Consider the following 115,343-nt stretch of genomic DNA (forward strand, 5'->3'; position numbering starts at 1 on the left):
AGGCCTTCGACCGCTTGGCCTGGAGCCCAGTTTTGCAGGTCCAGGGCCGCGCCGTTCTGCCGGGCGCCCTTGATGGTGTTGCCGTCGGCCAGGTCGAGCCAGGAGTCGCCGCCCGGGTCCAGGCACACCGAGCCGTTGATGCGCTTGCAGTTGTCCAGGGTGCGCATCAGGCTGCGGCCGCAGAGGACGTTGAGCGGGTTGGTGTGGGCGACGAAGGTGCGCACATAGTCGTCGGCCGGGTTCAGCACGATTTGCTCCGGCTTGCTGTACTGGATGATCCGGCCGTCTTTCATGATCGCGATACGGCTGCCCAGCTTCAGGGCTTCGTCGAGGTCGTGGCTGACGAACACGATGGTCTTGCTCAGCTTGCGTTGCAGCTCCAGCAGTTCGTCTTGCAGGCCTTGGCGGATCAAGGGGTCGAGGGCCGAGAACGGTTCGTCCATCAGCAGGATGTCGGCGTCCATCGCCAGGGCGCGGGCCAGGCCGACCCGTTGCTGCATGCCGCCGGACAATTCGTCGGGCTTCTTGTTGCGCCACTGGGTCAGGCCTACCAGCTCAAGCTTCTCATCCACCAGCTTCTTGCGTTCCTTCTCCGGTCGGCCCTGCATTTCCAGGCCGAAGCTGATGTTCTCGCGCACCGTCAGCCAAGGCATCAGGGCGAACTTCTGGAACACCATGGCGATGCGCTTGGTGCGCATCATCTTCAGCTCGGCGGGGGTGCAGGACGCAATGTCGATCTGCCGGCTTTCGTGCTCGACGAACAGCTTGCCGCGGCTGACGGTGTTCAAGCCGTTGATGCAGCGCAGCAGGCTGGACTTGCCGGAGCCGGACAGGCCCATCAAGACACAGATTTCGCCTTTCTCGATGTCCAGGCTGGCTTTTTCCACGCCGACGATTTGCCCGGTTTTCTTCAGGATTTCGTTGCGGGTCATGCCCTGGTCGAGCAGCTTGAGGGCCTCGCGAGGGTCCCTGGCGAAGATCACGTCAACGTCTTCAAAGCGAATTATGCTCATGCGTCACCCCCTACTTTGGCGTCGGGTTGTTTGCAGATTCGGTCGAGCATGATCGCCAGCAGGACGATCGCCAGGCCGGCTTCGAAGCCCAGGGCGATATCGGCGGTGTTCAATGCGTTGACCACGGGTTTGCCCAGGCCATCGGCGCCCACCAGCGCGGCGATCACCACCATCGACAACGACAGCATGATGCACTGGGTGATACCGGCGGCGATGCTTGGCATGGCATGGGGCAGTTCGATGCGCGACAGGAGCTGGCGACGGGAGCAGCCGAAGGCTTTACCGGCGTCCATCAGTTCGTCCGGAACGTCGCGGATGCCCAGGTAGGTCAGGCGGATGGGCGCGGCAATCGCGAACACCACCGTGGAGATCAGGCCCGGGACCACACCCAGACCGAACAGGGTCAGGGTAGGAATGAGGTAAACGAAGGTCGGTACGGTCTGCATCAGATCGAGCACCGGACGCATCATCGTGTAGAACATCGGCTTGTGCGCGGCAACGATGCCCAGCGGCACGCCGATCAGTACGCAGACCAGGGTCGCGAACAGCACCTGGGCGAGGGTTTCCATGGTCTCTTGCCAGTAACCCAGGTTGAGAATCAGTAGAAAGGACGCGATGACAAATACAGTCAGGCCCCATTTGCGCTGGATGAAGTGCGCCAATAGCGCAATGAGGCCGATCAGGGCCAGGGGGTTGAACCAGGTCAGCGCAAACGTCACGCCGTGAATCATCGTTTCCAGGAACAGCGCGATTGCGTCGAAGGTGTTGGCGCCGTTTTGCGTCAACCATTCGACAAAGCCCGCGATGTACTGGCCCAAGGGTATTTTCTGATCAATAAGCATGGTAGTGAACGTCCGCATGCAAGGGAATAAACAGCCCGGGCGAGCGAACTCGCCCGGCATAACATAAGCAGTTATTGCGCAAGCTTGGCTTTCACGGCCTCCAGGCCAGGTTTACCGTCAATGGTGGTCACGCCAGCGAGCCAGGTATCGAGTACCTGTGGGTTTTTCTTCAGCCAGGCCTTGGCGGCGGCCTCAGGTTTCATCTTGTCGTCGAGCACGTTGCCCATCAGCGTGCTTTCCATGTCGACGGTGAACTCCAGGTTTTTCAACAGCTGGCCAACGTTGCTGCATTCCTGGCTGTAGCCCTTGCGGGTGTTGGTCGCCACGGTCGCGGCACCGAAGTCGGGGCCGAAGAAATCGTCGCCGCCGGTCAGGTACTGGATCTTGAAACGGGTATTCATCGGGTGTGGCGCCCAGCCGAGGAACACCACGTCGGTGCCACGCTTGGCGGCGCGATCGACCTGCGAGAGCATGCCCGCTTCACTCGACTCGACGACTTTGAAGCCGGCGTCCTTCAGGCCGAAGGCGTTCTTTTCGATCATGCTCTGGATCAGGCGGTTGCCGTCGTTGCCCGGCTCGATGCCGTAGATCTTGCCGTCGAGTTCTTTCTTGAATTTGGGGATGTCGGCGAAGTCTTTCAGTCCCTTCTCATACAGGCCCTGGGGCACTGCGAGGGTGTACTTGGCGCCCTTGAGGTTGGTGCGCACGGTTTCCACGGTGCCGGCTTCGCGGTAGGCCTTGATGTCGTTTTCCATGGTCGGCATCCAGTTGCCGAGGAACACGTCCATGTTTTTGCCATCGGCCAGGGACTTGTAGGTCACGGGTACGGAAATCATGGTGGTCTTGGTCTTGTAGCCCAGCGCATCCAGCACCACGCTGGTGGTCGCCGTGGTCACGGTAATGTCGGTCCAGCCGACATCGGAGAAGTTGACGGTGCTGCACTTTTCGGGTTCTGCGGCGTTGGCCAGCATCGGAAGACTCAGCATGGCGGCCAACAACAACGGCTTGGAACCTTTCATGGGTGGACTCCTGGTGTTTTATCGGCGGTGTCCGGTCAGGACAACCGCGCTTATGGATGTTGCGGTTGGTGGCGCGTGGGCACTCTTCTGACACGCGGCCTTGCAAACGAGCCGTAACCGATCATGTACCAGTGCAAATCTGACGCCTACAGGGTGGGTCGTATCCAGTACAGGGATGGTCGCATCCAGTGTCGGTGACGTCGTTTACAGATTTTTTCCGCCCCCGATGGACCTCTGACACGCAGAAAAACGCCGCAAAACCGGGGGCAGGGAGGGGCGGCGTTGCTGGGCATGATTGCGTCGGTGTCAGACGTCGGGCACCCAGGCAAAAACCGGATGATGCGGCCATCCCGGCGTTGAGCGTAGCAGCTCCGTCACCGGACGCTCCTGCGCCCGGATGTGCCTGTTCTGGAGGTTATCGGCAATGGCAATCAGCGTTTTCGACTTGTTCAAAATCGGTATTGGCCCGTCCAGTTCCCACACCGTGGGCCCCATGCGTGCCGCGGCGCTGTTCGTTGAAGCGCTGAAGGCCAAGGCCCTGCTCAATGATGTGCGTCGGGTCGAAGTGCAATTGTTCGGTTCGCTGTCGGCCACCGGCATCGGCCACGGCAGCGACAACGCCGTGATCATGGGCCTGATGGGGGAGTGGCCGGACGCAATCGACCCGTCGCAGATCGGCCCGCGCATCGAGTTGCTGCGTGGAACCCAGACCCTGCTGCTCGACGGTCGCCTGCCGGTACCGTTCGTATGGTCCCGGGACATGCGCTTGATCGACGAGAACCTGCCGTTCCACCCCAATGCGATGACCCTGGTGGCCGAGGGCGCCGACGGCGAGCTGCACCGTGACACGTATTACTCGGTCGGCGGGGGCTTTGTCGTCGATCAGGCCCAGGCCACCAGCGGCGTGGTGGACTTGGATCGCACTGAGCTGCCGTACGATTTTTCCAGCGCCGAAGAATTGCTCCAGTTATGCCGCACTCACGACCTGCGGGTGGCCGAGTTGATGCTGGCCAACGAAAAGGTCTGGCGTTCCGAGGAAGAGATTCGCAGTGGCCTGATGAAACTGTGGCGGGCCATGCAGGACTGCGTCGAGCAGGGCCTCAAGCACGAGGGCATCCTGCCGGGCGGCTTGAATGTGCGTCGGCGCGCGGCCAAGTTGCACCGCAGCCTGCAAGAGCTGAACAAGCCCAATGTCATCGGCTCGACCCTGAGCGCCATGGAGTGGGTCAACCTGTTCGCCCTGGCGGTCAACGAGGAGAACGCCGCCGGCGGGCGCATGGTCACCGCGCCGACCAACGGTGCGGCGGGAATCATCCCGGCGGTGCTGCATTACTTCATGAAATTCAGCGAAGCGGTCACCGACGCCAACGTCGTGGATTATTTCCTGGGTGCGGCGGCCGTCGGGATCCTGTGCAAGAAGAACGCCTCGATCTCCGGCGCCGAAGTCGGCTGCCAGGGCGAGGTGGGATCGGCTTGCGCCATGGCGGCGGCGGGCTTGGCGGAGATCCTCGGGGCCACGCCGGAGCAATTGTGCAACGCCGCGGAAATTGGCCTGGAACACAACCTCGGCCTGACCTGCGACCCAGTCGGTGGCCTGGTGCAGGTGCCGTGCATCGAGCGCAACGCGATCGCCGCGGTCAAGGCCATCAACGCCGCCCAAATGGCCTTGCGGGGTGACGGCCAGCATTTCATCTCCCTGGACCGGGTGATCCGCACCATGCGCGATACCGGTGCCGACATGCATGACAAATATAAAGAGACTTCGCGCGGTGGCTTGGCGGTCAGTGCGGTGGAGTGCTGAAACCTTGTTTGCACAATGCTCTGTGGCAAGAGGGTTCTCTGTGGGAGCAAGCTATGCTCCCACAGAGATTCCCTTTATCCACGAGATCGAAAACCGCTCGTAAAATGAACACCCATCCGCAAACGCGCCACCTTTTAGCGCGTCGCAAACAGATAAGGCGTGACTTGTCGGTCACGACTTTGTACGCCGCCCCACCGTCCGTCCCCGCGCTTGCGGTGACAACCCTCGCGCAAACGGCGCAGCCCAGTTCCCACAAGTGCTACCGAACTGCTCACGGCCCTTTGTGACCGGTGCCTGCCGCCATGGATGGCAGCTAAAACCTGGACTTGATCCACCCCTTATATAGACAGGCCGCCATGTCGTTTTCAGGATTTATTGAACACGCATTCAATTTTAGGCATGGCAATTGCTCTATCCCGATAAAGCCCCGTCTCACGCAAGAGAATGATGGGCAATAACAAGAGCCTCCGCCTGAGGCCATCACCCGCTTTGTGTGAGGAGATACCGCGATGACGACGTCCAACTCCGGGGCCCAACCCCAGAACCGTGCGCCTCAATCCATCGGCTTTTTGCTGCTGGACAATTTCACGCTGATTTCCCTGGCGTCCGCGGTAGAACCGCTACGCATGGCCAACCAACTGTCCGGTCGCGAGCTGTATCGCTGGACCACCCTGACCGTCGACGGCGGCCAGGTATGGGCCAGTGATGGCTTGCAGATCACCCCCGACGCCTCCATGCACAAGGCACCGCCCTTGGACACGGTCATCGTCTGTGGCGGTATCGGCATCCAGCGCACCGTAACCCGTGAACACGTGTCATGGCTGCAAGGCCAGGCCCGCCAGTCCCGTCGCCTCGGCGCGGTCTGCACCGGCAGCTGGGCCCTGGCATGCGCCGGCCTGTTGGACGGCTTCGATTGCAGCGTGCACTGGGAATGCCTGGCGGCGATGCAGGAAGCTTTCCCGCGGGTATCGATGAGCACCCGCCTGTTCACCCTCGACCGCAACCGCTTCACCAGCTCCGGCGGCACCGCGCCGCTGGACATGATGCTGCATCTGATTAGCCGCGATCACGGTCGTGAGCTGTCGGCGGCGATCTCGGAAATGTTTGTCTACGAGCGTATCCGCAACGAGCAGGATCACCAGCGTGTGCCGCTCAAGCACATGCTTGGCACCAACCAGCCGAAGTTGCAGGAAATCGTCGCGTTGATGGAGGCCAACCTCGAAGAGCCGATCGACCTGGACGAATTGGCGGTGTACGTCGCTGTATCCAGGCGTCAGCTGGAGCGGTTGTTCCAAAAATACCTGCACTGCTCGCCGTCGCGCTATTACCTCAAGCTGCGGCTGATCCGTGCGCGGCAACTGCTCAAGCAGACGCCGATGTCGATCATCGAAGTGGCCTCGGTGTGCGGCTTCGTCTCCACCCCGCACTTCTCCAAATGCTACCGCGAGTACTTCGGCATTCCACCGCGCGACGAGCGCGTCGGTTCCAACACCACGCAACAGGTGGCGATGATGCCACTGCCGCAGGCGCTGGTGCTGTCGCCATTGTCCGGGCCGCTGTCGGCGCTGAGCCAGGCGCGTAATGAGTCGACGTTTGCCAGTGTGAGGCTCTAAACCGCAGCGCTTTTGTGGCGAGGGAGCTTGCTCCCGCTGGACCGGGCTGGCGCTCCAGCGCGCAGCGGTCCCAAGCTTTTTGGGGCTGCTACGCAGCCCAGCGGGAGCAAGCTCCCTCGCCACAAGGTCAGGCGCTATGGTTCTGCTGGTATTGCGTCAACGCCGGCAACAGCTGCTTATCGATCGCCTGGCGCACGGCTGGCAGGATGGTGGCGCTGCTGGTGTACATGTCCTTGACCATCCGCCGCAATTCATTGGCGCGGGCCCTGTCCAGCCCGCGCACGGCGCATTCGCATGCCTGCTCGGCGGTGGAGCCGCTGGGTATTTGCAGTCCCAGGGCCTTGAGGTGGCCCAGCAGGTCTTCCTGGTCGATCAAATCGGCGTGCATCATGACGCTTTTCCTTGTTCAGGGATTGGGGTCGTGTCTCGATTCTGGTAGCCACCCGAAGCGGCGGCAAGGGTAAATGGTCGCAATGTCATGAATGACTATGGAGGCGTCGTTTTCGGCTAACTTGCCCGGGCCTGGACTGGGCACACTGGGCCCAAGCTGAATCACGATGGTTTGGTCACCCTCGCGCGACGGCTCCTCCAGTAACGCTCCTGCCCCGATCCTGTCACGGCTTGATCGGGGATTTTTTTGCCTGTGAAAATCAGGGAAAAATTGGGTTATTTGGTCGGGCGCCTTCGCGAGCAAGCCCGCTCCCACATGGGAATGCGGACTCCTGTGGGAGCGGGCTTGCTCGCGAATGGCCGTTACGCGGTCTAACGCTGCAGCACCAGAATCCGCGACAACAACTCATCCCGATCCACATAACACCCCTGGAAATGCCGCGCCCCGGAGGCCGGGTCGAAGGCGTTGCGGGCATGGAGGGTGCGGCGGTTGTCGAAGCACCAAAGCTGGCCGGGTTCGAGGCGTTGCTCCAAGCGAAATTGCGGCTCGCGGGTCAGGGCGATAAAACGGCGGTAGGCGCGGTAGAGCCTGGGCATTTGCTCGACCGAGGTGTCGAAGGGCCCACGCAGGAAGTTCGCCATGCGGATTTCCGCGACCTGCCCCAGCGCATCCAGCGCGATGATGGGCGCCAGGCAGCGGTAGTCGCTGTGGCGGTCCTTGTTGCGAAACTCCACCGGGATCTGGCACAGCGCGTCGAAGGCCTCGGGGGCTTCCTGGCGCAGCGTCTCGGCAATGGCAAAACCGTCGACAAAAATGCTCTCGCCGCCGTCGGCGTCGTTCACCAGGCAATGCAAGAACTGCAGCCCCGGCTGCAACTCACGGGTCGGCAGGTCACTGTGCAGCGGCAGGTTGAAAGCGGTATAGGCGTTGCTGTCGGCATCGGCCTTGGACTGCACGTTGAACAACACGCCGAAGTTGCTCTCGCGGATAAAGGAAATGCGTTGGGCGATCTGTTTCAGCGAGCCGGGCTCGGTGGGCACGCCGCGTACTTGGGTCAGGCCGATGTCGCGCACCGCCAAAAGCCATTGCAGCAGCGCGTCGGCATCCGTCATCAGTGGCTGGTATTCGAACACCGGCAGTTTCAGGTCATGCCGCCACAGCTGGCGGCGTGGCTTGTTCGCCAGGCGTTCGGCCCTGGATTGATCGTCATACGCATGGGCGCGCAACCAGCCCGGATCGAATAGGCTTCGGTGGCCATCCTGCCAAACCACACACAGATGGCCCGCGTCGTCGATGCTGATGTCGCGAGGGGTCACGTCTTCCGGAACATCGACAATCTCCAGGACCTGCTCCCGGGTAACGCTGTAGACGCATTGCGGGCACGGGCAGTTGTCCCTTAGCCACTGATGATGGAACGGGCTGACCCGGCCGTCGGCCCACGTCACTTGCACCCGGTCGGTCAAGGGGGTGGCAACGGTCAATGTCTGGAGAAGCGGATAGCGTCGGAAGTCGGCAACAGCGGCAGCGGTGTTCATGGCGATTTCCTGGTCGAGGCTTATCGGGCGGGTGGCAGGGCGATGACCCGACCAATGCAGGTCGGTGTCGGCAAGTCGGCTTGGCTGTCCAACAGGGCTTTGAGTCGGTCCAGGGTCTGCTCGGTGAACGGCGCTGAGCGCGGGCCGGCCAGGTCGACATGCAGCAACATCTGTTCATTGCCGGCCAGCTCTTTATCACCGCCGACCAGGTGCAGGCTGTGGTAGAGGTGCAAGCGTTTGGCGTCGTGGCCGATCAGTTGCGTGTGCACCTCGACATCCGCGCCGAGCTTCACTTCGTGCAAGTAATTGAGGTGCAGTTCGAGGGTAAACAACGAGTGGCCGCTGGCTTCGCGGTTCTGGCTGTCCAGGCCGAGCCGGTCCATCAGCGCGTCGGTGGCGTAGCTGAAGATCAGCAAGTAGAAGGCATCACGCAGATGGCCGTTGTAATCGACCCATTCGGGGAGGATGCGGGTTTGGTAGGTGGTGAGGGTGGGCATGATGACGATCCAACAGAAGAGTGGGATTCATGTGGGAGCGGGCTTGCTCGCGAAGACGGTGTATCTACCGCGCGATATTGAGCGGATGTACCGGCCTCTTTGCGAGCAAGCCCGCTCCCACGGGGGTTATTCAGTGAAAGACATTCCGTGCTTGGCCTTGGTAGCCTTCACAGCCTCCAGCACCGCCAGCAGGCAATCATCACGATAGCGCTCCAGGGCCGAGATGCTGTGGTTGCCCAATTGCTCGCTCGTGCCGTCCACCACATCATCGATCAATTTCTCGGTCAGCTCCGGCGCCGGCAGGTAGGTCCAGGGCAGTTGCAACGCCGGGCCGAACTGGGCCATGAAGTGCCGCATGCCGGCATCGCCGCCGGCCAGGGTGTAGGTCAGGAACGTACCCATGAATGACCAGCGCAGGCCGGCGCCAAAACGGATCGCATCGTCGATTTCCCCGGTGGTGGCGACACCGTCGTTGACCAGGTGCAGGGCTTCGCGCCACAGCGCTTCGAGCAGGCGGTCGGCGATGAAGCCGGGGACTTCCTTGCGTACGTGCAATGGCCGCATGCCGAGGGATTCGTAGACTTCCATCGCTGCTTGCACCGCTTCGGGGGCGGTGTTCTTGCCGCCGACCACCTCCACCAGTGGCAACAAGTAGACCGGGTTGAACGGGTGCCCGACCACACAGCGTTCCGGGTGGGTGGCGTTCTCATAGAACTCGCTTGGCAGCAGGCCCGAGGTACTGGAGCCGATCAACGCGTTCGGCTTGGCGGCGGCGCTGATCTGGGCGTGCAGTTCGAGCTTGAGTTCCAGTCGCTCGGGAGCGCTTTCCTGGATGAAATCAGCGTCGCGCACGCATTCTTCGATGGTGGCGACAAAGCGCAGCCGATCCTGCGAAGCGCCGGGGGCCAAGCCCTGTTTCTCCAGGGCGCCCCAGGCATTGGCGACGCGTTTGCGCAGTGCCGCCTCGGCACCCGGCGCCGGGTCCCAGGCGACAACGTCGAGGCCATGGGCCAGGGCCCGGCTGACCCAGCCGCTGCCGATCACACCGCTGCCCAGGGCGGCGAAGGTCTTGATGTCGGTGATAAAGCTCATGGTGGTTTCCTGAAAAGGTCGGTGATCTAAAAGTGTGGGAGCGGGCTTGCTCGCGAAGACGGCATTCCTTCCACAGGAGAACCATCGGATGTACCGGCCTCTTCGCGAGCAAGCCCGCTCCCACATTGGGTCAGTGGTGAACATGGAATCTGCCTTCACTGCAGATCCAAGGAATTGATTCGGTTCAGCCGCGCTGCAACAGGCCCATTTTCTTGCGACCTTCCGCCGGCGTGAGCACGCGAGCCCCAAGGCGGCTGAGGATTTCTCCGGCGCGCTCCACCAGTTGGCCGTTGGTGGCGAGCACGCCTTTGTCCAGCCAAAGGTTGTCTTCCAGCCCGACCCGCACGTTGCCCCCCAGCAGCACCGCCTGGGCGGCCATCGGCATTTGCATGCGACCGATGCCGAAGCCGGCCCACACCGCATCGGCCGGCAGGTTGTCGACCATGGCTTTCATGGTGGTGGTGTCGGCCGGAGCCCCCCACGGGATGCCCAGGCAGAGCTGGAACAGCGGGTTGTCCAGCAGGCCTTCCTTGATCAGTTGCTTGGCGAACCACAGGTGACCGGTGTCGAAGATCTCCAGCTCGGCCTTGACCCCCAGCTCAGTGATGCGCTTGGCGCCGGCCCGCAGTTGTGCCGGGGTGGAAACGTAAATGGTGTCGCCGTCGCCGAAGTTCAGGGTGCCGCAATCCAATGTGCAGATTTCCGGCAGCAGCTCCTCGACATGAGCCAGGCGCGTCAGCGGGCCTACCAGGTCGGTGTTGGGACCGAACTCCATCGGTCGTTCGCCGCCGCCGATCTCCAGGTCGCCGCCCATGCCGGCGGTGAGGTTGACGATGATGTCCACGTCCGCCTCACGGATGCGCTCCATCACTTCGCGGTACAACGCCACGTCGCGGCTGAACTTGCCGGTCTGCGGGTCACGGACGTGGCAATGGACCACCGTGGCCCCGGCTTTCGCCGCCTCCACGGCAGCGGCAGCGATCTGTTTCGGGGTGACCGGCACGTGGGGGCTCTTGGCGGTCGTGTCGCCAGCACCGGTGAGTGCGCAGGTGATGATGACGTCGTGGTTCATGGTGCGGGTTCCTTCAGGCGTGGTGAGTCACTGCGCAGCCCTTGTACTGCTGCGCAGATGGCGATCGGTTGATCAGTTGCTGGTGAGTTTCAGGTTGTCCGCGGCCGGTTTGCCGTCGAAGGTGGTCACGCCTTCGAGCCAACGTTGTTTGTCTTGCGGATGATCCTTGAGCCATTGCCGGGCTGATTCGAGCGGGTCCTTGTGATCGAGCAACGGTTGCATCATCCGGCTCTCGTCTTCGGCGCTGAAGGTCAGGTTGCTCAGCAAGCGACCGACGTTCGGGCATTGCTCGGCGTAGTTCGGCGCGGTGACGGTCCACACGGTGGCCATGCCTTCGTTCGGGCCGAGGGCGTCTTCGCTGCCGGTGAGGTAGGTCATTTGCACGTTGACGTTCATCGGGTGCGGGGCCCAGCCGAAGAACACCACGGCTTCCTTGCGCCGCACGGCACGGTCCACGGCGGCGAGCATGCCGGCTTCGCTGGACTCCACCAGTTGGAATTTGCCCAGGCCGAACTGGTTCTTGGCGATCATCGCCTTGATCTGGGTATTGGCGCCGGAGCCGGGTTCGATGCCGTAGATCTTGCCGCCCAACTCTTTTTCGAATTTGGCGATGTCGGCGAAGGTCTTCAGGCCCTTGTCGGCCAGGTAGGTCGGCACGGCCAGGGTGGCGCGGGCGTCCTTGAGGCTGGGCTGCTCCAGCACCTTGACCTGCTTGGCCTCGACGAACGGGGTGATGGTCTGGGTCATCAACGGGTTCCAGTAGCCGAGGAACAGGTCCAGGCGCTGGTCGCGGATGCCGGCGAAGATGATTTGTTGGGAGGCGCTGGTTTGCTTGGTCTTGTAGCCGAGGCCGTCGAGCATCACTTGAGTCAGGGCGCTGGTGGCGATGACGTCGGTCCAGTTGACCACGCCCAGGCGTACGTTCTGGCAGGCGGCGGGCTCGGCGGCCATGGCGGCCGGGCTCAGGAGAGGCGTGGCGCTGAGTGCGAGAACGCAGTAGCTGATCAGTCGTTTCATTGTCAGGTTCCTCGGCAGCTTATTGTTATGGGGCCCGGTGTCTGTGCGCCGGTGATGCCACGTTACGCAGCCCCGGGCAGGGCAAAACGCACAGCGGCGACGTGCTCTTGCACTGCAGCGACTCTTGAACGGTTGTTGCAACTGGCGTATCAAGGTCCGCACGCTGCCCGTCAACCGAGTGCGCTCCATGTCCCAGGATTTCTACTTCTTGTTGATGCCGGGTTTCTCGGCCATCGGTTTCATCTCGGCCATCGAGCCGTTGCGGGTCGCCAATCGCTTTCGCGGCGAGTTGTACCGCTGGCATGTGTTGAGCATCGATGGCGGGGCGGTGCTGGCGAGCAATGGCATGTCGGTCAACGCCGATGCCGCGCTGGAGCCCTTGAAGAAAGGCGCGACCCTTTGGGTGGTGGCGGGGTTCGAGCCGCTGAAGTTTGTCACCCCGGCACTGGAACGCTGGCTGCATCGGCTGGACAACGAAGGCGTGATCCTGGGCGGCATCGACACCGGCAGCGTGGTCCTGGCCGAGGCGGGGCTGCTGGAAGGGCACCGGGTGACGTTGCACTGGGAAGCCATCGAGGCATTCAAGGAGTCTTATCCGCAGCTTGGCGTGACCCAGGAACTGTTCGAAATCGACCGTCGCCGTATCACTTGTGCGGGAGGCACCGCGTCCATCGACCTGATGCTCGACCTGATCGGCCAGGCCCACGGTTCGGAACTGGCGATCCAGGTCAGCGAGCAATTTGTGCTCGGCCGCATCCGTCCGCGCAAAGATCACCAGCGCATGGAAATCGCCAACCGCTACGGCATTCGCAACAAGAAGCTGGTGCACGTCATCGGCGAGATGGAAACCCACAGTGAACCACCACTGAGTACTTTGGCCCTGGCCGAGTCGATCAACGTCACTCGTCGCCAGCTCGAAAGGCTGTTCCGCCTGCACCTGAACGACACGCCGAGCAACTTCTACTTGCGCCTGCGCCTGGAAAAGGCCCGGCAGTTGCTGCGCCAGACCGACATGAGCGTGCTGGAAGTGAGCATCGCCTGCGGGTTTGAGTCGCCGTCGTATTTCACCCGCAGCTATCGGACCCGGTTCGCGCGGTGTCCGCGGGAGGATCGGCGGCGACAAGGGGATGGTCGGGAGCTGGTTTGACAGGCTTTTATACTCAATTATACTCGCGACTATAAATTATACCTGTCGCCATAATTGAGTATAAAACCATGTCCAAGCACCCCGGTTTTGTCTTCCGGCGTCCCGATCTGGCCCGCAATATTGTCGATGGGCTGGCCGGCGCCGGGATCCAGGATTACACCTCAGGCCTGTTCCTGGCCGCGCCAAGGCGTACCGGAAAAAGTACGTTCCTGCGCGAGGACTTGATTCCCGAATGCGAGTCGCGAGGTTGGCTCGCGGTCTACGTCGACCTTTGGGCCAACAAGGAGAAGGACCCTGCCGACTTGATCGCTTCGGCCATCGCCGGGGCACTGGTGCCTTATGAGAAGGGCATCCGCAAGCTCGCCAAATCCATGGGCATCGACAAACTCAGCTTCTTGCGCACGTTGTCCTGGGATTTCAGCCAGCCGCAACTGCCCGAAGGGGCGACGCTGACCCAGGCACTGGAGCTGTTGCACCGTGCCGCGGATAAAACCGTGGTGCTGGTAATCGATGAAGCCCAGCATGCCTTGACCACTGAAGCCGGGGTCAACGCGATGTTCGGCCTCAAGGCGGCCCGTGACCAGCTCAACCAGGGGCGCGAGGGCGATACCAGTGGCCTGCGGCTGGTGTTCACCGGTTCCAATCGCGACAAGCTCGCCCACTTGGTGCTGAGTCGCAACCAACCGTTCTACGGATCCAGCATCACGCCGTTCCCTTTGCTGGGCAAAGCCTTCACCCAGGCCTACACCGCCCATTTGAACGCACACTTGGCCCAGACCAATCAGTTCAACGCCGATGACCTGGACCAGGCGTTCGAGTTGGTAGGGCGCCGTCCGGAGATGTTGCGCAGCGTCATCGGCGAAATTGCCCTGGAACTGGGCGAGGCGAGCCATTTGGGGGAGTTGCTGCGCAACAGCGCCGAAATGCTGCGCGCCGGCGTCTGGACCGAATTCGAGAGCGCCTGGAATGCCCTGACGGTGCCGCAACGGGCCGTGTTGCAGGTCATGGCCGAGCGCTCGCAGAACAACGAGCCCTTCGCGCCCTTCACCGATTCAACATTGGAGGCGGTGAGCAAGGCATTGAAGAGCATGGGAAGCGAAGTCGTGCCCGGTACCCAGACCATCCAATCGTGTATCGATGCGTTGCGTGAAAAGGAATTGGTGTGGAAATCCAATCGCGGTGGTTATGCGTTGGAGGACAAGGCGTTTGCGGAGTGGTTGAAGGGGTATCGCCAGCAACAGAATCGGTCCTGACCCGATTGGCGGTCGAGCATAGTGAGCTGTGTGGAGAGGGGATTTTGTGGGAGCAAAGCTTGCTCGCGAAACAGTCGACTCGGTTTCTGAAGGACCGCATCGCTTTCATCGCGAGCAAGCTTTGCTCCCACAAAAAACTCCCCACAGGTGCCCGTTCGGCTGGGAAAGGTCTATTTCTTCATCAGCGCCGAGCAGGCTGCTTTATAGGCTTCATGCTGATACTTGTTCAGCGTCGCCGGCAGGGCGAAGTCATGTTTCTTGCTCTGCGCATTGATGGTCTGCGGCGACAGCAGCGTTACCTCACAACCCTCCAGCAACTGGAAAACCCCTTCGATCTTGAACGTGGTCGGGCCACCGGCGAACTCGCCTTTCTTGCTGCGCTTCTTGATGGCGATGCGTTCGATGCCGTTGTCCGTCACGAACGTCCGCACCTGGGCGGCGAAAGCCTTGACGTTGGCGGCGTCGTCATCGTCGTCCAGGGCGATTTTCTTGGTGCTCAGCGCAACGTGGCTCAACGCTTGCTGGTCTAGCGAGGCAACGGCGATGATCGCTTCGCTGCCTTTGATTTCGATGCCGCACGTTTTCATGTGAATCCTTTTGCTGGAGGGTGGCGTGCAGCTTACAGCTCCAACTGGTCAGCATGGATACCAAAGGCCGCAGCAATTTTTTCGCGAGTGGCTCGGCGAGGCTTGGCGACCGACTCTTGCTGGGCAAACGCCGGTTGAGAAATACCCAGGCGCCTGGCGACTTCATCTTGAGTCAGGTTCAGGTGTTCGCGCCAGGCGCGAATGGGCGTGGCGCCGTCGACGATACGGCTGACGACTTCATGGGGAATCAGATCGGGTTCCAGTTTCTGCGCGACGTATTGGGCATATGGAATGACCACAAATGCCGGATGCCCGTCTGCGTCATTGATGATCTGAATATCAGTAGGTACGTTCATCGCGTTTCCTGACCTCTTGAATGCTGACGATCTTGATCGCCCCGTCCCAATCGAACATGACTCGATAGCGGCCTACCCGAAGGCGATAGGCGCAGTCATGGCCGACAAGCGCTTTGACGTTCGCCGCGTCGGGCATCTGGGCGAGCGCCGTAACGGCGTCCCGAACCTGGGCCTGATGGGGAGAATGCAATTTCAGAAGCTGCTTAACGGCTTTTCTGGTCCAGTGGATGGTGTTCATGAAAGGATATAAGTCTTTTATAAGTTTTGCGAATCCTGACTTATATCCCCTCCAAGGCCAACGCATGAAAGGTGTCTGAATATTGCCCTCAGTCTTGCCCAATTGACTCCAAAAACTCCGACCGATCATCGCTCACCTGGGCCATGCAGTCGTTTTCGGCGATTTTGTAGGCGTCGCTGCCGGGTTTGGCCGGGAAGGCGGCGATGGCGCAGTCGGCGTCGCGCTGTTTTTGCCACAGTTGCTGGGCGGCCTTGACCTTGGCGGTGATGTCGTTGAGCTGGGCCTTGTCGCTGGCGTAGCGGGTTTGCAGGCGCTCCAAGAGGCTCTGCAGGTTTTCGCCCAGTAATTGTTCGGCGGCGGTTTTGCCATAGGCCGAGCAGGCCAGGGTCTGGACGTCGTTTTCAACTTCGTCGCAGGGGTTGGGCTCGGTGTCTTCGGTTGCGTGTGCCAGGGTGCTGATCAGTGCCAATGCCAGGAAAAGTGATTTCATCGCGTTGCCGCTCAAGTCCAGTGAAAACCAGTGATGCGGCGGATTCTGGCGCAAGCGTCGGGTAAAGAACAGACGGGCAGGGTGGGCCCGTTGTAGCCCATTGTCGTGGATTGACGCTTTCGGCAATTCCCCTGTCGTTTTTGCACCGGGTCGCGACGGCCCTCAGGCATATGCTGGCCCCAAAGCGCCGGCACACGATTCGGCGCATGAATCGCTAACAAGGGGACTGCCTGATGAGCCCAGCCGAATTGCACGCCGACAGCATCGTTATCGACGGGCTGATCATTGCCAAGTGGAACCGCGACCTGTTCGAAGACATGCGCAAGGGCGGCCTGACCGCAGCCAACTGCACCGTGTCGGTGTGGGAGGGTTTCCAGGCCACCATCAACAACATCGTCGCCAGCCAGAAACTGATCCGCGAGAACAGCGACCTGGTGATCCCGGTGAAAACCACCGCCGACATCCGTCGAGCCAAGGAGCAGGGCAAGACCGGCATCATCTTCGGCTTCCAGAACGCCCATGCCTTCGAAGACCAGCTCGGCTACGTCGAGATCTTCAAGCAGCTCGGCGTCGGTGTGGTGCAGATGTGCTACAACACCCAGAACCTGGTGGGCACCGGCTGCTACGAGCGCGACGGCGGCCTGTCGGGCTTCGGTCGTGAAATTGTCGCCGAGATGAACCGCGTCGGCATCATGTGCGACCTGTCCCACGTCGGTTCCAAGACTTCCGAAGAAGTCATCCTCGAATCGAAAAAGCCGGTCTGCTACTCCCATTGCCTGCCGTCCGGCCTCAAAGAACACCCGCGCAACAAATCCGATGAAGAGCTGAAGTTCATTGCCGACCACGGTGGTTTCGTCGGCGTGACCATGTTCGCGCCGTTCCTGGCCAAGGGCATCGATTCGACCATCGACGACTACGCCGAAGCCATCGAATACACCATGAACATCGTCGGTGAAGACGCCATCGGCATCGGCACCGACTTCACCCAGGGCCACGGCCAGGATTTCTTCGAAATGCTGACCCACGACAAGGGCTATGCCCGTCGCCTGACCAGCTTCGGCAAGATCATCAACCCCCTGGGCATCCGCACCGTGGGCGAGTTCCCGAACCTCACCGAGACGCTGCTCAAGCGCGGCCATCCTGAGCGGGTAGTGCGCAAGATCATGGGCGAGAACTGGGTGAATGTCCTCAAGGACGTCTGGGGCGAGTAAACCCCGCTGCATCACTGAATCCTTACCTGCGGCCACTCGCGCCGCAGGCACATCACGAATTTCCGGAGTCAAGTTTTCATGGCCAAGATCGCCCCGCAACTGCCTATCGAAGTCGACAGCGAAACCGGTGTCTGGACCTCCGACGCCCTGCCGATGCTGTACGTGCCGCGTCACTTCTTCGTCAACAACCACATGGGCATCGAGGAAGTGCTGGGCGCCGACGCCTACGCCGAAATCCTCTACAAGGCCGGCTACAAATCCGCCTGGCACTGGTGCGAAAAAGAAGCCGAATGCCATGGCCTGGAAGGCGTCGCGGTGTTCGAGCACTACATGAAGCGCCTGTCCCAGCGTGGCTGGGGCCTGTTCAAGATCCAGGACATCGACCTGGACAAAGGCACCGCCAGCGTGAAGCTCGAGCACTCGGCGTTCGTCTATGTGTACGGCAAGGTCGGGCGCAAGGTCGACTACATGTTCACCGGCTGGTTCGCCGGCGCCATGGACCAGATCCTCGCCGCGCGCGGCAGCCAGATCCGCACCGTGGCCGAGCAGGTCTACGGCGGTTCCGAAGAAGGCCACGACGACGGCCTGTTCATCGTCAAGCCGTTGTAAGTCGAGGATCGCGCCATGGCTTTTGAAGCAATGTTCCAGCCGATCCAGATCGGCAAGCTGACCATCCGCAACCGCGTGCTCAGCACCGCGCACGCCGAGGTCTACGCCACCGACGGCGGCATGACCACCGACCGGTACGTGAAGTATTACGAAGAGAAGGCCAAGGGCGGCATCGGCCTGGCGATCTGTGGTGGCTCGTCGGTGGTTGCCATCGACAGCCCCCAGGAATGGTGGAGCTCGGTGAACCTGTCCACCGACCGCATCATCCCGCATTTCCAGAACCTGGCCGACGCCATGCACAAGCATGGCGCCAAGATCATGATCCAGATTACCCACATGGGCCGTCGCTCGCGCTGGGACGGCTTCAACTGGCCGACCCTGATGTCGCCGTCCGGCGTGCGTGAGCCGGTGCACCGTGCTACCTGCAAGACCATCGAGCCGGAAGAGATCTGGCGGGTGATCGGCAACTACGCCCAGGCCGCGCGCCGGGCCAAGGCCGGTGGCCTGGACGGCGTCGAATTGTCGGCGGTGCACCAGCACATGATCGACCAGTTCTGGAGCCCGCGGGTCAACAAGCGTACCGACGAATGGGGCGGCAGCTTTGAAGGCCGCATGAAGTTCGGCCTGGAAGTGTTGAAGGCCGTGCGTGCCGAAGTGGGCGACGATTTCTGCGTGGGCATGCGCCTGTGCGGTGACGAGTTCCACCCGGACGGCTTGTCCCACGAGGACATGAAGCAGATCGCCAAGTACTACGACGACACCGGCATGCTGGATTTCATCGGCGTTGTGGGTTCGGGTTGCGACACCCACAACACCCTGGCCAACGTCATCCCGAACATGAGTTATCCACCGGAGCCGTTCCTGCACTTGGCCGCCGGTATCAAGGAAGTGGTCAAGGTCCCGGTGCTGCACGCGCAGAACATCAAGGACCCGAACCAGGCCACGCGGATCCTGGAGGGCGGTTACGTCGACATGGTCGGCATGACCCGTGCCCACATCGCCGACCCGCACCTGATCGCCAAGATCAAGATGGGCCAGATCGACCAGATCAAGCAGTGCGTCGGCGCCAACTACTGCATCGACCGCCAGTACCAAGGCCTGGACGTGCTGTGCATCCAGAACGCCGCGACGTCCCGTGAATACATGGGCGTGCCACACATCATCGAGAAGTCCACCGGGCCCAAGCGCAAAGTCGTGGTGGTCGGTGCCGGCCCGGCCGGGATGGAAGCCGCGCGCGTGGCCGCCGAACGTGGGCACGATGTGACCCTGTTCGAGAAGAAGGAATTCATCGGCGGGCAGATCACCACCGCCTCGAAGGCCCCGCAACGGGACCAGATCGCCGGTATCACCCGCTGGTTCCAATTGGAGCTGGCGCGGCTGAAAGTCGACCTGCGCCTGGGCGTTGCGGCTGATGCGGCGACCATCATGGACCTGCGTCCGGACGTGGTGGTGCTGGCCGTCGGCGGGCATCCGAACGTGGAGCAGAACGAACACTGGGGCGCCGCCGAAGGGCTGGTGGTCAGCAGCTGGGATGTCCTCGACGGCAAGGTCGCGCCGGGCAAGAACGTGCTGGTCTACGACACCATTTGCGAGTTCACCGGGATGTCGGTGGCCGACTTCCTCGCCGACAAGGGCAGCCAGGTCGAGATCGTCACCGACGACATCAAGCCGGGCGTGGCCATTGGCGGGACGTCGTTCCCCACCTACTACCGCAGCATGTACCCCAAGGAAGTGATCATGACCGGGGACATGATGCTGGAGAAGGTCTACCGCGAAGGCGACAAGCTGGTGGCGGTGCTGGAGAACGAATACACCGGCGCCAAGGAAGAACGCGTGGTGGACCAGGTGGTGGTGGAGAACGGCGTGCGGCCGGACGAAGAAATCTACTACGCGCTCAAGGAGGGTTCGCGCAACAAGGGCCAGATCGACGTCGAAGCCCTGTTCGCGATCAAGCCCCAGCCATGCCTGGAACAGAGCGGCGATGGCTACCTGCTGTTCCGCATCGGCGACTGCGTGGCCCAGCGTAATACCCACGCGGCCATCTACGACGCCCTGCGGTTGTGCAAGGATTTCTAACGGCTTGCACCAAACCCCTGTGGGAGCGGGCTTGCTCGCGAATGCATTTTGTCAGCCACACATAAGCTGACTGTCACACCGCCTTCGCGAGCAAGCCCGCTCCCACAGTGACCGAGTAAGGCATCTCGACCTGCAAGACCCTGAGGTCTTTGGGAGCAACACCTATGTTGAACACCCTTCTTCCAATCCTGCTGTTCGCAGCCCTCGGCCTCGCGGCCCTGGGCGCCTTGCGGCGGATGAACATGTGGCGCCGCGGACGACCGGCCAAGGTCGACCTGATCGGTGGCCTCTTTGCCATGCCCAAGCGCTACATGGTGGATTTGCACCATGTGGTGGCGCGGGACAAATACATTGCCAACACCCACGTCGCCACGGCCGGTGGTGCGGTGGCGTCGATTGTGTTGGCGATCCTGGTCCACGGTTTTGGCCTGCATAACCGCTTCCTCGGCTATGCGTTGCTGCTGATGTCGGCTGTGATGTTCGTTGGCGCGATCTTCATGTACCTGCGTCGGCGCAACCCGCCCGCGCGTTTGTCGAAAGGCCCGTGGATGCGCCTGCCGAAAAGCCTGCTGGCCTTCTCGGCGTCGTTCTTCCTGGTGACCTTGCCGGTGGCGGGCATCCTGCCGGAAAACTTCGGTGGTTGGCTGGTGGCGGCGATCCTGGGTGTCGGCGTGTTGTGGGGCGTATCGGAATTGTTCTTCGGCATGACCTGGGGCGGGCCGATGAAGCACGCCTTCGCCGGTGCCCTGCACCTGGCCTGGCACCGCCGCGCCGAGCGCTTTGGTGGCGGTCGTTCCACCGGTCTGAAGCCGCTGGACCTGAATGATCCGACCGCACCGCTGGGTGTGGAAAAACCCAAGGATTTCACCTGGAACCAACTGCTCGGCTTCGACGCCTGTGTGCAGTGCGGCAAGTGCGAAGCGGCCTGCCCGGCGTTCGCCGCCGGCCAACCGCTGAACCCGAAAAAACTCATCCAGGACATGGTCGTCGGCCTGGCCGGCGGCACCGATGCGAAATTCGCCGGCAGTCCTTACCCAGGTAAACCTGTCGGTGAGCACAGCGGCAACCCGCACCAGCCCATCGTCAACGGCCTGGTGGATGCCGAGACCCTGTGGTCCTGCACCACCTGCCGGGCGTGCGTCGAGGAATGCCCGATGATGATCGAGCACGTCGATGCCATCGTCGACATGCGCCGCCACCTGACCCTGGAAAAAGGCGCCACGCCGAACAAGGGCGCCGAGGTGTTGGAAAACCTCATCGCCACCGACAACCCTGGCGGCTTCGCCCCGGGTGGGCGGATGAACTGGGCGGCGGACCTGAACCTGAACCTGCTCAGCGAGAAGAAATCCACCGACGTGCTGTTTTGGGTTGGCGATGGTGCCTTCGACATGCGCAACCAGCGGACCCTGCGCGCCTTCGTCAAAGTGCTCAAGGCGGCGAAGATCGACTTCGCCGTGCTCGGCCTCGAAGAGCGCGACAGCGGCGACGTGGCCCGGCGCCTGGGAGATGAGGCGACGTTCCAGCTGTTGGCCAAGCGCAACATCCAGACCCTGGCCAAATACAGCTTCAATCGCATCGTCACCTGCGACCCCCACAGCTTCCATGTGCTGAAAAACGAATACGGCGCCTTCGATGGCAACTACCTAGTGCAGCACCACAGCACCTACCTGGCGGAAATCATCGACGCCGGCGCGTTGAACCTTGGCCAGCACAAGGGCGACAGCGTGACTTATCACGACCCGTGCTACCTGGGCCGCTACAACGGCGAATACGAGGCGCCGCGCCAAGTGCTGCGGGCGCTGGGCATCGAGGTCAAGGAGATGCAGCGTTCCGGTTTCCGTTCACGTTGCTGCGGCGGTGGCGGCGGCGCGCCGATCACCGACATCCCGGGCAAGCAGCGCATCCCGGACATGCGCATGGACGACATCCGCGAAACCGGTGCCGAGCTGGTGGCCGTGGGTTGTCCACAGTGCACCGCGATGCTCGAAGGCGTGGTCGAACCACGGCCGATGATCAAGGACATTGCCGAACTGGTGGCCGATGCGCTGCTGGAAGACGCGGCCCCGAGCAAGCCCGTGGCCCCGGCCAAACGTGAACCCGCGGAGGTGCATTAATGAGCGACATCATCCGCCGCGACCCTCGCGCCGAGTGGATCGCCCGCAACCGCCTGCATCCACTGCACGCAGCCATGCAACCGGTGCAGCACAGCTGGATGGGGCCCAACGGCGTCATTCGCAAAAACGTCCATGGCGTCGGTTTCATCGGCCCCAATGGGATCAAACGGATTGATCGCAGCGGTGCCCAGCAAGGTGGGGCGAGCAAACGCACCGCTGCCGTTGAAGTGCAATTGCCGCTGCATCAGGTGCCGCAACCGGCGTTCTACATCTGTGTCGTCCCGGACATGGTCGGTGGCCGCCTCAGCAGTCACGACCGCGATCTGCTGGGCCTGGCCCATCAGTTGGCCGGAAGCGACGGCGCGGTGTTGGCGGTGGTCTTCGGCGAGCACAAGGAAAGCGCTTTCGCCACGGCGGGTGTCGACCGCTTGCTGGTGCTCGATGGCGAAGAGTTCAGCGGTTATGCACCGGAACAACGCGTTCAGGGCTTGCGGGCTGTGGATAACCAGTTCAACCCACGCCATTGGCTGCTGCCTGACAGTCGCAGCGGCGGTGGTGAATTGGGCCGGCGCTTTGCCGCAGCCCTGGGCGAGCGCCCGGCCACGCGGGTCTGGCAGGTCAAGGGCGAAGAATGCATCGGCCGCGCCGGTGCGGGCCTGCAAGACTTGGCCCGGCCGTTGGCGCGCTTGATCCTGGCGGCGGCCGAATGTGCCGAGCCGGTCAGCGAAACCCGTCACGAAGCCTTGCCGGTGGAGTTATCCACAAGCGTGGCGCGCAGCTTGTCGCGCATCGAAGACCTTGGCGCGGTTGCCGTGGACCCGGGTGCGATCCCGATGGCCGAGGCCGAATTCATTTTCTCCGGCGGCAACGGGGTCAAGGACTGGGCGCTGTTCCACCAGACCGCCGCCGCCCTGGGCGCCACCGAAGGCGCTTCGCGGGTGGCGGTGGACGATGGTTTTATGGCCCGGGATCGCCAGGTCGGTGCGTCCGGCACTTGGGTCACGGCGCGGGTCTACGTGGCCGTGGGGATTTCCGGGGCAATCCAGCATCTGCAAGGCATTGGCGCCTGCGACAAGGTGGTGGCGATCAACCTTGATCCGGGCTGCGACATGATCAAACGGGCAGACCTGTCGGTGATTGGTGACAGCGCGGCGATTCTCCAGGCCTTGATCGCGGCGGTAGAGGCTTACCGCAACGAAGCCAAGCGCGATGCGGCTTAAGCTAAGGAAACGTTCATGAGTACCCAAGTGATCAGCCTCGTCTCCATCGGCGCCCACCCGACCTCTGGCCGACCTCGACGGGCCGAGCAGGACGCCCGGGCCGTGGAGCTGGGCCTGCAACTGGCCGGCAACGACTTGCAAGTGCTGCACGCCGGCGACGTGGCCGAGCCGGCCCTGCGCGCCTACCTGGGCATGGGCCTGGAGGAACTCCACGTCCTGGAAAATCCCGATGGGGCCGACGCCCTGCCGGCCTTGACCGACTACCTGCGTGATGCTGGCGCCCAAGTGGTGCTTACCGGCAGCCAGGCGGAAACCGGCGAGGGCTCGGGCATGTTGCCGTTTTTGCTGGCGGAAAACCTCGGCTGGCCGCTGGTGGTGGGTCTGGCCCAGGTCGAATCCATCGAAAACGGCGCGGCCCTGGTGCTGCAAGCCTTGCCTCGCGGCCAACGGCGACGTCTCAAAGTGCGCCTGCCGTTCCTGGCCACTGTGGATAACGCTGCGCCAAAACCTCGGCAAAGCGCCTACGGCCCGGCCCGGCGTGGAGCGTTGCATGCCGAGGAGGTCGAAGTGATCGACGACACGCTGCTGGCGGTAGCCACCCTGCAACCGGCCAAGCCACGGCCCAAGCGCTTGAAAGTGATCAAGGCCAAGAGCGGCGCCGACCGCATGAAAGCCGCCACGGCCAAGGCCAGCGGCGGAGGCGGACAAGTGCTCAAGGGCGTGAGCCCGGAGGCAGGGGCCGAGGCGATTCTCAAGTTGTTGGTGGAGGAAGGGGTGGTTCGCTAGACCCAGGCTCAACACAAAACCTGTGGGAGCGGGCTTGCTCGCGAAGGGGAGCATCAGTCAACGAAAAAGGTTGCCTGATACACCGCTTTCGCGAGCAAGCCCGCTCCCACAAGTGAAATATGTGTTGCCCACAATCCTTGTGGGCCCCTTTGTGGATAACCGCCGTCAGCCAAATGGAGCCCAGCAATGGAAGTTGAATTTCGTCCGGCCTTGCCTATGGATGCACGGGAGATCGCCCGTCTGTTCCGGATTTCTTCGGAGGGTGCGTCGGATTACATCTGGAGCCAATTGGCGGAGCCAGGGCAGGACCTATTGGAAGTAGGGGCCGCTCGTTATGCCCGGGAGAATGTCGATTTTTCTTACCAGAACTGTTTTGTCGCCCAAGCGGATGGCCGGGTCATCGGCATGATGCACTGTTACGTCACGCGCGAGGATCCGCTGGCGGCGCCGGTGACGGATCCGGTCCTGGCACCCTACGCCGACATGGAAGTGCCCGACACCCTCTATATTTCAAGCCTGGCCCTGCATGAAGGCTGGCGTAACAAGGGGCTCGGCGTGCGCTTTCTCGAGTTGGCGCAACAGCGTGCCGACCTACTGGCGCTCAAAGGCCTGAGCTTGATCGACTACGCCGCCAATACCGGCGCCCGGCGTTTCTATGAGCGCCAGGGCTTTGGCATCGTCAAAACCTGTCAGGTTTTCCCGCATCCATTAATTCGGGTGACGGGGGAGGCGTACCTCATGCATCGGCCTTGATCGCTATGGCGGTTTCACCAGAACCCCCTGTGGGAGCGGGCTTGCTCGCGAAGGCGGTGTATCAGTCGACGATGGGTTGTCTGACACACCGCCTTCGCGAGCAAGCCCGCTCCCACATAGGATTGGTGGTGCATGTGAATTTTGTATCTATCCAATCATTGTGGGAGCGAGTGTTACCCACAATCCCTGTGCGCGCCTCTGTGGATAACCTGTTCGCCCCTCGCTGCACCCCATGCAAACCAGGCGCTCCAGGCCTGCGGTCAAAAAACAGCCAACCTAACCCACGGTTTTTATTGGCTTTTGTTTGTGAATAACGATCCCTTCCAGCCGAAACTTGCCCCCAATCTCTGTTGGCGCTTCTGTGGATAAGATGTTCGCTCTACGCTGCAAGCCAGACGGACCGGGCTGTTCAGTGAGTTGATCATAAAGTGATCAAACACTCTTTTTTATCAAGAAAATCTTGGGAAAACCCCGATTTACGTGCCGTCCAAAGGGTTTTCCACAGAATCGTCAAATTTACCCCCAAACACTGTTGGCGCTTCTGTGGATAAGGTGTTCGCTCACCTCTACAGCCCAGGAATTACAAGGCTTACAGAGCATTGGTCAAAAAACAACCGATAGGCTCGGCAAACCGTCGTTTTCCATAAGTCACGGTTTTTATTCACTTTGCGGGTGAAAAAATTCCCGACCTATCCCACTTGTCCCCATTTGCTGTGGGTGGCCATGTGGATAACTTGTTCGCCAAACGCTGCAAGCCACGGCTGGCATAGCGCATATCGCTATAGATCAAATTTCATACAGTTCTAAGGAACTGCCTTGACGCAAGCCTGTCGCCTGTCTTCACTTCCATGGCACAAGGACATCGCGACTTTATCCACATCAGGTTCAGGGAGAACACATGATGGATAGCAAGGTTCCCCGCTCACACCCGCTCCCCCCACAGACCTGCGTCCCGGCATCGCCCACTTCGTTGCACAAGCGCATTCATCGTCGCGCCACCAATCAGCGTGCGCGTCTATAGCGAGTACCCGATTTTCCCCCTGTAACACCGTTGACTGCCGCTGGACCCTGCACGGGACAGTGGCCAGGCGTTCGTGCGCCTGTGGATTTGCAGGCAACCGCAGAGTTGCCCCTTCTGCCTGAGAGGACTTGAACATGACACGGATCTCAACCCCCATCAGTGATATCCAGGAGCACTATGACGTGGTCGTCATCGGTTCCGGCTACGGTGGCGGCATTGCTGCCTCGCGCCTGTCCCGGGCCGGACGCAAGGTGTGCCTGCTGGAGCGTGGCCGGGAAATCCAGCCTGGCGAATACCCCAACACCCTGCTCGCGGCTACCGAGGAACTGCAGGTCCATGACCCCGACGGTCACATCGGCTCGCGCACCGGCCTGTTCGACCTGCACGTCAACGCCCAGCAGAACGTGGTGGTCGGTTGTGGGCTGGGCGGCACGTCGCTGATCAATGCCAACGTCGCGTTGGAGCCCGAGCCTGGCGTGTTCGAGGACCCGCGTTGGCCGCAGGCGGTACGGGACCACCAGGACACGTTGCTCAAGGACGGCTACGCTCGGGCTCGGGAGATGCTCAAGCCCAATCCCTACCCGGCGTCGGCACCGAACCTGCCCAAGCTCGACGCCCACAAGAAATCAGCCGATTACCTCAAGCAAGGCGCGCACTTCTACACACCCCCCATCAACGTGACCTTCGACAAGCTGCCCAACAACCTCAACCACGTCGGCGTTGAACAGTTGCCCTGCAACGGCTGTGGCGACTGCGTCTCGGGCTGTAACAACAAGGCCAAGAACACCACACTGATGAACTACCTGCCGGATGCCTGGAACCACGGCACGGAGATTTTCTGCCAGGCCGAGGTGCGGCACTTGGAGCGCGACGGTGACGGCTGGATCGTGCATTTTCAGTACCTGGACAGCGGCCGCGAGCTGTTCTCGGCGCCCACGTTGTTCGTGCGGGCCGATGTCGTCGTGGTCTCCGCCGGCACTCTGGGCTCCACCGAAATCATGCTGCGCTCGCGGGACAAGGGCTTGGCCATGTCCAGCCAGTTGGGCGAGCACATGAGCGGCAACGGCGACATCCTCGGGTTCGGCCACAACTGCGACCAAGTGATCAACGGCATCGGCTTCGGCGCCCATTCGGCCAAGGAACTGGAACCGGTGGGGCCGTGCATCACCTCGATCATCGACATGCGCACCGAAGGCGACTGGCGCAGCCGCATGGTCATCGAGGAAGGTTCGATTCCCGGTGCCCTCGGCCGGGCCATGGTGCCGAGCATGGCGGCGTTTGCCGAGATGATCGGCGTGCCCACCGACACCGGTTTCGGCGCCAGCCTCAAGTACAAGGGCCGGGAGGCCGAGAGCTTTCTGCGCGGGCCGTATTACGGCGCGCTGCACAACATGCAGACCTACTTGATCATGAGTCATGACAACGTCAAGGGGCGCATGTTGCTCGACAACAAGGATCAGTTGCGCATCGACTGGCCTGGCGTCGGCGAACAGGAAAACGTCACCCTCGGCAACGAGCGCCTGCACCAGAGCACCAAGGCCCTGGGCGGAATCTGGGTCGAGAACCCGATCTGGACCAAGCTGCTCAAGCACAGCATCGTCTCGGTCCATCCCCTGGGCGGTTGCGTGATGGGCGAGGACGCGACGCAAGGCGTGGTCAACCACAAGGGCCAGGTGTTCAGTGGCGCCAGCGGCACCGAGGTCTACCCGGGCCTGTACGTGACCGACGGCGCAGTGATACCCACCTCCCTGGCGGTCAATCCGCTGCTGACCATTTCGGCGGTGAGCGAACGCAACATGGGGCTGCTGGCGGCCGACCGTGGCTGGATCATCGACTACACGCTGCCCTCGGCCCCGCGCAAAGCGGTGGCGGCGCCGACCCTCGGCGTGCAGTTCACCGAAACCATGAAGGGCTACTTTTCCACAGCCTTCACCCAGGCCCAGGGCACCGATCTGAGCCTGTACGAAGCGGCGGCCAAGCGTGGCAAGGCCGACAACTCGCCCATCGAATTTACCCTGACCATTACCGCCGCCGACCTCAATCGCTTGATCAAGGAGCCGGAACACGCCGCGACCCTGGTGGGCACCCTCGATGCGCCGCTGCTGTCGCCCAAGCCATTGGTCGCCAGTAACGGGGTGTTCAATCTGTTCGAGCAGTACCAGGGACAGGTCGGCGTGCGGCACATGAACTACGACATGAAGCTGACCGCCGAAGACGGCAGCGACTATTACTTCAGCGCCTTCAAGACCGTGCCCGAGGACAACGGCGTGCTGAACATCTGGCCTGACACCAGCACCTTGTACGTCACGCTGTATCGCGGACCGGACAAGACCGGCGCGGTGCTCGGCTGCGGCGTGATGCACATCCTGCCGGCCGACTTCGCCAAGCAGATGACCACCATGAAAGTGCTCAACGCCCGCAATGAACGTGAGCGCGTGGAGGCGCTGGCGCGGTTCGGCAAGTTCTTCGCCGGGATCCTGTGGGAGAGCTACGGAGGCGTCTTCGCAGGCGACGTCTACTTCAACCCGGACGCGCCGCCCCGGTTGAAACGGCCATTGGATGCACCGGCGCCGGTGGTGCATTTCTTCCCGACCGAAGACAACGTCGAGCTGCGCCTGACCCGCTATCAGGCCGGCAAAAAAGGCCCGGTGATGTTGGTCCATGGCCTGGGGGTGGGCTCGAACATCTTTTCCACCGACACCATCCACACCAACCTGCTGGAGTATCTGTGCAAGCACGAGTACGACGTCTGGCTGCTGGATCTACGGGTGAGCATCCTGCTGCCGGCCAGCAAGCACGAATGGAACGGCGACCAAGTGGCCCAGTACGATTTCAAGGCGGCCATCGAGCAGATCCAGCAAGCGACGCTGGCCCGTGACGTGCAATGCGTGGTGCATTGCTACGGCGCGACGACCTTCTTCATGTCGATGCTGGCGGGGCTGCAAGGGGTGCGCTCGGTGGTCTGCTCGCAGATCGCCGCCGACACGGTGGTCGCCACCGCCACCGGTCTGAAGGCCGGTTTGCATTTGCCGGGAATGCTCGATGCCATCGGCATCAAGTCCATGACGGCCTACGCCGACACCAAGGAAAGCTGGTTCAACAAACTCTACGACAAGGCCCTCAACGGCTATGCCCGGATCGAGGCCCAGGGCTATTGCACCAACCCGGTCTGCCATCGCATCACGTTCATGTATGCGTCGCTGTACCGCCACGACACCCTCAACGAAACCCTGCACGACAACCTGCATGAGCTGTTCGGCGAGTCGAACATCCAGACCTTCGAGCACCTGGCGCTGATCGTGCGCAAGGGGCACCTGGTGGACTTCAAGGGCAACGACGTCTACATGCCGCATTTCGATCGGTTGAAGTTGCCGATCTGCTTTATCAGCGGCGCCGACAACCAGTGCTACCTGCCGCAAAGCACCCTCAAGACCTACGAGCGGTTGTGCGAGATGCACGGCCCGCATTTGTTCAGCCGCCATGAAGTGAAGGGTTACGGTCATATCGACTGCATGTTCGGCAAGGACGCGGTGGTGGATGTGTATCCGATCATTCTTGAGCACCTGGAGAAGACGGCGCTCGGCTAGCTGACTGCCCTCCGTGGCGAGGGAGCTTGCTCCCGCTCGGCTGCGAAGCAGTCGTCGCTTTTGAAGTCTTGGGGGCCGCTACGCGGCCCAGCGGGAGCAAGCTCCCTCGCCACATGGGTTTTGTGGTGAGTCAAGAATAAGGAAAAGGATGCCATGAACACTTACGTCCGCTGGTTCCAACGCATCATTTGGGTCGGGATTGTCATGAACATGTTCTTCGCGATCCCGGCGCTGTTCGCGCCGGCGTTGCTGACGTCCATGATCGGCCTGCCCCCCGTACTGTCCGATCCCTGGCTGGAAAACGCCGGCATGTTGCTGGTGGGGATCAGCCTGTTCTACATGCCCTCGGGGTTCAACGCGCCGCATTTCGTCGTGCACTCATGGTTGTGCGTGCTGTCGCGGCTGGTGGCGGTGGTGTTCTGGATTTACCTGATCAACACCAACAACCAGGGCCAGCTGTTCGTGCCGATGCTGATGGGCGACCTGAGCATGTTCCTGATCCTGGGCGTGCTGCTGTACCTGGGCAGCCCAGTGGCCAATCGTCCGCTGGCCTTGCTTTGCGCCGGTTGGCGGGAGTGGCGCGCCGGCTGGGCGCTGCGCTGGCAGAGCCACGGGTTCAAGGTCGGCACGTTGGTGGTGGTGTTGCTGTTGGGGTTCATCGGCTACCAGACCTGGTACCAGATGATCCGGGAGGTGCCACAGCCGGACTTCGCCTCCGACGAAGACCATTACAAATACGCCGCCATCGGCCTGGGCATCGAGGCGCGGATTCCCTACTACCTGTTCGCCGTGCTGCCGCAGATGTGCCCGGAAAAACTGCCCAAGCCGGGTGGCTACGAGGTATTCGGTTTTCTCTATGAAAACGGCAACGACCTGCCCATCGGCATGGCCAAGCGGCAGCTCGGTTACCCCACCGTGGAGCCGAACTGCGCCCTGTGCCACACCGGTTCCTACCGGGCCAATGCCAGTGACGTCGCGGTGCCGGTCGCCGCCGCGCCGGCCAATACCCTGCAACTTCAGGCCTTCCAATGGTTCGCCTACGAATGCGCCAGCGACCCGAAATTCACCCCTGATGCGGTGATGACGGCGATCAATGGCAAGTTCCAGCTGGGCTTCTTCGAGAAACTGTACAACCGCTACCTGATCATCCCGATGGCCAAGAGCGCGTTGCTCAAGCAGAAACAGGCCTACGCCTGGCAGAAGCTGCGTCCAGCCCAGGGGCCAGGGCGGACCGACACCTTCAACCCGACCAAAATGGTGGTGTTCGGCTTCCCGGATGATTCCACCATCGGCACCGTGGACCTGCCGCAGGTGTGGAACCAGAAACCCCGCGAGTCCATGTACCTGCATTGGGACGGCAATAACAACAAGATCCACGAACGCAACTATGCAGCGGCCATGGCCGTGGGCGCGACGCCGCAATCGGTGCTGCCGCCGAGTTTCAATCGCGTCACGAACTGGCTGCTGGGCCACAAGGCGCCGGCCTGGCCGTTCGCCCTGGACCAGGCGAAAGTCGCCCAAGGCAAACCGATCTGGGAGAGAAACTGCGCCAGCTGCCATGATTTCGGCCGCAGCGACACCGGCCAGGTCAACACCAATATCGACCAGTTGGGCACCGACCCCCATCGCCTGAATTCCTTCACCACCGGCCTGGTGTCGGCGTTCCACGGCTTCAAGAAACCGCCGTTCGACTTTGGCGCCTACCGCAAGACGCAGAGCTACAGCAATACGCCGACCGACGGCATCTGGTTGCGGGCGCCGTACCTGCATAACGGTTCGGTGCCAACCCTGTGGGATCTGCTGCAAGCGCCGGAGCAGCGTCCGCAGGTGTTCTACACCGGCTCCGACATTTACGACCCGCAGAAGGTCGGCTTCGTCACCAGCGGCGCGCAGATGAATGCGTCGGCGGATTTCAAATACGACACCCGCCTGGAAGGCAATCACAACGGCGGCCATCTGTACGGCACGCAGTTGTCGGACGTCGACAAACGGGCCCTGATCGAATTCATGAAAACCCTGTAGCCCAGGGCAAAACGAAGGAGCGTTCACATGTCATTACTGCACCATTGGGAACATGAGTTCGACAAGGTCAAGGTCCGCCTGCACGGGTTGGTTACTCGGCTGGAGATGTCCTGGAAGAAACTCGTCAACGACCTGGAGCCCGAGGAGTTCCAGGCCATCGTCAAGTTGCTGCAGCGAGGCCACGACCAGGCCCGGCACGTCATCGACCACGGGGATTTGCCGGACGACGAACCGGCCGTGCCCTGGGAACTGGCTCACGGCTTGTCGATCCTGAAGATCGGCAACGCCACGCCGCTGCCGCAAAGCGAAGACGAGTTGCCGACCCGCGTGCTCAAGGACGGCACGTTACTGGGCTGTCGCAAATGGGAACTGTTGGATCTGCTGTGGAGCGAGGCGCTGCTCAAATGGATCGAAAACCTGCGCCACCACGCGCCGTTCGCCACTACCCCGGCGCTGGTGAAGATGGACAACGACGTTGTGCTCGCCATTGCCGGCGACTGGGGCACCGGGCCGTTCGACAGTCACGCCCCGGCGGTGGCGGTGGCCAACCAGATGCAATTGGCCCTGGCCGATTTCACCATCCACCTGGGCGATGTGTATTACGCCGGCACCCATTCCCAGGAAGACGTCGACATGGCCGGTTGGCCCCAGGGCAAGCACGGCTCGTTCACCCTCAACTCCAACCATGAGATGTACAGCGGCGCCCATGGTTACTTCAAGGAGCTGGCGGCGCGTTTCCCGGTGCAGCAGGGCACCAGCTATTTCGCCTTGTACAACGATGACTGGCTGGTGGTCGGCCTGGACAGCGCGTACGCCTCGGACGCGATGAACCTGTACATGGATGGCACCCTCAACACCCAGCAGATCGAGTGGATGAAAACCCTGCCCAAGCGCAAGAAGCTGATGGTGCTCAGCCATCACCAGGGCTTCGATATTTCCGGGCATAACAAGACTGCGCTCTACCAACCGGTGTGCGATGCCCTGGGGCGTGAGCCGGATTATTGGTATTGGGGGCATTTGCACAATGGTATTTGCTATGCGGCGCAAGGCGGGTTGCATGCGCGCTGTGCCGGGCATGGAGCGATTCCCTATGGCACCACCAGCGAGTTGAATGGGCATGCGCGGGTGTTGTGGTCGGAAACGCAGTTGGCGGGGGACGAGGCGTATCCGGAGCGGGTGTTGAATGGGTATGTGAAGGTGCAGTTGAGGGGGGAGGAGATTGTCGAGACGTTTTATGGGGAGGATGGCAGTGTGCGGTGGTCTTCACATTAGTCGTCGGCTGTTAGACCGCCTTCGCGAGCAAGCCCGCTCCCACATTCGATCTCATTCCTTCTGAAGAAACTCGGTCAACTGTGGGAGCGGGCTTGCTCGCGAAGCTTTTAGTTTTTAGCCCTGGACTGGAACACCTTTGAGGTACGGCGCCGGTTCAGCGCCCAGGTTGTTGAGCAGGCGCTCGCTGTACCAGTCCACGAAGTTCACCACGCCAAACTCATAGGTCTTGGAGTACGGGCCTGGCTGGTAGGCGGTGGAGTTGATGCCGCGCTGGTTTTCCTCGGCCAGGCGACGGTCCTGGTCGTTGGTGGCGTCCCAGACTTCGCGCATGCGCGCCACGTCGTAGTCCACGCCTTCGACCGCGTCCTTGTGCACCAGCCACTTGGTGGTGACCATGGTTTCCTGGGCGCTGATCGGCCACACGGTGAACACGATGATGTGGTCGCCCATGCAGTGGTTCCACGAATGCGGCAGGTGCAGGATACGCATCGAGCCCAGGTCCGGGTTCTTGATGCGGCCCATCAGCTTGGCGCAGCCTTGCTTGCCGTCCATGGTCATCGACACGGTGCCCTTGAGCAACGGCATGCGCACGATGCGGTTGCGCAGGCCGAAGCTGGCGTGGGCGTAAGGAATCTTCTCGGCGTCCCAGGCGGCGGCGGAAGCGGCCACGTGGTCCTTGAAGGCCTGGTCGGCCCGTGGGTCGGTGACGTCGTCCCATTCCAGCAGGGTCTTGAGCAATTCGGGGTGCGAGGCGTTGCAGTGGTAGCACTCGCGGTTGTTCTCCAGCACCAGCTTCCAGTTGGCTTTTTCCATCAAGGTGGTTTGCACCGCCACCTTGGTGTTTTCCATGTCGTAGGGTTCCATGTAATGGTTCAGGGTCGACAGGAAGTCATCGATGGCCGGCGGGTTCTCGGCCAGGCTGATGAAAATGTAGCCGCCAGCGGTCTTCACATTCACCGGCTTGAGGCCGTACTGCTTCATGTCGAAGTCGGCGCCCATCTCGGTGCCGGCGAACAGCAGGCGACCGTCCAGCTCGTAGGTCCACTGGTGGTAGTGGCAGACCAGTTTGGCGACTTTGCCTTTTTCGCTGGTGCACAGCCGCGAACCGCGGTGGCGGCAGACGTTATGGAAGGCGTGCACCACACCGTCGGCGCCGCGAATCACGATGATCGGGTTCTTGCCGACTTGCAGGGTCAGGTAGTTGCCCTTGGCCGGGATCTCGCAAGTCATGCCGGCGATCAACCATTCTTTCTGGAAGATTTCCTGCATGTCGATATCAAACAGGCGCTCATCACTGTAGAACGGTTGCGGCAGCGAAAAGGTACGCTCGCGCTCCTGCAGCATTTGCGCGGTGGCCTTGCGTGCGGGTTCCAGCGGATCGCCCAGGCTCAGGGTAGTGGTGACGTCCATCGTTTTATCCTCATGGCCATCTTTGTGGCCGGCGAAAAATGACTAATCGGTTGTGCTACGCAAGGCAGAAAACTTTGTTTATCTGTTGGGGCGAGTGTGGGGCCGCGCAGGGGCGCAACCTTATCCATGGGCGACATGGCCCAATCTGTTCCCGACGCGCTAGCCCCGGTCGTTGGGGGCTGGTCGCGATAAGTATGTGAATGTCGCAGATAGGTAAATGGTCACCCAGGCGCCTGCGCACAATCGCCCTCATGAAGGCCGACAGTCGGCCGTGGAGATCAGCATGTCCAATAACTTCCTGAACCCGGTCACTACCCAGACCTGGGCCAATGGCCGACATATCGTACGTTGCGTCAAAGTCATCCAGGAAACCTGGGATGTGCGCACCTTCTGCTTCATGGCCGACCAGCCGATCATGTTCTTTTTCAAGCCCGGGCAGTTCGTCACCCTGGAGCTGGAAATCGAAGGCCAGCCGATCATGCGCTCCTACACCATCTCCAGCTCGCCGTCGGTGCCCTACAGTTTCTCGGTGACCATCAAGCGCGTGCCGGGGGGCAAGGTCTCCAATTGGTTGCACGACACCCTGCACGAAGGCCAGGAGCTGGCGGTGCACGGGCCGGTGGGGTTGTTCAACGCCATCGATTTCCCGAGCCCGAAAGTGCTTTACCTGAGCGGTGGCGTGGGAATCACGCCGTGCATGTCCATGGCCCGCTGGTTCTACGACACCAACGCCAATGTCGACATGACCTTTATCCACAGCGCCCGCTCGCCCAAGGACATCATCTACCACCGCGAGCTGGAACACATGGCGTCGCGGATCGACAACTTCAGCTTGCACCTGATCTGTGAAAGGCATGGTCTGGGCGAGCCCTGGGCCGGGTATCGCGGTTACCTGAACCACAAGATGCTGGAATTGATGGTGCCCGACTTTCTCGAGCGCGAGGTGTTCTGTTGCGGGCCGACCCCGTACATGACCGCGGTCAAGCGCCTGCTGGAAGCGGCCGGCTACGACATGAAGCGTTACCACGAGGAATCCTTCGGCGCCACGCCACCGGAAGCCCGTGCCGACGCCGTGGAACAGGCCGAACAGGCAGCCGATGCTCCGGAAGTCGATGCGGCGGACCTGCACCTGGTGGAGTTCACCTCTACTGGCAAGAGCATTCGCGTGGGGCCGGGAGAAACCGTCCACGCCGCCGCCGCCAAGCTCGGCATGATGATCCCCAAGGCCTGCGGCATGGGCATCTGCGGCACCTGCAAGGTGCTGAAGCTGGGCGGGGAAGTGGAGATGGAGCACAACGGTGGGATTACCGAGGACGATGAGGCCGAGGGTTACATCCTGTCGTGCTGCAGCGTGCCGAAGGGGGATGTGCGGATCGATTTCTGATTTGCTCGCTCAGGCAGGTGTAAATCCCTCTGTACCTGGAGGGATTTACTTTTACTGGGAGGGGTTTATCTGTGGCGAGGGAGCTTGCTCCCGCTCGGCTGCGCAGCAGTCGTCATCTGGTAAACACGAGCTACCTGATACACCGCATGGGGGCTGCTGCGCAGCCCAGCGGGAGCAAGCTCCCTCGCCACAAAAGCTTAAAAGCCCCAGAGCCCAAAAAACCGAAGATATCGGTCGTTGCTTCAGGCGCTCATCACTTCCCGAATATCCGCCGCCAATTCCCGCACCCGCGCTTCCTCGGTATCCCACGAGCACATGAAGCGTGCGCCGCCCTTGCCGATGAAGGTGTAGAAGCGCCAGCCCTTGGCCGTCAGTGCGGCGATGGCCGGCTCCGAGAGTTGCAGGAACACGCCGTTGGCCTGGACCGGGAACATCAGTTCCACGCCGGGAATGTCGCTGACCAGTTCTGCCAGCAATTGCGCGCAGCGGTTGGCGTGGCGGGCGTGCTTGAGCCAGGCGTCGTTTTGCAGCAGGCCGACCCAGGGGGCGGAGAGGAAGCGCATTTTCGACGCCAGCTGCCCGGCCTGTTTGCAGCGGTAGTCGAAGTCTTCGGCCAGGTCGTGGTTGAAGAACAGGATCGCTTCACCGACCGCCATGCCGTTTTTCGTCCCGCCGAAGCACAACACGTCCACGCCGGCCTTCCAGGTCAGGTCGGCTGGAGTACAGCCGAGGAAAGCGCAGGCATTGGAAAACCGTGCGCCGTCCATGTGCAGGTTCAACCCCAGTTCCTTGCAGGTGACGCTGATGGCGCGGATTTCATCCGGCGTGTAGACACTGCCGACTTCCGTGGCTTGGGTCAGGGTCACGACTCGGGGCTTGGGATAGTGAATGTCCTGGCGCTTGAGCGCGATCTCGCGGATCGACTCGGGGGTCAGCTTGCCGTTTTCGGTGCGAGCCACCAGCAGTTTTGAACCGTTGGAGAAGAACTCCGGGGCGCCACATTCATCGGTTTCGACGTGGGCGGTTTCCGAGCAGATCACGCTGTGGTAACTCTGGCACAGTGACGACAGTGCCAAAGAGTTGGCCGCGGTGCCGTTGAACGCAAAGAAAACTTCGCAGTCGGTTTCGAACAAGGCCCGGAAATCATCCGCCGCGCGGTGGGTCCATTCGTCGTCGCCATAGGCGCGCTGGTGGCCCTGGTTGGCTTTTTCCATGAACGCCCAGGCTTCGGGGCAAATGCCGGAATAGTTGTCGCTGGCGAATTGTTGGCTCTTGTCGGTCATGGCCTTGCTCCTTGAATAGAGAGTCCTGGGTAAGAGATCCCTGGCGGAATTCCCGGGTGGGGGTTCCTTGGTTCGACGTGCTTGAGTCCGCAACGTCGTGGTCTATGTTGGTGCGCACTTTACCCAAGATTAGCGAGGGAACATAAGTGATGTTTCTGTCAGAAAATCACAACGCCCCAGGGCCGACGCACACATGAATCGGCGCGACGGTGCCTTGGACCTGCTCAAATGGCTGGCATTGTTGTCGATGGTGCTCGATCACCTGCGATATGTCGGTTTTTCCGCCGATTGGCTCTACGTGCCTGGACGGTTGGCGTTCCCGTGGTTCTGCCTGGCGATGGCGGCCAATCTTGCGCGCAGTGGGGCCGACAATGCGCGATGGCGTTACCTGGGTTGGCTGTTGCTGTTCAGTGCTGTCAGCGAAATTCCTTATCGCTTGTTCATTCCCGACCCCGCCACCTTGAATGTCATGCCTACGTTGGTGCTTGGGTTATTGGTGGTGCGCTGTTGGCAGACGCCCACCTTGGAAGCGCGCTGCCTGGCCGCGACGGCATTGCTGCTGGCGGCGCTGTTTTCGTCGCGGCTGATGTTCGGTTTCTTTGGTGTATTGCTGCCGCTGGTGATGTTGCTGGTGTTTCGCCGGCCCTGGTATTTCGCGCTATTGCCGGGGTTGGTGTGCCTGGCAGCCAATCAATGGCGGGTGTTATATGGCGCGGCGTGGCTGGGGGAGACCGTGGCGATCTGGGGCCTGGTAGCTTGCCTGATCGCGCCAGGGTTGGGGCTGGTGCTTTTGCGACACGCGGGTCGTTTTCATCCATTGCCGATGCGGCGCTGGGCTTATGCGCTGTACCCCGCACATTTTTTGGTTCTGCTCGCGGTTCGCCAGATCGTCGCATAACCCATTGTGGCGAGGGAGCTTGCTCCCGCTGGGCTACGAAGTAGCCCCAAGACCAAACACCTGGGTTTATCAGGTAGATCTGCGTGGGCCTTTCTGGGAGGGCTCGCCCTCCAGCGGGAGCAAGCTCCCTCGCCACGGGGGGAGTGTTCCATTCCTTTTGAGCACATGTCGTAAACGCACCTTTGCGTGGCGTCCATAGGCATTTGACATGCCTGCGCCAGCCATACCATCGCATCCAAAGGGCACGACCGAAACGGTCCGTGCCTCACCGAGACGAAAGGCGCACCGCCGCCGCTGGGAGAGACGCGATGTTCAGCAAGCAAGACCAAATCCAAGGCTACGATGATGCACTGCTGGCGGCGATGAACGCCGAAGAGCAACGCCAGGAAGATCACATCGAACTGATCGCGTCAGAGAACTACACCAGCAAGCGCGTGATGGAGGCCCAGGGCAGCGGCCTGACCAACAAGTACGCCGAAGGCTATCCGGGCAAGCGCTACTACGGTGGTTGCGAACACGTCGACAAAGTCGAAGCCCTGGCCATCGAGCGCGCCAAGCAGTTGTTTGGTGCCGATTACGCCAACGTCCAGCCGCACTCCGGTTCGTCGGCCAACAGCGCCGTGTACCTGGCCCTGCTGCAAGCCGGCGACACGATCCTGGGCATGAGCCTGGCCCACGGCGGTCACTTGACCCACGGCGCCAAGGTGTCGTCCTCGGGCAAGCTTTATAACGCGGTGCAATACGGCATCGACACCACCACCGGCCTGATCGACTACGACGAAGTCGAGCGCCTGGCGGTCGAGCACAAGCCGAAGATGATCGTTGCCGGCTTCTCCGCCTACTCCAAGACCCTGGATTTCCCACGTTTCCGCCAGATCGCCGACAAGGTCGGTGCCCTGTTGTTCGTCGACATGGCCCACGTCGCTGGCCTGGTTGCCGCTGGCCTGTATCCGAACCCACTGCCGTACGCCGACGTGGTCACCACCACCACCCACAAGACCCTGCGCGGTCCACGTGGCGGCCTGATCCTGGCCAAGGCCAACGAAGAAATCGAGAAAAAGCTCAACGCCGCGGTATTCCCCGGCGCCCAGGGCGGCCCGCTGATGCACGTGATCGCTGGCAAGGCGGTGTGCTTCAAGGAAGCGGCGGAGCCTGGCTTCAAGGCTTACCAGCAGCAAGTGATCGATAACGCCCAGGCCATGGCTGGCGTGTTCATCAAGCGCGGCTACGATGTAGTGTCCGGTGGTACCGATAACCACCTGTTCCTGGTCAGCCTGATCCGTCAGGGCCTGACCGGCAAGGACGCCGATGCCGCACTGGGCCGCGCCCACATCACCGTCAACAAGAACGCCGTGCCGAACGACCCGCAATCGCCGTTCGTGACTTCGGGCCTGCGCATCGGCACCCCAGCGGTGACCACCCGTGGCTTCAAGGTTACCCAGTGCGTCACGCTGGCCGGCTGGATTTGCGACATCCTCGACAACCTCGGCGATGCCGATGTCGAGGCCAATGTCGCGCAGCAAGTGGCGGCCCTGTGCGCGGACTTCCCGGTTTATCGCTGAGTCGGTTTTGGAGTAAATGACTATGCAACGCTATTCGGGCTTCGGCCTCTTCAAACACTCACTCAGCCATCATGAAAACTGGCAGCGCATGTGGCGCACGCCGACCCCGAAAAAGGTCTACGACGTGGTCATCGTCGGCGGCGGCGGACATGGCCTGGCGACCGCCTACTACCTGGCCAAGGAACACGGCATCACCAACGTGGCCGTGGTCGAGAAGGGCTGGTTGGGCGGCGGTAACACCGCGCGCAACACCACCATCGTGCGCTCCAACTACCTGTGGGACGAATCGGCCCACCTGTACGAACACGCGATGAAACTCTGGGAAGGCCTGTCCCAGGACCTGAACTACAACGTGATGTTCTCCCAGCGTGGCGTCTACAACCTGTGCCACACCCTGCAGGACATCCGTGATTCCGAGCGTCGTGTCAGTGCCAACCGCCTCAACGGCGTGGACGGCGAGCTGCTCAACGCCAAGCAAGTGGCCGACGAGATCCCGTACCTGGATTGCTCGAAGAACACCCGCTACCCGGTGATGGGCGCCACCGTCCAGCGTCGCGGCGGCGTGGCCCGTCACGATGCCGTGGCCTGGGGCTTTGCCCGGGCGGCGGACGCGTTGGGCGTGGACCTGATCCAGCAGACCGAAGTGATCGGTTTCCGCAAGGAAAACGGCGTGTGCATCGGCGTGGAAACCAACAAGGGCTTCATTGGCGCCAAGCGCGTCGGCGTGGTCACTGCCGGTAACTCCGGGCACATGGCCAAGCTCGCCGGCTTCCGCCTGCCGATCGAATCCCACCCGCTGCAAGCGCTGGTGTCGGAGCCGATCAAGCCCATCATCGACAGCGTGATCATGTCCAACGCCGTGCACGGCTACATCAGCCAGTCCGACAAGGGCGACCTGGTGATCGGCGCCGGTATCGACGGCTACAACGGCTACGGCCAGCGTGGCTCGTACCCGGTGATCGAACACACGGTCCAGGCCATCGTCGAGATGTTCCCGGTGTTGTCCCGCGTGCGCATGAACCGTCAGTGGGGCGGCATCGTCGACACCACCCCGGACGCCTGCCCGATCATCTCCAAGACCCCGGTGCCGAACATGTTCTTCAACTGCGGTTGGGGCACCGGCGGCTTCAAGGCGACACCTGGCTCGGGCAACATGTTTGCCGCGAGTCTGGCCAAGGGCGAAATGCACCCATTGGCCGCCCCTTTCTCCATCGACCGTTTCCACAACGGTGCGTTGATCGATGAACACGGCGCTGCTGCGGTTGCCCACTAACAGGAGAAATCCCCATGTTGCATATCTTCTGTCCTCACTGCGGCGAACTGCGCTCCGAAGAGGAATTCCATGCATCCGGCCAGGCGCATATCCCGCGCCCCCTGGATCCGAACGCCTGCACCGACGAGGAGTGGGGCGACTACATGTTCTTCCGTGACAACCCACGCGGGTTGCACCATGAACTGTGGGACCACGTCGCCGGTTGCCGCCAGTATTTCAACGCGACCCGTGACACCGTGACCTACGAGATTCTCGAAACCTACAAGATTGGCCAAAAGCCGCAGTTCACCGACAAGGCTGACAGTCCGAAAGCGGCTGCACAGGCTCTGGGAGAGAAGGTATGAGCCAGATCAATCGCCTGTCCAACGGCGGACGGATCGACCGCAACAAAGTGCTGAGCTTCACCTTCAACGGCCAGACCTACAAAGGCTTCGAGGGCGATTCCCTGGCCGCCGCGCTGCTGGCCAACGGTGTCGACATCATCGGCCGCAGTTTCAAATATTCGCGTCCGCGCGGCATTTACGCCGCCGGTGCCGAAGAGCCGAACGCCGTGCTGCAGATCGGCGCCACCGAAGCCACGCAGATTCCGAACGTGCGCGCCACGCAACAGGCGCTGTACCAGGGCCTGGTTGCCACCAGCACCAACGGCTGGCCGAACGTGAACAACGACATGATGGGGATTCTCGGCAAGGTCGGCGGCAAGCTGATGCCGCCGGGCTTCTACTACAAAACCTTCATGTACCCGCAATCGTTCTGGATGACTTACGAGAAGTACATCCGCAAGGCCGCGGGCCTGGGTCGCTCGCCGACCGAGAACGATCCGGACACCTACGACTACATGAACCGTCACTGCGACGTGCTGATCGTTGGCGCTGGCCCGTCCGGCCTGGCTGCCGCGTTGGCTGCCGGCCGCAGCGGTGCCCGCGTGATCCTGGCCGATGAGCAGGAAGAGTTCGGCGGCAGCCTGCTCGACTCCCGCGAGAGCCTGGACGGCAAGCCGGCGACCGAATGGGTCGCGGCTGCGGTGGCTGAACTGCGCTCGATGCCCGAAGTGGTGTTGCTGCCTCGCGCCACCGTGAATGGCTACCACGACCATAACTTCCTGACCATCCACGAGCGCCTCACCGACCACCTCGGCGACCGCGCACCGATCGGCCAGGTTCGCCAGCGCATCAACCGCGTTCGTGCCAAGCGCGTGGTGCTGGCGACCGGCGCCTGCGAGCGTCCGCTGGTCTACGGCAACAACGACGTGCCGGGCAACATGCTGGCTGGCGCGGTTTCTACCTACATCCGCCGCTACGGCGTGGCGCCGGGCAAGAAACTGGTGCTGAGCACCAACAACGACCACGCCTATCGCGTGGCCCTGGACTGGTTCGACGCCGGCCTGCAAGTGATCGCCGTGGCCGACGCCCGCAGCAACCCACGGGGTGCGCTGGTGGAAGAAGCCCGCGCCAAGGGCATTCGTATCCTCACCGGCAGCGCCGTGATCGAGGCCCGTGGCAGCAAGCGCGTCAGCGGGGCACGTGTCGCCGCGATCGACGTTCGCGCCCACAAAGTCACCAGCCCCGGCGAATGGCTGGACTGCGACCTGGTGGCCAGCTCCGGCGGCTACAGCCCGGTGGTCCACCTGGCGTCGCACCTGGGCGGCAAGCCGATCTGGCGTGAAGACATCCTCGGTTTCGTACCGGGCGAAGCGCCGCAAAAGCGTGTCTGCGTCGGCGGTGTGAACGGCGTCTACAGCCTCGGCGATAGCTTGGCCGACGGTTTTGAAGGCGGCGTGCGCGCGGCCAGCGAAGCCGGCTTCAAGGCGGTGGAGGGCGTGCTGCCCAAAGCCCTGAGCCGTCACGAAGAACCGACCCTGGCGCTGTTCCAGGTGCCTCACGAAAAATCCACTGCCCGGGCGCCGAAGCAATTCGTCGACCTGCAGAACGACGTCACGGCCGCCGCCATCGAACTCGCCACCCGCGAAGGCTTCGAGTCGGTGGAACACGTCAAGCGCTACACCGCACTGGGCTTCGGCACCGACCAGGGCAAGCTGGGCAACGTCAACGGCCTGGCCATCGCGGCCCGTTCGCTGAACGTGAGCATCCCGCAGATGGGCACCACCATGTTCCGTCCGAACTACACGCCGGTGACCTTCGGCGCGGTGGCGGGCCGGCACTGTGGGCACATCTTCGAGCCGGTGCGTTTCACCGCGCTGCATGCCTGGCATGTGAAAAACGGTGCCGAGTTCGAAGACGTCGGCCAGTGGAAGCGCCCTTGGTACTTCCCGAAGAATGGCGAAGACATGCATGCCGCGGTCAAGCGCGAATGCAAGGCGGTGCGTGACAGCGTCGGCCTGCTGGACGCCTCGACCCTGGGCAAGATCGACATCCAGGGCCCGGACGCCCGCGAATTCCTCAACCGCGTCTACACCAACGCCTGGACCAAGCTCGACGTGGGCAAGGCCCGCTACGGCCTGATGTGCAAGGAAGACGGCATGGTCTTCGACGATGGCGTGACGGCTTGTCTGGCGGACAACCATTTCCTGATGACCACCACCACTGGCGGCGCGGCGCGCGTACTGCAATGGCTGGAGATCTATCACCAGACCGAATGGCCGGACCTGAAGGTGTACTTCACCTCGGTCACCGACCACTGGGCGACCATGACCCTGTCGGGCCCCAACAGCCGCAAGCTGCTGAGCCACGTCACCGACATCGACCTGGACAAGGACGCGTTCCCGTTCATGACCTGGAAGGAAGGCCTGGTGGGCGGCGTGCCGGCGCGGGTATTCCGGATCTCGTTCACCGGTGAACTGTCGTACGAAATCAACGTGCAAGCCGACTACGCCATGGGCGTGCTCGAACAAATCGTCGAGGCCGGGAAACAGTACAACCTGACCCCGTATGGCACCGAGACCATGCACGTGCTGCGGGCCGAGAAGGGCTTCATCATCGTCGGCCAGGACACGGACAGCTCGATGACCCCGGACGACCTGAACATGGGCTGGTGCGTCGGCCGGACCAAACCGTTCTCGTGGATCGGCTGGCGCGGCATGAATCGCGAAGATTGCGTGCGTGAAGACCGCAAGCAACTGGTGGGCCTCAAGCCGATCGATCCGAATGTCTGGCTGCCGGAAGGCGCGCAACTGGTGTTCAACACCAAGCAGGCGATCCCGATGACCATGGTTGGCCACGTGACCTCCAGCTATGCCCACAACTCCCTGGGTTATTCATTTGCCATGGGCGTGGTCAAGGGCGGCCTCAAGCGGATGGGCGAGCGCGTGTTCGCGCCATTGGCCGACGGCAGCGTGATCGAGGCAGAGATCGTTTCTTCGGTGTTCTTCGATCCGAAGGGGGATCGGCAGAACATCTAAGGGACTTTGGTCCTGTGGGTGGGCAGCTTCACCGAGTCGCCTGATTCGCGAGCAAGCCCGCTCCCACAGGATTGAAGTCGCCGAAGGAATTTGAACCAGGCATCAATCCAATGTGGGAGCGGGCTTGCTCGCGAAGACGGCAGAACAGCCACCACAAAGGCCGGAACTACAGAATTCAAGACAGGTGCTCCATATGACCGCAGTCAACGTGTACCAACAACGCCCAACCACCGGGGCCAAGGCCGAGTCGTCGCTGCACCATGCCGACCTCGCCAGCCTGGTGGGCAAGGGTCGCAAGAACGCCGGCGTGACCGTGCGCGAGAAAAAACTCCTGGGCCATTTGACCCTTCGTGGCGACGGCCACGACCCGGCGTTCGCCGCCGGTGTCCACAAGGCCCTGGGCCTGGAATTGCCAGGTGCCCTGGCCGTCGTCATCAAGGGCGAGACCAGCCTGCAATGGCTCGGCCCGGATGAATGGCTGCTGGTGGTGCCCACCGGCGAAGAATTCGCCGCCGAGCAGAAACTGCGTGAAGCCTTGGGCGACCTGCACATCCAGATCGTCAACGTCAGCGGCGGCCAGCAGATCCTCGAACTGTCCGGCCCGAACGTGCGCGACGTGCTGATGAAATCCACCAGCTACGATGTTCACCCAAGCAACTTCCCGGTGGGCAAGGCCGTGGGCACGGTGTTCGCCAAGTCGCAACTGGTGATCCGCCATACCGGCGAAGACACCTGGGAACTGGTTATCCGCCGCAGCTTCTCGGATTACTGGTGGCTGTGGTTGCAGGATGCCGCGGCGGAGTATGGGTTGAGCGTGCAGGCATAAGGACTAAAGCCGACCACGGCTTTTGTGGCGAGGGAGCTTGCTCCCGCTGGGCTGCGCAGCGGCCCTCGCTTTTGGCGGTTGCTGCGCAACCGAGCGGGAGCAAGCTCCCTCGCCACGGGGTTCTGCGTCGCTTCGTTAATTTTGAACAGGAGTCACCGCAATGAGCCGCGCCCCAGACACATGGATCTTGACTGCCGACTGCCCCAGCGTGCTCGGCACGGTGGACGCGGTGACCCGCTTTCTGTTCGAGCAGGGCTGCTACGTCACCGAGCACCACTCCTTCGACGACCGGCTCTCGGCGCGTTTCTTCATTCGCGTGGAGTTCCGCCAGCCCGACGGTTTTGACGAGCAGAACTTCCGCGCCGGCCTGGCCGAGCGCGCGCAAGCCTTCGGCATGGTCTTCGAACTGACGCCGCCCAACTACCGGCCCAAAGTGGTGATCATGGTCTCCAAGGCCGATCACTGCCTCAACGACTTGCTCTACCGCCAACGCATCGGCCAGTTGTCCATGGACGTGGTGGCCGTGGTCTCCAACCACCCCGACCTCAAGCCGCTGGCCGACTGGCACCAGATTCCCTACTACCATTTCCCCCTGGACCCGAACGACAAACCGGCCCAGGAGCGACAGGTGTGGCAGGTGATCGAAGACACCGGCGCCGAGCTGGTGATCCTTGCCCGCTACATGCAGGTGCTGTCGCCGGAGTTGTGCCGCAAGCTCGACGGCAAGGCGATCAACATCCACCACTCGCTGCTGCCGGGTTTCAAGGGCGCCAAGCCGTACCACCAGGCCTACAACAAAGGCGTGAAGCTGGTGGGCGCCACGGCGCACTACATCAACAACGACCTGGACGAAGGCCCGATCATCGCCCAGGGCGTCGAAGTGGTGGACCACAGCCATTATCCCGAAGACCTGATCGCCAAGGGCCGGGACATCGAAGGGCTCACGTTGGCGCGGGCGGTGGGGTATCACATTGAAAGACGGGTGTTCTTGAACGCCAATCGTACTGTGGTGCTGTGATGGACGCCTTCGCGAGCAAGCCCGCTCCCACATTCGACCGCGTTCCACCTTTGGAATGCAGTCGAATGTGGGAGCGGGCTTGCTCGCGAAGAGGCCATTACTAACAACGCAAAAACAGCATCTGTAACCCGAGCAATCAACGCGCTGCCTGCCTGGCAACGCAGTTCCACAAAAACAACAGCGAGGTGAAAGCATGTCTGGTAATCGTGGTGTCGTGTATCTCGGCAACGGCAAGGTCGAAGTACAGAAAATCGACTATCCAAAAATGCAGGACCCGCGCGGCAGGAAGATTGAGCACGGTGTCATCCTGCGCGTGGTCTCCACCAACATCTGCGGCTCCGACCAGCACATGGTCCGCGGCCGTACCACTGCCCAGACCGGCCTGGTCCTGGGTCACGAAATCACCGGTGAAGTGATCGAGAAGGGCAGCGACGTCGAGAACCTGAAAATCGGTGACCTGGTGTCGGTGCCATTCAACGTGGCTTGCGGGCGCTGCCGTTCCTGCAAGGAGCAACACACCGGTGTGTGCCTGACCGTCAACCCGGCCCGTGCCGGCGGTGCCTACGGTTACGTGGACATGGGCGACTGGACCGGCGGCCAGGCCGAATACGTGCTGGTGCCGTACGCTGACTTCAACCTGCTGAAACTGCCGGACCGCGACAAGGCCATGGAGAAAATCCGTGACCTGACCTGCCTGTCCGATATCCTGCCCACCGGCTATCACGGCGCCGTCACCGCCGGCGTTGGTCCTGGCAGCACCGTCTACATCGCCGGTGCCGGCCCGGTTGGCCTGGCCGCCGCCGCTTCCGCTCGCCTGCTGGGCGCGGCCGTGGTCATCATCGGCGACGTCAACCCGGTTCGCCTGGCCCACGCCAAGGCCCAGGGTTTCGAAATTGCCGACCTGTCCACCGACACCCCGTTGCACGAGCAGATCGCCGCACTGCTGGGCGAGCCCGAAGTCGACTGCGCCGTCGATGCGGTAGGCTTCGAAGCCCGCGGCCACGGCCATGACGGCGTCAAGCACGAAGCCCCGGCCACCGTGCTCAACTCCTTGATGGGTGTAGTCCGCGTGGCCGGCAAAATCGGCATTCCCGGCCTCTACGTCACCGAAGACCCGGGCGCCGTCGATGCGGCAGCGAAAATGGGCAGCCTGAGCATTCGCTTCGGCCTGGGCTGGGCTAAATCCCACAGCTTCCACACCGGCCAGACCCCGGTGATGAAGTACAACCGCCAGCTGATGCAGGCGATCATGTGGGACAGGATCAACATTGCTGAAATCGTTGGCGTGCAGGTGATCAGCCTGGATGATGCGCCGAAGGGGTACGGCGAGTTTGATGCGGGTGTGCCGAAGAAGTTTGTGATTGATCCGCATAAGTTGTTTAGTGCGGCGTAAGTGGTAAAGGGCAAGACGGGGAAAGGGCGACAGTGATGTCGCCCTTTTTATTCAGCTCAGCGCAAAAGCGATATATCGAGGTCGCTGTGGCCTGCTTCAAGGTCGTCGGATGTTACGCTGCGCTTCTTCGTAAGATGGTGGCAGGTCAGACACACCGTCTAGGCGTTGTCTAATCGCAAGCAGCCGTGGATCATTTTCATCCATCACTACAGCTCTACGAGCGTTCCTTGCTGCGTAGTCGTTTTCAATATCCGCCATAGTCCATGAACCTTGCGAAGGCGAGCGCGAGCGAGGGGAGGATGTGGGTGACGGAGGGCCTGAAGCAAACGGAATGTCCGATGTCTCACCCCCGTCTAAGTAGTAGGAATGCGAGCCGCGACGGGAGGCTGAGGGCGAGTGATGTACTGCTATCGTTTCTCTAGTTGTCCATGCAGCAGTTAAATCGTCCGGGTTCTTTGATGCGATGGGAGAAGGAGGGGGCGTAAGTGGTCTATTGGGAACTCTGTTGGTTGGGAGCACTGAGATGCCTTGTCCTGCTGTCTCTTGCACTGCAAGGTTAAAGGCCCGATCAGCACGCGCTACTCGCGACGATGGCTGTATGAATCCCAGTGCCCTCCCAATGGATTTAACCCATGCCGGTAAGTGCCCCGTCGGATCCACCCGATTTACCGGATCTCCAACACAGTACGTATAAGCATTCACCCCCCCGTCCCCAAACGGACTCAAACTGTCCGGGCTGTTAAACCGCATCAACACCGGATTGAACGCCCGATACCCATCGCCCAACAAATAATGCCCGGTCACCGGGTCCGGCCGTTCGCCGTTGAAGCCGAGCAGGCTGAGTAAGCCGTTTTCCGCAGGGCGATGGCCGTAGGGCGTATAGGCGAGGGGATGAGGCTGCGTGGCATCGAGCGCGTGCAGCACCGAGCGTTGTTGATCGGTGCTGAGCAAGGTGGTTTCGACGGTGTCGCCCTGGCGTTGTTGTTGCGCCAGGAGTTGGTCGTCCTGCTGGAATATCGAACGCTGTACCGAGCCTTGGATTTCGCTGGTCAGGCGCTCTTTCAAATAGAAGCGCTGGGTGCGGACCTGGGCTGATGGTGTGCAATCGGCCAGGCGATCCAGTGGGTCGTAGTGGTAGCGGCAGAGCAGAACTTGATGGTTTGCTGGCATGGGATAGTCTCGACGCCTTGGTTATTGGCAACTGTCTTTTATTACCGTGCGTGAATGTAATGTTGGGATGTCATTGCTTTTGATTAATAACAACGTCAACGCTAAATCATTGTTTTTGATGTGCAGCGAGAGTTATTCGAATGGCTGCTAACCTCGACGGCTTTCGCTTATGGGGTGAAACGGATCGCGGAAGCGGCGTGCATGGGATAAATTTTGGGCTTTTTTCCTTCCAACTCTGCGAAAACTGACCGAACGGCACCTTCAGTAGTCGTTGCGTTTTGTACAAGCTTCGATAGCGGGCTTTGGGCTCGCGAGACCTCTACACCCCCTCGATACGCGTCCACTGGTTTTCCGGTTATTTTTGCAAAACGGCCGGCGAACGATCCTCCCCCGCCTGTTCCTGAATAACATATAAGCAGGCCAACACTGTCGTAATCATTGAAATTAACGCCATTGCGGGTCGCGGCATCGTAGAGGTTTTGTGGGGTTAGTTCTCGTCCATCACTTAATGCCGTTGACTTGGACCAGACGCTGTGTTTGGCACCGTAGGCTTCTATTATTAGTTGCCGCTGTTGGGGGGTTGAGCTTTCAAACGCTACGATGCGAGTGTCGATAATTTTGAAGTCCGACATTGGCCCTTCCACAATACCGGACGGGGCACTCCGTGTTGATGTTCGAAGTTTGAGGTTTCGGCCTATCGCTTTTAATAATCCAGGAAATGAGACATTTCCTGTTGGATCACTCCAATTAATTGGATCTCCTACGCAATACGCATAGGCATTCAACCCACCCCCTCCAAACGGACTCAAACTGTCGGGGCTGTTAAAGCGCATCAACACTGGATTGAACGCCCGATACCCATTACCCAACAAATAATGCCCGGTCACCGGGTCCGGCCGTTCGCCGTTGAAGCCGAGCAGGCTGAGCAAGCCGCTTTCTGCAGGGCGGTGACCGTAGGGTGTATAGGCGAGGGGATGAGGCCGGGTGGCATCGAGCGCGTGCAGCACCGAGCGCTGTTGGTCGGTGGCGAGCAAGGTGGTTTCAACGGCGGAGTCCTGGCGCTGTTGTTGCGCCAGGAGTTGGTCGTCCTGTTGGAAAATCGAGCGCCGTACCGAGCCTTGGATTTCACTGGTCAGGCGCTCTTTCAGGTAGAAGCGCTGGGTGCGGGCCTGGGCCGAGGGGGTGCAGTCGGCCAGGCGATCCAGTGGGTCGTATCGGTAATGGCAGAGCAGCGTTTTGCGGTTCGCCGACATGGGGTCGTTCCCTGAATGGACGGGGGCTTTATTCCGGCGCCACTCTCGTGGCCTGCATGCCTTTGTCGCCCTTTTCGATTTCAAAAAAGACCGTTTGCTTCTGTTTCAACGTTTTGTAACCCTCGCCGGCGATAGCCGAATAATGAACGAACAATTCCTCGCCTCCTTTGCCGCAGGTAATGAAGCCATAGCCCTTTGCATCGTTAAACCACTTCACGGTTCCTTTGATTCGGTCGCTCATTTTTATTCTTCCTGCTTGCCCGAATGAAGAAAGGCACAGGGGCTGTGGTTTGCCCAGAGCCTTGTTTGTCGTTGTCACGGCTGAGCTTAGAGCCCGTATAAGTGGCTGCCTACTGTCAAGGTTGACAGTAGGCAATACCGAGAGGAAATAACGGCTTGCGCCTTGATAGTCGGATGACTGCCGCAGCGGTCAGGCCATGGCGTGTGCCTGCAAGCGGCGGCCGATCACGTCCAGCACGTCGCAGCCATCGCGCAACGGAATCGCCAGGAGCAGGGCGAAGTCGTGGAGGACGACGGCGTCGGAGCTGAGTTCTTCGCGAAAGGCGATGTTTTCCAACAATTGGGTAACGGCGCGGATGCGGTAGGCGGCGGTTTCGTGGAGGACGTCGAGGGGGGCTTGGGTGTCGATGAGCAAGGCGGCGGGGGAGCAGTCGACGCCGGTGAGGGGCATGTATCGGTTCATTCGGTAGATCTCCATGGGTTCGATGATGCCGCCACTCACTCGTCGCCAAACGAATGGGTGGCAGCTGTACGCAGGTTGGCGAACCGACACCATGGAAGCCGGCAGACCCGAAGGCCTCCCGCGCACAACTGCCATTGAGCAGTTCTGCGGGTGCAAAAGCCCGTGCCGAAAAGCAGGGCTTCTGACCATAGTGTATCGAGTCGCCAAACCCGAGTCGCCATGTGGACGACGGGACGAACTATAGGCATCGCGGGTTGGCTTGGGCAAGGCTCGCTGTTGCGGGTGATTTCCCAAGTAGTTGTAAGATTTTTAGTCGACGGTGTTCGAGCGCTGTTGTGGCGAGGGAGCTTGCTCCCGCTGGGCTGCGCAGCGGCCCCAAAGCCAGTCACCGGGGCGTATCAGAAAGAATGCCATCCGCTTCATTGGGGGCGCTGCGCACCCCAGCGGGAGCAAGCTCCCTCGCCACGGGGGTGGTGGCTGGCTTATCTGTGAACACCCTCAGCGCCGGCGAGTAGGCGGGGCCTGGCTGAACACATTCCCCTGTGGGAGCGAGCCTGCTCGCGATAGGGCCAGGTCAGGCAACATTGATGGTGGCTGGTGTACCGCTATCGCGAGCAGGTTCGCTCCCACAGGTTTTTTCAGTGTTTGGTCCATGGGTGTCAGGGCATCACCTGCGCCGGCACTTGTGGCGAGGGAGCTTGCTCCCGCTGGGCTGCGAAGCGGCCCCAAAGCCAGTCACCGGGGTGTATCAGAAAGATGCCATCCGCTTCACTGGGGGCGCTGCGCCCCCCAGCGGGAGCAAGCTCCCTCGCCACGGTTACTCTTGGGCAGCTGCGGTCTCGACCCGTTCACAGAATTCAGGGTAGAACCCTTTGGCGCTGGGGCCTTGGCAATAGTCCTGCGCCTGGGCCAGGGCGTCGCCGCTGAATGTCACGCTACGGGGCATGCCGGCAAAGGTTTCGTAGCCGCCTTGTTGGGTCTTGATGGCGTCGAACCCTGGCATGTCATAGACCAGCTCCACGTCATCATCGGCAAGGATCCGCGCCTTGACCGTCACTTGCGTGTACTGCTTGCCCCCCGGCGCGCCGTTGAGCGCCGCCAGGCCGTGGCCGACGACCCGTAGCATGTGCGCAACCCAGGGCTCGCAGTCATCCGCACAAGTGCCAGGCCGGTAATGCACGGTCAGCGTTTGCTGGTCGCGGGTCACCTCGGTGAGGGTCGGGTCAGAGCGCTTGATGCGGTGTTCGATGGTCAGCCAGGTCTTTTGGTGTTCGCTGGTGCCGTCGGCCAGTTCCGGGTTCAGCGGGCCGCGCTGGCATTCGTTGACGCCCAGGACGATGAGCATGCCGGTCACGATGACCGCGAGGGTGGCGCCGCCGATCTGTACGTTCATGAACACACTCTGCTGGAAGAAGCCGCACTGTACGGTAATGGTGCAGGCGATGGCAGGGCGGTTTGAATGGCTGTGCTGGAACAGTGACGCGGTTGTCATTCCCGATCAATAAATCAAGTTGAAGTAGTCGCCGTCCATCAACCTGCACATTCGAATGTCCGCGCTTTCGCAGCGATTGCTCATCCACTTTGAAAAAGTCGGTTCCAGGATCTGTTGTTCTTCCAGCTTCAGATTGATCGCACCGTACCTGCATGTGATGGTCGCATTGGAGGGTGTCTGCTCGTTCCCGTCATCCTTATGAATCACGTACTCGGCACCTTCGAATTGCAACGATAACGGATTGACCACATCCACCAGGCTTTCGCTCACCCATTCGTACTCGTCCTGTACATCGACGAAAAAAACGTCTTCCACCGATTCGATGTTTCTACGGATGTCAGTGACGGCGGGGCAAGTTATTTCACCGGCCTGGACGTGGCCGATGATCAGCAAAAGCAGCACCGCGCCTCCAGCCAGTATTTTTTTCATGTGCCAGGCTCCAGGGCTCAGTTCAACAATTCACGGCTTTGGTCGGGCGGGCTACTGTCGAGGTTGACAGTTATTTATGTCAATTTAGAACTGTATATGGATGTTTGGTAACTTTTGGCTATATAAAAAAGCGTGGTTTTCGTTAAATCAGACACTTCTTACGCTCCTGGAAGAATTTTCTGTGATGGCTATCGGCTATTAGCTCAGTACGTTTAGGAACAATCTTCGCCTGCGCCAGTCCAACCCACGCTTTAGCCGCCCTTCATGGGCGGCTTTTTCATGTTCAAGAGGATGTCCCGGATGAAGGTTTCACGCGGTTTTGCACTGTCTTGGCTGTTGATACTGGCCGCCAGCCCGGCCTTCGCGCAGTTCAGCCTCAGCGATGCCGCCAATGTGGTGTCGGCCATGCAGGGCAGCTCAGGCGAGGAAGAGGGCGTCGTGGCCGCCGCACCGAAAGCCGCCGGGTTGCTCAATACCCTGGGATCGGAACTGAAGATCACGCCGGAGCAGGCCATCGGCGGTGCCGGTGCGATGCTGGGGCTGGCGAGGAATCGGCTCAGCGAGCCGCAGTTTTCCGAGTTGAGCAAAAGTGTGCCGGGCCTGGATCAGATCGCCGGAAACAGCGCCATCGGCGGGCTCAATGGCTTGGGTGGTTTGCTCGGTGGCGGGTCGGATAACAATGCCTTGCTCGACGGCCTGCTGGGTAACGTCAAGGATACCGGCGACCTGAACAATGCCTTCAGCGCGCTGGGCATGGACAGTGGAATGATTGGTCAATTTGCTCCAATCATTTTGCAGTACCTCGGTCAACAGGGCGTGGCCGGTTCGCTGTTGCAGAACCTGGGGGGCATTTGGGGGAGCGGTGCGGGTGTGTGAGGGTGGCGACACCGAAAATCCGCCACAAGAAGGTCAGAATCTCAAGCTGAGGTAGTCGGTGCTTCCCTGCCTGCAAGTACGGGTGTCCCGGCTGGCGCAACGCATGTCCAGTCCAGGCATTAAGGCCGGTTTTTGGGACGTAGGGTAATCCAGCGTGAGGTTCATCTCACCGTGATTGCAAGTGATGCTGACCCTTGCTGGCGGCTGGTTATCTTCGTCGAGCTCCTGGACCGCGAACTCGGCATCGTTGAAGGGCAGCGCCGCAGGGTTGAGTTCCTGTACGGGGCTTTGGCTTTGCCATTCGGGATCATCCTGCATTTCTACCGTTGCAGTGTTTTCATGGAGTTGTGTCACGGCCGGACAAGTGACTTCTCCAGCGTGGACATGGCCGATCATCAGCAGAATTATTCCGCCGCCGCCTGTCATGAAATTGCGCATGGGTCTGCTTCCGTAATTAGGTCTCGGCGACATGGTTACGGCTGGGTCTGGCGGGGGGTACTGTCAGGGTTGACAGTTTTTTATGTTAATTTGGAATAAGTGGCTTCAATTCGATAGTCATTTTGAATGGAGGCCGTACAGACCAACGGTCGGCTTGGTGTCGCTGCATGAACGAGGATGTCCAGGAGGTAAGCTCGGTCCAGCAGCTTCTGATCATCAAGCTGCCTCAGGATGAATTATTTGGGTGCTCTTATTTCGCGGTTTCTCGATGAAGGTGCTGCTTCAGGTGCTCTAGCAGTTATTGTTTCGTCAACTCTTCTGCGAAGAAATATAGAATCACCCAAATGCTTTATTCGGGCGGATCGGCTTTGATCTGGTGGGCGCCAGTCTGTAAGTTCGGAAATGCCAAGTTTTAGTGGGTTGTTGGTCTTGTTAGAGGCTCCAATAGGGATGGTTGGATTGATATGCTCAAGGTACAGGTTATCGCTATTTGTATTTAATGATTCTGAAATTGAAAGAATTTCATTTTTTTTATATTGGTCTAGTTGAATGGTATTTTCAATGGAGTCCGACGTTTTGCGTGCGATGGTTCGCCCGCCTGCCTTGACTTTTGCCCCGTTTTCTATCGCGATTACGGTATTTTCTATCGCGATTACGGTATTTTCTATTGATGTTTTGGTTCCAAACAAGCGTCTTAAGTATCTAAGTAGCGGTATGTGGCCAGTCTGATCCTCTTTATTTATAGGGTCATTTTCACAGTATGCATAAGCATTCAACCCCCCCCCTCCCCAAACGGACTCAAACTATCCGGACTATTAAACCGCATCAACACCGGATTGAACGCCCGATACCCATTCCCCAACAAATAATGCCCCGTCACCGGATCCGGCCGTTCGCCGTTAAACCCAAGCAAACTGAGCAGACCGTTTTCCGCCGGGCGATGTCCGTAAGGGCTATAGGCAAGGGGATGAAGCCGGTTCGCATCGAGCACATTCAACAGCGACCGCTGCTGATCGGTCGCCAACAGGGCGGTATCGACCTTCACATCCTCGCGCCGACGTTGCGCCAACAACTGGTCTTCATGCTGAAATACGCTGCGCTGCACCGCGCCCTGTATCTCCGTCGCCAATCGGCTTTTGCAATAAAAGCGCTGGATACCCGCCTCGACGGAAGGCGCACAATCGACCAGACGATCCAGCGGGTCGTAGCGGTAGCGGCACAATACGGTCTCACGAGGGGCAACAGGCATGCTCCGAACTCCGTGTAAGGTCCAAAAAGCCGGACCTCCAGCATCGGAGCTTTTTCAGCCGCTGCCTACTATCAGAACTGTTAGGTTCCCATCCCCTCGTTGCGCAATTGGGCGATGCGCCGGTCCTTTTCAGTCCAGAGCCGGTTGACCCAGTCCTGCACCCGCTGGCGAAACACCGGGTCGTTTTCGTAGTCGCCTTGCCAGAGCGTAGGGTCCAGTTCGCGGGTCTGGATGTCGATGATGACCCTGGGCACCGCGCCGCTGATCAAGTCCCAGAACCCGGGAATGCGGTCTTGCGGATAGACCACCGTCACGTCCAGCACCGCGTCCAGTTGTTCGCCCATGGCCGCCAGCACGAACGCCACGCCACCGGCCTTGGGCTTGAGCAGGTGGGTGAAGGGCGATTGCTGTTGTTGGCTTTTGGTGGCGGTGAAGCGGGTGCCTTCGAGGTAGTTGACCACGGTGACCGGTTGACGCTTGAACAACTCGCAGGCGGCCTTGGTGATTTCCAGGTCCTTGCCGGCCAGTTCCGGGTTCTTTGCCAGGAACACCTTGGTGTAGCGCTTCATGAACGGGTAATCCAAGGCCCACCAGGCCAGCCCCAGGAACGGCACCCAGATCAGTTCTTTCTTGAGGAAGAACTTGAAGAACGGCGTGCGCCGGTTGAGGGCCTGGACGAGGGCGGGGATGTCCACCCAGGATTGGTGATTGCTGATCACCAGGTAAGACGTATCGCCGCGCAGGTCGGCGCCGCCGCGGATGTCCCAGCGGGTGGGGATGCACAGGGCAAAGATCTGCTTGTCGATCTCGGCCCAGGTTTCGGCGATCCACATCACTGCCCACGAGGAATAGTCGCGAAAACGCCCGGGCAGAACCAGTTTGAGCAGTGCGAACACCATCAGCGGCCCGAACAGCACCAGGGTGTTGAGCAACAGCAACAGGGTGACGAAACAGCCGGTGAGCAGGCGGCGCATAGATGACTCTTGCAAACGGGTGGGCGGGCCATGATAAGCAAGCTTCGGGTGGTAGGCCAAATCGGCTTGGACGAAAGTTTCACTTGGGCTTGGCTAGACTGGACTGGCTTCTGTGGCGAGGGGATTTATCCCCGTTGGGTTGCGAAGCAACCCCAAACAGTCAACTCGAATAGCCAGGTGTACCTAGATTTCAGAATCTCAGGGGGCGCTTCGCACCCCAGCGGGGATAAATCCCCTCGCTACAGGGGTAGCGCTTGGCTGGAGTTTCTCTTAGCCATTGCTATCGAAGTCAACCGAACGAATTCATCAGCCACGGTCTAAAAAACCACGCCCACAATGGAAGCCCTAACTACATGAAATCAGTTCTCGCCCTGCTTTCCCTGATGGCCCTTCCGGTGCTGGCCGCCGAGCCGACCCTGTACGGGCGCTACGAATACATCGCGTTGCCGGAAATCGGCGGCGAAGTGCTCAAGGCCAAGATGGATACCGGCGCCTTGACCGCCTCGCTGTCGGCCAAGGACATCGAGACCTTCACCCGTGACGGCGACGATTGGGTGCGCTTCCGCCTGGCGACCAAGGATGCGAGCAACAAGGTCTACGAACACAAGATCGCCCGCATCAGCAAGATCAAGACCCGTTCCGAAGAGGATGAAGAGGACGACGAAAAGATCGCCCCCACCAAGCGCCCGGTGGTCGATCTGGAATTGTGCCTGGGCAACGTCAAGCGCACGGTCGAGGTCAACCTGACCGACCGCAGCAGTTTCAATTACCCGCTGTTGATTGGTGCCAAGGCATTGCGTGAGTTCGGTGCGGCGGTGAACCCGGCGCGGCGGTTTACGGCGGATAAGCCGGACTGCTGATTTCCCTGATTGACTCACCCCAAACCTTGCGGCACCGTTCCGGCAACTTTACTGCCGGGCCCGCAAGCCATGCCTCATATCCTGATTGTCGAAGACGAAGCCGCCATCGCCGATACGCTGGTGTTTGCCCTGCAAGGGGAGGGGTTTGACACCACTTGGTTGAGCCTCGGCGCAGCCGCTCTTGAACACCAGAAAAACACCCCGGCGGACCTGATCATTCTCGATGTGGGCCTGCCGGATATCAGCGGATTCGAGACTTGTAAAAAAATCAGACGTTTCAGCGACGTTCCGGTCATCTTTCTTACAGCCCGGGATGGCGAGATCGACCGGATCGTGGGTTTGGAGATCGGCGCCGACGATTATGTAGTCAAACCCTTCAGCCCCCGCGAGGTGGCGGCCAGGGTTCGGGCGATCCTCAAGCGCGTGGCGCCGCGGCCGGTGGCGGAGGTGGGCACGGCGTTGTTTCAGGTCGATGCGGACCGCGTGCAGATCAATTATCGCGGCACACCGCTGAACCTTACCCGCCACGAATTCCGCCTGCTCAATTGCCTGCTGGAGCAGCCCGAGCGGGTTTTCAGCCGCGAACAATTGCTCGATGCCCTGGGCGTTGCCAGCGATGCCGGCTACGAGCGCAGCATCGACAGCCACATCAAGAGCGTGCGCGCCAAGTTGCGCCTGGTCCGCGCCGAGGCTGAGCCGATCCAGACCCATCGGGGCCTGGGCTACAGCTACAGCCCGGGGCACAGTTGATGTCGCTGGGGATCCGGATTTTCCTGGTGTATGTGCTGTTTATCGCCTTGACCGGTTACTTCGTGCTCAACACGGTCATGGAGGAGATCCGCCCCGGCGTGCGCCAGTCCACCGAAGAAACCCTGGTGGACACCGCCAACCTGATGGCCGAGATCCTGCGGGACGATTTCAAGGCCGGCACCCTCAACCAGAATCGTTGGCCACAATTGCTCAGGGCTTATGGCGAGCGCCAGCCGGCGGCGACGATCTGGGGCTTGCCGAAAAACCAGGTCAGCCATCGCATCTATGTCACCGATGCCAAGGGCATCGTGGTGCTCGACTCCAGTGGCGTGGCGGTGGGGCAGGATTATTCACGCTGGAACGACGTTTACCTGACCCTGCGCGGCCACTACGGCGCCCGTTCGAGTCGCAGCGATCCGGACGACCCGGCGTCTTCGGTGATGCACGTCGGTGCGCCGATTCGCGACAACGGCCGGATCATTGGCGTTGTCACCGTCGCCAAGCCCAACAGTTCCTTGCAGCCTTATGTCGATCGCACCGAGCGGCGGCTGTTGATCTATGGCGCCGGGCTGGTCGCCCTGGGCTTGTTGCTGGGCGGCTTGTTGTCCTGGTGGCTCAGCGCGGCACTGCGGCGTTTGACGATCTACGCCCAGGCGGTCAGCCAGGGGCGTCGGGTGGAAGTGCCGCATTATCGCGGCGGTGAATTCGAGCAACTGGCCGGGGCGGTGGAGCACATGCGCACCCAACTCGAAGGCAAGGCCTACGTCGAGCGTTACGTGCACACACTCACCCACGAACTCAAGAGCCCGCTGGCGGCGATTCGTGGCGCCGCCGAACTGCTGCAAAGCGACATGCCCGCCGCCCAGCACCAACGCTTTGTCAGCAACATCGATAACGAAAGCGTGCGTATGCAGCAGTTGATCGAGCGCTTGCTCAACCTGGCCCAGATCGAGCAGCGCCAAGGGCTGGAAGAAGAGGTCGCCGTGCCGCTGGCGGCGCTGATGGCTGAGTTGCTGGAAGCGCGCGGCGGTTGGATCGAAAGTCGCCAATTGACGGTTGAACAGCATATCGCTGCCGACCTGGCGCTGACGGGAGAGCCGTTCCTGTTGCGCCAGGCCTTGGGCAATCTGCTGGAAAACGCCTTGGACTTCACCCCCATCAACGGCCTGCTACGAGTGAGCGCCGAGCGCCGTGGGAATCGTGTCGAGATCCGCCTGTTCAATCAGGCCGCGCCGATCCCCGACTACGCACTGCCGCGCTTGAGCGAGCGCTTCTATTCCCTGCCGCGCCCGGACAGCGGCCGCAAGAGCACCGGCCTGGGGCTCAACTTCGTCGAAGAAGTGGTGCAGTTGCATGGGGGGCAATTCAGTATTGGCAATGTCGAGGGTGGGGTGGAGGTGGTGCTGAGGTTGCCCTGAAAACCCAGTTACTCAGTTTGGAACACTCTTGTGGCGAGGGAGCTTGCTCCCGCTGGGCTGCGAAGCGGCCCCTTTGCGACTGCTTCGCAGCCGAGCGGGAGCAAGCTCCCTCGCCACAGGTTTCATTGGTCAGGTGAGATTTCAGTCTCCACACAATCTCCACATTTCCCTCATAAACCCCTCACACAGCCACCCCAGACTCTCCCTCATTCGAACAGGGAGAGCCCCACATGAACCGCAGCCTCGCCATTAAACTGGGCATGATCGCCCTCTTGATCCTCTTGCTGATGATCCCGCTGTTGATGATCAATGGCCTCATCGACGAGCGCCAGGAGTTGCGCGACGGTGTGCTGCAGGACATCGCCCGCAGCTCCAGCTACAACCAGCAACTGATCGGACCGATGATCGTGGTGCCGTTTCGCAAGAGCGTGAAGGTCTGGAACACCAATGAGAAGACCGGTGTGCGTTTCCTGGAAACCGTCGAACGAACAGGCGAGTTATATTTTTTGCCTGAGCAATTCGAGCTCGACGGCCAGATCCGCACTGAAACCCGTGCCCGGGGCATTTACGAAGCGCGGATGTTCCACGCCGACAACCGCATCGATGGCCGCTTCAAGGTGCCTGAGCGCTACGGTGTCGCTGCCAAGGATTTCGCCGATTACCGTTTTGACGAGCCGTACCTGAGCGTCGGCATCAGCGATATTCGTGGCATCGAGAATGCGTTGACCTTGACGCTGAACCAGCAGACCGTCGATTTCCTGCCCGGCTCGCGACTCGGCTGGCTGGGGCAGGGTGTGCATGTGCCGCTGCCGATGATCACCGCCCAGGGCGGCCCTGAGTTGACCTTCGGTTTTGACCTGCGCCTGCAAGGCACGGGCGAGTTCCAGATTCTGCCGGTGGGCAAATCCACCAAGGTGCACCTGTCGGCCGACTGGCCGCACCCCAGCTTCATCGGCAACTACCTGCCCACCAACCGCGAGATCAATGAGCAGGGCTTCAGTGCTGATTGGCAAACGTCGTTTTTCTCCACCAACCTGCTGGAAACGCTGCAAGCCTGCGAGCCAAGCGATAGTTGTGAAGCGTTCCGCAGCCGTGCCTTCGGGGTGAGTTTCATCGATCCGGTGGACCAATACCTCAAGAGCGACCGGGCGATCAAATATGCGTTGCTGTTCGTCGCGCTGACCTTCGCCGGTTTCTTCCTTTTCGAAGTGCTCAAGAGCCTGGCGGTGCACCCGGTCCAGTACGCCTTGGTGGGGGTGGCGCTGGCGTTCTTCTACTTGCTGCTGTTGTCGTTGTCGGAGCACATCGGTTTCACCCTGGCGTACTTGGTGTCGGCCAGTGCCTGTGTCGTATTGATCGGGTTTTATGTCTGCCATGTGCTGCGCAGCGTGAGCCACGGCCTCGGGTTTTCGGCGGGGCTGGCGGGCTTGTACGGTTTGCTTTATGGCCTGTTGAGCGCCGAGGATTATGCGTTGTTGATGGGGTCGCTATTGTTGTTCAGCCTGTTGGGCGTGTTCATGGTGCTGACCCGCAAGCTGGACTGGTATGGGGTCGGGTCGAAGCCGGCCGCGGCGATGAACTTCGAGTTGGGAGAGGTGAAGTGAGCCGGTCGCTGGGGTTGCGGGAGGATCAGCGCCAGGGCGAAAAGTTGGTGGCGCTGATTGCTGGGTTGTTTCCTCTGGAATCGTATTGGCCCATTCGCGAGCAAGCCCGCTCCCACAAGTCTTGCGCAGACATTGTGGGAGCGGGCTTGCTCGCGAAGAGGTCGGTGCAGCCAATACAGAACTAAATCCTGGGCACCGTCTCGACCATCGAGGACCGCAGGCTCACCTCGGCAAACCAGGCTGCTAATTGCGGATTGGCCTTGCGCCACTCCAGGTCGGGATGGCGCAGGTCCAGATAGCCCAGGGCGCAGGCCACGCTGATGGAGGCCACGTCGAAATGGCTGGCCAATTCGGCAATCGCCTCGGCTTCGAGCAGGCCCAGGGCACGGCGAATCTTGTCCCGTTGTGCATCGAGCCATTCGTCCCAGTGTTTTTCCACGGGGCGTAGCGCGGTTTCGTAGCGGATCATCACCGCTGCATCCATGATCCCGTCGGCCAGGGAGGCGAGGGTCAGGCGCCGCCAGCGCGCCGCGCCGTCCCGGGGGATCAGCGGGTTGCCGACGTGCTGGTGGTCGAGGTAATCGAGGATCACGCGGCTGTCATGGATCACTGTCCCGTTGGCCAGGCGCAGGGCCGGGATCTTGCTCAACGGGTTGTCGTCGATAAGCGCCCGGTCCGGCTTGACCGGCGTGAGCTGGCTAAGCTGCAACGCCACTCGGTCTTGCTGGCCGGTTTCGTGCAGCAGCACCAGGACCTTGCGCACGAAGGGCGAAGCGGGATTGTGAAACAGCGTCATGCTGGGGGTGGACATGCGGGTATCCTCGATTGGGCGGGCAGGGGCTTAGCCTAGACAGTTGCTGGGCGGCTGGCGAGTTCCAGTGTGGGAGCGGGCTTGCTCGCGAAGGCGGCCTGTCAGAAACATAATTGCGACTGACACGCCGCCTTCGCGAGCAAGCCCGCTCCCACAGGGGCGTGTTTGTCTGGGGTTATCCGCGTTTGATCAAGCCCCAAGTCCCCAGCACCGTGGGTATGCCCAACCCAACCCAGCTCACCGCATCCCATGCGCCGTCACCCAGCAACGCCGAAAACAGCCCTGCCGCACTAAGCGCACCGATCATCAGGGGAATACCAAACACCTTCCAGAAATTCGACTGCCGAGGCCTCACGAAGCGACCTCCGCGCCGACGGTTGCACGTTTGGCGGCCTTGCGCCGAACTACCCACAGATACACGCCGCTGCCCAGGACGATGATGGTCAGGATATCGAGGGTCGCCCAGAAGATCTGCATCGGCCGGCCACCGTAGTCGCCGAAGTGCAACGGCAGGGACAGGCTCATCATGTCCATGTACCACGGTCGTTCGGCGACGGCGGTGACGTCCAGGGTGGTGGCATCGATCAGCACGGGCGTGAGCAGGTGCGAGGTCAGGTGGGTGTCACCTTTCATGAACACGCTGTAGTGGTGCTCACTGGAGAACAGCGTACCGGGGAAGGCGATGAAGCTGGGCTCCATGCCCGGCGCGACGTCCTTGGCAATGTCCAGCAAACGCGTGGCCGGAGCCAGTTGGGTCAGCGGCGGGGCGTTGCGGTAGGGTTCGACCATGGCACTGAGGCTGTCGTTGCGCCATGCCGCGATGAGCAGGTCGGCGCACGCGGCGATGACGCCGGTGACGCCCACGGTCAGTGCCCAGACCAGCGTGACCACGCCGATCAGGTTGTGCAGGTCGAGCCAGCGCAGGCGCGTGGATTTGTCCTGGCGCACCGTGGCGAACTTCAAGCGGCGCATGAACGGTAAATACAACACCACCCCGGAGACGATGGCAATCACGAACAATAGCCCCATGAACGCCAGCAGCAGCTTGCCCGGCAAGCCAGCGAACATGTCCACGTGCAGGCGCAACATGACCATCATGAAACCGCCATTGGCCGAGGGCATTTCCAAGGCTTCGCCGGTGCGCCCGTCGAGCATGAAGGTGTGGGAGGAATTGGGTTCGGTGCCCGGTGTCGGTGCCATGATGGTGATGACGCCGTTGGGCTCGTCCTCGTCCCAGCCAAAATACTGCACCACTTCACCTGGGCGATGGGCCTTGGCTTTTTCCACCAGTTGCTGCAAGTCCAGCGGCGGCGTGCCGGCCGGCATCTCCCGAAGCTCGGGGGCGTCGCCCAGCAGGTGTTCGATTTCATGGTGGAAGATCAGCGGCAGCCCGGTGATTGCCAGCATCAGCAGGAAGACCGTGCAGATCAGGCTGGTCCAGGTGTGGACGAAAGACCAGCGACGAATGGTTTTGCTTTTCATGATCGATCCGAATGCAAAAGGGCACTTGGGGGGATAACACTGTTCTTTTGGGGGACAGCCATTGTGGCGAGGGAGCTTGCTCCCGCTGGATTGCGCAGCGATCCCAAGCTTTTGGGGCCGCTACGCGGCCCAGCGGGAGCAAGCTCCCTCGCCATGGTTTTCCTTACATGGACAGCTTTGCCAACCGAGCACCCTCAAATAGGTTTTGCAAATGCTAACCGTTTACCATGTGTAATTCACGCTGGCGACGACATTACGTTGGTCACCGTAGTAGCAGTAGAAGCCGTCGCAAGTGGACAGGTAGTCCTTGTTGAAGATGTTTTTGGCATCCACCGCCACGGTGACGCCCTTGAGGGTTTTGTTCAAACGACCCAGGTCGTAATGGGCCGAGGCGTCGTACACGGTGTAGGACCCGACATGGCCCCAGTCGGTGTTGCTGGTGTTGCCGTAGGTGTCGCCGACATAACGCACACCGGCGCCGACACCGAAGCCATCCAGCGGGCCGTTGTGCCAGGTGTAGTCGGCCCAGGCGGTGGCCTGGTTACGCGGCACCTGGGCCATGCGCTTGCCTTCTTCAGCTGCGGTGCCCTTGGTGATTTCGCTGTCGTTGTAGGTGTAGGAACCGACCAGTTTCAAGTTGTCGGTGACATCGCCGGACGCTTCCAACTCAAGGCCACGCACCTGGACTTCACCCACCTGGCGGGTGACGTTGTTTTCAGTAACGGAGTTGTTTTTCTGGGTCAGGTCGAACACCGCGGCGGTCAGCAAGGTCTTGGTGCCGGGCGGTTGGTACTTGATACCGGCCTCGTACTGTTCGCCTTCGGTCGGCTTGAACGCTTCGGTGCTGTTGACGGTTGAACCTGCCGCCGCCTGGAAAGACTGGGCGAAGGAAAGGTACGGCGTCACACCGTTATCGAAGACATAGCTCAATGCCGCGTTGCCGCTGAATTTCTTGTCGCGCTGGGTGTTGGTGACGTTGTTCAGGTTGTGGAACACGGTGCCGGTGTGAATCCAGTCTTCACGACCACCGAGGGTCAGGCGCCAGTTGTCCAGGGCGATCTGGTCCTGGACGTACAGGCCGGTCTGGTGGGTCTTCTGGTTGTAGTCATACATGGTGAAGTACTGGACGTTGGAGAAATCCTGTCCATAGGTCGGGTTGTGGATGTTGCTGGTTGGCACGCCAGTCGAGCCCCAATCCCAGCGCGAATTGCTGTTGGAGCGCTGGTGATCCAGGCCCAGCAGCAGGGTGTGGCTGAGGGCGCCGGTCTGGAAGTCGGCCTGGAAGTTGTTGTCCACGGCGAACTGGCTGATGTCTTCATTGATGACGCTGGCGCTGCGCTTGACGGTGCCATCGGCGCTCACCGCTTCATCAGGACCGGCCGGCGAGAATTGCCCGCCGGCGGAGATGCCCTGGGTTTCCAGGTCGCTCTTGGTGTAGCGCAGGTTCTGGCGGAACTGCCAGGTGTCGTTCAGGCGATGTTCGAACGCATAGCCGAGCGCGTAGTAGGTGCGGTCGTAGAATTCCCAGTCCGGATCGCCCAGGTTCTTGTGGTGGGAAATCTTGCCCGCCGGCGAGGACAGCTTGGTGCCTTGCAGTGGCAGGAATTGCCCGGTGATGCCGGTGTCGTCGCGGGTGTATTGCGACAGGAAGGTCAGGCGCGTGTCGTCGTTGATGTTCCAGGTCAGGCTCGGCGCGAGGTTGTAGCGCTTGTCCGGGATGTGATCGACCTGGGCGTTGCTGTCGCGCACGGTGCCGCTGACCCGATAGAGGAACTGGCCTTCGTCATCGACCTTGCCGGTGCTGTCGAAGTTGATCTGCTTGTGTTCGTAGCTGCCGGCCTGCAGCTCGACTTCATTGCTGCTTTCGGCTTGTGGGCGGCGGCTGACCATGTCCAGCATGCCGCCGGGTGGCGTCTGGCCGTAGACCGACGAAGCCGGGCCACGCAGCACGGCGATGCGCTCAAGGTTCCAAGGCTCGATTTTTGGCGTGATGTAGTTGCCCTTGGGCAGCGGCAGGCCATCGAGGAACTGGGTGGGCACGAAACCGCGCACCAGCAGCCAATCGTTACGCGAGTCCGAGCCGTAGCCGCTGCTCTGCACACCGGCGGTATAGCGCAACGCGTCGTTGAGGTTGAGCACGGAGCGGTCTTCCATCTGCTGGCGGGTGACCACGGAGACGGAGCGCGGCAGTTCGACGATCGGCGTATCGGTCTTGGTCCCGGCGGCGGTGCGGGTGGCGGCGTAGCCCTCGGTCGGGCCCCACGCGGTTTCACTGAGACCGGCGCCGATCACGCTGGTTTCCGGCAGGGCCATGACCCCTTCTGGCATGGCCACCAGGCTGTAGGTGCCGGCGCTGCTTTGTTCCAGTTGCAGGCCGGTGCCGCGCAAGGCCTCGCGCAAGGCGCCGGTGGCGTCGAACTGGCCCTGGACGGGGGCCGAGGTCTTGCCCGAGGCCAGGGACGGATTCAGGCTCAGCGCAAGGCCGGCCTGGCTGGCGATCTGGTTCAGGGTGCTGGCCAGGGGCGCGGCGGGCAGGTTGTAGGCGCGCACGCTCGTGGCCTGTTCGGCGGCCAGCAGCGGGGCGCTGGTCAACGGGGCGGCAAAGGCAATGGCAACGGCCAACAAGCTGGGGCGCAACAGGGTGTCTAGCGGGCGGGACATACGGCGGCTCCTGAATGGAAATATTTCTCAATTGCCTGGGTGCCGGATGAAAATCGAAAAGTGATAGGGCTGGATGAAAATAATTTAGATTCGTTTTGCGGGTGATGGTGTCCAGTCTGTTTTTTTACTGGATCAACAGGCCTCTTCGCGAGCAAGCCCGCTCCCACAGGAGTCCGCATTCCCATGTGGGAGCGGGCTTGCTCGCGAAGGCGGCCTAACTGAGCAACGATCTCTCAGGGTTTCGGCGCGGTACTTGGCCCCACCACCACCCACCACCGCGTGTGATGCTCGACCTGCACCGGCAAGGTCGGCAGCAAGGCGGTCAGGGCCAGGTCGGTGTCGTGCAGCGGGAAACTGCCGGTGATGCGCAGGTCGGCCACTTGTGGTTCCACGCCCAGGTAGCCGCGCCGGTAACGCCCCAACTCATGGACCAGGTCTTCGAGGCGGGCGTTGTCCACCACCAGCATGCCGCGGGTCCAGGCATCGGCGCCGGGGTTCAGGGCGATGGTCGGGCCGAGGCCGTCGTGGCGCATCAGCACTTGCTGGCCTTCGCGCAGGATCTGTTCTTCATCGGTGGCCTGCGGGTGCGCGGCTACCGCGGATTTCAGTACGCTCAGGCGTGTGCCTTGGTCTTCGCGCTTAACCAGGAACCGTGTGCCCAAGGCGCGCATGCTGCCCTCGCGAGTTTCAACGATGAAAGGGCGCGGATCGTTATGGCCGGTTTCCACCAGGATCTCGCCTTCCTGCAGGATGATGCGACGCTGTTTGTCATCGAAACGCACGTCCAGGGCGCTGTGGGTGTTGAGGTTGATCAGCGTGCCGTCGGCCAGGCGCAGGGTGCGTTGCTCGCCTGTCGCGGTGCGCTGATCGGCCAGCCAGTAATCCAGCGGCAGGTAACGATCTGCGGCAAACAACGCCAGGCCGATGGCCGCGACAACGCTGGCAAGGCCGCTGCCCACCTTGCGTATCCGTCGGCGAATGCTCACTCGCGATTGCAGCAACGCCGCCCGTGCCGGCCCGTTGGCCAGGCTGAAGCGCTGGTCGAGCATGCCTAGCTGTCGCCAGGCCCGGGCGTGTTCTTCATCGGCGGCATGCCAGCGAGCGAACGCTTCCCGCTCCTGGGCGCTGCTCGAGTCCAGGGACAACTGCCAGGCGATGGCGGCATCCAGCACGCTGGCCGAGACCGGTTTGGCATGGGCCTGGCTCACGTCGGTTCTCCATACAGGGCGATGTAGCACTGGCGGATGCCCTGAGCCAGATACTGCCGCACGCGCGGCACCGAAACCCCCAGGCGCTCGGCGATTTCGGCGTGGCCGAGGCCGTCGAGGCGGTTATAAAGGAAGGCTGCACGGGCCTTGCTCGACAGTTTGCCGAGCAGGCGGTCGATGGCCTTGAGGTCTTCCAGGATGATTTGCTGTTCTTCCACCGAGGGCTGCTCGGCCTCGGGGATCAGCATCAGTTCGGTAAGGTAAGCCTGCTCCAAGGCTGCGCGCCGGAAATAATCGAACAGCAGGCCCTTGGCGATGGCCACCAGAAACGCCCGGGGCTCGCGGGGTGCTTTCAGTTCCTCGCGACCCAGCAAGCGCACGAACGTGTCCTGGCTCAGGTCCTCGGCCCGGTGCGCACACGCCACGTTGCGTCGCAGCCATGCCAATAGCCAAGCGCGATGGTCACGGTACAACGCACCAACCAAATCACTATGGGGAGTGGGGACTGACGACACGGATCATCACCGATGTTTTAAGTAACGAGAATTGTTCGCGATTGTGGCAGAGGGTGGGGAGGGAAAGCAATTGGCGCTGGTCGGGCAGTGGCGATGGTGCGTTGTGCCTGCCAGAATGCAGTACTTATGTGGGAGCGGGCTTGCTCGCGAAGACGGCTGCACATTCAACATCAATGTAAGCTGATCCACCGCCTTCGCGAGCAAGCCCGCTCCCACAAAAAAACTGGGTTCTCAGGCCTCAGGTTAAAGCGAAGGCGCCTGCTGCCGCCGTTTCCACTGGCCCAGGCGCTGTTGCAGCTCAAGCGCACTCTGGATCTGTTGCTGACGGGCGCGGCTGAACAGGATCAGCGCCAGTTCCGCCGTGGCCAGGGCGTCGGCGCTGGCGTTGTGGCGGTCGAAGACTTGCAGCTTGAACCAGTCGATCCACTCGTCCAGGCCGGACTTGCGCAGATGGGCCTGGGGGCAAAGCATCGGGGCCAGGTCCGCCACGTCGAGAAACGGATGCTGCAGGCGATAGCCCAGGTAGTCTTTCAAGGCGCGCCCGAGCATGTGGGAATCGAAAGGTGCGTGAAAGGCCAGCAGCGGACTGTCGCCGACGAACTCCATGAACGCCAGCAGCGCGTCGGCCGGGTCGCTGCCAGCGGCAATTGTGCTGGGGGCCAGGCCATGGATCAACACACTGGGCCCGAGTTTCTGCTTATCGCACTGCAAGGTCCGTTCGAACTGTTGGCTGAAGTCGATGGCGCCGTCTTCAATGACCACCGCGCCGATGGACAGCACCTGGTCCTTGTTCAGGTTCAACCCGGTGGTTTCCAGATCCAGCACGACCCAGCGTTGCTCCCGCAGGTTGCTTTCACTCAGTGGCGAAGGCGCGAGGAGGCCCTCCAGGCGCTGTTGCAGCGCATCGGGTACCGTCGGTTGGGCCGGGCGCAGCCAGGAAAAAATACTCACAACTGGTACCTCAGCGTCAGGCTGCTTTGCAGGCGTTGGGCTTGGCGCAAGGATTCACGCAGGATGCGTCGATCCAGATGGTTGAGACTGTCGGGGTCGACGCGGTTGGAATAAGGCAGGTTCTCGCGGGTTTGCAGTTGGTGTTGCTGCATGCGGGTCTGTTGGATGAAGTGATAGGCCTCTTCATAGGCCGCGCCATCGAGCGGTTCGATCACCTCCTTGACGACCAATTGCCGCAGGCGCTCCAAGGTGTTGTTGGCTTCGATGCCGTTGGCCAGTGCCAGCAGGCGGGCACCATCGACGAAGGGCGTCAGGCCCTGAACTTTCAAGTCCAGGGTCGCCTTTTCGCCGTTCTTGCGGCTCAGCACGAAATCCCTGAAGCGGCCCACGGGCGGGCGATGGCGCAGCGCATTTTCGGCCATCATGCGCTGGAACAAGCGGTTGTCAGCCACCTGGCCGAGGATCTGCTGGCGCAACTGCTCGCAGCCTTGCTCGTCGCCCCAGACCACCCGCAGGTCGAAATAGATGCTCGATCCCAGCAGGTTTTCCGGCGTCGCTTCACGAATGAATGCCGAGAAGCGCCGGGCCCATTCGGCGCGAGACAGGCACAGCTCGGGGTTGCCGGCCATGATGTTGCCCTTGCACAGGGTGAAGCCGCACAGGGCCAGGCTCTGGTTGATCTGTTGGGCGATGGGTAGCAGCAAGCCACGGATCTGCGCGGCATGGGCGGCGTCCCGGGCTTCGAACAGAATGCCGTTGTCCTGGTCGGTGTGCAGGGTTTGCTCGCGCCGGCCTTCACTGCCGAAACACAGCCAACTGAAAGGCACGCCCGGGTCGCCCTTGTCGGCCAGGGTCAGTTCGATGACCCGGCAGACGGTGTGATCGTTGAGCAAGGTGATGATGTGGGTGATCTGGGTCGACGACGCACCATGGGCCAGCATGCGTTCCACCAGTTGTCCGATCTCGCCGCGCAGGGCCACGAGGTTTTCCAGCCTGGGGGCGTTGCGGATGGTCCGGGCCAGGTGCACCAGGTCGACCCGCTGCAAGGAAAACAGATCGCGCTCCGAGACCACGCCGCACAGGCGATGGTCCTTGACCAGGCAGACGTGGGCGATGTGGCGCTCGGTCATGGCGATGGCCGCGTCGAAGGCGCTGTGGTCCGGCGAGAGAAAAAACGGTGCCTGGGTCATATGTCCTACGATGGCCTGGGAAAAATCCCCGGCCCCATCGGCCACCACATGCCGCAGGTCGCGCAGGGTGAAAATCCCCACCGGCGCTTTTTGCTCATTCACCACCACGATGCTGCCGACCTGCTGCTCATGCATCAGCTTCACGGCTTCGCGTAGCGGTGTGTCCGGGCTGCAACTGACCGGGTGGCGCATCGCCAATTCGCCCAGTCGGGTATTGAGGGAGTATTGGGTGCCCAGGTTTTGCGCCGATTTTTGCTGGACCTGTTGGTTGACCTGGTCAAGCAGGCTGCTGACCCCGCGCAGGGCGAAATCGCGAAACGGGCCGGACAGGGCGAACAGCTTGATGAAGGCGAGTTTGTTCAGTTGCAGGCAGAACGTGTCTTCGCCGGCCCGGTGCTCGGTGCGCGTGGCTCGCTCGCCCAGCAGCGCGGCGAGGGGGAAACATTCGCCGGTGGTGATCTCGAAGGTGGTCTCGGTGCCACCCTTGGCCGAATGCGGACGTTCGCCCACCACCCGGCCCTGCTTGACGATGTAGAAGTGTTCCACTGGGCCGTCGGCCGGCGTGATGATGGTGTCACCGGGGGCGTAGAAACGCAGCAGGCATTGCTCCACCAGGTAGGCCAGGTGGGCGTTTTCCATTTGGTTGAACGGGGGAAAGCGCTGGAGAAACTGCAGCGTCCCCTGGATGTTTTGCAACACCGCGGTTTTCCCTGCCTGGATGAAGGCGTCCGCTTTTTTCATAACCATTACGCAGTCTTATTCGAATTGTTGTGGTCGGATCTGTTCCCATGGTCGACCCCTCGGCGCGGGGTGCCCATTGGACGTAAGTCTAGGTCGCTATCCAGAGGGCCGGCCTACAGAAAAGTCCTACGCTAGACGTCAGAAAAATCTTCGTTGAATGTTCTTGGAAAAAAATCCGACGAAGTGCACATTGAAGCGCCTCGGAACGATGTCTGACCACTGTGCCAGGGGATCGATTTAAGAACGTAGAGAGCACCATGTCCGACCACGATATTTTGAGTGATGCCGAGCGCGAGGCGCTGAGTGCCGTCATGCTGGAACCTGACCTGCCGCCGCAGCGCGTCTTGATCGTTGACGACGACAAGGACGCACGGGAGCTGTTGTCGGAGATCCTGGCATTGGACGGGATTCACTGTATGACCGCCGCCAGTGGCGAAACGGCACTCAAGATGCTGGAAACCAAGCCGTCGATCGGCCTGCTGATCACCGACCTGCGCATGGGCAACGTCGATGGCCTGGAGCTGGTGCGCCTGGTGCGCGAGTCCGAGCGGGCGGCGTTGCCGATCATCATCGTCTCGGGCGATGCCGACGTGAAGGACGCCATCGAAGCCATGCACCTGAGCGTGGTGGATTTTTTGCTCAAGCCGATCGATACCGAAAAGCTGTTGGGGTTGGTCAAGCATGAGTTGGGGATGGACCTCTAGCCAGTCGCTTCTTCCAGGAACGAAGCCATGGCGAGATCGCTTTTGTGGCGAGGGAGCTTGCTCCCGCTGGGCTGCGCAGCAGACCTTTTCCAGACGTCGGAATCTCATTGACCTGTATTGCGGTTGCTGCGCGACCGAGCGGGAGCAAGCTCCCTCGCCACAAAGGCAGTCAGGTGTTGCAAACGAAAAAGCCCTGATCGAGAGATCAGGGCTTTTTTTGTGCCGCGTGGCTACTGCTCAATCACAACCCATTGGCTGCCTTGAACTCGCGACGACGACGGTGCAGCACCGGCTCGGTGTAGCCGTTCGGCTGTTTGGTACCTTCGATCACCAGCTCGACCGCCGCCTGGAAGGCAATGTTGCTGTCGAAGTCTGGTGCCAGCGGGCGGTACAGCGGATCGCTGGCGTTCTGGCGGTCGACCACCGGCGCCATGCGCTTGAGGCTTTCCATCACCTGGTCTTGAGTGACGATGCCATGGCGCAGCCAGTTGGCGATGTGCTGGCTGGAAATACGCAGCGTCGCACGGTCTTCCATCAGGCCGATGTCGTTGATGTCCGGCACCTTGGAGCAACCGACGCCCTGGTCGATCCAGCGCACCACGTAGCCAAGGATGCCCTGGGCGTTGTTGTCCAGTTCGTTCTTGATCTGCTCCGGCGTCCAGTTCGGGTTGACGGCCAGCGGGATGGTCAGGATGTCGTCCACCGACGCGCGGGCGCGCTTGGCCAGTTCGGCCTGGCGGGCGAACACGTCGACCTTGTGGTAATGCAGCGCGTGCAGGGCGGCGGCGGTCGGCGAGGGAACCCATGCGGTGTTGGCGCCGGCCAGCGGGTGAGCGATTTTCTGTTCGAGCATCGCCGCCATCAGGTCCGGCATCGCCCACATGCCCTTGCCGATTTGCGCGCGGCCTTGCAGGCCGGTGCTCAAACCGATGTCGACGTTCCAGTTTTCATAGGCGCCGATCCACTTCTCGGCTTTCATGTCGGCCTTGCGCACCATCGGGCCGGCTTCCATGGAGGTGTGGATTTCATCGCCGGTACGGTCGAGGAAGCCGGTGTTGATGAACACCACGCGCTCGCTGGCGGCCTTGATGCAGGCCTTGAGGTTGACCGTGGTACGGCGCTCCTCGTCCATGATCCCGACCTTGAGGGTGTTGCGCGGCAGGTTCAGCACGTCTTCGACGCGACCGAACAGCTCTTTGGTGAACGCGGCTTCTTCAGGGCCGTGCATCTTCGGCTTGACGATGTACACCGAACCCGTGCGGCTGTTGCGGCGCGAGGTGTTGCCGTTGAGGCTATGGATCGCCGCCAGGCTGGTGATCAGGCCGTCGAGGATGCCTTCCGGCACTTCGTTGCCATCCTTGTCCAGGATCGCGTCGATGGTCATCAGGTGGCCGACGTTGCGTACGAACAGCAGCGAGCGGCCGTGCAACGTGACGCTCGAACCGTCGACGGAGGTGTAGACACGGTCAGGGTTCATGGTCCGGGTAAACGTCTGGCCGCCCTTGGCGACTTCTTCCGACAGATCACCCTTCATCAGGCCGAGCCAGTTGCGGTAGATCACCACTTTGTCATCGGCATCGACGGCGGCGACCGAGTCTTCGCAGTCCATGATGGTGGTCAGCGCGGCTTCCATCAGGATGTCTTTGACGCCGGCGGCGTCGGTCTGGCCGACCGGGGTGCTGGCATCGATCTGGATTTCGAAGTGCAGGCCGTTGTGTTTCAGCAGCACGGCGGTCGGTGCCGAGGCATCGCCCTGGAAACCGATCAACTGGGCATCGTCACGCAGGCCGCTGTTGCTGCCGCCCTTGAGGGTGACCACCAGTTTGCCGTCGATGATTTTGTACGCGGTGGAATCGACATGGGAGCCGGCCGCCAGGGGCGCCGATTCGTCGAGGAAAGCACGGGCGAAGGCGATGACCTTGTCGCCGCGGACCTTGTTGTAGCCTTTGCCTTTTTCCGCGCCATCGGCTTCGCTGATGGCGTCGGTGCCGTACAGCGCGTCATACAACGAACCCCAGCGGGCGTTCGAGGCGTTGAGGGCGAAGCGGGCGTTCATCACCGGCACCACCAGTTGCGGGCCGGCCATGCGGGCGATTTCGTCATCGACGTTTTGGGTCGTGGCCTGGAAATCCGCCGCTTCTGGCAGCAGGTATCCAATGTCTTGCAGGAAGGCTTTGTAAGCCACGGCGTCGTGGGCCTGGCCGGCACGGGCCTGGTGCCAGGCATCGATCCGCGCCTGGAAATCATCGCGTTTGGCGAGTAGGGCTTTGTTCTTCGGGGCCAGGTCGTGGATGACCTTGTCGGCACCGGCCCAGAACGCGTCGGCGGTGAGGCCGGTTCCGGGAATGGCTTCGTTATTCACGAAGTCGAACAGGACTTTGGCGACCTGCAGGCCACCGACTTGAACGTGTTCAGTCATTGCTTGCCTCACTCTGCTCAGCTATTTCGCTTTTCAGCTCTTCGATTTTGACAATGAAGCCTCGGGACATTTAAACCACAAACCCCGGAACCAGTACATGCCATCGCTGGCGGCTGGGTATTAAAGCCTTGCTGACGGGGCTTTTCAGGGATGCGACTGGCCTTAAGCAGACATCGGTAAAACAGGGTTTTCGCGATTATGTAGTGCGCGCTGCGGAATACTACATGATCAATTGCGGTTGTGAAAATTAGACTAATTGCGTCGTTCCGCGACCGACTAAAGTGTTACGGTCACGTCGGGATACTGGATGTTCTCAAAAAACAGATGGATTGTTCCAGATAATTTTAGAGTTCGTACACAAATCACTGTGGCGAGGGAGCTTGCTCCCGCTTCAGTGCGCAGCACTGACATTCTGGGACCGCTGCGCGGCCCAGCGGGAGCAAGCTCCCTCGCCACAAAAGCGCGACCGTGCCGATTGTCTCTCTTGCCTATACTGTCCCTTCCATCAACAAGAGGACTGCGCCCATGGACCACCTCGTCATCACTGTTTTCGCCCCGGACAAGCCCGGGCAGGTCGAGCGCATCGCCGATTGCATCGCCGCCCATGGCGGTAACTGGCTGGAGAGCCGCATGTCGCACTTGGCCGGGCAGTTTGCCGGGATCCTGCGAATCAGCGCCCCGGCCGAGGCCCATGAAGAGTTGATCGAAGCGTTGCAAGGGTTATCGGCCCACAGCATTCGTGTGTTGATTGCGGAAAGCGCCGTTGAAGAGTCCTGCTCCTGGAAACCCATCACCATGGAGCTGGTGGGCAATGATCGTCCCGGTATCGTGCGGGACATCACCCGGTTGTTGAGCGAGCAGGGCGTCAATGTCGAACGCTTGGTGACCCATGTCCGGCCGGCACCGATGAGCAGCGAGCTGCTGTTTCATGCCGAGGCGCTCCTGGGCGTGCCCTTGACGCTGTCGCTGGAGGCGTTGCAGGAACGCCTTGAGACCTTGGCCGATGAGTTGATGGTGGAACTCAAGTTCAGCGACGAAGCGTGACGAGGGTTATCCAAGGAAAAACTGCGCCTGCCTGTGGATAACCTGTAGAGACCCGGCTCCAGCCCAGGCCTGCCGGGGCTCAGCGGCAGATGATCAAAAAATCACCAGTTTTCAAGGGCTTGTGCACAAACGGCGGGGATCACGCTGTGGATAACCTTGGGAAGGATAAGCGCAGGCCACGCCAGGCGTGGCCTGTAGAGGTTTGTATGTTTCTTGATCAGTTGCGCCGGCGCATGCTGATCACGGCATCGATGCTGTACACCGCCAGCCCGGCCCAGATAAACAGGAACGCTACCAGCGTGCTGGACGACAAATGCTCACCGAACAGCAGCACGGCGAGCAATAGCACCAGCGTCGGCGCGATGTACTGCAGAAAACCGATGGTCGTGTAGGGTAAATGCCGTGTTGCGGCGTTGAAACACACCAACGGCACCAGCGTCACGGGGCCCGCCGCCACCAGCCACCAGGCTTCGGAGGTGGTCCAGAATGCCGCCTGGGCACTGGTGGCCGTGGGGTTGAACAGCAACCAGGCGATGGCGATTGGCACCAGCATCCAGGTTTCCACCACCAGTCCCGGCAAGGCCTTGACCGGCGCCTGTTTGCGGATCAGCCCATAGAAACCGAAGGTCAGCGCCAGCACCAGCGACACCCACGGCAGGCTGCCCACTTGCCAGACCTGCTGCGCCACGCCGACTGCCGCCAATCCCACCGCCAGCCATTGCATGCGGCGCAGGCGCTCACCGAGGATCAACATGCCCAGCAACACGTTGACCAGCGGGTTGATGTAATAACCCAGGCTGGCTTCGAGCATGCGCTCGTTATTCACTGCCCAGACGTAGGTCAGCCAGTTGGCCGCGATCAGCGTCCCGCTCAGGGCGAGGATCGCCAGGCGTTGTGGATTGTCCCGCAGTTCGCGCCACCAGCCCGGGTGTTTCCACACCAGCAGCAACGCCGCGCCGAACAGGGCCGACCACAGCACCCGGTGGATGATGATTTCCACCGACGGCACGCTGGCGATGGCCTTGAAGTAGATCGGGAACAGACCCCAGATGATGTAGGCACTCAGGCCCAGGATGTACCCGCGACGCGGGTTGGCGGCTTGCATGCAGAATCCTTGCTTAGGCAGCTAACAAAGGGGTGATTGTAAGGAGATTTGTCTGGTCGTGCTGTGAACCTTGTTAGGAATCGTCCCGGCAAAAGTCCTTTGTGGGAGCGGGCTTGCTCGCGAAGGCGGCTGCACATTCAACATCAATGCAAGCCGATCCACCGCTTTCGCGAGCAAGCCCGCTCCCACAGAGGATTTGCGGTGACTGGCGGAACCCAGCCCAATCAGAACAGCTTCAACGGCTCTTCATTGAGCGCCGCCAGTTGCTCGCGCAACGCCAGCACCTGGTCGCCCCAGTAGCGTTCGCTGCCGAACCACGGGAAGCTGCGGGGAAAGGCCGGGTCGTCCCAGCGCCGCGCCAGCCAGGCGCTGTAGTGCATCAGGCGCAGGGCCCGCAGTGGCTCGATCAGCGCCAGTTCACGGGGGGCGAAATCGTGGAACTCCTGGTAACCGTCCATCAATTCCGACAACTGTCCCAGGCATTCCTGGCGATCCCCGGCGAGCATCATCCATAAATCCTGCACCGCTGGGCCCATGCGGCAATCGTCGAGGTCGACGATGTGGAACACCTCGTCGCGGCACATCATGTTGCCGGGATGGCAATCGCCGTGCATGCGGATGTTCTGGTGGGGTGTGGCGGCGTAGACCTCTTCGACGCGCTTGAGCAGGTCCCGGGCGACCGACTCGTAGGCCGGCAGCAGGCCGCGGGGGACGAAGCCGCTTTGCAACACTGTCTCCAACGAGTCGTGGCCGAAATTCTTCACGCCCAAGGCTTCACGGTGCTCGAATGGCCGGGTCGCCCCGAGCGCGTGCAGGCGTCCAAGCAATTGGCCCAGGCGATAGAGTTGGTCGAGATTGCCCGGCTCCGGCGCTCGGCCGCCGCGACGGGGAAACAGGGTGAAACGGAACCCGGCGTGCTCGTGCAGGCTGGCGCCGTTGTGGATCAGCGGCGCCACCACGGGCACTTCGTAGTCTGCAAGTTCGAAGGTAAAGCTGTGCTCTTCCAGGATCGCTTCGTTGGTCCAGCGCTGGGGGCGATAGAACTTGGCGATCAGCGGCTCGGAATCTTCGATGCCGACTTGATAGACGCGGTTCTCGTAGCTGTTGAGGGCCAACACGCGGGCGTCGCTGAGAAAGCCGATGCTTTCAACGGCATCGAGCACCAGGTCGGGCGTGAGGGTTTCAAACGGATGGGACATGCTGACTCCTGCGCAGCGGCAGGGCTGCCGCGTCCGGCCCAGCATGGTAGCGCAAAGCAGTCGGGATTGATTGGTGAGACTTCGTGGCGAGGGAGCTTGCTCCCGCTTGGCCGGGCTGGCGCTCCAGTGCGTAGCGCCCACAAAAAAGTGGGGTCGCTGCGCAACCCAGCGGGAGCAAGCTCCCTCGCCACAGAGGGTTCAGGCGCCGATGACTCCGCCATCCTCCCGCGTGATCACCATCACCGACGAGCGCGGCTTGCCGTTGGGCAGGTGCTCAGGGAAGGTCGAGGCGCCGCTGGGATGCTGGATCCCGACGAACAGCGTCTTGTAGTCCGGCGCGAAACTGATCCCGGTCACTTCGCAGCCTACCGGCCCTACCATGAAGCGGCGGATCTCACCGCTGTTGGGGTCGGCGCACAGCATCTGGTTGTTGCCCATGCCCGCGAAGTCGCCTGCGTTGCTCGAGTCACCGTCGGTCTGGATCCACAGCCGCCCGGCCTTGTCGAAGCCCAGGCCATCGGGGCTGTTGAACATGTTCTGCGGGTTGATATTGGACGAGCCGGCCTTCGGCGTACCCGCGTGTACCGTCGGGTTGCCGGCGACCACGAACAGGTCCCAGTCGAAGGTCTTGGAGGCGTGATCGTCACGGTCGGTGCGCCAGCGCAGGATCTGCCCGTAGACGTTCTTGGCCCGAGGGTTCGGCCCGTCCACTGGCTGGCCGGCATCGCCACGCTTGGAGTTGTTGGTCAGGGTGCAATAGACCTGGCCGTCCTTGGGGCTGACCACGATCCACTCCGGGCGGTCCATGCGCGTGGCGCCAACGGCAGTGGCGGCCAGGCGCGCATGGATCAACACCTCGGCCTGATCAGCGAAACCGCTGCTGGCGTCGATGCCGTTCTTGCCATGGGTCAACTCGATCCATTGGCCTTTGCCCTTGGGATGGTCCGGGTTGCCGTCGCCGGCATCGAAGCGCGCCACGTACAACGTGCCATGGTCCAGCAGGTTGCGGTTGGCCTTGGCATTGCGATGGTTGATGCGCTCGCGGCTGACGAACTTGTAGATGAATTCGCCACGTTCGTCATCGCCCATGTACACCACGGCGCGACCGTCATTGGTCTGCGCCAGGGCCGCGTTTTCATGCTTGAAGCGGCCCAGGGCGGTGCGTTTCACCGGGGTGGATTCTGGATCGAACGGATCGATTTCCACCACCCAGCCGTGGCGATTGAGTTCGTTGGGGTTCTTCGCCAGATCGAAACGCGGGTCGTGCAGGTGCCAATTGATTTCGCTGCTGGTGACGGTGGCGCCATAGCGTTTTTGTGCCGCGTCGAATTGCAGGTCCGACTTGCTGCTGCCGAAGCAGTCAGTGAAGTTCTCTTCGCAGGTCAGGTAGGTGCCCCACGGGGTCATGCCGTTGGCACAGTTCTGGAAGGTGCCGAGCACTTTCTTGCCACTCTTGTCGGCACTGGTTTTCAGCAGGTCGTGGCCAGCGGCCGGGCCGCGCAGGCGGATCGGCGTATTGCCATGGATCCGGCGGTTGTAGCGCGAGTCCTGGACGAATTGCCATTGGCCGCGACGGCGCTGGATTTCGATCACCGACACGCCTTCGCTGGCCTGGGCCTTGCGCACGTCTTCGGCCGACTGCGGTTGGCCGCCGTGAGGGAACAGGTATTGGTAGTTGGTGTACTCGTTGTTGATCGCCAACAGCGCCCGGTTCTTGTCGCCGGGGAATTCGAACAGGCTCATGCCGTCGTTGTTGTCGCCAAACTGCACTTCCTGTGCGCGGGCGGTGCCATTGCCGCTGGGGTCGAACGCCGGTGCATTTTTCTTCAGCGGCTGGCCCCAACTGATCAGCACCGAGGCCTTGTAGCCCGGCGGCAAGGTAATGGTGTCGGCGGTGGATGCGGCAATGCTGTTGAAGCCCAGCATGCTTTTGTTGCCTTCGCTCACGGCGGCGGCCATGACGCTGCGGCTCAGCAGGTTGCCGCCCAGGAACATCGCCGCGCCGCACAAGGCGCCAGCGCCGATGAAACGGCGACGGCTCAGGCCGACGATCTTTTCCAGGTCGGTGGATTGGTTTTCTTCTAATAGGCTCATCATCAGGCTCCCTGCTGGTTTTGGCAGTCACCTTAAAGCGGGTCGATGAAACTATTGTTGCAACGCGCTACAGCGGTGTGCCGAGCAGCACATTTGTCGCTGAAAACGTCACTTGCACGGGTGAGCCGGTTGCCAGGTCCTGCGCTTGCAACTGTAGCGGATCGGCCAGGGCGCACAGCGTCTGACCGTTGGGCAGGCCAATGCGCACTTCGCTGGGGCCGTCTTGGGCGGCGTCGACCTGCTCGATCAAGCCGCGCAAAATATTGATCCCCGGTTTTTCCCCTTGCTCGACAGGATGCAATTGCAGCCAGCCGGCCTTGATCAGCGCCACCACGTCGGTGCCGACACCCAACTCCAGGCGCAGCGTGCTGTCGTGGGTGATCTGCGCTTCGATGACCAGGCCCCGGGCCAGCTCCAGGCGTACCCGGTCGTTATGTCCCTGGGCCTCGATGCCCAGGACCTTGCCGTGCAATTGATTGCGGGCGCTAGTGCGCAGCATCAGGCGGCTGAGCAGGCCGAGGTCGCCAGCGTCTTCGCTGGCTTCGAGCAGTTGCGCCTGCAGTGCTTGCAGGCGCAGATACAGGCGCAGCACCCGTTGGCCTTCCTCCGACAGCTTGGCGCCGCCACCGCCCTTGCCGCCGACGCTGCGCTCCACCAGCGGTTGATCCGCGAGGTTGTTCAACTCATCGATGGCGTCCCACGCCGCCTTATAGCTCAGGCCCGCGCTCTTGGCGGCGCGGGTGATCGAACCTTGTTCGGCGATGTGCTGCAGCAGGGCGATGCGTTGAGGTCGCCGGACGATGTGCTGGGTCAGGAGCGTGGGCAATGACATGACAGAAAACTGCGTGCGAAGGTCGATGGGCGGACGTTGGCGCCTTGGGTGCGGCACGTCAAGCCGGCTCACCAGGTTTCGGCGTGCGGGCCAGGCAGTACACATCGACCCGCGCGGCGCCGGCATCCAGCAATAGAGCCGCCAGCGCCTGGGCGGTGGCACCGGTGGTGAGCACATCGTCGACCAATGCCAGGTGACGGTTACGCAACGCCGCCTGGGGCACCAGGGCAAAGGCCTGGCGCAGGTTATGTCGCCGGGCCTTGGCATCAAGGGCCTGTTGGGCGGGGGTATCCTGGGTGCGGCGCAGCAGGTTTTCTTCGCAAGGGATCGCCAACGATCCACTGAGCCAGCGGGCCAGCAGCGCCGCTTGGTTGAAACCCCGCTGGCGCAGGCGTCGGGTCGCCAGTGGCACCGGTACCAAGGCGTCGGGCCGTTCCAGCCCTTCGTCGAAATGATGTTGCAGCGATTGCGCCAGCAGTTCGCCCAGCAGCCGGCCTAGAGGCCATTTCGCCTGATGCTTGAAGCGGGTGATCAGGCTGTCCACCGGGAAGTCATAGGCCCAGGGCGCCAGGACCCGTTCGAAGGCCGGCGGTCGCGCGGCGCATTGGCCGCAACGCAACCCGGCCATGGGCAGCGGCAAGGCGCAGACGCTGCATTGATCGCCGAGCCAGGGCAGCTCGCTTTCGCAGGGGGTGCAGATAGGCTGCGGCGTATCGGTGCTGTCGCCACACAGTAGACAGAATTGTTTGTTTTTTAACCAGATGTAAACCGGTCCTTTGTATCGTGGTTGACAGCGCATGACTCTTCCTTAAATATGCCGAACATCCGTGTCGCGCCTGTGGGTATTCCATGCCCCAGGCGCCAGCCAAGCATAATCAAGGAAATGCCCATGAGCGCCAGCACCACTGCCAACCTGCGTCATGACTGGTCTTTGGCCGAAGTCAAAGCACTCTTTGTCCAGCCATTCAATGACTTGTTGTTCCAGGCGCAGACCGTGCACCGCGCGCACTTCGACGCCAATCGCGTCCAGGTTTCCACGTTGCTGTCGATCAAGACCGGCGCTTGCCCGGAAGATTGCAAATATTGTCCGCAGTCCGGTCACTACAACACCGGGCTGGATAAAGAGAAATTGCTCGAAGTGCAGAAGGTCCTCGAAGAGGCTGCACGGGCCAAGGCCATCGGTTCGACCCGCTTCTGCATGGGCGCGGCGTGGAAGCACCCGTCGGTCAAGGACATGCCGTATGTGTTGGAAATGGTCAAGGGCGTGAAGGCCATGGGCCTGGAAACCTGCATGACCCTGGGCCGCCTCGACCAGGAGCAGACCGAAGCACTGGCCCAGGCTGGCCTGGACTACTACAACCATAACCTCGACACCTCGCCGGAGTTCTACGGCAGCATCATCACCACCCGCACCTACAGTGAGCGCCTGCAAACCCTGGCCTACGTGCGTGATTCGGGAATGAAGATCTGCTCCGGCGGGATCCTGGGCATGGGCGAGTCCCTGGATGACCGCGCCAATCTGCTGATCCAGCTGGCGAACCTGCCGGAGCACCCGGAATCGGTGCCGATCAACATGCTGGTCAAGGTCGCCGGCACGCCGCTGGAGAATGCCGAAGACATCGATCCGTTCGATTTCATCCGCATGCTCGCCGTGGCGCGGATCATGATGCCCCAGTCCCACGTACGTCTTTCCGCCGGTCGCGAAGCGATGAACGAGCAAATGCAGGCCCTGGCATTTTTTGCTGGCGCCAACTCGATTTTCTACGGCGACAAGCTGTTGACCACCGCCAACCCGCAGGCCGACAAGGACATGCAGTTGTTCGCACGCCTGGGCATCCAACCCGAAGCCCGCGAAGAACATGCTGACGAAGTGCACCAGGCGGCCATTGAACAGGCGTTGGTGGAGCAGAAGAGCAGCGAGCAGTTCTATAACGCCGCCCTCTGAGCTAACACGACACCAAATGTGGGAGCGGGCTTGCTCGCGAAAGCGGTGCGTCAGGCAAAGTAATGTTGTCAGACACACCGCTTTCGCGAGCAAGCCCGCTCCCACAGGGGATCTACTTCAGCCCTTTAAATAGCGTTCACCCGAGGCCTGCATGCCCTTCGATCTCGCCGCACGCCTGGCTGCCCGTCGTGCCGACAATCTCTATCGCCAGCGCCCGCTGCTCGAAAGCCCCCAGGGCCCGGAGGTGGTGGTGGACGGCCAGCCCCTGCTGGCGTTCTGCAACAACGATTACCTGGGCCTGGCCAACCATCCGCAAGTGATCGAGGCCTGGCGCGCGGGGGCGGCCCGTTGGGGCGTCGGCGGTGGCGCTTCCCATCTGGTGATCGGCCACAGCGGCCCGCATCACGCCCTGGAAGAAGCCTTGGCCGACCTGACGGGGCGTCCGCGAGCGTTGCTGTTCACCACCGGTTACATGGCCAACCTCGGCGCAGTCACCGCGCTGGTGGGGCAGGGCGACACGGTGCTGGAAGACCGCCTCAACCACGCTTCGTTGCTCGACGCCGGGCTTCTGTCCGGTGCGCGTTTCAACCGATACCTGCACAACGATGCCCGGAGCCTGGCCCAACGCTTGGAAAAAGCAGTGGGCAACACCCTGGTGGTCACCGACGGTGTTTTCAGCATGGATGGCGATGTGGCCGATTTGCCGGCGCTCGCCCGTGAAGCCAAGGCCAAGGGCGCCTGGCTGATGGTCGACGATGCCCACGGTTTCGGTACGTTGGGCGTTTCCGGCGGCGGTGTCGTCGAACATTTCGGCATGAGCCGGGAGGACGTGCCGGTGCTGGTCGGCACGTTGGGCAAGGCGTTTGGCACGGCCGGTGCCTTTGTGGCGGGCAGTGAAGAACTGATCGAAAGCCTGATCCAGTTCGCGCGGCCCTACATCTACACCACGAGCCAGCCGCCGGCTTTGGCCTGCGCCACCCTCAAGAGCCTCGAACTGCTGCGCAGCGAACATTGGCGTCGCGAACACTTGCAGGTGCTGGTCCGCCAGTTCCGCCAGGGCGCCGAGCAGATCGGCCTGCAATTGATGGACAGCTTCACGCCGATCCAACCGATCCTGATTGGCGATGCGGGGCGGGCCATGCGCATGTCGCAGATGCTGCGTGAGCGCGGGCTGATGGTGACGGCGATCCGTCCACCCACCGTGCCGGCCGGCAGCGCTCGCTTGCGTGTGACCCTGACCGCCGCCCACAGCGAGGCCCAGGTGCAGCTATTGTTGAATGCACTGGCCGAGTGTTTTGCCCTGTTGGGGCCGGAGCCAAGCCATGCGTGATCGACTGATATTGCTGCCCGGCTGGGGCTTGGGCGTTTCACCTCTGGAGCCGCTGGCGGCGGCCTTGCAAGGGTTCGATGAACACCTGCGGGTGGAAATCGAACCGTTGCCGGCATTGCTGTCGAGCGATCCCGATGAATGGCTCGAAGAGTTGGACGCCACCGTGCCCCAGGACGCCTGGCTCGGCGGCTGGTCCCTGGGCGGCATGCTGGCCTCGGCGCTGGCGGCGCGTCGGGGTGAGCGCTGCTGTGGCTTGTTGACCTTGGCCAGCAATCCGTCCTTTGTCGCCCATGAACAATGGCCGAGCGCGATGGACGGCCAGACCTTCGATGGCTTTCTCGCCGGCTGTGCGGCCGACCCACGCCAGACTCTCAAGCGTTTCAGCTTGCTGTGTGCCCAGGGCTGCAGCGATCCGCGCGGCTTGTCGCGGTTGCTGTTGGCCGGGGCGCCGAACACTTCGTTCGAAGTGCTGATGGCCGGGCTCGAACTGCTGGCGCAGTTAGACACTCGCACTGCATTGCAAAGCTTTCGCGGCCCGCAACTGCATTTGTTTGCCGGGCTCGACGCCTTGGTGCCGGCTGAGGCTGCGGGTGATTTGCTGGCCTTGTTGCCGGATGTTGAAATCGGCCTGATCGAACAGGCCGGCCACGGATTTCTTCTGGAAGACCCCCATGGTGTGGCGGGGGCGATCCAGGCTTTTTTGCATGAGTCCGGTGATGACTGATTTGTCTCTTCCCCTTTTGCCTGGTGCCTTGCCCGACAAACGCCAGGTGGCGGCTTCGTTTTCCCGGGCGGCGAGCAGCTATGACAGCGTGGCCGAGCTGCAGCGCGACGTCGGCCAGCAATTGCTCGACCGCTTGCCGCCTTCGTTCATGCCGCAACGTTGGCTGGACCTGGGTTGTGGCACCGGCTATTTCACCCGCGCCCTGGGCGCGCGTTTCGGCGCGAGCACAGGGCTGGCGCTGGATATCGCCGAAGGTATGCTCAACCATGCTCGACCCCAAGGTGGCGCCGCGCATTTTATCGCTGGTGACGCCGAGCGGCTGCCTTTGCAGGCGGCGAGCTGCGACCTGGTGTTCTCCAGCCTGGCGGTGCAGTGGTGCGAGGATTTTGCCGCGGTGCTGAGTGAGGCGTATCGGGTGTTGAAACCGGGCGGAGTGTTGGCCTTCACCAGCCTCTGCGTAGGTACGTTGTACGAATTGCGCGACAGTTGGCGTCAGGTGGATGGCTTGGTGCACGTCAACCGTTTCCGTGGATTCGAGACGTATCAACAGCTTTGCGCGGCCAGCGGGTTGAACGTTGTCAGTCTTGAAAACCGCCCCCATGTTTTGCATTACCCCGATGTACGTAGCCTGACCCACGAATTGAAAGCATTGGGTGCCCATAATCTGAACCCTGGTCGGCCCGGCGGCTTGACGGGCAGGGCGCGGATCCTCGCGCTGGTTGAAGCTTATGAGCAGTTTCGTCAGGCACAGGGGCTACCCGCGACTTACCAAGTGGTCTACGCCGTTTTGGAGAAACCGCTATGAGCCAGGCTTATTTCATCACCGGCACCGATACCGATGTCGGCAAGACCACCGTCGCGGCGGGCCTGCTGCACGCGGCGCGGCAGGCTGGCATGAGCACGGCTGCCGGAAAACCCGTGGCCTCCGGCTGCGCCGTGACGCCCAAGGGCCTGCGCAACGCCGATGCCTTGGCCTTGCTGGCGGAATGCTCGATACCGTTGACTTATGCACAGGTCAACCCGGTGGCGTTCGAGCCGGCAATTGCGCCGCACTTGGCCGCCCGGGAGGCCGGTGTTGCGTTGACGGTGCAGTCGCTGTTGGGGCCGATGCGCGAAGTGCTGGCGCTGGACGCCGACTTCACGTTGATCGAAGGCGCGGGCGGTTGGCGCGTGCCGCTGGCCGGCCAGGATAATCTGTCCGACCTGGCGATAGCGCTGGGCTTGCCGGTGATCCTGGTGGTGGGTGTGCGCCTGGGTTGTATCAGCCACGCCTTGTTGACCGCCGAGGCGATCGCCCGTGATGGCTTGCCGCTTGCCGGTTGGGTCGCGAACATCATCGACCCGGCCACCTCGCGCCTGGAGGAAAACCTGGCAACCTTGGCCGAGCGACTTCCGGCGCCTTGCCTGGGCAGGGTGGCGCGGATCCAGAGCGTGACGGCTGAAGCCGTGGCCGAACACTTGCAATTGGATCTGCTGGACTGACACACCCCAGCAAGGTTTTGCCTATGGCAAGGCACTGTGCCATTAGTGTTTTTGTCGGGCCTTTTCCCTGGCCTTCTGATTCAATGGCCACTGTCGACCCTTCAAGAAGACGAACTCTGCCATGGAAATCTCAGGAAGCACCGCGTTCTACGCCGGTCTGAGCACGATTCAGACAGGGCAGAACCGCGTCGATCAGGCCGCCAGCCAGATCGCCAACAATACGATCGAGCGATCGGTCACCAGCCAGTCGTCCGAAGTCCAGGTGGATCGCTTGCGGTCAGTGGATCGCAGCCAGCAGTCGGACTTGGTCAGCAACATGGTCGAAATGGCCCAGGGCAAGTCCCAGGTGCAACTGGGTGTGAGCGTAGCCAAGGCATCCGACGAAATGCTCGGTACGTTGATCGATACCTTTGCCTGATCCCGTTCCTCCAGATTTACGAAAACGCCGCGATTATTCGCGGCGTTCTTGTCTCTAACGTCTTATTGCTCAACTAATCTTTTCCTACGCGCATCGCGGATTCTTCATTGCGATGGATTTCCCGTGTCCGACATTTTCTTCGGCTGATGACGAACGGCAAAAGATCGGCGCTTGACAAGATTTGGGCGTAAACGTATGTTTCAAACAACTGTTTGACCGCTACAACAAATCCACGCGGTCGTTCATTCCCGGTTACATCAGCAGAGGTTTATCGCTATGCCTGACTACAAGGCCCCCTTGCGTGATATTCGCTTCGTTCGTGACGAACTGCTTGGCTACGAAGCGCATTATCAGAGCCTTCCGGCTTGCCAGGACGCAACTCCGGACATGGTTGACGCCATTCTCGAAGAAGGCGCCAAGTTTTGTGAGCAGGTGCTGGCTCCGCTGAACCGCGTGGGTGACATCGAAGGTTGCACCTGGAGCGAGTCCGGCGTGAAAACCCCGACCGGTTTCAAGGAAGCCTACAAGCAATTCGTCGAAGGCGGCTGGCCAAGCCTGGCCCATGACGTCGAGCATGGTGGTCAAGGCCTGCCGGAATCCCTGGGCCTGGCGGTCAGCGAGATGGTCGGTGAAGCCAACTGGTCGTGGGGCATGTACCCGGGCCTGTCCCATGGCGCGATGAACACGATTTCCGAACACGGTACGCCCGAACAGCAAGAGGCCTACCTGACCAAACTGGTGTCCGGCGAATGGACCGGCACCATGTGCCTGACCGAACCGCACTGCGGCACCGACCTGGGCATGTTGCGCACCAAGGCCGAGCCTCAGGCCGACGGTTCCTACAAGGTTTCCGGTACGAAGATTTTCATCTCGGCCGGCGAACACGACATGGCCGACAACATCGTCCACATCGTGCTGGCACGCCTGCCCGATGCACCGGCCGGCACCAAGGGCATTTCCCTGTTCATCGTTCCCAAGTTCCTGCCTAACGCCGATGGCACCATTGGCCAGCGCAACGCGGTGAGCTGTGGTTCCCTTGAACACAAGATGGGCATCCACGGCAACGCCACCTGCGTGATGAACTTCGACGCCGCCACTGGTTTCCTGATCGGCCCGGCGAACAAAGGCCTGAACTGCATGTTCACCTTCATGAACACCGCGCGTCTGGGCACTGCGCTGCAAGGCCTGGCCCACGCCGAGATCGGCTTCCAGGGCGGCCTGAAATATGCCCGTGACCGCCTGCAAATGCGTTCCTTGACCGGCCCGAAAGCGCCCGACAAGGCCGCCGACCCGATCATTGTGCACCCTGACGTGCGTCGCATGTTGCTGACCATGAAAGCCTTCGCCGAAGGTAACCGGGCGATGGTCTACTTCACCGCCAAGCAGGTCGACATCGTCAAATACGGCGTGGATGAAGAAGAGAAGAAAAAAGCCGATGCGTTGCTGGCGTTCATGACCCCGATCGCCAAGGCCTTCATGACCGAAGTCGGCTTCGAATCGGCCAACCACGGCGTGCAGATCTATGGCGGCCACGGTTTCATCGCCGAGTGGGGCATGGAGCAGAACGTTCGCGACAGCCGCATCTCGATGCTGTACGAAGGTACCACCGGCATCCAGGCCTTGGACCTGCTGGGTCGTAAAGTGCTGATGACCCAGGGCGAGGCACTCAAGGGCTTCACCAAGATCGTCCACAAGTTCTGCCAGGGCAACGAAGGCAACGAAGCGGTCAAGGAGTTCGTAGAACCCCTGGCTGCGCTGAACAAGGAATGGGGCGAGCTGACCATGAAGGTCGGTATGGCAGCCATGAAGGATCGCGAAGAAGTGGGCGCGGCCTCGGTGGACTACCTGATGTACTCCGGTTACGCCTGCCTGGCTTATTTCTGGGCTGACATGGCACGCCTGGCGGCGGAAAAACTCGCCGCCGGCACCACCGAAGAAGCCTTCTATACCGCCAAGCTGCAGACCGCGCGCTTCTACTTCCAGCGCATCCTGCCGCGTACCCGTACCCATGTGGCAACCATGCTGTCGGGCGCCAACAACCTGATGGACATGAAAGAAGAAGACTTCGCGCTGGGCTACTAAGCCTTAGGCGGTTCTTCCAAAAGCCGCTGCTTCTTCGGGAGCAGCGGCTTTTTTGTGTCTGCCATAACGCCAGTCAAGGCAAATTCGTGGCGAGGGAGCTTGCTCCCGCTGGGCTGCGAAGCGGCCCCCAAACCTGCCAAATGCGGAATATCAGACACACCGCACCCGCCGGTTTACGACTGCTTCGCAGCCGAGCGGGAGCAAGCTCCCTCGCCACGGGAAGGGCGCGGTGATCCTGAAACAATATTCATCCAACCCAACCCTAAGAAATCCTCCCGCTCTGCCGTTACAGCGATGGCAGTGTGACATCGGTTACACAGCGCAGGCACAATGCCATCCTTGATCAGCCGGGTCGGAGCTTTACCCTTGCCGCGTTCTTCCGCTGTACGCCTGAGCCATTTCCTACCGTCGTTGCTGTTGTTGGTGGCGGGGCTTGCGGCTGCCTACGTCAAGGATCTCAACGTTTTCTTCACCTCGTTGTTCAACGTTCTGCCGACGCTGGTGTTGTTGCTGGGCGGGGCGTATTGCTCCGTCTACCGACGTCAACGTGAATTGTTTCTGATGGTCACGGTGTACATCGCCTACTTCCTGCTGGATACCCAGACCGATTTCTACCGCGACAACGGCAAGGTGCGTGAAGACGCGGCGGTGGTGTTCCATCTCGTCTGCCTGTTGCTGCCGCTGTTGTTCGGGCTGTTCGCGGCGTGGCAGGAGCGCACCCATTTGTTCCAGGACATGGTGGCGCGGTTTGCGGTGTTGCTGGTTTTCGGCAGCGTGGCGCTGGCGTTGGAGCAGAGCTTCCCACAGGCGTTGTTGTTGTGGCTGTCGGAGATCCGCTGGCCCGCGTTGCACGGCGCCTGGATGAGCCTGATTCAATTGTCCTACCCGATGTTCGCCGCCGCGTTCCTGCTGCTGGCCTGGCAATACTGGCGTAACCCCCGGCCGTTGCACGCGGCGCAGTTGGTGGGACTGCTTGGGTTGTTCTGGATGCTGCCGAAAACCTTCATCCTGCCATTCACCTTGAACATCATGTGCAGCCAGGTGATGTTGATGATCGCCGCGGCGGTCGCCCACGAGGCGTATCAAATGGCCTTCCGTGACGAGCTCACCGGCCTGCCGGGGCGTCGTGCATTGAATGAACGCATGCAGCGCCTGGGGCGTAACTATGTGTTGGCAATGAGCGACGTGGACCATTTCAAGAAATTCAACGACACCCACGGCCACGACGTGGGCGACCAAGTGCTACGCCTGGTCGCCAGCAAACTGTCGAAGATCGGCGGTGGCGGTAGGGCGTATCGCTACGGCGGCGAGGAATTCGCCCTGGTGTTCGCAGGCAAGACCATCGACGAATGCATGCCCCATCTGGAAGTTATTCGCCAGTCCATCGAGACGTACGCTATCCAACTGCGTAATCCCGACAGCCGTCCCCAGGACGATCAGCAAGGCCGTCAGCGGCGTTCCGGCGCCGGTGCGTCCAGCGTATCGGTGACCGTCAGCATCGGCGTGGCCGAGCGCATCGAGCAGCGTACGCCCGAAGAGGTGCTCAAATCGGCAGACCAGGCGCTCTATAACGCCAAGGGCGCGGGGCGAAACTGCGTGATCGCCTATGGGCAGAATCGCCGCGGCGCAGTGCGCATGGAAGCCGCCGCGGGTTGAGTGATGATGGCGCATTCAGCGTCTGGACTGTGATTGTGGGCCTGGGTGGCCGGCAGTAGGTTGGAACGATCTGCTACCGGAGAAAACCACCATGCCCGAGTACAAAGCCCCCCTGCGCGACATGCGCTTCTTGATCGACCACGTCTTCGATTTCCATGGCCGCTATGCCGAACTGGGTGCCAGCGATGCCAGCCCGGACATGGTCAGCGCCATTATCGAGGAGGGCGCTCGGTTCTGTGAGAACGTGCTGGCGCCCCTCAATCGCCCGGGTGACGAAGAGGGCTGCCATTTCGACAATGGCGTGGTGACTACGCCTACAGGCTTCAGGCAAGCCTTCGCACAGTACGTGGAAGGCGGCTGGCATGGCCTGGCGGCGGACCCTGCTTACGGTGGCCAGGGCTTGCCCAGTTCCCTGGGGTTGGTCATCAGCGAAATGATCGGATCGAGCAACACCTCTTGGGGCATGTATCCCGGCCTGACCCACGGCGCCATGTCGGCCATCCACGCCCACGGCACCGAGGAACAGAAGCAGACCTATCTCAGCAAACTCACCGCCGGCCAGTGGACCGGCACCATGTGCCTGACTGAAGCCCACTGTGGCACCGACCTCGGCATTATCAAGACCCGCGCGGTGCCCCAGGCGGACGGCAGCTACGCGGTGTCCGGCAGCAAGATCTTCATCAGCGCCGGCGAGCACGACATGAGCGACAACATCATTCATCTGGTGCTCGCCAAGCTGCCCGATGCTCCGGCCGGGACCAAGGGCATCTCGCTGTTCATCGTGCCAAAGTTCCTGCCGGACGCCACGGGTGAGGCCGGGAAGCGCAACGGCGTTTCCTGCGGATCGATCGAGCACAAAATGGGCATCAAGGCCTCGGCTACCTGCGTGCTGAATTTCGACGGGGCCAAGGGTTTCCTGATCGGCGAGGCGAACAAAGGCCTTAATTGCATGTTCACCATGATGAACCACGCCCGCCTCGGCACCGGCATGCAGGGCCTTTGCCTGGGGGAGGCGAGCTTCCAGGGGGCGATCAAATACGCCAACGACCGTTTGCAAATGCGCGCGCTGACCGGCCCCAAGGCGCCGGAAAAAGTCGCCGACCCGATCATCGTCCATCCCGATGTGCGCAGGATGTTGCTGACCATGAAGGCCTTCAACGAAGGCAACCGGGCGCTGACCTATTTCACCGCGCAACTGCTCGACACCGCGCACCTGAGCCCGGACGAAACCGCTCGCCAGGAGGCCGAGGACCTGCTGGCGTTCCTCACCCCGATCTGCAAGGCCTTCATGACCGACACCGGGCTGGAGGTCACCAACCACGGCATGCAGGTTTTTGGCGGACACGGTTTTATCCGCGAGTGGGGCATGGAGCAGCTTGTGCGCGATTGTCGGATCGCGCCGATCTACGAAGGCACCAATGGCATCCAGGCCTTGGACCTGCTGGGGCGCAAGGTGTTGGGCAGCCAGGGCAAGTTACTGCGTGGCTTCACTAAAATTGTCCATAAATTCTGCACAGCCAACGCCGGGCATCCGCAGCTCAACGCCTATATTGCGCAATTGGACGGGCTCAACCGGGAATGGGGCGAACTGACCACCCAGGTTGGCATGGCTGCCATGAAGAACCCGGATGAAGTGGGCGCCGCCTCAGTGGACTACCTGATGTACAGCGGCTACATCATCCTGGCCTACCTGTGGTTGCGCATGGCCCTGGTGGCCCAGGCGCAACTCGACGGTGGCACTGGAGACAGCGATTTTTGCCAGGGCAAACTGGCGACGTGCGAGTTTTACTTCAAGCGCCTGTTGCCGCGCACGACCGCCCATCGGGCCGCCATCGAGGCGGGGAGTGATTGCCTGATGCAATTGCCTGCGGAGTTGTTTGCACTCTGATGGGCTGAAACATTTCTCTGTGGCGAGGGAGCTTGCTCCCGCTGGGCTGCGCAGCGGACCCTCTTTGTGAGCGCTACGCACTGGAGCGCCAGCCCGGTCAAGCGGGAGCAAGCTCCCTCGCCACGATAAATTACTCGAACTTCTGTGATGACTAAAAATAACAAAACGGTCATGGGTTGACCCTATGTGTCGCAAAAGTTGTTGAGGTACACTCAGGTCACTGCGAAAACCGTCTTTTACGAACAATTGTTTAGATCCTGCGAGGTTTGCCATGGCTGACTACAAAGCGCCCCTGCGCGATATGCGCTTCGTCCTCAATGAAGTGTTCGAGGTCGCGAAACTCTGGGCCCAATTGCCGGTGCTGGCCGACACCGTGGACGCTGAAACGGTCGAAGCGATCCTGGAAGAAGCCGGCAAAGTCACCAGCAAAAGCATCGCGCCTCTCAGTCGCTCCGCTGACGAAGAAGGCTGCCACTGGGCGGACGGCGCCGTCACCACGCCGGCAGGTTTCCCACAGGCCTACAAGACGTATGCTGAAGGCGGTTGGGTCGGTGTCGGCGGCGATCCGGTGTACGGCGGCATGGGCATGCCCAAGGCCGTTTCGGCCCAGGTCGAGGAAATGGTCAACTCCGCGAGCCTGTCCTTCGGCCTGTACCCGATGCTGACCGCCGGCGCTTGCCTATCGATCAATGCCCATGCCAGCGAAGAGCTGAAGGCGACGTACCTGCCGAACATGTACGCCGGCGTCTGGGCCGGCTCCATGTGCCTGACCGAGCCCCATGCAGGCACGGACCTGGGGATCATCCGCACCAAGGCCGAGCCCCAGGCCGACGGTTCCTACAAGGTCAGTGGCACGAAGATTTTCATCACCGGTGGCGAGCACGACCTCACCGAGAACATCATTCACCTGGTACTGGCGAAGCTCCCGGACGCGCCGGCAGGCCCCAAGGGCATTTCGCTGTTCCTGGTGCCCAAGTTCATGGTCAATGCCGACGGCAGCCTGGGCGCGCGCAACGCGGCCAACTGCGGCTCGATCGAACACAAGATGGGCATCCAGGCGTCCGCCACCTGCGTGATGAACTTCGATGAAGCCGTGGGCTATCTGGTGGGCGAGCCGAACAAAGGCCTGGCGGCGATGTTCACCATGATGAACTACGAGCGCCTCGGGGTTGGCATCCAGGGCTTGGCCACCGGTGAGCGCTCCTACCAGAACGCCGTCGAATACGCCCGCGACCGCCTGCAAAGCCGCTCGCCCACCGGTGCGCAGAACAAGGACAAGGTCGCTGATCCGATCATCGTCCATCCCGACGTGCGCCGGATGCTGTTGACCATGAAAGCCTCGAACGAGGGTGGCCGGGCGTTTTCCACCTACGTGGCGATGCAACTGGACACGGCCAAGTTCAGCGAAGACCCGGTCACCCGCAAGCGCGCCGAAGACTTGGTGGCGTTGCTGACTCCGGTGGCCAAGGCGTTCCTGACCGACCTGGGCCTGGAAACCACCGTCCATGGTCAACAAGTATTCGGCGGCCATGGCTACATCCGCGAATGGGGCCAGGAACAACTGGTGCGTGACGTGCGCATCACCCAGATCTACGAAGGCACCAACGGTATCCAGGCGCTGGACCTGGTGGGGCGCAAGATCGTCGGCAGCGGCGGTGCGTTCTATCGCCTGTTCGCCGATGAGATTCGCCATTTCACCGCCACTGCGAGCGGCGACTTGGAAGAGTTCATCAAGCCGTTGAACGGCGCGGTCGACACGCTGGATGAGTTGACCGACTGGCTGCTGGACCGGGCGAGGAGCAACCCGAACGAAATTGGCGCAGCGTCGGTGGAATATCTCCAGGCGTTCGGCTACACCGCGTATGCCTACATGTGGGCGCTGATGGCCCGGGCTGCCTCGGGCAAGGAAAACCAGGATGATTTCTACGCGAGCAAACTCGGAACGGCACGGTTCTATTTCGCTCGCCTGTTGCCGCGTATCCACTCCTTGAGCGCTTCGGTAAAGGCGGGCAGCGAGTCGCTGTTCCTGCTGGAAGCCAGCCAGTTCTGAAACGATGACATTGTGTAAGTATTTGCTTACACAACGTGCCGGTGTTTTCCCTCTATCGGCGAATTGGATCCAGGGCTAACCTAGCTTCCATGGACGTAGCGCAGGACGCGCAAAAGTAACAACACGGACACGTAGGATTCTGCCAGGACGGCGGAGTGAAATGGATGTCAGGGAAACAGTCTGCAAAGCCCCGCTTCGGCGGGGTTTTCTTTTGCCTGCGTTTTTTATTCCTGCAGACGTCTAACCCTTGGGGCTGCTGCAGCGTGCGTCCCACTGAACCCTGACGAGCGGTCTGGGGTCAATGAGCTATATGGCAATTTGGCCATCGTCGATCAGGGAGTCATCCATGGATTTAATTCGCATTATTATCGCCATCCTGCTGCCGCCACTGGGAGTGTTCCTGCAAGTCGGTTTTGGCGGGGCGTTCTGGCTGAATATCCTGCTGACGCTGCTGGGTTACATTCCTGGCATCGTGCACGCGGTGTACATCATCGCCAAGCGCTGAAGTTTCTGTTGTTAGATCTGTGGCGAGGGAGCTTGCTCCCGCTGGGTCGCGCAGCGGCCCCAAGCTTTTGCGATTGCTGCGCAATCGAGCGGGAGCAAGCTCCCTCGCCACAAGTGGTGTTCCCACTGCCTACAGATCGCTATCCATCACCTTGCGATAGAACAACCACTCATGCTCCAGGGCATGGGCCTGGTTCGTCGCCTTGCGAAAACCGTGGCGTTCATCTGGATAGTAGTGGGCCTCGACCGCCACGCCGTTGGCCTGTAAAGCGCTGACCATGTCGCGGGTTTGCTGCGGTACCACCACGGCGTCCAACTCACCTTGGAAAAAGATCACCGGCACGCGGATGTTCTCGGCGTGCAACAGCGGAGTGCGGGCGCGATAGCGTTCGACGTCCTGTTGCGGGTCGCCGATCAGCCAGTCCAGGTAATCACCTTCGAACTTGTGCGTGGCCCGGCCGAGGGCGACAGGATCGCTCACGCCATAGAGGCTGGCACCGGCGCGGAATACATCTTGGAACGCCAAGGCGCAGAGGGTCGTGTAGCCACCGGCACTGCCACCACGAATGAACGCGTGACGGCTGTCAATCAGGCCTTGTTCATCCAGATAGGCGACCACCGCGCAGGCGTCCTCGACATCCACCACGCCCCAATTCAAATGCAGCGCCTGCCGATAGGCCCGGCCATAACCGCTGCTGCCGCGGTAATTGAGATCGGCAACGGCAAAGCCGCGCTGTGTCCAATACTGAATACGCGGATCGAACAGGGGATAACAGGCCGAGGTAGGACCGCCGTGAATGAACACCACCAAGGGCGGCTTCGCTTGTGCATTCATGGCCGGGTAAAAGAACCCGTGGGCTTCACCTGACCCGGATGGATAGCGCAGGGTTCGCGGACGACTGATCTGTTCGATGGACAATGGCGTGACGCCGCCGGCCAGCACCACTCCTTCATGACGCTGCCGCTCGATGGCAATGACTGCCGATGGATGAGTCGGCGAGGCGGCAATGGCGTAGATGAACCGCTCATCCAGCGCCAGGCTGCGAAAGCGGCTGTAGGTGTCGGTGAAGTCCTCGTTGGCATCGTCACGGCGACACAGGCCCAGGCGTCCGAAACCTGCTTCGGTCCAACTCGCCAGGTAGGTGTGTTCGTCCAGCGGCAGCCAGGTACAGCCACCCAGTTGCCACGGCGCTGGGGCATGATCGGCTGCGGCGGCGGGCAGGGGTTCTAAGCCCTGGGCCGATTCCATCCAGGGCTGCCAGTAACCGCCGCGATCAGTCAGGCAATAAAGGCGACTGGCCGCGTCGAAGCGCGGTTGTTGGATGGATTCTTCCTCACCGTTGCCGGCCACACAGCGCGGCTCACTCCAGCCCGAAGCAGTGCGCTCGGCCAACATCAACCGCGTCGCTGTCCAGGGCTGATGCGGACGGCTCCATTCAATCCAGGCGAGCCGCTGGCCGTCCGGGCTCAGGGTAGGCGAAGCGTAGAAATCGGCGCCTTCGGCCAACAGATGCCGTTGATGATCCGCCAACCCGATCGACACCAGGCGATGCTGGTTGGCCTGTTCTTCCACCGCCAACACCTGGCCGTCGGCGAAGCCAAGGTCCCCATAGCGGCACTCACCGAAGGTCAGCGCCACGGGCTGTTCGTCACTCAGCGATTGATGGTACAGCTGTTGGTCGGCCTCGTTGACGAACAGCACGCCATCATGGCTCAGGCAGAACGACCCGCCGCCGTATTCATAGACCCGACTGCGGGCGCTGAATCCGTCCGGCGTCAGGCAGCGGGCCTCGGCGTCTTGCCAATGCCAGATCCGGCAGGCGCCGTCCGCGGGGCGGTATTCATTCCAGAACAAGCCCAAGGGCCCGACTTGCAGTTTGGCGAAGTCGGTGCCGGCGGCAACGGCCTGGGCGGCGCTGAAAGGCTCAGCCTTTAGCGATGAGGCGCGAGTTTCGTTCATTGCGAAAGGCCAACTGTTCAATGGTTTGTGTGGCGTGCTCGGCATCTTCACGCGCTTTAAGGATCACCCCGTGATGTTCGGACTTGCTGCACACCGGGTCGGCGTTGCTGGCATCGCCCGTGAGCATGAACGCCTGGCAGCGGCAGCCGCCAAAGTCCTTTTCCTTCTCATCGCACGAGCGACACGGTTCGGGCATCCAGTCATAACCGCGGAAGCGGTTGAAGCCGAACGAGTCGTACCAAATGTGCTGCATGCTGTGGTCGCGCACATTCGGGAACTGCACCGGCATCTGCCGGGCGCCGTGACACGGCAATGCCGTGCCGTCCGGCGTGACGGTCAGGAAAATGCTGCCCCAGCCGTTCATGCAACCCTTGGGGCGTTCCTCATAGTAGTCCGGTGTGACAAAGATAAGCTTGCACGGGTTGCCTTCGGCTTCCAGCTTGGCGCGGTATTCATTGGTGATGCGCTCGGCCCGCACCAGTTGCTCCCGGGTGGGCAGCAGGCCGACGCGGTTGAGCTGCGCCCAGCCATAGAACTGGCAGGTGGCGAGCTCGACGAAGTCAGCTTCGAGGGCGATGCACAGCTCGATGATGCGGTCTATCTTGTCGATGTTGTGCCGATGGGTCACGAAGTTCAGCACCATCGGATAACCGTGGGCTTTCACCGCGCGGGCCATTTCCAGTTTTTGCGCGAAGGCTTTCTTCGAGCCGGCCAGGAGGTTGTTCACCTGCTCGTCGCTGGCCTGGAAACTGATCTGGATGTGATCCAGACCGGCTTTCTTGAAGTCGCTGATCTTCTGTTCGGTCAAGCCGATGCCGGAGGTAATCAGGTTGGTGTAGAAACCCAGCCTGCGCGCCTCGCCAATCAGCTCCGCCAAGTCCTGGCGCACCAGCGGCTCCCCACCGGAAAAACCCAACTGCGCGGCGCCCATCTCCCGGGCTTCGCGAAACACCTTGAACCACTGCTCGGTGCTCAGTTCCTTGCCTTGCTCGGCGAAGTCCAGCGGGTTGGAGCAGTATGGGCATTGCAGCGGGCAGCGATAGGTCAGCTCGGCCAGCAGCCACAGCGGCAGGCCGACGGCGGGCTTCTCAGGCAAGGGTGATCCAGTGCTCTGCACGGGCGACCTCCATGAATTGCTCGATGTCGTCACCGAGCTCTGGCACACCGGGAAATTGTTTATCCAGCTCAGCGATGATCGCCGCCACATCGCGTTCACCATCGATCAGGCCGCCGATCAGCGCCGCGCTGTCGTTCAGCTTGATCATGCCTTCAGGATAGAGCAGCACGTGGCCTTTCTGGGCCGGTTCGTACTGGAAGCGATAGCCGGGGCGCCAGCGCGGGGTTTGGCTGCGGTCGAAGCTCATAAGGTAATTCCTTTGTGCCAGACCCGTTGGTCGGTCACGGTGTGATAGGGCGGGCGGTTCAATTCGTAGGCCATGGTCATGGCGTCGAGCATGCTCCAGAGGATGTCCAGTTTGAACTGGAGAATCTCCAGCATGCGTTCTTGCCCTGCGCGGGTGGTGTAGTGCTGCAAGGTGATCGCCAGGCCATGCTCCACATCACGCCGGGCCTGGCCCAGGCGAGTGCGGAAATATTCGTAGCCGGTCGGGTCGATCCACCGGTAATGCTGCGGCCAGCTGTCCAGGCGCGACTGGTGGATCTGCGGGGCGAACAGTTCAGTCAACGAACTGCTGGCGGCTTCCTGCCAACTGGCCCGGCGGGCGAAGTTGACGTAGGCGTCCACCGCGAAGCGCACGCCCGGCAGCACCAATTCCTGGGAGCGCAGTTGATCGGGGTCCAGCCCCACCGCCTGGCCCAACCGCAGCCAGGCTTCAATGCCGCCGTCTTCGCCGGGCGCGCCGTCATGGTCGAGCAGGCGCTGGATCCACTCGCGGCGGATCTCCCGGTCCGGGCAGTTGGCCAGGATCGCGGCATCCTTGAGCGGGATATTCACCTGGTAATAAAAGCGATTCGCGACCCAACCCTGGATCTGCTCGCGAGTGGCACGGCCTTCATACATCGCCACGTGATAGGGGTGATGGATGTGGTAATACGCGCCTTTGGCACGCAGGGCGGCTTCGAACTCGGCGGGGGACAGGGGGGTGTCAGTCATTTCGGTTCTCCGGGGAATAACCGCTGGCGGTTGGGGTGCCTGTTCTGGCCTTTTCGCGAGCAAGCCCGCTCCCACATTGGTTTTGCGGTGCATGAAATATCAAGTCTTACTCGGTCTCTGTGGGAGCGGGCTTGCTCGCGAATGCGTCCTGTCAGCCAGCAATAATGTTGGCTGACACAACTGCAACCCCACGTCCACCATCGTCCCACCCTTTCTACAACTCAATACTCATTCCGTCGTAAGCCACTTCAATCTTTCGACGTACAAGCTCAGCCCGCTCGGGCGAGTCTTCGTCGAGGATCGGGTTGGTGTTGTTGATATGGATAAGGACCTTGCGCTGCTCGGGCAGTTGCTCCAGCACTTCCAGCATGCCGCCGGGGCCGTTTTGAGCCAGGTGGCCCATTTCCCGACCGGTGCGGGTGCCGACGCCACGGCGTTGCATTTCATCGTCGTCCCACATCGTGCCGTCCACCAGCAGGCAGTCGCTGCCGGCCATGATCTCCAGCAACGACTCGTCGACCTTGCCCAGCCCCGGCGCATAGAACAGCTTGCCGCCGGTGCGCAGGTCTTCGACGATCAGTCCGATGTTGTCGCCCGGGTGCGGGTCGAAGCGATGGGGCGAATAGGGCGGCGCTGCGCTGCGCAGGGGCAGCGGGGTAAAGCGCAGGTTCGGGCAGGCGGCGATGGTGAAGCTCTGGTCGAGTTCGATACGGTTCCAGCTCAACCCGCCGTTCCAGTGGGTGAGCATGTTGAACAGCGGGAAGCCGGTGCTCAAGTCTTCATGGACCATGTCGGTGCACCAGACTTGATGCGGGCAACCTTCACGCAGGCTGAGCAGGCCGGTGGTGTGGTCGATCTGGCTGTCCATCAGGATGATCGCGCCAATGCCCGTGTCGCGCAGGGCCCGGCCCGGCTGCATCGGGGCAAACGCCTGGAGCTGGGCGCGAATGTCCGGGGAGGCGTTGCACAGCACCCAGTTCACCCCGTCATCGGACAGGGCGATGGACGACTGGGTACGCGCCTGGGCCCGCAAGTTGCCGTTGCGAAAACCTGCGCAATTGGCGCAGTTGCAGTTCCACTGGGGGAAACCGCCACCGGCGGCGGAACCTAGAATCTGGACGAACATGGCTGCTCCATCTGCAAACCGAAATAAAAACGCCTCGGCTGGCCGAGGCGTAGTGCTGCGTGCTTGAGCGCCTGCAGCAATCAGCGGCTGGCGAAGTACATGGTGACTTCGAAACCGATACGCAGGTCGATATATGCGGGTTTGGACCAGGACATGGGAATACTCCTTTGGTTGGGGGAATCAGGTTCGATGGAACGATGGAAACCTATACATATAGTCCACCTCCGTTCGGAGATGTTCAGATGCTTAGGCGGCTATGTTACTAAATCTGACAAATTCGTTCGCCGCGATTCTCAAAGAAAGCTCATTACAGCGGCTGCAATGATCATTGCGCCGCTTGCCAACGCTCTGTCGGGCAGGCGCCATTGCTCAGGCAATACCATCCCCCATCAGCATCGACCAAACCCTGGGCGGCGGCTCGTAGTTGTGGGCGATCCAGTTGCAGGATGGCATCGGCCAGTCGCTCAAGATAATCCGACGGGCGGCCAGCCAACTTGCCCTGCCAGAGCAGTTCGGCGGCCTGGGCGCGGGGCAGGGCATCCATTTGGAGTTGAGCGGCGAGCGCCTGTTGCTGATCGGTCAGGGACGCATCATCGAGCTGCTGGATCAGCGCCGGGATCCCGGCCAGGAATGTCTCGATGTGGGCGATCAGTTGCGCCGCCGAGACGCTGGGAGACTGGACGCCGAACAGCAACCCGGTTTGCCCATCGACCTGCTTCAAGCCGCTGAACACGGCATAACCCAACTGCAGCTCCACCCGCAGGCGCTGATAGAACGGTGTCTGGCACAGCTGCGCCAGCAACCGCCAGGCGGCCTCGTCGGCCAGCGCCAGCGTGGCGGTCGGGCAAAACAGCAACACGGCCGCTTCTTCACCGTGGGTCTGGAGCGTATGCCAGATGCGTTGCCCGCGCGGCGCCATCGCCAAGCTGATGTCCTCGCTGGCGATGCCTGGCACCCGGGCCAGCACCGGGCCCAGCGCGCCTTGAGTGGCGGTCGACAGACCGATGGACAGTCCATCCCAGCGGGCCGTTGTCCACACGCTTTGGTCGCTGTCGGGCATGGGCAACGCTGGCGATTGCCGGCAATGATTCGGCAGCGCTTTGAGCAGGTGTCGAATGGGTATCGGTGTGGGCTCGTGGGCGGCCTGAGCCATGGGCAGCGGCTGTGAAAGCTTCGCCAGGACGTGTTCGAGCACCAGCGGCATCGGGGCCTGCAAGCCGACCAGTTTCAGCAGCCATTGATTCCCTGAAGGTTCGAAACTGACGTCCACGCCGGCCTGGCGAGCATCCTCACGCACCTCCTCCAGATGCCGGTCGAGCCGGGATTGAAGATCCAGCGGTGGCTGAGTCGTCAGTTGCCAGCGCAGGTACACCGCGCCTTCACGACCGTTGTCGGGCAGCGCCTGGCTGAACTGCATGGGCGAGCGTTCCCGCCGGCCTCGGGAGCGGTCCTGGGCGAAGGTGCGCAAGCCACGGTGGGCGCTGGTCTGGCCGCGTATCAGCCCGGCGCGAGGCGCTTCGCTTGGCGTTTGCAGGAACGGGTTGGACGCGGGCAGTTGCCATTGTCCCGTGACGTTATCGACAGGGTGCAGTTGCTTGAGGATTTCCCTGAGTCTCACGAGGTCGTGTGCCCACAGCGGCCCGTCACGACCTTCACAATCCCAGCGGGCCAACTGCAACGCCGACCCTGTTTCCTGCCGACGCTGCAACAGCGCGGTGAACTCCTCGCGCAACGGCGCCCAGTCATCCTGGGCGGCAAAGAAACCCAACCAGTCGTGCAGCAACGGCTGGATCTGCGCCGCTGTCTGGGCGTTGGCGTGCTTGAATTCGATGTGCAGCAGCGCCTGCCCGGCAAACTCATACAGCGCGGTGGCCTTGAGACTGTCAGCCAAGTGGCGTTGACGCAACAGGGCGAGCAGGCCGCCCGGTTTGCTGGAGTTCAGCCACGTACAGAGAAAGTCCAAGGCTTGGGGCGAGGCGCTGGGCAAATCTTCGAAGGCGAACAGCAGATCAAGGCAACCCTCGCGGGCCTGTTGATAACTCGTCTGGGACGATGCCATCAGCTGTGGCGGTGCCGGCCTGGCAAGCGCTTCGCCGGCAGGTATGTGGCTGTCGAACTGTTCAGCCAGCGCTTTCAAAACGTCGATACTTTGCGGGCCGGCCAGGCTCAGGCTCATCTGGCCGCTCTGGTAGAAGCTGCGGTAGAAGTCATGCAATGCGCATTGGAATTCGGCGTGCTCCACCGCGAGGCTGTCGCGATTACCCGCATGAAAACCCCGCAACGGATGGATCGTCGACAGGCCGTCCTGCAAGGCAATCTGTCGCTGGGCTGCAGCATCCCGGGACCAGGCGATGTACTCGGCGTGTAGCACTTCCCGTTCACGCAACTGATCGGCCTCATCCAGGCGTGGGTGAGCGAGCATGTCCCCCAGCCGTTCCAGTCCGTCGGCGAAGGTGGCGGGTGGCAATTCGAAGAAGAAATCCGTGGTGCGTTCGCTGGTGCGCGCATTGACCTGGCCGCCATGGCGCTGCACGTAGGCCATCAGGTTCTCCCCAGCGGGAAAACGCTCGGTGCCAAGGAAGAACAGATGCTCGAGCAAGTGCGCCAATCCCGGCCAGGCCAGGGGCGCGTCATGGCTGCCAGCCGCGACTCGCAATACTGCAGCGCTGCGCTTGAGGCCTGGGACGTGACGCAATGTCACCCGCAAGCCGTTGGCCAGGGTTTCAGTGTGGGGGCGGAGGGAGTCGGGGGCCGGCATGAGCGCTTCCAGAACAAAGATGCGCTCATGCTAGCGGATTAGGCCGCGTTCTCAATCCTCAATCAGTGTTTGTGCAGGTCGTCGTAAAGCTCGGGGCGGCGATCATGCAGGTAGTTGTAGGCCGCTCGGGAATCGTCCATCAGTTGTCGATCCAGCTCTGCGACGATCAACGCCTCGTCCAACCCCGCAAGCGCCGGTCGGCTGCCATTCGGTGCGGCGATGCTGCTTTGGCCGCAATACAGCAGTTCACCTTCGTGGCCGCAGTAGTTGGCGTAGGCCACGAAACACTGGTTTTCGATGGCGCGGGCACGGACGGTGATGTCCGCGATGAACTCGTAGGGTTGCATATTGGCGGTCGGCACCAGGATCAGCTCGGCGCCGGCCAGGGCCAGGCGGCGGGCGTTCTCCGGGAACTCCAGGTCGTAGCAGATCAGCAGGCCGAGCTTCCAGCCGTTGAGCTCGACGATAGGCAGCGCTGAGTCGCCGGCGCTGAACATGGCGTGATCGAGGTCACCGAACAGGTGGCTCTTGCGGTAGTTGGCCAGGCGCTCGCCCTGAGCGTCGATCAACTGCACGGCGTTGTAGATCTGCCCGTCTTCGCTGCGTTCGGGGTAGCCATAGACGATCGCCAGGCCGGCCGCCTTGGCAATGCGGCCGATCTGTTGCGCCCACTCGCCGTTGTAGACCTCGGCCAATACATTCACCGCGTCGACGCCGATGTTGTAGCCGGTCATGAACATCTCCGGCAGCACCAGCACATCGGCGCCCCTGGCCTCCAGCGCCACCTGGTGCAGGCGTTGCAGGTTGCCGGCTGGATCCAGTGGCAGCGGTGGGCATTGGTAGAGGGCTACACGCATCAAAAACTCCTTTTATTCGGGCAGGGCGATCGGACCGATCTCGTGGAACACATCACCTGGACCCGGGTTCTCGGCGTGAGTTTCTCCGCCGAAGTGCTTCATGATTCCCCACACGGCATTGAGTGAGGTTTGTACCGCGCCTTCGACCCAGGCAGGTGTCCATGAGACGTCATCGCCGGCGATAAAGATCCCGCGTTGTTCGGTCGGCATGTCGTCCTGCATGAAATGCGCGTACATGCGCTGGTTGTAGCGATAGTGGCCGGGCAAGGCGCCCTTGAAGGCGCCGAGGAAATGCGGATCCGCTTCCCAGGACACGGTGATCGGATCGCCAATGATGCGTGCGGCGATGTCCACCTTGGGGTAGATCTTCTTCAGGGCATCGAGGGCCAGCTTCACGCGTTTTTCCACCGGATGCGGAAGCATTTTCAGCGCATCGCTCATCCAGGAATACGACAGGCAAATCACGCCGGGCTTGTCGTCGCCGTTGTCGAACAGATAGGTGCCACGGGTCAGGCGGTCGGTCAGGGTCATGCTCATCAGGTCGCGGCCGGTCTCCGGGTCCTTGTCCTTCCAGAACGGCCGGTCGACCATCACGAATGTCTTGGACGATTGCATGTAGCGGGTGCGGTCCAGGGCCATCCACATCTTTTGCGAGAACAGCGCTTCTTCACATTCGATCTGGGTGGTCAGTAGCCAGCTCTGGCAGGTGACCAGCACGGCGGCGTACTCGCGGGTGTTTTCCCAGACGTCCGTCACGCTGAACCGGCCATCGGCCGCACGGGCAATGCGCTTCACGCCGCTGCGGGGGGCGCCCAGGTGCAGCGAATTCAGGCTGGTTCCTTCGGGCCAGTGCGCACAGCGTTCCGGCACGTGGTTCCAGATGCCGTGAGGTACCTGTTCGACGCCACCGACCACCAGATGCTGGTGGTCGTCGCAGTTGGTCATCACGACGCGGAAGATTTCCAGCATCGAATTGGGGAAATCAGAATCCCAACCGCCCGTGCCGAAACCGACCTGGCCGAACACTTCGCGGTGCTGGAACGAGAGCTTGGCGAACGCCTTGGAGGTGGCGACGAAGTCGTAGAAGGTGCGGTCGTCCCAGAGGGGCACCAAGGTGTTCCACAGCTCCTTGAGGCGTGGCACGTCGCGGTCGCGGATCGCCTGCTGGATGTCGCCGAAGCGCGAGCCATCCTCAAGCGCATCGGCCCAGGCGTCGGCGACTTCCTGGAACAGTGCGGGAAGGTCCGCCAGTTTCTGGGCGTAATAGGTCTGGCCTTCCAGGTCGATAACCGTACTGCCGGACGCCGGGGTCAGCGGGTTGGGAAACGGTTTGGTCTCCAGCCCCAGTTTGTCGACGTAGTGGTAGAACGCGGTGGACGACACCGGAAAACGCATGCCGCCCAGCTCGGCGATTACCCCTTCAGCGCCGTTGAACGCCTGTGAGCGCAGGCGCCCACCCATCTTCGACGCCTCGTAGACCACGGGCTTGAGTCCCAGCTTCATCAGCTCGTACGCCGCCACCAGACCGGCGATCCCAGCACCGACAATCGCCACTTCCGTACCCTGGTGGTGCGCGGGAATGCTGCCCAGGCCGGCCGGATGTTCGATCCAGTCGTCAAAGGCGAAAGGAAAGTCCGGCCCGAAAATGGTGATGGGCTTCTTACCGTCTGCTGGGTGGCGATTGTTCTTGTTCATGGCTGACCTTGATGGACGACTCGACGCGGCTTCGCGTCTGAGTATAGGAAAGATGCCAGCCATTCTAGGGAGGGTGGAACACGTTAATAAGACACAATATGTCGTCGTTTTGAATATGTTCCAGTCATTTTGACCAATTGTTCAGTCTTAATGACGAAGCCAGCCTCCCACAGAAACTCTCCCTAACAATTACTTGCGCAATCAACGGGAGCAGATACCCGCCGTTACTTCTATGGTTATTCCCTTGAGGTTATATAACCCAGGTGGCATATTTGTATGAAATGGGACGTTGAATACACGGATGAATTTGAGATGTGGTGGAACTGTCTCCGTGCGTCAGAGCAAGACTCGGTACAGGCTTCGGTAATGCTGCTCGGCGACACCGGGCCTTATCTGGGCTTTCCTCACACCAGTGATATCAAAGGTTCGCGTCATGGCAACCTTCGTGAATTACGAGTGCAACACGCAGGTAGGCCTTATCGTGTGCTCTATGCGTTTGATCCGCGCCGCTGCGCCATCCTCCTGATCGGGGGAGACAAAACTGGCCGGGACCGCTGGTATCAGGAATATGTGCCCTTGGCCGAACGCCTCTATGACGAGCATTTGGAAGTATTGAAGAGAGAGGGCTGTGACAATGGCTAAGAAATTTTCCGACTTGATGGCGCGTCGTGCGCCTGACTCCCAGGCGCGTGCACAAGCTCTGTATCAGAAGTTGCGTGCAGAGATGCCATTGCACGAGTTGCGCCAAGCGCAGGAGTTGAGCCAGGAGGCCTTGGCCAAGTCGCTGCATATCAACCAGGCGGCGGTCTCGAAAATGGAGCGCCGTACGGATATGTACATCAGCACGTTGCGAAATTACATCCGTGCCATGGGAGGCGAATTGGAGATTATCGCGACCTTTCCGGAGGGGCAGGTCAGAATCGAAAACTTTGCCTATCAAGCACCATAACTGACGATTTCCCCTATGGGAGCGAGCTTGCTCGCTCCCACGGGTTAAGTTGCGCAGGGCTAGACGGGCTGGCCCCGATCGATCTTGCTGCTGAGGATGATCGAGGTGGTGGTTTTCTCCACGCCATCCACGCTGCCAATCTGGTCCAGCAGTTGATCCAGCTGTTCTGGAGAGTCGGTGCGCAGCCAGGCGACGTAATCGAACTCACCGCTGACCGCGCACAACTGTTGGACCTGGGCCATGGCGCTCAGGCGTCGCAGCACGTCCTTGCCGGAGCGCGGTTGTACCTTGATGCCGACGTAAGCCTGCAAGCCTCCGTCAATCACCCGTTGGCCCAGGCGCACGCCATAGCCGGTAATCACCTTGGTCTTTTCCAGGCGCGCCAGCCGCGACGTCACGGTCGTGCGGGCGATGCCCAGTTGCCGAGCCAGCATCGCGACGCTTTCCCGGGCGTTGATTTGCAGCGCCGCGATCAGTTGCCGGTCGATTTCGTCGAGGACGGGGGGGCGGGTATCAGTCAAGGTGGGCTCCGGCGCAGGCATTCGATGGCGAGCATGTTACAGGCTCTCACGTGCGAAATAGCCAATGGCAGGCAAAGCCAGTGCGCGCCAGACGGGGGCCTGGTACACCTGTGAAACCCTGAACCAGAAACCGTCCTGGCAAACCAACTGTTCAGCGGGCAACTGCAACAGAGCATCCAGGGAGAACGCCTGCACTGAACCAGGGTCCTCATCGTCTTCGGCTGCCCAATCGCGCTCAAAGCAACGTACATGCAGTTGCTCGTCGAAGCGTTCAAACAGCGGCCGGTTGCCCAGCCATTGTGGGTGCACCCGCAACGTGTGCTGCTGGACGTCCAGAAGTAATAATTGCCAGCCCCGGTAGCTGCCACACAGTTCTGCCGCATCGGTCGCCATGCAAGTCAGGGCGAGGTAACGGGCATCCGTCGACCAGATCATCGAGGGCGCCAAGTCGACCAACGCGCAGCCAGAGGCTGTCAGCAGATGGCCTCCGAGCCGGGGCGTCTGGGCACGCACCCAACTGTCGGCATATTCCGTTTCGCTGCCAAACAACCAGGCGGCATCCCGATGGTCAGGCGCGGGCAGGATGAAGTCGCCGTCGGCGTTGGCCACTTGCGGACAATCCACCAGGCGCCAGGGGGCGATGCTGTGCAATTGTGAGCCCGTCACCTGCAGCTCCACGGTGTTGTAGAACAGCCGGGAGCGTTCGTCGGGATGAAAGAATGCCGGATCACCGCCAATCGGCGGCGCAGGAATGTTGAAGCGTTGTAGCGCGCTGCTGTCCAGATCCTGGTCAAGACGACCGGCAACCACCGCCAGGCTCAGCCGGCCATCACGAAAATCGAGGATGCGCTGCACCCACATCGGCGGTCCTACCAGCAGGCGTCGATCCTTCACGTCGGCAACCACCCCATGGGTGGTTACGGTCGTTGACTGTTCGAAGGGCAGCAGTGCCAGGTAACGTCCGCAGCCAGAGACGCGGTGATCCAGCAGCCAACTTCCCGGCAAGTGCCAGCCACCGATCTGGCAGCGATAGCCTCCCAGCCCGTCGGAATTATCGACAAGCCAGGTCAACCGCGCGCGTACTCCGTCCTGCATCGGTTGCGTTTCAATGAATGAATCGCCGCGCTGGCCTTGGCTGTCCAACGGCATCGCGATGGTCATGAGGGTCAGCATAAATTCGCCAACCTGCACGCGCCCTTGGGCGTCGTGACCGGCCTGGGTCTCGGTATCGCCGTGGATGCTGTCCAGGCGATAGCCATACCGGCCGGAGCCCGGTCGCGCATAGTCGAGGTACGAGCCGATAAACACGTGGTTGGTGTCGAGGCCCAGCAATTCATGCCAGTAGAAGGATGGTTCCGCTTCCCGCCTCACCCAGGGCGAAGGCAAGGCCCGCCAACCGTTGTCGAGCTGCCACAACCAATACTGGTCGCCATCTGCTTGGGGATCTTGCGCCTGAGCCAGGCACACCAGGGCGCGATGATCGCTGCTCCAGATCAACGGCGCATCGGCCGCCATCCGCAGGCCGGAGGGTTGCCCGTTGATGCTGATGGTATAGCGCGGGGAAATCAGCGGTTCCAGCGGCTGGGCCAGGTTGCGAAAGGTCGCGGGCAAGGCGATGTCGCCCCGCAGGCAGTGCTGGCCATCGGTGGAGTGCCGTTCAAAGGTCTGTTGAACCTGTTCGGGATGCCAATCGGATTCCAGCCACAGGTCAGCGAAGGGTAGCAGGTGCGTAACACTGGCCGTCTGGAATAGCTCAGGCAACCGAACTTCGCGAACGCTGTCGTTCACCAGTGGGCTATGGCGCCCGCTCAAAACGCCGAGGTCAAAAGCGTCCAGCTCCCAGAGCTCGCTGTCGGCGCAGCGATACACCTGACGCTGCTGGCGGTCGAGAATCAGCAGGCCCCAGTTCTGCCTGGACGGTATTGTCGCGGCGAAGTAGCGCCCGTCGCGGGAGAACAGGGCCGAGGAACCCAAGCCGAGAAGGAGGGCACCATCGGGGAACATATAGTCGCAATAGGTGGGGCCGCCCATGGCGATCTCACTGTGGTTGAAGACCCGGATCGGCTCGCCTTCAGGGGTCAGCAATGGCTCATTTCCACCCCAGGCACTCGGCCCTTTGCTGGAAACGGGTGCCAACCCAAGGCGCCGCTCCCAGCTACTGACGCAGGCGAGCCCGACGATGATGCCGACAATCGCCACCAAAATGCCCCACCACTCAGGCAACGCCCGACCCAGGCTGAAACCCAGGCCAAACACCGCGCCGACCGTCAGCCGGGCAATGCCCCGGCCCATCGCCAAAAAGCCCAGGCGAGCGGCAAGGCCCATTAGCAGTCCGAGGCAGACTACCGCCAGCAAGGCCAATGGGGGCGGCAGTATTGTGACGAAAAAGGCTGGTACCAGGAGGATGCCGAGTTGCCAGAACAGTTCAAGAAACAGGCGGGGGAGGCTGGGGCTGGCGATGATGGGCGTCTCGGTGAGGGGAGGGATTTTTATTGTAATGGAGTGAAAGAGGCTAACGGGGAGAACTGCTCCCCTGTGGGACACAGCGGTTTTGATTTTTTTACAAGTTAGGTATACGTTACATCTCAATTGGTTTGTTGCGTATACAGAACATGGACTATGCCCTTATCACAACGCGTCTTGGCCAACAGGTCCGGCAGCGCCGCCTGAATCGCGGTCTGACCCAAGCCGATCTCGCTACTTTGGCGGGTATCACCCGGCAGAAGGTCATCGCCATTGAAAAGGGTGACCTGTCGGTGGGCATGCTCGCCTACGCGCGAATCCTGGGAGCTCTGGATTGTGAGTTCGCCGTGGTGCCGGCTGCAATGCCCACGCTTGACGAAATCCAGGGAGTGTTCGACTGATGACGACCTTACACCTTCGGATAGGGCGTTATCACTTTCTGAAAACTCAAAAGCCGCGCAATGCGCGGCTTTTAATTTGGTGGGCCCACACGGACTCGAACCGTGGACCAAAGGATTATGAGTCCTCTGCTCTAACCAACTGAGCTATAGGCCCTCAGTAGGCCGCGGATTATAGCGACGGTTTCTCGGCTGTGCTATCCGAAAAATCCGATACGGACACACATAGAAACGTTGCGGCGAACTCCTCGGCGCACAGGGGCAGGCTGACGATGTAGCCCTGGATCTGTTCGCAACCCTCTTCGGTCAGGAATTGCTGCTGGGCCAGGGTTTCGACGCCCTCGGCGATGATGGTGAATTGCATGCTGCGGCCCAGGGCGATGATTGCCCGCACGATGGCCACATCGTGGGGATCATCGGGCAGGCCGCGGACGAAGGACTGGTCGATCTTGAGGATGTCTAGCGGCAGGCGCTTGAGATAACTCAGGGAGGAATAGCCCGTGCCGAAGTCGTCGATGGCCAGTTGCACGCCAAGCTTTTTCAGCTGGTGCAGCACCGTCAGGGCCTCTTCGGCCTGGCTCATGATGAAGTTTTCGGTAATTTCCAGTTGCAATAGGTCGGGCTTGAGTTGGTGTTCGCGCAGCAGTTGTTCGATACGCCCCAGCAAGTTGGGTTGACGCAGTTGGGCACCGGCCAGGTTGACCGACAGTGGGCCGAGGCTTTCGTAGGTGCTGTTCCATTCGCACAGCTGCCGGCAGGCACGTTCCAGAACCCAATCGCCAATTTGCAGGATCATGCCGTTTTCTTCCGCCAGCGGGATGAAGTGTTCGGGCGGAACGTCGCCAAATGTCGGGTGATTCCAGCGAATCAGTGCCTCAGCGCCTACCAATCGATTGTCGACGAGGCTGATTTTCGGTTGGAAGGACAGTGACAGCTCGTTGCGTTCAATCGCCCGGCGCAGCTCGTGTTCCAAGGCCACGCGCTCGCTGGCCTGGGCGGTGAGGTCGCGGGTGTATTTCTCCACCCGGTTGCGCCCCTTGGCCTTGGAGCGGTACATCGCCGCGTCGGCATTCTTGACCAGCGTGGCGACGTCGCAGCCATCCTGCGGGTAGAGGCTGGTGCCGATGCTGGCGCTGATGAAGAACTCGTGTTCGCCGGCCTGGAACGGTGCGGTAAAGCAGTTCAACAGTTTCTGGGCGATGTGCTCGGCATCGCTGGGCTGTTGCAGGCCCGGCAGCAGGATAATGAACTCGTCGCCGCCCAGGCGCGCCACGGTGTCGATGTCACGCAACTGCTCGCGCAAGCGCACGGCGATGCCCTTGAGCAGCAGGTCGCCGACCGGGTGTCCGAGGCTGTCATTGATGTGCTTGAAGCGGTCCAGGTCCAGGAACAGCACGGCACCCTGGCCGCCGTTTTCCTGTTGGCTGTTGAGGGCCGCCAACAAGCGGCTTTCGAACAGTGTGCGATTGGGTAGGCCCGTCAGCGGGTCGTGGTGAGCCTGGTAATCGAGCCGGGCCTGGGCGTGTTTGAGGCTGGAGATATCGGCGAAGACGGCGACGAAATGGGTGATCTGTCGGTCCCGATTGCGCACCGCGCTGATGGTCAGCCAACTGGGGTACAGCTCGCCGTTCTTGCGTCGGTTGGAGATTTCTCCCTGCCAGTGCCCCTCCGCTGTCAACTGGTGCCACATCGCCGCGTAAAACGCGCTGTCATGCAGGCCGGAAGCCAACAGCCGGGGTGTGTGGCCCAGGGCTTCGGTTTCGCTGTAGCCGGTGATTTCGGTGAACGCCCGGTTCACGGCGCTGATGTGTTGTTGGGTATCGGTGATCAGCACGCCTTCGGCAGTGCTTTCGAACACGGTGGCGGCCTGTTGCAGTTTTTCCTGCATCAGGTGACGTTCGGTAATGTCCCGGGCGATGGTCAGCATGCAATCTTCGTTGCCGATGGGCAGCGGGCGGCTGGACACTTCGCAGAGCCGTATCTGCCCGTCGTTGCGACGGATATGGCAGCTGAAATCCCTGACGAAGCCGTCCCGTTTCAGCAGGTCGAGCATCTGCTTGCGCTCGTTGAGATTGACCCAGATGCCCAGGTCCAGGGTAGAGCGGTCGACCGACAGGGCGCTGTTGAAGCCGGTAATGCGGCTGAATCCTTCGTTGACTTCAATCAGCAAGCCATCGCTTTGCCGGGACAGCAGCAATCCATCGGGCGAGGCGTGGAATGCCTTGGCGAACTTCTCTTCGGATGTCTGCAGTTGTTGCTGGGTTTCCTTGAGCTGGCTGATGTCTCGCACCACCACGACCAGGGCGGGCGTCGTGTCGAGGTCGAAGGGCTCGGCGGAGATCAGCCCGGTGAACACCTGGCCATTGCTGCGGCGAAAGGGCATTTCCAGGTTGCGGATGCTGCCAGCCTGCAAACGCTGCAACAGGCCCGGCCCCACACCCTGGATGCCCCAGATATCCAGTGCGGTTGCGCTGCGCCCTATCACGTCTGCGGCACTCAAGCCGATCTGCTCTTCGAAGGCCTTGTTGACCTCCAGCAGGCAACCGTCAAACAGCCGTGCAATCACCAGGATATCCGGGCACTGGCGGAACACCGAGGCAAATTTCTGCTCCGAAAGACGTAGGGCTTCCTCGGTACGCTTGGCTTCACTGATATCGATCATCAACCCGCGCATCAGCGGTTCGTGCCCGTGTTCGATCAGGCTGACAATATCGCGTACCCACAGACAGCGGCCATCGGCGGTGATCACCCGGTAATCGATGCAGTGGTCGCGCCCCGCCAATACTTCTTGATCACAGTAGCTCTGGGCACGGATCAGGTCGGCCGGATGAATGATGTTGCGCCAGAAACCTGGGACCAGCCAATGGGAGAGGGGATAGCCCAACAGGTCTTCGGCGTGGGGCGATACGTAGCTGTAGGTGAAATCGCTGACCCTTGCCTCCCAGGCAATGGCCGACAGGCTCTCCACCAGCCCACGGTAATGGTATTCGCTGCTGCGCAGCTCCTGCTCAAGCTCGACCCGTCGGGCGATCTCCGAACTGAGCCGGCGGTTGATGCGAATCACCACCGCCAATATGCCGACCAGGAGCAGCAGCGCCGGCAGGCCATACAGCAGCAAGTCCGACCAGAGCTGGCGGTAGTCATGCACATTGCCGACCCATTTTTGCTGGATCTCGGCGACCTCGGCCGGGCTCATGTCCGCGATGACCTTATCCAGGATACTGACCAATATCTTGTTGTCTTGAGGGACGGCCATTGCTAGCTGATAGCGATAGGGCGTTTCACCGCTGACATAAAGGCCTTCGAGCTTGAGTTGGCGCAGGCTCCAGACACTGGAAGCCAGATCGCCCACTACCGCATCCACTTCGTCGGTCGCCAGTGCTTGCAGGGCTGAGCTGACGTTGGGCAGTGCCACCAGGTTCAGGTCGGGATGATGGTTGCGTAGCAATTCATGGGGGGCATAGTTCTCCACCACGGCGATCTTCAGCCCGTACAGTTCCTTGAGGTTGTGAGGCCGGGCGCCACCGTGATGAGCCAGGATGACAATGGGGAAGTCCAGGTAGGGGCGGGTAAATGCCAGGTAATTCTGGCGCTCCGGGGTGGACATGATGCCTGGCAAAAGATCGATCTTGCCTTGTGCGACTTGCTCCAGCACGGCCGTCCAGCTGACCGGCTCGATCGGGGTGACCTTGACGGCCAATCGTTCACGGATGATCTCGATGTAATCGGCGGCCAGGCCCTGGTAACGGCCTTGATCGTCGCGGAACTCAAACGGCGGCCAGGAGGCGTCGACACCCAGGCGCAGGTCGGGGTGGTCCTTGAGCCAGCGGAGCTCCTCGTCGGTGAGCGTCAACGCGCCAGCTGTTGCGGTCCAGGTCATCAATGACAGCAAAAGCGCGGCCGTCAGTCTGGGCATCACTGTCTCGTCATGGCTTGGTGAGGATGAGTCGAGTGTAGACGGGCAACAGGGTGGTGAGGAGCGTAACGAAGGGGATTTTATCTGTGCATAACAAAACCCCCGGCAGGGCCGGGGGTTTTGAAGGTCACTCGTCGAGGAAGGAGCGCAGATGCTCGCTTCGCGTCGGGTGGCGCAGTTTGCGCAACGCCTTGGCTTCGATCTGGCGAATCCGCTCACGGGTCACATCGAACTGCTTACCGACTTCCTCAAGGGTGTGGTCGGTATTCATGTCGATGCCGAAGCGCATGCGCAGTACCTTGGCTTCACGGGCAGTGAGGCCGGAGAGCACTTCGCGAGTCGCTTCCTTGAGACTCTCGACCGTGGCGACATCAATCGGAGACTGCATGGTGGAGTCTTCGATGAAGTCACCCAGATGGGAGTCTTCGTCATCGCCGATCGGGGTTTCCATGGAGATCGGCTCTTTGGCGATCTTCAATACCTTGCGGATCTTGTCCTCAGGCATTTCCATGCGTTCGCCCAGCTCTTCCGGCGTCGGTTCGCGACCCATTTCCTGCAACATCTGCCGGGAAATGCGGTTGAGCTTGTTGATCGTCTCGATCATGTGCACCGGAATACGGATGGTGCGGGCCTGGTCGGCGATCGAGCGAGTGATCGCCTGACGGATCCACCAGGTGGCATAAGTCGAGAACTTGTAGCCGCGACGGTATTCGAACTTGTCCACCGCCTTCATCAGGCCGATGTTGCCTTCCTGGATCAGGTCGAGGAATTGCAGGCCGCGGTTGGTGTACTTCTTGGCGATGGAGATCACCAGGCGCAAGTTCGCTTCGACCATCTCTTTCTTCGCGCGACGGGCCTTGGCCTCGCCGATCGACATGCGACGGTTGATGTCCTTGATCTCGGCGATGCTCAGGCCGGTCTCGGCCTCCAGCGCACTCAGCTTTTGCTGGCAACGAACGATGTCCGGCTGCAGGCGGGCAATGGCTTCAGCATATTTGCTCTTGCCCTTGGCCAATGCATCGGTCCAGCTTTCGTCGACTTCGTGGCCAGGGAACTGGCGCAGGAAATCGGCACGTGGCATGCGGGCGTCACGCACGCAGAGCTGCATGATCGCGCGCTCTTGCTGACGAAGGCGATCCAGGGCACTGCGAACACGCTCGACCAGGCCTTCGAATTGCTTCGGTACCAGCTTGATCGGCATGAACAGCTCGGCCAGTGCCAACAGCTCGGCGATCGCCTGCTTGTTGTTGCGGCCATGCTTCTTCAGCGCCTTGCGGGTGATTTCCATCTGGTCGGCCACGGCGCCGAAACGCTGTGCGGCGATGACCGGATCCGGACCGCTTTCGGCTTCTTCCTCGTCGTCGCTGGCTTCGGCGTCGTCGTCATCGGTGTCGTCGTCGGCCTTGACGGCTTTCGCGTCGATCGGCGGCGGCACTTCGGCGGCAGGCGGCGCAATGCCGTCGTCCGGGTCGATATAGCCGCTCAGGACGTCAGACAGGCGGCCACCTTCGGTGGTGACGCGGGTGTACTCGGAGAGAATATGGTCAACCGTGCCAGGGAAGTGCGCGATTGCGCCCATCACTTCGCGGATGCCTTCTTCAATACGCTTGGCGATTTCGATTTCGCCTTCACGTGTGAGGAGCTCTACCGTACCCATTTCACGCATGTACATGCGCACGGGGTCCGTGGTGCGACCAATGTCGGTCTCGACCGCTGCCAACGCTGCGGCCGCTTCTTCAGCGGCCGCCTCGTCGGTATCGGCGTCGGCCAGCATAAGGGCATCCTTATCTGGAGCAACCTCGAATACGTTGATCCCCATGTCGTTGATCATGCGGATGATGTCTTCCACCTGTTCCGGATCTGAAATATCCTCCGGCAGGTGGTCGTTGACCTCCGCGTAAGTCAGGTAGCCCTGCTCACGACCCAATAGGATCAACTCTTTGATACGAGACTGCTGTTGCGCTTTTCCGGACATAACACCCTATCCACTGAAGGTCTTGGCGGGCAAAAAACAAGCCGAGGATTATACCTGAGCTGTGACCTCACGCGCCAGTTGAGGTCGGGTTTGATGCGCAAACATTGCGGCTGAGTAAGTCGCGCAATTGGTTTTTCTCTTCGCTGGTCAACTCACTCTGGCGAGCTTTTCGCAGAAGTTGTTCCAGGTTTCGCTCGCGTTGGCGGGCGGACAAGCTAGTAATGGTGTCGAAAAACTGTTGTTCAAGGTTGTCTCCCTCAATCAGCCATTCCTTCTCGGCCAGGGCCTTCAAGAGGCGTCCCTGCTCGGTACCGTGCCACCGTGCGATCAACTGGAACGAGTTTAGCTTGGGGTTCTTCTGCACGGCTTCAAGGAGTGCCACCAGCAATTGTGTATTGCTGTGGTCCTCGGCGGCGAAGTGCCCTGCGTCCTCGACTTTCTCCGCCAGTTGCGGGTGATGCAGCAAGGTGCGCAGGGCGGCCAGTGTTGGTGGTTCGACGGCGGCCGGCACGCGCGGGGCACGTGGTTGGTCGCGATCGCCGCGCTTGCCGTTCTTGTCCCAGGGTTTTTTGTCCCATTTCTTGCCGCCACTGCCGGGTTTTTTCGGTGTCCATTCCTGCTGGGGGGCGTAATCCTGCTGGGGTTGATGATAGTCGGCGAAATCCGGCATCGCGTCGTAATCGATGCCCGGGTCATAAGCGGGTGGCGCCTCCTGGGGGGCGCTGTGCACCAGTTGATTGACCGCTTCGCTGTTCAGCCCGGTGATCTCGGTCAGGCGCTGGCGCATGAGTGTGCGCAGGTTGGCGCCGGGCACCTTGTCGATCAGCGGTGCCGCGAGGGTGGCCATGTGGGCCTTGCCTTCGAGGGAGCGTGGGTCGGCTTCTTCGGTCAACTGCTGGAAAAAATAATCGGCCAACGGTTGTGCGTGCTGGTTGATCCGCGCACGGAACGCGTCGGTACCCTCGGAGCGCACCAGGGTGTCCGGGTCCTCGCCCTCGGGCAGGAACAGAAAACGTGCCCGGCGCCCATCCTGCAGGCATGGCAAGGTGGCCTCCAGTGCGCGCCAGGCGGCGTTACGGCCGGCCTGGTCGCCGTCGAAGCAGAACAGCACGTTGGGCACCACGCGAAACAGGCGCTTCATGTGTTCTTCGCTGGTGGCCGTGCCCAGGGTCGCGACGGCGTTGCGCAAGCCTTGCTGGGCCAGGGCGATCACATCCATGTAGCCTTCGACGACGATGATTTCGTCGAGGTTGCGGTTGTTCTTGCGCGCTTCGTACAGGCCGTAGAGTTCCTGGCCCTTATGGAATACCGGGGTTTCCGGA

Annotated in this window: 94 protein-coding genes, 1 tRNA gene and 2 pseudogenes (2 of these 97 only partly in view); 44 read left to right on the forward strand and 53 right to left on the reverse strand. The window is 61.3% G+C overall.

The genetic code is table 11. From position 1 onward, the window contains the following. From choV to J3P88_RS02590, 3 genes are all read right to left on the reverse strand, one after another. A protein-coding gene (choV, locus tag J3P88_RS02580) for a choline ABC transporter ATP-binding protein (protein WP_186707121.1) crosses the window boundary here: on the reverse strand, positions 1-1,013 show its 5' portion. 166 nt of this gene lie to the left of the window's left edge; only the first 1,013 of its 1,179 coding nucleotides appear in the window; it begins with the start codon at positions 1,011-1,013; its stop codon lies off the left edge, out of view. Next, positions 1,010-1,855 carry a choline ABC transporter permease subunit gene (gene choW / locus J3P88_RS02585; protein WP_014340605.1) on the reverse strand — a complete coding sequence of 282 codons (846 nt, stop codon included), beginning with the start codon at positions 1,853-1,855 and terminating at the stop codon, positions 1,010-1,012. The genes choV and choW overlap by 4 nt, the downstream gene beginning before the upstream one ends. A 71-nt stretch (positions 1,856-1,926) precedes the next feature. Further along, complete coding sequence (locus J3P88_RS02590; protein ID WP_186707122.1) at positions 1,927-2,874, reverse strand: choline ABC transporter substrate-binding protein; 948 nt, start codon at positions 2,872-2,874, stop codon at positions 1,927-1,929. A 424-nt stretch (positions 2,875-3,298) separates the two neighbouring features. On the opposite strand from J3P88_RS02590, the gene J3P88_RS02595 reads away from it, so the two are divergent. Beyond that, positions 3,299-4,675, forward strand: coding sequence for an L-serine ammonia-lyase (locus J3P88_RS02595; RefSeq protein WP_434573845.1), 1,377 nt, complete (start codon positions 3,299-3,301; stop codon positions 4,673-4,675). Between the two features lie 509 nt (positions 4,676-5,184). Further along, complete coding sequence (locus tag J3P88_RS02600) at positions 5,185-6,288, forward strand: GlxA family transcriptional regulator (RefSeq protein WP_042731607.1); 1,104 nt, start codon at positions 5,185-5,187, stop codon at positions 6,286-6,288. Between the two features lie 127 nt (positions 6,289-6,415). Here the strand turns inward: J3P88_RS02600 and J3P88_RS02605 are convergent, their stop codons facing one another. From J3P88_RS02605 to choX, 6 genes are all read right to left on the reverse strand, one after another. After that, positions 6,416-6,679, reverse strand: a complete 264-nt coding sequence (locus tag J3P88_RS02605) for a hypothetical protein (protein WP_186707124.1) — start codon at positions 6,677-6,679, stop codon at positions 6,416-6,418. A 371-nt stretch (positions 6,680-7,050) separates the two neighbouring features. Next, a complete protein-coding gene (locus J3P88_RS02610; RefSeq protein ID WP_434573848.1) occupies positions 7,051-8,214 on the reverse strand; it encodes a gamma-butyrobetaine dioxygenase in 1,164 nt (387 codons plus the stop codon). Positions 8,215-8,234: 20 nt separating this feature from the next. Then, entirely contained in the window at positions 8,235-8,711 is a 477-nt protein-coding gene (locus J3P88_RS02615) for a thioesterase family protein (protein WP_186707126.1), read from the reverse strand. Between the two features lie 126 nt (positions 8,712-8,837). After that, positions 8,838-9,803, reverse strand: coding sequence for an L-carnitine dehydrogenase (locus tag J3P88_RS02620; RefSeq protein WP_434573850.1), 966 nt, complete (start codon positions 9,801-9,803; stop codon positions 8,838-8,840). Positions 9,804-9,987: 184 nt separating this feature from the next. Next, positions 9,988-10,875, reverse strand: a complete 888-nt coding sequence (locus J3P88_RS02625) for a 3-keto-5-aminohexanoate cleavage protein (protein WP_434573852.1) — start codon at positions 10,873-10,875, stop codon at positions 9,988-9,990. A 72-nt stretch (positions 10,876-10,947) separates the two neighbouring features. Beyond that, complete coding sequence (gene choX / locus J3P88_RS02630) at positions 10,948-11,892, reverse strand: choline ABC transporter substrate-binding protein (RefSeq protein ID WP_186707129.1); 945 nt, start codon at positions 11,890-11,892, stop codon at positions 10,948-10,950. A gap of 187 nt (positions 11,893-12,079) precedes the next feature. Between choX and J3P88_RS02635 the strand changes: the two genes are divergently transcribed. Further along, positions 12,080-13,039 carry a GlxA family transcriptional regulator gene (locus J3P88_RS02635; protein ID WP_186707130.1) on the forward strand — a complete coding sequence of 320 codons (960 nt, stop codon included), beginning with the start codon at positions 12,080-12,082 and terminating at the stop codon, positions 13,037-13,039. 68 nt (positions 13,040-13,107) lie between these two features. Next, positions 13,108-14,292 (forward strand): hypothetical protein, encoded by a 1,185-nt coding sequence (locus J3P88_RS02640; RefSeq protein WP_434573855.1) that lies wholly within the window; start codon positions 13,108-13,110, stop codon positions 14,290-14,292. A 170-nt stretch (positions 14,293-14,462) separates the two neighbouring features. On the opposite strand, the gene J3P88_RS02645 is transcribed toward J3P88_RS02640, so the two are convergent. The 4 genes from J3P88_RS02645 to J3P88_RS02660 form a co-directional block, all read right to left on the reverse strand. Then, on the reverse strand, positions 14,463-14,879 hold the full coding sequence (locus J3P88_RS02645) for a DUF3010 family protein (protein ID WP_434573857.1): 417 nt from the start codon (positions 14,877-14,879) through the stop codon (positions 14,463-14,465). Positions 14,880-14,911: 32 nt separating this feature from the next. After that, positions 14,912-15,235 (reverse strand): helix-turn-helix domain-containing protein, encoded by a 324-nt coding sequence (locus J3P88_RS02650; protein WP_003206335.1) that lies wholly within the window; start codon positions 15,233-15,235, stop codon positions 14,912-14,914. Further along, complete coding sequence (locus tag J3P88_RS02655) at positions 15,219-15,473, reverse strand: type II toxin-antitoxin system RelE family toxin (RefSeq protein ID WP_434573859.1); 255 nt, start codon at positions 15,471-15,473, stop codon at positions 15,219-15,221. The genes J3P88_RS02650 and J3P88_RS02655 overlap by 17 nt, the downstream gene beginning before the upstream one ends. Positions 15,474-15,561: 88 nt before the next feature. Further along, complete coding sequence (locus tag J3P88_RS02660; RefSeq protein ID WP_186707151.1) at positions 15,562-15,963, reverse strand: lysozyme inhibitor LprI family protein; 402 nt, start codon at positions 15,961-15,963, stop codon at positions 15,562-15,564. Positions 15,964-16,196: 233 nt separating this feature from the next. On the opposite strand from J3P88_RS02660, the gene J3P88_RS02665 reads away from it, so the two are divergent. The 10 genes from J3P88_RS02665 to J3P88_RS02710 all read left to right on the forward strand — a co-directional run bounded on the left by J3P88_RS02665 (position 16,197) and on the right by J3P88_RS02710 (position 32,634). Then, a complete protein-coding gene (locus J3P88_RS02665) occupies positions 16,197-17,174 on the forward strand; it encodes a dipeptidase (RefSeq protein ID WP_030139307.1) in 978 nt (325 codons plus the stop codon). 78 nt (positions 17,175-17,252) lie between these two features. Further along, on the forward strand, positions 17,253-17,783 hold the full coding sequence (locus J3P88_RS02670) for a DUF5943 domain-containing protein (RefSeq protein WP_018612374.1): 531 nt from the start codon (positions 17,253-17,255) through the stop codon (positions 17,781-17,783). Positions 17,784-17,798: 15 nt separating this feature from the next. Beyond that, positions 17,799-19,859, forward strand: coding sequence for a dimethylglycine demethylation protein DgcA (gene dgcA, locus J3P88_RS02675; RefSeq protein ID WP_072405833.1), 2,061 nt, complete (start codon positions 17,799-17,801; stop codon positions 19,857-19,859). A gap of 164 nt (positions 19,860-20,023) precedes the next feature. Beyond that, complete coding sequence (gene dgcB / locus J3P88_RS02680; RefSeq protein WP_186729161.1) at positions 20,024-21,973, forward strand: dimethylglycine demethylation protein DgcB; 1,950 nt, start codon at positions 20,024-20,026, stop codon at positions 21,971-21,973. Further along, the gene (locus J3P88_RS02685) at positions 21,973-23,193 is read left to right on the forward strand and encodes an electron transfer flavoprotein subunit alpha/FixB family protein (RefSeq protein ID WP_434573862.1); all 1,221 of its coding nucleotides are present in this window, start codon (positions 21,973-21,975) and stop codon (positions 23,191-23,193) included. The genes dgcB and J3P88_RS02685 overlap by 1 nt, the downstream gene beginning before the upstream one ends. A gap of 15 nt (positions 23,194-23,208) precedes the next feature. After that, entirely contained in the window at positions 23,209-23,979 is a 771-nt protein-coding gene (locus J3P88_RS02690) for an electron transfer flavoprotein subunit beta (protein WP_434573864.1), read from the forward strand. Positions 23,980-24,165: 186 nt separating this feature from the next. Beyond that, positions 24,166-24,732: a GNAT family N-acetyltransferase gene (locus J3P88_RS02695; RefSeq protein ID WP_434573866.1), complete on the forward strand. Its 567-nt coding sequence runs from the start codon at positions 24,166-24,168 to the stop codon at positions 24,730-24,732. 1,155 nt (positions 24,733-25,887) lie between these two features. Then, positions 25,888-29,340: a GMC oxidoreductase gene (locus tag J3P88_RS02700; protein WP_434573868.1), complete on the forward strand. Its 3,453-nt coding sequence runs from the start codon at positions 25,888-25,890 to the stop codon at positions 29,338-29,340. A gap of 153 nt (positions 29,341-29,493) precedes the next feature. Next, on the forward strand, positions 29,494-31,362 hold the full coding sequence (locus J3P88_RS02705) for a hypothetical protein (RefSeq protein WP_434573870.1): 1,869 nt from the start codon (positions 29,494-29,496) through the stop codon (positions 31,360-31,362). 27 nt (positions 31,363-31,389) lie between these two features. Beyond that, positions 31,390-32,634 carry a metallophosphoesterase gene (locus J3P88_RS02710; protein WP_434573872.1) on the forward strand — a complete coding sequence of 415 codons (1,245 nt, stop codon included), beginning with the start codon at positions 31,390-31,392 and terminating at the stop codon, positions 32,632-32,634. Between the two features lie 114 nt (positions 32,635-32,748). On the opposite strand, the gene gbcA is transcribed toward J3P88_RS02710, so the two are convergent. Continuing rightward, the gene (gene gbcA / locus J3P88_RS02715) at positions 32,749-34,044 is read right to left on the reverse strand and encodes a glycine-betaine demethylase subunit GbcA (protein WP_434573874.1); all 1,296 of its coding nucleotides are present in this window, start codon (positions 34,042-34,044) and stop codon (positions 32,749-32,751) included. Between the two features lie 283 nt (positions 34,045-34,327). Between gbcA and gbcB the strand changes: the two genes are divergently transcribed. Beyond that, positions 34,328-35,428, forward strand: a complete 1,101-nt coding sequence (gbcB, locus tag J3P88_RS02720) for a glycine-betaine demethylase subunit GbcB (protein ID WP_186707142.1) — start codon at positions 34,328-34,330, stop codon at positions 35,426-35,428. A 242-nt stretch (positions 35,429-35,670) separates the two neighbouring features. Here gbcB and J3P88_RS02725 read toward each other — a convergent pair whose 3' ends face one another. Continuing rightward, on the reverse strand, positions 35,671-36,711 hold the full coding sequence (locus tag J3P88_RS02725; RefSeq protein ID WP_250962164.1) for a low specificity L-threonine aldolase: 1,041 nt from the start codon (positions 36,709-36,711) through the stop codon (positions 35,671-35,673). Positions 36,712-36,904: 193 nt separating this feature from the next. On the opposite strand from J3P88_RS02725, the gene J3P88_RS02730 reads away from it, so the two are divergent. From J3P88_RS02730 to fdhA, 8 genes are all read left to right on the forward strand, one after another. Next, positions 36,905-37,609: a TraX family protein gene (locus J3P88_RS02730; protein ID WP_434573876.1), complete on the forward strand. Its 705-nt coding sequence runs from the start codon at positions 36,905-36,907 to the stop codon at positions 37,607-37,609. Between the two features lie 308 nt (positions 37,610-37,917). Then, on the forward strand, positions 37,918-39,171 hold the full coding sequence (gene glyA / locus J3P88_RS02735) for a serine hydroxymethyltransferase (RefSeq protein ID WP_003206308.1): 1,254 nt from the start codon (positions 37,918-37,920) through the stop codon (positions 39,169-39,171). Between the two features lie 22 nt (positions 39,172-39,193). After that, complete coding sequence (locus tag J3P88_RS02740) at positions 39,194-40,444, forward strand: sarcosine oxidase subunit beta (protein WP_434573879.1); 1,251 nt, start codon at positions 39,194-39,196, stop codon at positions 40,442-40,444. A 14-nt stretch (positions 40,445-40,458) separates the two neighbouring features. Further along, a complete protein-coding gene (locus J3P88_RS02745; RefSeq protein WP_186707145.1) occupies positions 40,459-40,788 on the forward strand; it encodes a sarcosine oxidase subunit delta in 330 nt (109 codons plus the stop codon). Continuing rightward, complete coding sequence (locus J3P88_RS02750) at positions 40,785-43,802, forward strand: sarcosine oxidase subunit alpha (RefSeq protein WP_434573881.1); 3,018 nt, start codon at positions 40,785-40,787, stop codon at positions 43,800-43,802. The genes J3P88_RS02745 and J3P88_RS02750 overlap by 4 nt, the downstream gene beginning before the upstream one ends. Positions 43,803-43,995: 193 nt before the next feature. Then, positions 43,996-44,628: a sarcosine oxidase subunit gamma gene (locus J3P88_RS02755; RefSeq protein WP_186707147.1), complete on the forward strand. Its 633-nt coding sequence runs from the start codon at positions 43,996-43,998 to the stop codon at positions 44,626-44,628. Between the two features lie 160 nt (positions 44,629-44,788). Further along, on the forward strand, positions 44,789-45,646 hold the full coding sequence (gene purU, locus J3P88_RS02760) for a formyltetrahydrofolate deformylase (protein WP_039590651.1): 858 nt from the start codon (positions 44,789-44,791) through the stop codon (positions 45,644-45,646). A 193-nt stretch (positions 45,647-45,839) separates the two neighbouring features. Then, positions 45,840-47,039, forward strand: coding sequence for a formaldehyde dehydrogenase, glutathione-independent (gene fdhA / locus J3P88_RS02765; protein ID WP_122566627.1), 1,200 nt, complete (start codon positions 45,840-45,842; stop codon positions 47,037-47,039). A gap of 636 nt (positions 47,040-47,675) precedes the next feature. On the opposite strand, the pseudogene J3P88_RS02770 reads toward fdhA, so the two are convergent. The 6 genes and pseudogenes from J3P88_RS02770 to J3P88_RS02795 all read right to left on the reverse strand — a co-directional run. Continuing rightward, positions 47,676-48,209: pseudogene (locus tag J3P88_RS02770) on the reverse strand (RHS repeat-associated core domain-containing protein); the annotation flags it as partial. Positions 48,210-48,376: 167 nt separating this feature from the next. Then, positions 48,377-49,462: an RHS repeat-associated core domain-containing protein gene (locus J3P88_RS02775; protein WP_434573884.1), complete on the reverse strand. Its 1,086-nt coding sequence runs from the start codon at positions 49,460-49,462 to the stop codon at positions 48,377-48,379. A 28-nt stretch (positions 49,463-49,490) separates the two neighbouring features. Further along, a complete protein-coding gene (locus J3P88_RS02780; protein WP_434573886.1) occupies positions 49,491-49,703 on the reverse strand; it encodes a cold-shock protein in 213 nt (70 codons plus the stop codon). 189 nt (positions 49,704-49,892) lie between these two features. Then, positions 49,893-50,165: a hypothetical protein gene (locus tag J3P88_RS02785; protein ID WP_053182600.1), complete on the reverse strand. Its 273-nt coding sequence runs from the start codon at positions 50,163-50,165 to the stop codon at positions 49,893-49,895. 817 nt (positions 50,166-50,982) lie between these two features. Beyond that, positions 50,983-51,558 (reverse strand): hypothetical protein, encoded by a 576-nt coding sequence (locus J3P88_RS02790; RefSeq protein ID WP_434576345.1) that lies wholly within the window; start codon positions 51,556-51,558, stop codon positions 50,983-50,985. Positions 51,559-51,663: 105 nt separating this feature from the next. After that, entirely contained in the window at positions 51,664-52,086 is a 423-nt protein-coding gene (locus tag J3P88_RS02795) for a DUF3757 domain-containing protein (RefSeq protein ID WP_434573888.1), read from the reverse strand. A gap of 300 nt (positions 52,087-52,386) precedes the next feature. Between J3P88_RS02795 and J3P88_RS02800 the strand changes: the two genes are divergently transcribed. Next, positions 52,387-52,962 carry a DUF2780 domain-containing protein gene (locus J3P88_RS02800; RefSeq protein ID WP_434573890.1) on the forward strand — a complete coding sequence of 192 codons (576 nt, stop codon included), beginning with the start codon at positions 52,387-52,389 and terminating at the stop codon, positions 52,960-52,962. Positions 52,963-52,995: 33 nt separating this feature from the next. On the opposite strand, the gene J3P88_RS02805 is transcribed toward J3P88_RS02800, so the two are convergent. The 3 genes and pseudogenes from J3P88_RS02805 to J3P88_RS02815 all read right to left on the reverse strand — a co-directional run bounded on the left by J3P88_RS02805 (position 52,996) and on the right by J3P88_RS02815 (position 55,623). Further along, the gene (locus J3P88_RS02805) at positions 52,996-53,400 is read right to left on the reverse strand and encodes a DUF3757 domain-containing protein (protein ID WP_434573891.1); all 405 of its coding nucleotides are present in this window, start codon (positions 53,398-53,400) and stop codon (positions 52,996-52,998) included. Positions 53,401-54,110: 710 nt separating this feature from the next. Beyond that, a pseudogene (locus tag J3P88_RS02810) lies at positions 54,111-54,649 on the reverse strand (RHS repeat-associated core domain-containing protein); the annotation flags it as partial. 80 nt (positions 54,650-54,729) lie between these two features. Beyond that, the gene (locus tag J3P88_RS02815) at positions 54,730-55,623 is read right to left on the reverse strand and encodes an acyltransferase (protein WP_434573893.1); all 894 of its coding nucleotides are present in this window, start codon (positions 55,621-55,623) and stop codon (positions 54,730-54,732) included. Between the two features lie 353 nt (positions 55,624-55,976). Between J3P88_RS02815 and J3P88_RS02820 the strand changes: the two genes are divergently transcribed. The 4 genes from J3P88_RS02820 (at position 55,977) to creD (ending at position 60,255) form a co-directional block, all read left to right on the forward strand. Next, positions 55,977-56,483, forward strand: coding sequence for an ATP-dependent zinc protease family protein (locus J3P88_RS02820; protein ID WP_434573895.1), 507 nt, complete (start codon positions 55,977-55,979; stop codon positions 56,481-56,483). A 69-nt stretch (positions 56,484-56,552) separates the two neighbouring features. Beyond that, positions 56,553-57,233 (forward strand): two-component system response regulator CreB, encoded by a 681-nt coding sequence (gene creB / locus J3P88_RS02825; RefSeq protein WP_434573897.1) that lies wholly within the window; start codon positions 56,553-56,555, stop codon positions 57,231-57,233. Continuing rightward, positions 57,233-58,651: a two-component system sensor histidine kinase CreC gene (gene creC, locus J3P88_RS02830; RefSeq protein WP_434573899.1), complete on the forward strand. Its 1,419-nt coding sequence runs from the start codon at positions 57,233-57,235 to the stop codon at positions 58,649-58,651. The genes creB and creC overlap by 1 nt, the downstream gene beginning before the upstream one ends. 230 nt (positions 58,652-58,881) lie before the next feature. Continuing rightward, positions 58,882-60,255 (forward strand): cell envelope integrity protein CreD, encoded by a 1,374-nt coding sequence (creD, locus tag J3P88_RS02835; protein WP_434573901.1) that lies wholly within the window; start codon positions 58,882-58,884, stop codon positions 60,253-60,255. A gap of 181 nt (positions 60,256-60,436) precedes the next feature. Here the strand turns inward: creD and J3P88_RS02840 are convergent, their stop codons facing one another. The 8 genes from J3P88_RS02840 to J3P88_RS02875 form a co-directional block, all read right to left on the reverse strand. Further along, positions 60,437-61,066, reverse strand: coding sequence for a glutathione S-transferase (locus tag J3P88_RS02840; RefSeq protein ID WP_434573903.1), 630 nt, complete (start codon positions 61,064-61,066; stop codon positions 60,437-60,439). Between the two features lie 175 nt (positions 61,067-61,241). Then, complete coding sequence (locus tag J3P88_RS02845; protein ID WP_346343465.1) at positions 61,242-61,421, reverse strand: hypothetical protein; 180 nt, start codon at positions 61,419-61,421, stop codon at positions 61,242-61,244. Next, on the reverse strand, positions 61,418-62,548 hold the full coding sequence (locus J3P88_RS02850) for a PepSY-associated TM helix domain-containing protein (protein ID WP_186706923.1): 1,131 nt from the start codon (positions 62,546-62,548) through the stop codon (positions 61,418-61,420). The genes J3P88_RS02845 and J3P88_RS02850 overlap by 4 nt, the downstream gene beginning before the upstream one ends. Before the next feature lie 222 nt (positions 62,549-62,770). Next, positions 62,771-65,209: a TonB-dependent siderophore receptor gene (locus J3P88_RS02855; RefSeq protein ID WP_434573905.1), complete on the reverse strand. Its 2,439-nt coding sequence runs from the start codon at positions 65,207-65,209 to the stop codon at positions 62,771-62,773. Between the two features lie 233 nt (positions 65,210-65,442). Beyond that, on the reverse strand, positions 65,443-66,417 hold the full coding sequence (locus J3P88_RS02860) for a FecR domain-containing protein (RefSeq protein WP_434573907.1): 975 nt from the start codon (positions 66,415-66,417) through the stop codon (positions 65,443-65,445). Beyond that, a complete protein-coding gene (locus J3P88_RS02865; RefSeq protein ID WP_018607416.1) occupies positions 66,414-66,932 on the reverse strand; it encodes an RNA polymerase sigma factor in 519 nt (172 codons plus the stop codon). The genes J3P88_RS02860 and J3P88_RS02865 overlap by 4 nt, the downstream gene beginning before the upstream one ends. 243 nt (positions 66,933-67,175) lie before the next feature. Then, positions 67,176-67,883 carry a 3'-5' exonuclease gene (locus tag J3P88_RS02870; RefSeq protein ID WP_434573909.1) on the reverse strand — a complete coding sequence of 236 codons (708 nt, stop codon included), beginning with the start codon at positions 67,881-67,883 and terminating at the stop codon, positions 67,176-67,178. Then, entirely contained in the window at positions 67,880-69,814 is a 1,935-nt protein-coding gene (locus tag J3P88_RS02875; protein ID WP_346343466.1) for a putative nucleotidyltransferase substrate binding domain-containing protein, read from the reverse strand. Before J3P88_RS02875 ends, J3P88_RS02870 begins: the two co-directional genes overlap by 4 nt. A gap of 257 nt (positions 69,815-70,071) precedes the next feature. On the opposite strand from J3P88_RS02875, the gene J3P88_RS02880 reads away from it, so the two are divergent. Next, the gene (locus J3P88_RS02880) at positions 70,072-70,518 is read left to right on the forward strand and encodes a response regulator (RefSeq protein WP_053126003.1); all 447 of its coding nucleotides are present in this window, start codon (positions 70,072-70,074) and stop codon (positions 70,516-70,518) included. A gap of 241 nt (positions 70,519-70,759) precedes the next feature. Here the strand turns inward: J3P88_RS02880 and J3P88_RS02885 are convergent, their stop codons facing one another. Further along, on the reverse strand, positions 70,760-72,937 hold the full coding sequence (locus J3P88_RS02885) for a malate synthase G (RefSeq protein ID WP_434573911.1): 2,178 nt from the start codon (positions 72,935-72,937) through the stop codon (positions 70,760-70,762). Between the two features lie 525 nt (positions 72,938-73,462). Between J3P88_RS02885 and J3P88_RS02890 the strand changes: the two genes are divergently transcribed. Beyond that, positions 73,463-73,981, forward strand: a complete 519-nt coding sequence (locus J3P88_RS02890; RefSeq protein ID WP_186706929.1) for a glycine cleavage system protein R — start codon at positions 73,463-73,465, stop codon at positions 73,979-73,981. Between the two features lie 217 nt (positions 73,982-74,198). Here the strand turns inward: J3P88_RS02890 and rarD are convergent, their stop codons facing one another. From rarD to J3P88_RS02915, 5 genes are all read right to left on the reverse strand, one after another. Then, positions 74,199-75,086 (reverse strand): EamA family transporter RarD, encoded by an 888-nt coding sequence (gene rarD / locus J3P88_RS02895; protein WP_411385808.1) that lies wholly within the window; start codon positions 75,084-75,086, stop codon positions 74,199-74,201. Between the two features lie 224 nt (positions 75,087-75,310). Next, positions 75,311-76,285, reverse strand: a complete 975-nt coding sequence (locus J3P88_RS02900) for a serine/threonine protein kinase (RefSeq protein WP_434573914.1) — start codon at positions 76,283-76,285, stop codon at positions 75,311-75,313. Positions 76,286-76,483: 198 nt separating this feature from the next. Beyond that, positions 76,484-78,379: a PhoX family protein gene (locus tag J3P88_RS02905; RefSeq protein WP_186706932.1), complete on the reverse strand. Its 1,896-nt coding sequence runs from the start codon at positions 78,377-78,379 to the stop codon at positions 76,484-76,486. Between the two features lie 67 nt (positions 78,380-78,446). Further along, complete coding sequence (locus J3P88_RS02910) at positions 78,447-79,211, reverse strand: TOBE domain-containing protein (protein WP_434573916.1); 765 nt, start codon at positions 79,209-79,211, stop codon at positions 78,447-78,449. Positions 79,212-79,269: 58 nt separating this feature from the next. Further along, positions 79,270-80,010: a ComF family protein gene (locus tag J3P88_RS02915; protein WP_434573918.1), complete on the reverse strand. Its 741-nt coding sequence runs from the start codon at positions 80,008-80,010 to the stop codon at positions 79,270-79,272. Between the two features lie 90 nt (positions 80,011-80,100). On the opposite strand from J3P88_RS02915, the gene bioB reads away from it, so the two are divergent. The 11 genes from bioB (at position 80,101) to J3P88_RS02970 (ending at position 93,291) form a co-directional block, all read left to right on the forward strand. Next, complete coding sequence (bioB, locus tag J3P88_RS02920) at positions 80,101-81,156, forward strand: biotin synthase BioB (protein ID WP_434573920.1); 1,056 nt, start codon at positions 80,101-80,103, stop codon at positions 81,154-81,156. 151 nt (positions 81,157-81,307) lie between these two features. After that, a complete protein-coding gene (bioF, locus tag J3P88_RS02925) occupies positions 81,308-82,486 on the forward strand; it encodes an 8-amino-7-oxononanoate synthase (protein WP_434573922.1) in 1,179 nt (392 codons plus the stop codon). Continuing rightward, on the forward strand, positions 82,479-83,210 hold the full coding sequence (locus tag J3P88_RS02930; RefSeq protein WP_434573924.1) for an alpha/beta fold hydrolase: 732 nt from the start codon (positions 82,479-82,481) through the stop codon (positions 83,208-83,210). Before bioF ends, J3P88_RS02930 begins: the two co-directional genes overlap by 8 nt. Continuing rightward, entirely contained in the window at positions 83,203-84,015 is an 813-nt protein-coding gene (gene bioC / locus J3P88_RS02935) for a malonyl-ACP O-methyltransferase BioC (RefSeq protein ID WP_186706938.1), read from the forward strand. The genes J3P88_RS02930 and bioC overlap by 8 nt, the downstream gene beginning before the upstream one ends. Then, positions 84,012-84,692 carry a dethiobiotin synthase gene (gene bioD / locus J3P88_RS02940; RefSeq protein WP_186706939.1) on the forward strand — a complete coding sequence of 227 codons (681 nt, stop codon included), beginning with the start codon at positions 84,012-84,014 and terminating at the stop codon, positions 84,690-84,692. Before bioC ends, bioD begins: the two co-directional genes overlap by 4 nt. Before the next feature lie 121 nt (positions 84,693-84,813). Continuing rightward, positions 84,814-85,110 carry a pyrroloquinoline quinone biosynthesis protein PqqE gene (locus tag J3P88_RS02945; protein WP_434573927.1) on the forward strand — a complete coding sequence of 99 codons (297 nt, stop codon included), beginning with the start codon at positions 84,814-84,816 and terminating at the stop codon, positions 85,108-85,110. Between the two features lie 276 nt (positions 85,111-85,386). Continuing rightward, the gene (locus J3P88_RS02950) at positions 85,387-87,192 is read left to right on the forward strand and encodes a phenylacyl-CoA dehydrogenase (protein ID WP_053125979.1); all 1,806 of its coding nucleotides are present in this window, start codon (positions 85,387-85,389) and stop codon (positions 87,190-87,192) included. A gap of 366 nt (positions 87,193-87,558) precedes the next feature. Then, the gene (locus tag J3P88_RS02955; protein WP_434573929.1) at positions 87,559-88,848 is read left to right on the forward strand and encodes a GGDEF domain-containing protein; all 1,290 of its coding nucleotides are present in this window, start codon (positions 87,559-87,561) and stop codon (positions 88,846-88,848) included. A 91-nt stretch (positions 88,849-88,939) separates the two neighbouring features. Next, entirely contained in the window at positions 88,940-90,736 is a 1,797-nt protein-coding gene (locus J3P88_RS02960; protein WP_434573931.1) for an acyl-CoA dehydrogenase C-terminal domain-containing protein, read from the forward strand. 271 nt (positions 90,737-91,007) lie between these two features. Then, the gene (locus J3P88_RS02965) at positions 91,008-92,786 is read left to right on the forward strand and encodes an acyl-CoA dehydrogenase C-terminal domain-containing protein (RefSeq protein ID WP_434573933.1); all 1,779 of its coding nucleotides are present in this window, start codon (positions 91,008-91,010) and stop codon (positions 92,784-92,786) included. A gap of 346 nt (positions 92,787-93,132) precedes the next feature. Beyond that, positions 93,133-93,291 carry a YqaE/Pmp3 family membrane protein gene (locus tag J3P88_RS02970; RefSeq protein ID WP_041022294.1) on the forward strand — a complete coding sequence of 53 codons (159 nt, stop codon included), beginning with the start codon at positions 93,133-93,135 and terminating at the stop codon, positions 93,289-93,291. 129 nt (positions 93,292-93,420) lie between these two features. On the opposite strand, the gene J3P88_RS02975 is transcribed toward J3P88_RS02970, so the two are convergent. From J3P88_RS02975 to J3P88_RS03015, 9 genes are all read right to left on the reverse strand, one after another. Then, on the reverse strand, positions 93,421-95,250 hold the full coding sequence (locus tag J3P88_RS02975; RefSeq protein ID WP_434573935.1) for an alpha/beta hydrolase family protein: 1,830 nt from the start codon (positions 95,248-95,250) through the stop codon (positions 93,421-93,423). Further along, complete coding sequence (pqqE, locus tag J3P88_RS02980; RefSeq protein WP_434573937.1) at positions 95,216-96,346, reverse strand: pyrroloquinoline quinone biosynthesis protein PqqE; 1,131 nt, start codon at positions 96,344-96,346, stop codon at positions 95,216-95,218. Before pqqE ends, J3P88_RS02975 begins: the two co-directional genes overlap by 35 nt. Next, entirely contained in the window at positions 96,339-96,614 is a 276-nt protein-coding gene (gene pqqD, locus J3P88_RS02985; protein WP_434573939.1) for a pyrroloquinoline quinone biosynthesis peptide chaperone PqqD, read from the reverse strand. The genes pqqE and pqqD overlap by 8 nt, the downstream gene beginning before the upstream one ends. Further along, positions 96,611-97,363 (reverse strand): pyrroloquinoline-quinone synthase PqqC, encoded by a 753-nt coding sequence (pqqC, locus tag J3P88_RS02990; protein WP_434573941.1) that lies wholly within the window; start codon positions 97,361-97,363, stop codon positions 96,611-96,613. The genes pqqD and pqqC overlap by 4 nt, the downstream gene beginning before the upstream one ends. Before the next feature lie 214 nt (positions 97,364-97,577). Next, complete coding sequence (gene pqqB / locus J3P88_RS02995) at positions 97,578-98,489, reverse strand: pyrroloquinoline quinone biosynthesis protein PqqB (RefSeq protein WP_434573943.1); 912 nt, start codon at positions 98,487-98,489, stop codon at positions 97,578-97,580. Between the two features lie 80 nt (positions 98,490-98,569). Next, a complete protein-coding gene (gene pqqA, locus J3P88_RS03000; protein WP_003177660.1) occupies positions 98,570-98,644 on the reverse strand; it encodes a pyrroloquinoline quinone precursor peptide PqqA in 75 nt (24 codons plus the stop codon). 170 nt (positions 98,645-98,814) lie between these two features. Continuing rightward, positions 98,815-101,247, reverse strand: coding sequence for a pyrroloquinoline quinone biosynthesis protein PqqF (gene pqqF, locus J3P88_RS03005; RefSeq protein WP_434573945.1), 2,433 nt, complete (start codon positions 101,245-101,247; stop codon positions 98,815-98,817). A gap of 62 nt (positions 101,248-101,309) precedes the next feature. Further along, positions 101,310-102,104: a carbon-nitrogen hydrolase family protein gene (locus tag J3P88_RS03010; RefSeq protein WP_411385795.1), complete on the reverse strand. Its 795-nt coding sequence runs from the start codon at positions 102,102-102,104 to the stop codon at positions 101,310-101,312. A 12-nt stretch (positions 102,105-102,116) separates the two neighbouring features. Further along, the gene (locus J3P88_RS03015) at positions 102,117-103,799 is read right to left on the reverse strand and encodes a flavin monoamine oxidase family protein (protein WP_434573947.1); all 1,683 of its coding nucleotides are present in this window, start codon (positions 103,797-103,799) and stop codon (positions 102,117-102,119) included. A gap of 276 nt (positions 103,800-104,075) precedes the next feature. On the opposite strand from J3P88_RS03015, the gene J3P88_RS03020 reads away from it, so the two are divergent. Further along, positions 104,076-104,441 (forward strand): type II toxin-antitoxin system RelE/ParE family toxin, encoded by a 366-nt coding sequence (locus tag J3P88_RS03020; protein ID WP_186706952.1) that lies wholly within the window; start codon positions 104,076-104,078, stop codon positions 104,439-104,441. After that, a complete protein-coding gene (locus J3P88_RS03025; protein WP_186706953.1) occupies positions 104,434-104,748 on the forward strand; it encodes an XRE family transcriptional regulator in 315 nt (104 codons plus the stop codon). The genes J3P88_RS03020 and J3P88_RS03025 overlap by 8 nt, the downstream gene beginning before the upstream one ends. Positions 104,749-104,807: 59 nt before the next feature. Here the strand turns inward: J3P88_RS03025 and J3P88_RS03030 are convergent, their stop codons facing one another. Both J3P88_RS03030 and J3P88_RS03035 read right to left on the reverse strand, forming a co-directional pair. Further along, positions 104,808-105,269, reverse strand: coding sequence for an Lrp/AsnC family transcriptional regulator (locus tag J3P88_RS03030; protein WP_018607342.1), 462 nt, complete (start codon positions 105,267-105,269; stop codon positions 104,808-104,810). A gap of 36 nt (positions 105,270-105,305) precedes the next feature. Next, positions 105,306-107,594, reverse strand: a complete 2,289-nt coding sequence (locus tag J3P88_RS03035) for a hypothetical protein (protein WP_434573950.1) — start codon at positions 107,592-107,594, stop codon at positions 105,306-105,308. A gap of 287 nt (positions 107,595-107,881) precedes the next feature. On the opposite strand from J3P88_RS03035, the gene J3P88_RS03040 reads away from it, so the two are divergent. Beyond that, positions 107,882-108,133, forward strand: a complete 252-nt coding sequence (locus J3P88_RS03040; protein WP_434573952.1) for a helix-turn-helix transcriptional regulator — start codon at positions 107,882-107,884, stop codon at positions 108,131-108,133. A gap of 77 nt (positions 108,134-108,210) precedes the next feature. Here the strand turns inward: J3P88_RS03040 and J3P88_RS03045 are convergent. The 4 genes from J3P88_RS03045 to dnaG all read right to left on the reverse strand — a co-directional run. After that, positions 108,211-108,287, reverse strand: a tRNA-Ile gene (locus J3P88_RS03045). A gap of 15 nt (positions 108,288-108,302) precedes the next feature. Next, positions 108,303-112,046 (reverse strand): bifunctional diguanylate cyclase/phosphodiesterase, encoded by a 3,744-nt coding sequence (locus tag J3P88_RS03050; protein ID WP_186706957.1) that lies wholly within the window; start codon positions 112,044-112,046, stop codon positions 108,303-108,305. A 127-nt stretch (positions 112,047-112,173) separates the two neighbouring features. Beyond that, positions 112,174-114,021, reverse strand: a complete 1,848-nt coding sequence (gene rpoD, locus J3P88_RS03055) for an RNA polymerase sigma factor RpoD (RefSeq protein ID WP_186706958.1) — start codon at positions 114,019-114,021, stop codon at positions 112,174-112,176. A 67-nt stretch (positions 114,022-114,088) separates the two neighbouring features. Next, positions 114,089-115,343, reverse strand: partial view of a DNA primase gene (gene dnaG, locus J3P88_RS03060; protein ID WP_024616738.1) — the 3' portion only. Its footprint extends 704 nt past the window's final position; only the last 1,255 of its 1,959 coding nucleotides appear in the window; its start codon lies off the right edge, out of view; its stop codon occupies positions 114,089-114,091.

The organism is Pseudomonas sp. Z3-6 (assembly GCF_051131985.1).
In the GTDB taxonomy this organism is placed as follows: Bacteria; Pseudomonadota; Gammaproteobacteria; order Pseudomonadales; family Pseudomonadaceae; genus Aquipseudomonas; species Aquipseudomonas zanjanensis.

Coding starts and splice junctions, on each gene's coding strand:
- choW (WP_014340605.1), bottom strand. CDS start 1,855: ATGCTTATTGATCAGAAAATACCCTTGGGCCAGTACATCGCGGGCTTT.
- J3P88_RS02590 (WP_186707122.1), bottom strand. CDS start 2,874: ATGAAAGGTTCCAAGCCGTTGTTGTTGGCCGCCATGCTGAGTCTTCCG.
- J3P88_RS02595 (WP_434573845.1), top strand. CDS start 3,299: ATGGCAATCAGCGTTTTCGACTTGTTCAAAATCGGTATTGGCCCGTCC.
- J3P88_RS02600 (WP_042731607.1), top strand. CDS start 5,185: ATGACGACGTCCAACTCCGGGGCCCAACCCCAGAACCGTGCGCCTCAA.
- J3P88_RS02605 (WP_186707124.1), bottom strand. CDS start 6,679: ATGATGCACGCCGATTTGATCGACCAGGAAGACCTGCTGGGCCACCTC.
- J3P88_RS02610 (WP_434573848.1), bottom strand. CDS start 8,214: ATGAACACCGCTGCCGCTGTTGCCGACTTCCGACGCTATCCGCTTCTC.
- J3P88_RS02615 (WP_186707126.1), bottom strand. CDS start 8,711: ATGCCCACCCTCACCACCTACCAAACCCGCATCCTCCCCGAATGGGTC.
- J3P88_RS02620 (WP_434573850.1), bottom strand. CDS start 9,803: ATGAGCTTTATCACCGACATCAAGACCTTCGCCGCCCTGGGCAGCGGT.
- J3P88_RS02625 (WP_434573852.1), bottom strand. CDS start 10,875: ATGAACCACGACGTCATCATCACCTGCGCACTCACCGGTGCTGGCGAC.
- choX (WP_186707129.1), bottom strand. CDS start 11,892: ATGAAACGACTGATCAGCTACTGCGTTCTCGCACTCAGCGCCACGCCT.
- J3P88_RS02635 (WP_186707130.1), top strand. CDS start 12,080: ATGTCCCAGGATTTCTACTTCTTGTTGATGCCGGGTTTCTCGGCCATC.
- J3P88_RS02640 (WP_434573855.1), top strand. CDS start 13,108: ATGTCCAAGCACCCCGGTTTTGTCTTCCGGCGTCCCGATCTGGCCCGC.
- J3P88_RS02645 (WP_434573857.1), bottom strand. CDS start 14,879: ATGAAAACGTGCGGCATCGAAATCAAAGGCAGCGAAGCGATCATCGCC.
- J3P88_RS02650 (WP_003206335.1), bottom strand. CDS start 15,235: ATGAACGTACCTACTGATATTCAGATCATCAATGACGCAGACGGGCAT.
- J3P88_RS02655 (WP_434573859.1), bottom strand. CDS start 15,473: ATGAACACCATCCACTGGACCAGAAAAGCCGTTAAGCAGCTTCTGAAA.
- J3P88_RS02660 (WP_186707151.1), bottom strand. CDS start 15,963: ATGAAATCACTTTTCCTGGCATTGGCACTGATCAGCACCCTGGCACAC.
- J3P88_RS02665 (WP_030139307.1), top strand. CDS start 16,197: ATGAGCCCAGCCGAATTGCACGCCGACAGCATCGTTATCGACGGGCTG.
- J3P88_RS02670 (WP_018612374.1), top strand. CDS start 17,253: ATGGCCAAGATCGCCCCGCAACTGCCTATCGAAGTCGACAGCGAAACC.
- dgcA (WP_072405833.1), top strand. CDS start 17,799: ATGGCTTTTGAAGCAATGTTCCAGCCGATCCAGATCGGCAAGCTGACC.
- dgcB (WP_186729161.1), top strand. CDS start 20,024: ATGTTGAACACCCTTCTTCCAATCCTGCTGTTCGCAGCCCTCGGCCTC.
- J3P88_RS02685 (WP_434573862.1), top strand. CDS start 21,973: ATGAGCGACATCATCCGCCGCGACCCTCGCGCCGAGTGGATCGCCCGC.
- J3P88_RS02690 (WP_434573864.1), top strand. CDS start 23,209: ATGAGTACCCAAGTGATCAGCCTCGTCTCCATCGGCGCCCACCCGACC.
- J3P88_RS02695 (WP_434573866.1), top strand. CDS start 24,166: ATGGAAGTTGAATTTCGTCCGGCCTTGCCTATGGATGCACGGGAGATC.
- J3P88_RS02700 (WP_434573868.1), top strand. CDS start 25,888: ATGACACGGATCTCAACCCCCATCAGTGATATCCAGGAGCACTATGAC.
- J3P88_RS02705 (WP_434573870.1), top strand. CDS start 29,494: ATGAACACTTACGTCCGCTGGTTCCAACGCATCATTTGGGTCGGGATT.
- J3P88_RS02710 (WP_434573872.1), top strand. CDS start 31,390: ATGTCATTACTGCACCATTGGGAACATGAGTTCGACAAGGTCAAGGTC.
- gbcA (WP_434573874.1), bottom strand. CDS start 34,044: ATGGACGTCACCACTACCCTGAGCCTGGGCGATCCGCTGGAACCCGCA.
- gbcB (WP_186707142.1), top strand. CDS start 34,328: ATGTCCAATAACTTCCTGAACCCGGTCACTACCCAGACCTGGGCCAAT.
- J3P88_RS02725 (WP_250962164.1), bottom strand. CDS start 36,711: ATGACCGACAAGAGCCAACAATTCGCCAGCGACAACTATTCCGGCATT.
- J3P88_RS02730 (WP_434573876.1), top strand. CDS start 36,905: ATGAATCGGCGCGACGGTGCCTTGGACCTGCTCAAATGGCTGGCATTG.
- glyA (WP_003206308.1), top strand. CDS start 37,918: ATGTTCAGCAAGCAAGACCAAATCCAAGGCTACGATGATGCACTGCTG.
- J3P88_RS02740 (WP_434573879.1), top strand. CDS start 39,194: ATGCAACGCTATTCGGGCTTCGGCCTCTTCAAACACTCACTCAGCCAT.
- J3P88_RS02745 (WP_186707145.1), top strand. CDS start 40,459: ATGTTGCATATCTTCTGTCCTCACTGCGGCGAACTGCGCTCCGAAGAG.
- J3P88_RS02750 (WP_434573881.1), top strand. CDS start 40,785: ATGAGCCAGATCAATCGCCTGTCCAACGGCGGACGGATCGACCGCAAC.
- J3P88_RS02755 (WP_186707147.1), top strand. CDS start 43,996: ATGACCGCAGTCAACGTGTACCAACAACGCCCAACCACCGGGGCCAAG.
- purU (WP_039590651.1), top strand. CDS start 44,789: ATGAGCCGCGCCCCAGACACATGGATCTTGACTGCCGACTGCCCCAGC.
- fdhA (WP_122566627.1), top strand. CDS start 45,840: ATGTCTGGTAATCGTGGTGTCGTGTATCTCGGCAACGGCAAGGTCGAA.
- J3P88_RS02775 (WP_434573884.1), bottom strand. CDS start 49,462: ATGTCGGCGAACCGCAAAACGCTGCTCTGCCATTACCGATACGACCCA.
- J3P88_RS02780 (WP_434573886.1), bottom strand. CDS start 49,703: ATGAGCGACCGAATCAAAGGAACCGTGAAGTGGTTTAACGATGCAAAG.
- J3P88_RS02785 (WP_053182600.1), bottom strand. CDS start 50,165: ATGAACCGATACATGCCCCTCACCGGCGTCGACTGCTCCCCCGCCGCC.
- J3P88_RS02790 (WP_434576345.1), bottom strand. CDS start 51,558: ATGAACGTACAGATCGGCGGCGCCACCCTCGCGGTCATCGTGACCGGC.
- J3P88_RS02795 (WP_434573888.1), bottom strand. CDS start 52,086: ATGAAAAAAATACTGGCTGGAGGCGCGGTGCTGCTTTTGCTGATCATC.
- J3P88_RS02800 (WP_434573890.1), top strand. CDS start 52,387: ATGAAGGTTTCACGCGGTTTTGCACTGTCTTGGCTGTTGATACTGGCC.
- J3P88_RS02805 (WP_434573891.1), bottom strand. CDS start 53,400: ATGCGCAATTTCATGACAGGCGGCGGCGGAATAATTCTGCTGATGATC.
- J3P88_RS02815 (WP_434573893.1), bottom strand. CDS start 55,623: ATGCGCCGCCTGCTCACCGGCTGTTTCGTCACCCTGTTGCTGTTGCTC.
- J3P88_RS02820 (WP_434573895.1), top strand. CDS start 55,977: ATGAAATCAGTTCTCGCCCTGCTTTCCCTGATGGCCCTTCCGGTGCTG.
- creB (WP_434573897.1), top strand. CDS start 56,553: ATGCCTCATATCCTGATTGTCGAAGACGAAGCCGCCATCGCCGATACG.
- creC (WP_434573899.1), top strand. CDS start 57,233: ATGTCGCTGGGGATCCGGATTTTCCTGGTGTATGTGCTGTTTATCGCC.
- creD (WP_434573901.1), top strand. CDS start 58,882: ATGAACCGCAGCCTCGCCATTAAACTGGGCATGATCGCCCTCTTGATC.
- J3P88_RS02840 (WP_434573903.1), bottom strand. CDS start 61,066: ATGTCCACCCCCAGCATGACGCTGTTTCACAATCCCGCTTCGCCCTTC.
- J3P88_RS02850 (WP_186706923.1), bottom strand. CDS start 62,548: ATGAAAAGCAAAACCATTCGTCGCTGGTCTTTCGTCCACACCTGGACC.
- J3P88_RS02855 (WP_434573905.1), bottom strand. CDS start 65,209: ATGTCCCGCCCGCTAGACACCCTGTTGCGCCCCAGCTTGTTGGCCGTT.
- J3P88_RS02875 (WP_346343466.1), bottom strand. CDS start 69,814: ATGAAAAAAGCGGACGCCTTCATCCAGGCAGGGAAAACCGCGGTGTTG.
- J3P88_RS02880 (WP_053126003.1), top strand. CDS start 70,072: ATGTCCGACCACGATATTTTGAGTGATGCCGAGCGCGAGGCGCTGAGT.
- J3P88_RS02885 (WP_434573911.1), bottom strand. CDS start 72,937: ATGACTGAACACGTTCAAGTCGGTGGCCTGCAGGTCGCCAAAGTCCTG.
- J3P88_RS02890 (WP_186706929.1), top strand. CDS start 73,463: ATGGACCACCTCGTCATCACTGTTTTCGCCCCGGACAAGCCCGGGCAG.
- rarD (WP_411385808.1), bottom strand. CDS start 75,086: ATGCAAGCCGCCAACCCGCGTCGCGGGTACATCCTGGGCCTGAGTGCC.
- J3P88_RS02900 (WP_434573914.1), bottom strand. CDS start 76,285: ATGTCCCATCCGTTTGAAACCCTCACGCCCGACCTGGTGCTCGATGCC.
- J3P88_RS02905 (WP_186706932.1), bottom strand. CDS start 78,379: ATGAGCCTATTAGAAGAAAACCAATCCACCGACCTGGAAAAGATCGTC.
- J3P88_RS02910 (WP_434573916.1), bottom strand. CDS start 79,211: ATGTCATTGCCCACGCTCCTGACCCAGCACATCGTCCGGCGACCTCAA.
- J3P88_RS02915 (WP_434573918.1), bottom strand. CDS start 80,010: ATGCGCTGTCAACCACGATACAAAGGACCGGTTTACATCTGGTTAAAA.
- bioB (WP_434573920.1), top strand. CDS start 80,101: ATGAGCGCCAGCACCACTGCCAACCTGCGTCATGACTGGTCTTTGGCC.
- bioF (WP_434573922.1), top strand. CDS start 81,308: ATGCCCTTCGATCTCGCCGCACGCCTGGCTGCCCGTCGTGCCGACAAT.
- J3P88_RS02930 (WP_434573924.1), top strand. CDS start 82,479: ATGCGTGATCGACTGATATTGCTGCCCGGCTGGGGCTTGGGCGTTTCA.
- bioC (WP_186706938.1), top strand. CDS start 83,203: ATGACTGATTTGTCTCTTCCCCTTTTGCCTGGTGCCTTGCCCGACAAA.
- bioD (WP_186706939.1), top strand. CDS start 84,012: ATGAGCCAGGCTTATTTCATCACCGGCACCGATACCGATGTCGGCAAG.
- J3P88_RS02945 (WP_434573927.1), top strand. CDS start 84,814: ATGGAAATCTCAGGAAGCACCGCGTTCTACGCCGGTCTGAGCACGATT.
- J3P88_RS02950 (WP_053125979.1), top strand. CDS start 85,387: ATGCCTGACTACAAGGCCCCCTTGCGTGATATTCGCTTCGTTCGTGAC.
- J3P88_RS02960 (WP_434573931.1), top strand. CDS start 88,940: ATGCCCGAGTACAAAGCCCCCCTGCGCGACATGCGCTTCTTGATCGAC.
- J3P88_RS02965 (WP_434573933.1), top strand. CDS start 91,008: ATGGCTGACTACAAAGCGCCCCTGCGCGATATGCGCTTCGTCCTCAAT.
- J3P88_RS02970 (WP_041022294.1), top strand. CDS start 93,133: ATGGATTTAATTCGCATTATTATCGCCATCCTGCTGCCGCCACTGGGA.
- J3P88_RS02975 (WP_434573935.1), bottom strand. CDS start 95,250: ATGAACGAAACTCGCGCCTCATCGCTAAAGGCTGAGCCTTTCAGCGCC.
- pqqD (WP_434573939.1), bottom strand. CDS start 96,614: ATGAGCTTCGACCGCAGCCAAACCCCGCGCTGGCGCCCCGGCTATCGC.
- pqqC (WP_434573941.1), bottom strand. CDS start 97,363: ATGACTGACACCCCCCTGTCCCCCGCCGAGTTCGAAGCCGCCCTGCGT.
- pqqB (WP_434573943.1), bottom strand. CDS start 98,489: ATGTTCGTCCAGATTCTAGGTTCCGCCGCCGGTGGCGGTTTCCCCCAG.
- pqqF (WP_434573945.1), bottom strand. CDS start 101,247: ATGCCGGCCCCCGACTCCCTCCGCCCCCACACTGAAACCCTGGCCAAC.
- J3P88_RS03010 (WP_411385795.1), bottom strand. CDS start 102,104: ATGCGTGTAGCCCTCTACCAATGCCCACCGCTGCCACTGGATCCAGCC.
- J3P88_RS03015 (WP_434573947.1), bottom strand. CDS start 103,799: ATGAACAAGAACAATCGCCACCCAGCAGACGGTAAGAAGCCCATCACC.
- J3P88_RS03020 (WP_186706952.1), top strand. CDS start 104,076: ATGAAATGGGACGTTGAATACACGGATGAATTTGAGATGTGGTGGAAC.
- J3P88_RS03025 (WP_186706953.1), top strand. CDS start 104,434: ATGGCTAAGAAATTTTCCGACTTGATGGCGCGTCGTGCGCCTGACTCC.
- J3P88_RS03035 (WP_434573950.1), bottom strand. CDS start 107,594: ATGGGCCTTGCCGCTCGCCTGGGCTTTTTGGCGATGGGCCGGGGCATT.
- J3P88_RS03040 (WP_434573952.1), top strand. CDS start 107,882: ATGGACTATGCCCTTATCACAACGCGTCTTGGCCAACAGGTCCGGCAG.
- J3P88_RS03050 (WP_186706957.1), bottom strand. CDS start 112,046: ATGCCCAGACTGACGGCCGCGCTTTTGCTGTCATTGATGACCTGGACC.
- rpoD (WP_186706958.1), bottom strand. CDS start 114,021: ATGTCCGGAAAAGCGCAACAGCAGTCTCGTATCAAAGAGTTGATCCTA.